102 protein-coding genes, 1 other RNA gene and 1 pseudogene (2 of these 104 cut by a window edge) are annotated in these 115343 nt (G+C 62.1%); 50 read left to right on the forward strand and 54 right to left on the reverse strand.

Going from position 1 to position 115343, the window contains the following annotated elements:
• The 20 genes from QD228_RS10235 to argC all read right to left on the reverse strand — a co-directional run.
• Positions 1 to 768, reverse strand: partial view of a DeoR family transcriptional regulator gene (locus QD228_RS10235; protein WP_077379812.1) — the 5' portion only. The gene continues 12 nt to the left of window position 1, outside the view; 768 of the gene's 780 nt are visible here — the first part of the coding sequence; it begins with the start codon at positions 766 to 768; its stop codon lies beyond the left edge, outside the window.
• A 208-nt stretch (positions 769 to 976) separates the two neighbouring features.
• Positions 977 to 2347, reverse strand: a complete 1371-nt coding sequence (glmU, locus tag QD228_RS10240; RefSeq protein WP_279875502.1) for a bifunctional UDP-N-acetylglucosamine diphosphorylase/glucosamine-1-phosphate N-acetyltransferase GlmU — start codon at positions 2345 to 2347, stop codon at positions 977 to 979.
• Positions 2348 to 2673: 326 nt separating this feature from the next.
• Positions 2674 to 3096 (reverse strand): F0F1 ATP synthase subunit epsilon, encoded by a 423-nt coding sequence (locus QD228_RS10245; RefSeq protein ID WP_054556360.1) that lies wholly within the window; start codon positions 3094 to 3096, stop codon positions 2674 to 2676.
• A 29-nt stretch (positions 3097 to 3125) separates the two neighbouring features.
• A complete protein-coding gene (atpD, locus tag QD228_RS10250; RefSeq protein ID WP_077379807.1) occupies positions 3126 to 4499 on the reverse strand; it encodes a F0F1 ATP synthase subunit beta in 1374 nt (457 codons plus the stop codon).
• A 56-nt stretch (positions 4500 to 4555) separates the two neighbouring features.
• Positions 4556 to 5422, reverse strand: coding sequence for a F0F1 ATP synthase subunit gamma (atpG, locus tag QD228_RS10255; protein ID WP_065392631.1), 867 nt, complete (start codon positions 5420 to 5422; stop codon positions 4556 to 4558).
• Positions 5423 to 5489: 67 nt separating this feature from the next.
• Positions 5490 to 7034, reverse strand: coding sequence for a F0F1 ATP synthase subunit alpha (gene atpA / locus QD228_RS10260; RefSeq protein ID WP_065392630.1), 1545 nt, complete (start codon positions 7032 to 7034; stop codon positions 5490 to 5492).
• Between the two features lie 16 nt (positions 7035 to 7050).
• Positions 7051 to 7593: a F0F1 ATP synthase subunit delta gene (locus QD228_RS10265; RefSeq protein ID WP_077379805.1), complete on the reverse strand. Its 543-nt coding sequence runs from the start codon at positions 7591 to 7593 to the stop codon at positions 7051 to 7053.
• A 13-nt stretch (positions 7594 to 7606) separates the two neighbouring features.
• Positions 7607 to 8077, reverse strand: a complete 471-nt coding sequence (locus QD228_RS10270; RefSeq protein WP_065392628.1) for a F0F1 ATP synthase subunit B — start codon at positions 8075 to 8077, stop codon at positions 7607 to 7609.
• Positions 8078 to 8141: 64 nt separating this feature from the next.
• Positions 8142 to 8390 (reverse strand): F0F1 ATP synthase subunit C, encoded by a 249-nt coding sequence (gene atpE, locus QD228_RS10275; RefSeq protein WP_011508579.1) that lies wholly within the window; start codon positions 8388 to 8390, stop codon positions 8142 to 8144.
• Between the two features lie 100 nt (positions 8391 to 8490).
• Entirely contained in the window at positions 8491 to 9354 is an 864-nt protein-coding gene (atpB, locus tag QD228_RS10280; RefSeq protein WP_077379803.1) for a F0F1 ATP synthase subunit A, read from the reverse strand.
• A 9-nt stretch (positions 9355 to 9363) separates the two neighbouring features.
• Positions 9364 to 9768 carry an ATP synthase subunit I gene (locus QD228_RS10285; protein WP_077380014.1) on the reverse strand — a complete coding sequence of 135 codons (405 nt, stop codon included), beginning with the start codon at positions 9766 to 9768 and terminating at the stop codon, positions 9364 to 9366.
• Between the two features lie 392 nt (positions 9769 to 10160).
• Positions 10161 to 11126, reverse strand: coding sequence for a ParB/RepB/Spo0J family partition protein (locus QD228_RS10290; RefSeq protein ID WP_279875505.1), 966 nt, complete (start codon positions 11124 to 11126; stop codon positions 10161 to 10163).
• An 18-nt stretch (positions 11127 to 11144) separates the two neighbouring features.
• Entirely contained in the window at positions 11145 to 11912 is a 768-nt protein-coding gene (locus tag QD228_RS10295; RefSeq protein ID WP_077379799.1) for a ParA family protein, read from the reverse strand.
• Positions 11913 to 12060: 148 nt separating this feature from the next.
• Positions 12061 to 12711 carry a 16S rRNA (guanine(527)-N(7))-methyltransferase RsmG gene (gene rsmG / locus QD228_RS10300; protein ID WP_077379797.1) on the reverse strand — a complete coding sequence of 217 codons (651 nt, stop codon included), beginning with the start codon at positions 12709 to 12711 and terminating at the stop codon, positions 12061 to 12063.
• Entirely contained in the window at positions 12708 to 14630 is a 1923-nt protein-coding gene (gene mnmG / locus QD228_RS10305; RefSeq protein ID WP_077379795.1) for a tRNA uridine-5-carboxymethylaminomethyl(34) synthesis enzyme MnmG, read from the reverse strand. Before mnmG ends, rsmG begins: the two co-directional genes overlap by 4 nt.
• Positions 14631 to 16020: 1390 nt before the next feature.
• On the reverse strand, positions 16021 to 16767 hold the full coding sequence (locus QD228_RS10310) for an amino acid ABC transporter ATP-binding protein (protein WP_077379793.1): 747 nt from the start codon (positions 16765 to 16767) through the stop codon (positions 16021 to 16023).
• Between the two features lie 94 nt (positions 16768 to 16861).
• On the reverse strand, positions 16862 to 17533 hold the full coding sequence (locus tag QD228_RS10315) for an amino acid ABC transporter permease (protein WP_084209562.1): 672 nt from the start codon (positions 17531 to 17533) through the stop codon (positions 16862 to 16864).
• 157 nt (positions 17534 to 17690) lie between these two features.
• Entirely contained in the window at positions 17691 to 18398 is a 708-nt protein-coding gene (locus QD228_RS10320) for a transporter substrate-binding domain-containing protein (RefSeq protein WP_240499769.1), read from the reverse strand.
• A gap of 260 nt (positions 18399 to 18658) precedes the next feature.
• A complete protein-coding gene (erpA, locus tag QD228_RS10325; RefSeq protein ID WP_077379786.1) occupies positions 18659 to 19012 on the reverse strand; it encodes an iron-sulfur cluster insertion protein ErpA in 354 nt (117 codons plus the stop codon).
• 146 nt (positions 19013 to 19158) lie between these two features.
• A complete protein-coding gene (gene argC / locus QD228_RS10330; protein ID WP_077379784.1) occupies positions 19159 to 20202 on the reverse strand; it encodes an N-acetyl-gamma-glutamyl-phosphate reductase in 1044 nt (347 codons plus the stop codon).
• A gap of 254 nt (positions 20203 to 20456) precedes the next feature.
• On the opposite strand from argC, the gene QD228_RS10335 reads away from it, so the two are divergent.
• The 6 genes from QD228_RS10335 (at position 20457) to QD228_RS10360 (ending at position 27462) form a co-directional block, all read left to right on the forward strand.
• Positions 20457 to 22208: a chloride channel protein gene (locus QD228_RS10335; RefSeq protein ID WP_103751499.1), complete on the forward strand. Its 1752-nt coding sequence runs from the start codon at positions 20457 to 20459 to the stop codon at positions 22206 to 22208.
• A gap of 187 nt (positions 22209 to 22395) precedes the next feature.
• On the forward strand, positions 22396 to 22827 hold the full coding sequence (gene hemJ, locus QD228_RS10340; protein ID WP_279875508.1) for a protoporphyrinogen oxidase HemJ: 432 nt from the start codon (positions 22396 to 22398) through the stop codon (positions 22825 to 22827).
• A gap of 14 nt (positions 22828 to 22841) precedes the next feature.
• On the forward strand, positions 22842 to 23681 hold the full coding sequence (locus tag QD228_RS10345) for a hydroxymethylpyrimidine/phosphomethylpyrimidine kinase (RefSeq protein WP_279875510.1): 840 nt from the start codon (positions 22842 to 22844) through the stop codon (positions 23679 to 23681).
• A gap of 251 nt (positions 23682 to 23932) precedes the next feature.
• Positions 23933 to 25225, forward strand: coding sequence for a glutamate-1-semialdehyde 2,1-aminomutase (gene hemL, locus QD228_RS10350; protein WP_077379776.1), 1293 nt, complete (start codon positions 23933 to 23935; stop codon positions 25223 to 25225).
• 128 nt (positions 25226 to 25353) lie between these two features.
• Positions 25354 to 26931: a bifunctional aminoglycoside phosphotransferase/ATP-binding protein gene (locus QD228_RS10355; protein WP_240499628.1), complete on the forward strand. Its 1578-nt coding sequence runs from the start codon at positions 25354 to 25356 to the stop codon at positions 26929 to 26931.
• 120 nt (positions 26932 to 27051) lie between these two features.
• On the forward strand, positions 27052 to 27462 hold the full coding sequence (locus QD228_RS10360) for a hypothetical protein (protein ID WP_077379774.1): 411 nt from the start codon (positions 27052 to 27054) through the stop codon (positions 27460 to 27462).
• Positions 27463 to 27611: 149 nt separating this feature from the next.
• Here the strand turns inward: QD228_RS10360 and QD228_RS10365 are convergent, their stop codons facing one another.
• The 7 genes from QD228_RS10365 to QD228_RS10395 all read right to left on the reverse strand — a co-directional run bounded on the left by QD228_RS10365 (position 27612) and on the right by QD228_RS10395 (position 33617).
• Positions 27612 to 28718 carry a hypothetical protein gene (locus tag QD228_RS10365; protein ID WP_084209559.1) on the reverse strand — a complete coding sequence of 369 codons (1107 nt, stop codon included), beginning with the start codon at positions 28716 to 28718 and terminating at the stop codon, positions 27612 to 27614.
• A 266-nt stretch (positions 28719 to 28984) separates the two neighbouring features.
• Entirely contained in the window at positions 28985 to 29473 is a 489-nt protein-coding gene (locus tag QD228_RS10370) for a hypothetical protein (RefSeq protein WP_136939501.1), read from the reverse strand.
• 356 nt (positions 29474 to 29829) lie between these two features.
• The gene (locus tag QD228_RS10375; protein WP_279875511.1) at positions 29830 to 30666 is read right to left on the reverse strand and encodes a CsgG/HfaB family protein; all 837 of its coding nucleotides are present in this window, start codon (positions 30664 to 30666) and stop codon (positions 29830 to 29832) included.
• Between the two features lie 27 nt (positions 30667 to 30693).
• Positions 30694 to 31107, reverse strand: coding sequence for a curli assembly protein CsgF (locus QD228_RS10380; RefSeq protein ID WP_077379765.1), 414 nt, complete (start codon positions 31105 to 31107; stop codon positions 30694 to 30696).
• Between the two features lie 78 nt (positions 31108 to 31185).
• Positions 31186 to 31689: a CsgE family curli-type amyloid fiber assembly protein gene (locus QD228_RS10385; protein ID WP_077379763.1), complete on the reverse strand. Its 504-nt coding sequence runs from the start codon at positions 31687 to 31689 to the stop codon at positions 31186 to 31188.
• Positions 31690 to 31700: 11 nt separating this feature from the next.
• A complete protein-coding gene (locus QD228_RS10390; RefSeq protein WP_077379761.1) occupies positions 31701 to 32384 on the reverse strand; it encodes a LuxR C-terminal-related transcriptional regulator in 684 nt (227 codons plus the stop codon).
• 582 nt (positions 32385 to 32966) lie between these two features.
• Entirely contained in the window at positions 32967 to 33617 is a 651-nt protein-coding gene (locus QD228_RS10395) for a LuxR C-terminal-related transcriptional regulator (RefSeq protein ID WP_141391845.1), read from the reverse strand.
• Positions 33618 to 34099: 482 nt separating this feature from the next.
• Between QD228_RS10395 and rdgB the strand changes: the two genes are divergently transcribed.
• The 4 genes from rdgB (at position 34100) to rlmJ (ending at position 38541) form a co-directional block, all read left to right on the forward strand.
• Complete coding sequence (rdgB, locus tag QD228_RS10400; protein ID WP_077380010.1) at positions 34100 to 34720, forward strand: RdgB/HAM1 family non-canonical purine NTP pyrophosphatase; 621 nt, start codon at positions 34100 to 34102, stop codon at positions 34718 to 34720.
• A complete protein-coding gene (hemW, locus tag QD228_RS10405) occupies positions 34720 to 35919 on the forward strand; it encodes a radical SAM family heme chaperone HemW (protein ID WP_077379757.1) in 1200 nt (399 codons plus the stop codon). Before rdgB ends, hemW begins: the two co-directional genes overlap by 1 nt.
• Positions 35920 to 36003: 84 nt before the next feature.
• Positions 36004 to 36666, forward strand: coding sequence for an OmpA family protein (locus QD228_RS10410; protein ID WP_077379755.1), 663 nt, complete (start codon positions 36004 to 36006; stop codon positions 36664 to 36666).
• 240 nt (positions 36667 to 36906) lie between these two features.
• Positions 36907 to 38541, forward strand: a complete 1635-nt coding sequence (gene rlmJ, locus QD228_RS10415) for a 23S rRNA (adenine(2030)-N(6))-methyltransferase RlmJ (protein WP_279875514.1) — start codon at positions 36907 to 36909, stop codon at positions 38539 to 38541.
• A gap of 136 nt (positions 38542 to 38677) precedes the next feature.
• Here rlmJ and QD228_RS10420 read toward each other — a convergent pair whose 3' ends face one another.
• The 6 genes from QD228_RS10420 to rpmH all read right to left on the reverse strand — a co-directional run bounded on the left by QD228_RS10420 (position 38678) and on the right by rpmH (position 46506).
• A complete protein-coding gene (locus QD228_RS10420) occupies positions 38678 to 40522 on the reverse strand; it encodes an ABC transporter transmembrane domain-containing protein (RefSeq protein ID WP_279875516.1) in 1845 nt (614 codons plus the stop codon).
• Positions 40519 to 42294, reverse strand: a complete 1776-nt coding sequence (locus QD228_RS10425) for an ABC transporter transmembrane domain-containing protein (RefSeq protein WP_279875517.1) — start codon at positions 42292 to 42294, stop codon at positions 40519 to 40521. The genes QD228_RS10420 and QD228_RS10425 overlap by 4 nt, the downstream gene beginning before the upstream one ends.
• A gap of 259 nt (positions 42295 to 42553) precedes the next feature.
• Positions 42554 to 43972, reverse strand: a complete 1419-nt coding sequence (mnmE, locus tag QD228_RS10430) for a tRNA uridine-5-carboxymethylaminomethyl(34) synthesis GTPase MnmE (RefSeq protein ID WP_279875519.1) — start codon at positions 43970 to 43972, stop codon at positions 42554 to 42556.
• Between the two features lie 215 nt (positions 43973 to 44187).
• The gene (yidC, locus tag QD228_RS10435; protein WP_077379744.1) at positions 44188 to 45852 is read right to left on the reverse strand and encodes a membrane protein insertase YidC; all 1665 of its coding nucleotides are present in this window, start codon (positions 45850 to 45852) and stop codon (positions 44188 to 44190) included.
• A gap of 118 nt (positions 45853 to 45970) precedes the next feature.
• Entirely contained in the window at positions 45971 to 46360 is a 390-nt protein-coding gene (rnpA, locus tag QD228_RS10440) for a ribonuclease P protein component (RefSeq protein WP_077379742.1), read from the reverse strand.
• Positions 46361 to 46371: 11 nt separating this feature from the next.
• Complete coding sequence (rpmH, locus tag QD228_RS10445) at positions 46372 to 46506, reverse strand: 50S ribosomal protein L34 (protein WP_043331656.1); 135 nt, start codon at positions 46504 to 46506, stop codon at positions 46372 to 46374.
• An 840-nt stretch (positions 46507 to 47346) separates the two neighbouring features.
• Between rpmH and dnaA the strand changes: the two genes are divergently transcribed.
• The 4 genes from dnaA (at position 47347) to gyrB (ending at position 53833) form a co-directional block, all read left to right on the forward strand.
• Entirely contained in the window at positions 47347 to 48834 is a 1488-nt protein-coding gene (gene dnaA, locus QD228_RS10450) for a chromosomal replication initiator protein DnaA (protein ID WP_077379738.1), read from the forward strand.
• Positions 48835 to 48982: 148 nt separating this feature from the next.
• Positions 48983 to 50086 (forward strand): DNA polymerase III subunit beta, encoded by a 1104-nt coding sequence (dnaN, locus tag QD228_RS10455; RefSeq protein ID WP_077379736.1) that lies wholly within the window; start codon positions 48983 to 48985, stop codon positions 50084 to 50086.
• Positions 50087 to 50310: 224 nt separating this feature from the next.
• A complete protein-coding gene (gene recF, locus QD228_RS10460) occupies positions 50311 to 51396 on the forward strand; it encodes a DNA replication/repair protein RecF (RefSeq protein WP_077379734.1) in 1086 nt (361 codons plus the stop codon).
• Between the two features lie 19 nt (positions 51397 to 51415).
• Complete coding sequence (gene gyrB, locus QD228_RS10465; RefSeq protein WP_084209549.1) at positions 51416 to 53833, forward strand: DNA topoisomerase (ATP-hydrolyzing) subunit B; 2418 nt, start codon at positions 51416 to 51418, stop codon at positions 53831 to 53833.
• A 156-nt stretch (positions 53834 to 53989) separates the two neighbouring features.
• On the opposite strand, the gene QD228_RS10470 is transcribed toward gyrB, so the two are convergent.
• The 5 genes from QD228_RS10470 to glyQ all read right to left on the reverse strand — a co-directional run bounded on the left by QD228_RS10470 (position 53990) and on the right by glyQ (position 59762).
• The gene (locus QD228_RS10470) at positions 53990 to 54919 is read right to left on the reverse strand and encodes an alpha/beta fold hydrolase (protein WP_279875522.1); all 930 of its coding nucleotides are present in this window, start codon (positions 54917 to 54919) and stop codon (positions 53990 to 53992) included.
• 156 nt (positions 54920 to 55075) lie between these two features.
• A complete protein-coding gene (gene luxS, locus QD228_RS10475) occupies positions 55076 to 55588 on the reverse strand; it encodes an S-ribosylhomocysteine lyase (protein WP_077379728.1) in 513 nt (170 codons plus the stop codon).
• A gap of 138 nt (positions 55589 to 55726) precedes the next feature.
• Complete coding sequence (gene gmhB / locus QD228_RS10480) at positions 55727 to 56356, reverse strand: D-glycero-beta-D-manno-heptose 1,7-bisphosphate 7-phosphatase (protein WP_077379725.1); 630 nt, start codon at positions 56354 to 56356, stop codon at positions 55727 to 55729.
• Positions 56357 to 56733: 377 nt separating this feature from the next.
• On the reverse strand, positions 56734 to 58803 hold the full coding sequence (gene glyS, locus QD228_RS10485) for a glycine--tRNA ligase subunit beta (protein WP_279875523.1): 2070 nt from the start codon (positions 58801 to 58803) through the stop codon (positions 56734 to 56736).
• A complete protein-coding gene (gene glyQ, locus QD228_RS10490; protein WP_103751491.1) occupies positions 58800 to 59762 on the reverse strand; it encodes a glycine--tRNA ligase subunit alpha in 963 nt (320 codons plus the stop codon). The genes glyS and glyQ overlap by 4 nt, the downstream gene beginning before the upstream one ends.
• 170 nt (positions 59763 to 59932) lie before the next feature.
• On the opposite strand from glyQ, the gene rfaD reads away from it, so the two are divergent.
• The 3 genes from rfaD to QD228_RS10505 all read left to right on the forward strand — a co-directional run bounded on the left by rfaD (position 59933) and on the right by QD228_RS10505 (position 62955).
• Positions 59933 to 60889 (forward strand): ADP-glyceromanno-heptose 6-epimerase, encoded by a 957-nt coding sequence (rfaD, locus tag QD228_RS10495; RefSeq protein ID WP_077379721.1) that lies wholly within the window; start codon positions 59933 to 59935, stop codon positions 60887 to 60889.
• A gap of 138 nt (positions 60890 to 61027) precedes the next feature.
• Positions 61028 to 62047, forward strand: coding sequence for a lipopolysaccharide heptosyltransferase II (gene waaF, locus QD228_RS10500; RefSeq protein ID WP_279875524.1), 1020 nt, complete (start codon positions 61028 to 61030; stop codon positions 62045 to 62047).
• Positions 62048 to 62049: 2 nt separating this feature from the next.
• A complete protein-coding gene (locus QD228_RS10505; RefSeq protein WP_127736586.1) occupies positions 62050 to 62955 on the forward strand; it encodes a hypothetical protein in 906 nt (301 codons plus the stop codon).
• 166 nt (positions 62956 to 63121) lie between these two features.
• Here QD228_RS10505 and QD228_RS10510 read toward each other — a convergent pair whose 3' ends face one another.
• From QD228_RS10510 to QD228_RS10520, 3 genes are all read right to left on the reverse strand, one after another.
• Positions 63122 to 64255: a glycosyltransferase family 4 protein gene (locus QD228_RS10510; RefSeq protein WP_176493824.1), complete on the reverse strand. Its 1134-nt coding sequence runs from the start codon at positions 64253 to 64255 to the stop codon at positions 63122 to 63124.
• A gap of 2 nt (positions 64256 to 64257) precedes the next feature.
• The gene (locus QD228_RS10515; RefSeq protein ID WP_136939488.1) at positions 64258 to 65115 is read right to left on the reverse strand and encodes a glycosyltransferase family 2 protein; all 858 of its coding nucleotides are present in this window, start codon (positions 65113 to 65115) and stop codon (positions 64258 to 64260) included.
• 156 nt (positions 65116 to 65271) lie between these two features.
• Complete coding sequence (locus QD228_RS10520) at positions 65272 to 66060, reverse strand: 3-deoxy-D-manno-octulosonic acid kinase (RefSeq protein ID WP_279875528.1); 789 nt, start codon at positions 66058 to 66060, stop codon at positions 65272 to 65274.
• Here QD228_RS10520 and QD228_RS10525 point away from each other — a divergent pair.
• From QD228_RS10525 to waaA, 3 genes are read left to right on the forward strand one after another with little or no spacing between them, the layout of a single operon-like run.
• Positions 66059 to 67222 carry a glycosyltransferase family 9 protein gene (locus QD228_RS10525; protein WP_077379708.1) on the forward strand — a complete coding sequence of 388 codons (1164 nt, stop codon included), beginning with the start codon at positions 66059 to 66061 and terminating at the stop codon, positions 67220 to 67222. The two genes, QD228_RS10520 and QD228_RS10525, sit on opposite strands and share 2 nt — an antisense overlap.
• Positions 67222 to 68652 carry a bifunctional D-glycero-beta-D-manno-heptose-7-phosphate kinase/D-glycero-beta-D-manno-heptose 1-phosphate adenylyltransferase HldE gene (gene hldE / locus QD228_RS10530; RefSeq protein WP_279875530.1) on the forward strand — a complete coding sequence of 477 codons (1431 nt, stop codon included), beginning with the start codon at positions 67222 to 67224 and terminating at the stop codon, positions 68650 to 68652. Before QD228_RS10525 ends, hldE begins: the two co-directional genes overlap by 1 nt.
• Positions 68653 to 68654: 2 nt before the next feature.
• A complete protein-coding gene (gene waaA / locus QD228_RS10535) occupies positions 68655 to 69977 on the forward strand; it encodes a lipid IV(A) 3-deoxy-D-manno-octulosonic acid transferase (RefSeq protein ID WP_279875531.1) in 1323 nt (440 codons plus the stop codon).
• 177 nt (positions 69978 to 70154) lie between these two features.
• On the opposite strand, the gene QD228_RS10540 is transcribed toward waaA, so the two are convergent.
• Positions 70155 to 70931 carry a DeoR/GlpR family DNA-binding transcription regulator gene (locus QD228_RS10540; protein WP_077379702.1) on the reverse strand — a complete coding sequence of 259 codons (777 nt, stop codon included), beginning with the start codon at positions 70929 to 70931 and terminating at the stop codon, positions 70155 to 70157.
• Positions 70932 to 71238: 307 nt separating this feature from the next.
• Here QD228_RS10540 and QD228_RS10545 point away from each other — a divergent pair, with 307 nt between their 5' ends.
• Positions 71239 to 72507 carry a NupC/NupG family nucleoside CNT transporter gene (locus tag QD228_RS10545; protein WP_077379699.1) on the forward strand — a complete coding sequence of 423 codons (1269 nt, stop codon included), beginning with the start codon at positions 71239 to 71241 and terminating at the stop codon, positions 72505 to 72507.
• A 279-nt stretch (positions 72508 to 72786) separates the two neighbouring features.
• Positions 72787 to 73641: an outer membrane protein OmpK gene (locus tag QD228_RS10550; RefSeq protein WP_077379697.1), complete on the forward strand. Its 855-nt coding sequence runs from the start codon at positions 72787 to 72789 to the stop codon at positions 73639 to 73641.
• Between the two features lie 119 nt (positions 73642 to 73760).
• Here the strand turns inward: QD228_RS10550 and QD228_RS10555 are convergent, their stop codons facing one another.
• A complete protein-coding gene (locus tag QD228_RS10555; RefSeq protein WP_167593071.1) occupies positions 73761 to 74468 on the reverse strand; it encodes a DUF3157 family protein in 708 nt (235 codons plus the stop codon).
• Positions 74469 to 74481: 13 nt separating this feature from the next.
• Positions 74482 to 75153 carry a ribose-5-phosphate isomerase RpiA gene (gene rpiA / locus QD228_RS10560; RefSeq protein WP_077379692.1) on the reverse strand — a complete coding sequence of 224 codons (672 nt, stop codon included), beginning with the start codon at positions 75151 to 75153 and terminating at the stop codon, positions 74482 to 74484.
• Between the two features lie 256 nt (positions 75154 to 75409).
• Between rpiA and ilvA the strand changes: the two are divergent.
• A pseudogene (ilvA, locus tag QD228_RS10565) lies at positions 75410 to 76945 on the forward strand (threonine ammonia-lyase, biosynthetic); the annotation flags it as partial.
• Between the two features lie 681 nt (positions 76946 to 77626).
• Here the strand turns inward: ilvA and QD228_RS10570 are convergent.
• The 3 genes from QD228_RS10570 to QD228_RS10580 form a co-directional block, all read right to left on the reverse strand.
• Entirely contained in the window at positions 77627 to 78355 is a 729-nt protein-coding gene (locus tag QD228_RS10570) for a 5-formyltetrahydrofolate cyclo-ligase (protein WP_136939481.1), read from the reverse strand.
• A 22-nt stretch (positions 78356 to 78377) separates the two neighbouring features.
• Positions 78378 to 78560, reverse strand: a non-coding RNA gene (ssrS, locus tag QD228_RS10575) — 6S RNA.
• Positions 78561 to 78648: 88 nt separating this feature from the next.
• Positions 78649 to 79011, reverse strand: a complete 363-nt coding sequence (locus QD228_RS10580; protein WP_279875533.1) for a cell division protein ZapA — start codon at positions 79009 to 79011, stop codon at positions 78649 to 78651.
• Positions 79012 to 79270: 259 nt separating this feature from the next.
• Here QD228_RS10580 and QD228_RS10585 point away from each other — a divergent pair, with 259 nt between their 5' ends.
• The 4 genes from QD228_RS10585 (at position 79271) to QD228_RS10600 (ending at position 84146) form a co-directional block, all read left to right on the forward strand.
• A complete protein-coding gene (locus QD228_RS10585) occupies positions 79271 to 79912 on the forward strand; it encodes a UPF0149 family protein (RefSeq protein WP_077379685.1) in 642 nt (213 codons plus the stop codon).
• A gap of 155 nt (positions 79913 to 80067) precedes the next feature.
• Positions 80068 to 81408, forward strand: coding sequence for a Xaa-Pro aminopeptidase (gene pepP, locus QD228_RS10590; protein ID WP_279875602.1), 1341 nt, complete (start codon positions 80068 to 80070; stop codon positions 81406 to 81408).
• A 4-nt stretch (positions 81409 to 81412) separates the two neighbouring features.
• Entirely contained in the window at positions 81413 to 82660 is a 1248-nt protein-coding gene (ubiH, locus tag QD228_RS10595; RefSeq protein ID WP_279875535.1) for a 2-octaprenyl-6-methoxyphenyl hydroxylase, read from the forward strand.
• A gap of 157 nt (positions 82661 to 82817) precedes the next feature.
• Complete coding sequence (locus QD228_RS10600) at positions 82818 to 84146, forward strand: UbiH/UbiF/VisC/COQ6 family ubiquinone biosynthesis hydroxylase (protein ID WP_271302737.1); 1329 nt, start codon at positions 82818 to 82820, stop codon at positions 84144 to 84146.
• Between the two features lie 139 nt (positions 84147 to 84285).
• Here QD228_RS10600 and QD228_RS10605 read toward each other — a convergent pair whose 3' ends face one another.
• From QD228_RS10605 to gpmI, 3 genes are all read right to left on the reverse strand, one after another.
• Positions 84286 to 85683 (reverse strand): S41 family peptidase, encoded by a 1398-nt coding sequence (locus QD228_RS10605; RefSeq protein ID WP_279875537.1) that lies wholly within the window; start codon positions 85681 to 85683, stop codon positions 84286 to 84288.
• A gap of 169 nt (positions 85684 to 85852) precedes the next feature.
• Entirely contained in the window at positions 85853 to 87142 is a 1290-nt protein-coding gene (locus tag QD228_RS10610; protein ID WP_279875539.1) for a peptidoglycan DD-metalloendopeptidase family protein, read from the reverse strand.
• Positions 87135 to 88697 (reverse strand): 2,3-bisphosphoglycerate-independent phosphoglycerate mutase, encoded by a 1563-nt coding sequence (gene gpmI, locus QD228_RS10615; protein ID WP_077379675.1) that lies wholly within the window; start codon positions 88695 to 88697, stop codon positions 87135 to 87137. Before gpmI ends, QD228_RS10610 begins: the two co-directional genes overlap by 8 nt.
• Positions 88698 to 89154: 457 nt before the next feature.
• Between gpmI and QD228_RS10620 the strand changes: the two genes are divergently transcribed.
• From QD228_RS10620 to QD228_RS10670, 11 genes are all read left to right on the forward strand, one after another.
• A complete protein-coding gene (locus QD228_RS10620; protein ID WP_077379673.1) occupies positions 89155 to 89574 on the forward strand; it encodes a rhodanese-like domain-containing protein in 420 nt (139 codons plus the stop codon).
• A gap of 64 nt (positions 89575 to 89638) precedes the next feature.
• Positions 89639 to 90142 carry a protein-export chaperone SecB gene (secB, locus tag QD228_RS10625; RefSeq protein ID WP_279875540.1) on the forward strand — a complete coding sequence of 168 codons (504 nt, stop codon included), beginning with the start codon at positions 89639 to 89641 and terminating at the stop codon, positions 90140 to 90142.
• Between the two features lie 194 nt (positions 90143 to 90336).
• Complete coding sequence (locus QD228_RS10630) at positions 90337 to 91083, forward strand: 16S rRNA (uracil(1498)-N(3))-methyltransferase (protein WP_084209531.1); 747 nt, start codon at positions 90337 to 90339, stop codon at positions 91081 to 91083.
• 203 nt (positions 91084 to 91286) lie between these two features.
• The gene (gene gshB, locus QD228_RS10635) at positions 91287 to 92258 is read left to right on the forward strand and encodes a glutathione synthase (RefSeq protein WP_279875541.1); all 972 of its coding nucleotides are present in this window, start codon (positions 91287 to 91289) and stop codon (positions 92256 to 92258) included.
• Positions 92259 to 92369: 111 nt separating this feature from the next.
• Positions 92370 to 93275 carry a TonB family protein gene (locus QD228_RS10640; RefSeq protein ID WP_077379664.1) on the forward strand — a complete coding sequence of 302 codons (906 nt, stop codon included), beginning with the start codon at positions 92370 to 92372 and terminating at the stop codon, positions 93273 to 93275.
• Between the two features lie 15 nt (positions 93276 to 93290).
• Entirely contained in the window at positions 93291 to 93848 is a 558-nt protein-coding gene (locus QD228_RS10645; RefSeq protein WP_077379662.1) for a YqgE/AlgH family protein, read from the forward strand.
• Positions 93841 to 94296 carry a Holliday junction resolvase RuvX gene (ruvX, locus tag QD228_RS10650; RefSeq protein WP_077379660.1) on the forward strand — a complete coding sequence of 152 codons (456 nt, stop codon included), beginning with the start codon at positions 93841 to 93843 and terminating at the stop codon, positions 94294 to 94296. The genes QD228_RS10645 and ruvX overlap by 8 nt, the downstream gene beginning before the upstream one ends.
• Before the next feature lie 82 nt (positions 94297 to 94378).
• A complete protein-coding gene (gene pyrR / locus QD228_RS10655) occupies positions 94379 to 94927 on the forward strand; it encodes a bifunctional pyr operon transcriptional regulator/uracil phosphoribosyltransferase PyrR (protein WP_127736567.1) in 549 nt (182 codons plus the stop codon).
• Positions 94924 to 95976, forward strand: a complete 1053-nt coding sequence (locus QD228_RS10660) for an aspartate carbamoyltransferase catalytic subunit (protein ID WP_077379658.1) — start codon at positions 94924 to 94926, stop codon at positions 95974 to 95976. The genes pyrR and QD228_RS10660 overlap by 4 nt, the downstream gene beginning before the upstream one ends.
• Positions 95973 to 97238: a dihydroorotase gene (locus tag QD228_RS10665; RefSeq protein ID WP_136939474.1), complete on the forward strand. Its 1266-nt coding sequence runs from the start codon at positions 95973 to 95975 to the stop codon at positions 97236 to 97238. The genes QD228_RS10660 and QD228_RS10665 overlap by 4 nt, the downstream gene beginning before the upstream one ends.
• A gap of 298 nt (positions 97239 to 97536) precedes the next feature.
• Entirely contained in the window at positions 97537 to 97722 is a 186-nt protein-coding gene (locus tag QD228_RS10670; protein WP_136939473.1) for a 4-oxalocrotonate tautomerase family protein, read from the forward strand.
• A gap of 238 nt (positions 97723 to 97960) precedes the next feature.
• Here QD228_RS10670 and serA read toward each other — a convergent pair whose 3' ends face one another.
• Positions 97961 to 99211, reverse strand: coding sequence for a phosphoglycerate dehydrogenase (serA, locus tag QD228_RS10675; protein WP_077379652.1), 1251 nt, complete (start codon positions 99209 to 99211; stop codon positions 97961 to 97963).
• A gap of 312 nt (positions 99212 to 99523) precedes the next feature.
• On the opposite strand from serA, the gene xseB reads away from it, so the two are divergent.
• The 5 genes from xseB to QD228_RS10700 all read left to right on the forward strand — a co-directional run bounded on the left by xseB (position 99524) and on the right by QD228_RS10700 (position 105394).
• Positions 99524 to 99808, forward strand: coding sequence for an exodeoxyribonuclease VII small subunit (xseB, locus tag QD228_RS10680; RefSeq protein ID WP_077379650.1), 285 nt, complete (start codon positions 99524 to 99526; stop codon positions 99806 to 99808).
• On the forward strand, positions 99808 to 100734 hold the full coding sequence (locus tag QD228_RS10685; protein WP_167593069.1) for a farnesyl diphosphate synthase: 927 nt from the start codon (positions 99808 to 99810) through the stop codon (positions 100732 to 100734). The genes xseB and QD228_RS10685 overlap by 1 nt, the downstream gene beginning before the upstream one ends.
• A 12-nt stretch (positions 100735 to 100746) precedes the next feature.
• A complete protein-coding gene (dxs, locus tag QD228_RS10690) occupies positions 100747 to 102669 on the forward strand; it encodes a 1-deoxy-D-xylulose-5-phosphate synthase (RefSeq protein ID WP_084209526.1) in 1923 nt (640 codons plus the stop codon).
• Positions 102670 to 102857: 188 nt separating this feature from the next.
• Positions 102858 to 103481 carry a glutathione S-transferase family protein gene (locus QD228_RS10695; protein WP_279875544.1) on the forward strand — a complete coding sequence of 208 codons (624 nt, stop codon included), beginning with the start codon at positions 102858 to 102860 and terminating at the stop codon, positions 103479 to 103481.
• Between the two features lie 608 nt (positions 103482 to 104089).
• Positions 104090 to 105394 carry a DUF4172 domain-containing protein gene (locus QD228_RS10700; RefSeq protein WP_279875546.1) on the forward strand — a complete coding sequence of 435 codons (1305 nt, stop codon included), beginning with the start codon at positions 104090 to 104092 and terminating at the stop codon, positions 105392 to 105394.
• 154 nt (positions 105395 to 105548) lie between these two features.
• Here QD228_RS10700 and QD228_RS10705 read toward each other — a convergent pair whose 3' ends face one another.
• On the reverse strand, positions 105549 to 106247 hold the full coding sequence (locus tag QD228_RS10705) for a hemolysin III family protein (RefSeq protein WP_279875548.1): 699 nt from the start codon (positions 106245 to 106247) through the stop codon (positions 105549 to 105551).
• A 134-nt stretch (positions 106248 to 106381) separates the two neighbouring features.
• Positions 106382 to 107017, reverse strand: a complete 636-nt coding sequence (ribA, locus tag QD228_RS10710; RefSeq protein ID WP_077379640.1) for a GTP cyclohydrolase II — start codon at positions 107015 to 107017, stop codon at positions 106382 to 106384.
• Positions 107018 to 107356: 339 nt separating this feature from the next.
• Between ribA and hemE the strand changes: the two genes are divergently transcribed.
• From hemE to QD228_RS10745, 7 genes are all read left to right on the forward strand, one after another.
• The gene (gene hemE / locus QD228_RS10715) at positions 107357 to 108454 is read left to right on the forward strand and encodes a uroporphyrinogen decarboxylase (protein WP_077380000.1); all 1098 of its coding nucleotides are present in this window, start codon (positions 107357 to 107359) and stop codon (positions 108452 to 108454) included.
• 56 nt (positions 108455 to 108510) lie between these two features.
• Entirely contained in the window at positions 108511 to 108882 is a 372-nt protein-coding gene (locus QD228_RS10720; protein WP_136939468.1) for a VanZ family protein, read from the forward strand.
• Between the two features lie 271 nt (positions 108883 to 109153).
• Entirely contained in the window at positions 109154 to 110017 is an 864-nt protein-coding gene (speE, locus tag QD228_RS10725; RefSeq protein ID WP_077379636.1) for a polyamine aminopropyltransferase, read from the forward strand.
• Positions 110018 to 110430: 413 nt separating this feature from the next.
• Positions 110431 to 111456 carry an amino acid ABC transporter substrate-binding protein gene (locus tag QD228_RS10730; RefSeq protein WP_279875551.1) on the forward strand — a complete coding sequence of 342 codons (1026 nt, stop codon included), beginning with the start codon at positions 110431 to 110433 and terminating at the stop codon, positions 111454 to 111456.
• A 229-nt stretch (positions 111457 to 111685) separates the two neighbouring features.
• The gene (locus tag QD228_RS10735; protein ID WP_077379632.1) at positions 111686 to 112876 is read left to right on the forward strand and encodes an amino acid ABC transporter permease; all 1191 of its coding nucleotides are present in this window, start codon (positions 111686 to 111688) and stop codon (positions 112874 to 112876) included.
• A gap of 10 nt (positions 112877 to 112886) precedes the next feature.
• Entirely contained in the window at positions 112887 to 114011 is a 1125-nt protein-coding gene (locus QD228_RS10740) for an amino acid ABC transporter permease (protein ID WP_084209521.1), read from the forward strand.
• 78 nt (positions 114012 to 114089) lie between these two features.
• On the forward strand, positions 114090 to 114818 hold the full coding sequence (locus tag QD228_RS10745) for an amino acid ABC transporter ATP-binding protein (RefSeq protein ID WP_043331784.1): 729 nt from the start codon (positions 114090 to 114092) through the stop codon (positions 114816 to 114818).
• Positions 114819 to 114962: 144 nt separating this feature from the next.
• Here the strand turns inward: QD228_RS10745 and QD228_RS10750 are convergent, their stop codons facing one another.
• On the reverse strand, positions 114963 to 115343 hold the 3' portion of the coding sequence (locus QD228_RS10750) for a hypothetical protein (RefSeq protein ID WP_191236441.1). 156 nt of this gene lie beyond the right edge of the window; only the last 381 of its 537 coding nucleotides appear in the window; its start codon lies beyond the right edge, outside the window; its stop codon occupies positions 114963 to 114965.

Genomic DNA, 115343 nt, shown 5'->3' on the forward strand with positions numbered 1-115343 from the left:
TGGCGCCACGAGCGGGGCGATCAACACCTCGACTCCATGAGCGCGAATCTGGTCACGCGCAGCATCAGGCAACGCGTCATCGGTTATCAGGGTACTGATGCTGGACCAGGCCAGCTCCAGGTTGGGAATGCGACGGCCCAGCTTGTGGGATTCCGCCATCACCACGACTTCTCGCGACACCTCGGCCATCACGCGTGACAGGCCGATCAGCTCATTGAAGGTGGTAGTGCCACGTTCGAGGTCCAGACCATCCGCGCCGAGGAAGACCTGGTCGAAGTCGTAGCTGCGCAGCACCTGCTCCGCCACCTGTCCCTGGAAGGAATCGGAGTGCGGATCCCAGGTACCACCGGTCATCAGCAATACCGGCTCGTTTTCCAGCTCACGAATGGCATTGGCCACGCTCAGCGAGTTGGTCATCACGATCAGGTCATCACGCCCCTTGAGCTCGGGGATCAGCACCACCGTGGTGGTACCGCTGTCGATGATGATGCGCTGATGGGCGCCGATACGGCTGGCTGCCAGGCGGGCAATGGCCTGCTTGGCGGCACTGACCGGTTCGTCATGCACCAGCAGTTCACGCGGCATGGCCACGGCGCCGCCGTAGCGCCTGAGCAGCAGGCCGCTCTTCTCGAGAAAGGCCAGATCCTTGCGGATGGTGACCTCGGAAGTGGCGAGTTCCCGCGCCAGTGCCTCGACACTGACTTCACCGTCACGTCCCAGTTGTTCGAGGATCTGGTGACGCCGTTGTGGTGTCAGACGCTTGGACATCAGGGCCCCCTATAAAGTTTCGAAACGAAAGATAAGTGAGACATAACGAAACATCAAGTGAAAGACGAGACAGGATGAGACGATTCATTCCTGCACGCCGTTCCACAGAGCTGACCGCGATGACAAAACGGGGAGACACCTGTCGGTGCCTCCCCGTTTCTGATGCCCACCTTCACTCACCAGCAAGCATCGCGACTGAAGCTGCCGTTCACTTCTTGGTCGGACGCGGCCATTCCGGCTTGTCGATACGCTTGCCACGCGCCACGCTCAACGCACCTTCGGCGACATCGCGGCTCAGGGTCGAGCCAGCGCCCACGGTGGCACCCGCACCGATCTTGAGCGGCGCCACCAGCGCGGAGTTGGAGCCGATGAAGGCATTGTCGCCAATTTCGGTTCGGAACTTGTTGGCACCGTCATAGTTGCAGGTGATGGTGCCGGCACCGACGTTGACCGCCTCGCCGAGGGTGGCATCACCGACATAGCTCAGGTGATTGATCTTGGCGTTCACGCCCACCTGGGCATTCTTGGTCTCGACGAAGTTGCCGATGCGCGCGCCGCGCGCCAGTTCGGTTCCAGGACGCAGACGTGCGAAGGGCCCGACATTGTTGTCACCTTCCAGTACCGCACCATCGATGACGCTATGCGGCGCGATGTTGGCGCCGGCACCGATGGTGGCATTGCGGATCACGCAGTGGGCGCCGATGACCACGTCATCTGCGAGACTCACTTCGCCCTCGAAGACACAACCGACGTCGATGCTGATATCGGTACCGATGGACAGCTTGCCGCGCACGTCGATGCGCGCCGGGTCCGCCAGGCTGGCACCTTCGGTCATCAGGCGGTTGGCCTCACGACGCTGGAAGGCGCGCTCGAGATCGGCCAGCTGCAGACGATTGTTGACGCCCTGCACTTCCTCGACCGCCGCCGGCTGGGCGGTGGCGATGTTGACACCTTCGCTGGCCGCCATGGCGATGATGTCGGTCAGGTAGTACTCGCCCTGGGCGTTGTCGGCGGACAGCGCCGGCAGCCAGCGCTTGAGCTGGGCACCGGTGGTGGCGAGGATACCGGTGTTGCCTTCCTGGATGGCCAGCTGCTCCGGCGTGGCATCCTTGTGCTCGACGATGGCGCTGACGCGACCTTCGCTATCGCGCACGATACGGCCATAGCCTGTCGGGTCTTCCAGAATCACCGTCAGCAGGCCCAGAGTCTGCTCACTGACTTCGGCCAGCAGCGCCTCGAGGGTCTCGCGACGAATCAGCGGCACATCGCCATACAGGATCAGCACCTTGCCATCGCCGATGGCTTCCAGTGACTGGGCCACGGCGTGACCGGTGCCCTTCTGCTCTGCCTGAACGGCAAAACTCGCGCCGGTGTCGGCCAGCTGCTGCTGCACACGCTCACCACCATGACCGATGACGACATTCAGATGCGCACCGTCCAGGCCTGCAGCGGTGTCAGCCACATGACGCACCATCGCCTTGCCTGCCAACGGGTGCAGCACCTTCGGCAATTTGGAACGCATGCGGGTGCCCTGGCCTGCGGCAAGAATGACGACGTCGGTACGCTCTGCACTGCTCATCGGTGAACTCCTGTAGAAAGCGGGTCTTCATACCTGAAGCCCCTGAAAATAATGGCGCCATCATAGCAGCTGAACCCTGAGCTGCCAGTGACGAGGTTTACCCACGGCCCTGTCGCCGAGAACAGACCCGCGAAAGCATCAGTCGCCCGCAAGACACCTGAGCCATCTCTCCGATGGGCTCGGCACCCTTCCTGATGAGCCCGGTCAGTCCCCGGCGTCAAAGGGACGACCTTCGATGGCTAGAGGCGTCAATCCTCTCGGGCATAAAAAAAGGCGACCCGAAGGTCGCCTCTTTCCTGTCACTGGCCATCATGGCCCAGTGCATCTCAGCGCGTGTGACGACGCATCTGCTGCACGGTGCGCAGCTTGGCCATCGCCTCGGCCAGTTCGGCCGTGGCGCGTGAGTATTCCAGTTCGGAAGCCTGATCGTTCATGGCCTTCAAGGCCACTTCCTTGGCTTCCTGGGCTGCCGCCTCATCCAGATCGTCGGCACGTACTGCGGTGTCGGCGAGGACTGAAACGAGGTTCGGCTGCACTTCGAGGAATCCACCACTGACGTAGTAGATTTCCTCGGCCCCACCCTGACGCTGAACGCGAATCGGGCCGGGTTGCAGCTCGGTCAGCAGCGGTGCGTGACCCGGCATGATGCCGAGGTCACCTTCGCTGCCGGCAGCCACGAGACGCTCGACCAGGCCGGAAAAGATGCCTTTCTCAGCGCTGACGATGTCGCAATGGACGCTCATAGCCATACCTGTTTCCTCATGCCTGAACAGGGAAATTACATGCCCTTGGCTTTCTCGACAGCTTCGTCGATGGTGCCGACCATGTAGAACGCCTGCTCCGGCAGTGCGTCATATTCGCCGTCCAGGATACCCTGGAAGCCGCGGATGGTGTCCTTGAGGGACACGTACTTGCCCGGCGCGCCGGTGAAGATTTCCGCCACGAAGAACGGCTGTGACAGGAAGCGCTGGATCTTGCGCGCACGTGCCACGGTCTGCTTGTCTTCGTCAGACAGCTCGTCCATCCCGAGGATGGCGATGATGTCCTTCAGCTCCTTGTAGCGCTGCAACACACCCTGAACGTTACGGGCAGTGTTGTAGTGCTCCTCGCCGACGACCAGCGGGTCGAGCTGACGAGAGGTGGAGTCGAGCGGGTCAACGGCCGGATAGATACCCAGCTCGGCAATCTGACGAGACAGTACGACAGTCGCGTCAAGGTGCGAGAAGGTGGTCGCCGGAGACGGGTCGGTCAAGTCATCCGCGGGGACGTAGACGGCCTGCACGGAAGTGATCGAGCCGGTCTTGGTAGAAGTGATGCGCTCCTGCAGGACGCCCATCTCTTCCGCCAGTGTCGGCTGATAACCCACCGCGGACGGCATACGACCCAGCAGTGCGGACACTTCGGTCCCTGCCAGGGTGTAACGATAGATGTTGTCGACGAACAGCAGAACGTCACGACCTTCGTCACGGAACTTCTCGGCGATGGTCAGGCCGGTCAGTGCCACGCGCAGACGGTTGCCGGGCGGCTCGTTCATCTGACCGTAGACCAGGGCAACCTTGTCGAGAACGTTGGATTCCTTCATTTCGTGGAAGAAATCGTTACCTTCACGAGTACGCTCACCCACGCCCGCGAACACGGAGTAACCGCTGTGCTCGGTGGCGATGTTACGGATCAGCTCCATCATGTTGACGGTCTTGCCGACACCGGCGCCGCCGAATAGGCCGACCTTGCCGCCCTTGGCGAACGGGCAGACCAGGTCGATGACCTTGATGCCGGTTTCCAGCAGCTCGTTTGATGCTGCCTGTTCCGCGAAGCTCGGGGCTGCACGGTGGATCGGCATGTGCTCATCCGCACCCACGTCACCCGCTTCATCGATCGGCTGACCCAGCACGTTCATGATGCGACCCAGAGTCGCCGTGCCGACCGGCACGGAGATCGGAGCACCAGTGCTCTCAACTGCGAGACTGCGCTTGAGGCCTTCGGTCGAACCCATTGCGATAGTACGGACCACGCCGTCGCCCAGCTGCTGCTGGACTTCGAGTACGGTCTCGCTATCGGCGACGTTCAGGGCGTCGTAGACCTTGGGCACTGCGTCCCGCGGAAACTCGACGTCAATCACCGCGCCGATGATTTGTACGATACGTCCGCTCATTCCTGGTTCCTCTTAAACCTGCGATTGAAACCTGCTTGCCTGTTGCCACGCTGTCATCAGACGGCGGCGGCACCGGATACGATCTCGGAGATTTCCTGAGTGATCGCTGCCTGGCGGGCCTTGTTGTAGACCAGCTGGAGGTCGTCGATCAGGTCGCCGGCGTTATCGGTCGCACTCTTCATTGCGATCATTCGCGCTGCCTGTTCGCAGGCGATGTTCTCGACCACGGCCTGATAGACCTGGGCCTCGACATAGCGCTTGAGCAGCTTGTCGAGCAACGAGACGGCATCCGGCTCATACAGGTAGTCCCATGTAGTGGGACCGGTTTCTTCGTCGTTCTGATCAGCTTCGAGAGGAAGCAGCTGACGCACGACCGGCTTCTGCGTCATGGTGTTGACGAACTCGTTGAACACCACGTACAGACGGTCGAGGCTGCCCTCGTCGAATGCGTCCAGCATGGCCTTGACGCTACCGATCAGATCCTGGGTACCCGGGGAATCCCCGAGACCGGACTTGGCGGCAAGCAGGTTGCCACCGTAGTTGCGGAAGAAGGTACCGGCCTTGGAGCCGAGGGCACAGAAGTCCACCTCGACACCCTGGTCGCGCCAGCTCTTCGCATGCTTGGTGACAGCCTTGAACAGATTGGCGTTCAGGCCACCACACAGGCCGCGATCACTGGAGACCACGATATAACCGACACGCTTCACATCGCGTTCCATCAGATACGGATGGCGATATTCCGGGTTGGCCCGGGCGATGTGTCCTACAACCTTGCGGATCTGATGGGCATAAGGCTGGCTGGCCGCCATGCGATCCTGCGCTTTACGCATCTTCGACGCAGCCACCATTTCCATGGCGCTGGTGATCTTTTGCGTATTTTTGATGCTCCCGATCTGGGAGCGAATCTCTTTTGCAGCTGCCATAGCGATCTGCCTTATTCATGCCACCCGAAGGGAAACGACAAGGCCCGGACTGGCCGGGCCATGTCACTTACCAGCTCTGGGTCGCCTTGAACTTCTCGACGCCAGCCTTGAGACCATTCTTGATCTCGTCATCGTAGCCGCCGGACTGATTGATCTTGTCCAGAAGATCCGCGTGCTCGGAGCGCATGTAGTCAAGCAGCGCTTTCTCGAAGCCCAGCACCTTGGCGACTTCGACGTCGTCCAGGTAGCCTTCGTTGGCCGCGAACAGCGAGATCGCCATGTCGGCCACGGACATCGGAGAGTACTGCTTCTGCTTCATGAGCTCGGTGACACGCTGACCGTGCTCGAGCTGCTTGCGGGTCGCTTCGTCCAGATCGGAGGCGAACTGCGAGAAGGCTGCCAGTTCACGGTACTGAGCCAGTGCCAGACGCACACCACCACCCAACTTCTTGATGATCTTGGTCTGGGCAGCACCACCGACACGGGAAACAGACAGACCCGCGTTGATGGACGGACGGATACCGGAGTTGAACAGGCTGGTCTCGAGGAAGATCTGACCGTCGGTGATGGAGATCACGTTGGTCGGAACGAACGCGGAGACGTCGCCACCCTGGGTCTCGATGATCGGCAGCGCGGTCAGGGAGCCGGTCTTGCCTTTCACTTCACCCTTGGTGAACTGCTCGACATAATCGGCGTTGACGCGTGCAGAACGCTCAAGCAGACGGGAGTGGAGATAGAAGACATCACCCGGGTAGGCTTCACGGCCCGGCGGACGCTTGAGCAGCAGGGAGATCTGACGATACGCCCATGCCTGCTTGGTCAGATCGTCATAGACGATCATCGCGTCTTCGCCGCGGTCGCGGAAGTACTCGCCCATGGTGCAACCGGCGTACGGTGCCAGGAACAGCATGGCAGCCGGGTCGGAGGCACCAGCCGCGACGATGATGGTGTGTTCCATCGCGCCGTGCTCTTCGAGCTTGCGCACGACGTTGGCGATGGTGGACTGCTTCTGGCCGACGGCGACATAGACGCAGGTAATGCCCTTGCCCTTCTGATTGATGATGGCATCAATCGCGATGGCGGACTTACCGATCTGGCGGTCACCGATGATCAGCTCACGCTGACCACGGCCGATCGGCACCATGGCATCGATGGACTTCAGACCAGTCTGCACCGGCTGGTCGACCGGCTCACGGGCGATGACGCCCGGAGCGACCTTCTCGACCGCGTCAGTCAGCTTGGCGTCGATCGGGCCTTTGCCGTCAATCGGGTTACCCAGAGCATCGACCACACGGCCGACCATTTCCGGACCCACCGGCACTTCGAGAATGCGACCGGTGCACTGCGCGGTCATGCCTTCTTCGAGTTGCAGGTAGTCGCCCAGGACGACAGCGCCGACGCTATCACGCTCAAGGTTGAGCGCCATACCGAAGACGCCACCCGGGAATTCAATCATCTCACCGAACATGACGTCTGCGAGGCCGTGGATCTGCACGATGCCGTCGGAGACGCTGACGATGGTGCCCTGATTACGGGCTTCGGATGCGACGTCAAGCTTTTCGATACGCTGCTTGATGATGTCGCTGATCTCGGAAGGATTCAGTTGCTGCATGCCATGTCCCTCGGACTCAGGAGTTCAGTGCTTCGGAAAGCCGGGCCAGCTTGCCGCGCACGGAGCCGTCAATGACGGTATCTCCGGCACGGATGATGACGCCGCCGAGCAGCGTACTATCCACCTGAGTGGTAATGGAGATGTCGCGGTTCAGACGCTTGCGCAGGGCGGTGGCGAGCTTCTCTTCCTGCTCGCTTTCCAGTGCAAAGGCGGACACCAGGGTCACCTCGACACGCTGTTCCTGCTCGGCCTTCTGGGCCTCGAACAATTCGGCCACGGAGGGCAGGGCCGCGAGGCGGTCCTGCTCACCGAGAGTCCGGATGAAGTTGCGTGCGTTGTCGTCCAACGCGTCGCCACACACGTCAATGAAGGTGTCGACCTTGTGCTCGGTAGAGAGCTTCGGGTTGTCGAGCACCGCCTTGACGGTCGCGTCGACAGCGACGTTCGCCGCTGTCGACAACATTCCGGACCAGGCCTCTAGCGCCTGCTGGCCGCGTGCAAACTCGAACGCCGCCTTGGCGTACGGGCGAGCCGCGGTGGAGGTAGACGTTTCAGCCATGGAATCAGTCTCCTCAGAGCTCAGCAGCGAGTTTGTCAATCAGCTCGCGGTGCTTGGCTTCGTCGATGGAGGATTCCAGGATGCGCTCTGCACCGATCACTGCCAGAGATGCGACCTGACCACGGAGCTCGTCCTTGGCCTGGTTGATCTCCTGGGTGATCTCTGCGCGCGCCTGAGCGACCATGCGCTCGCCTTCGGCACGGGCAGCTTCACGAGCTTCCTCGATCATCTGGTTGGAACGCTTGTGCGCCTGCTCAATGATGCTTGCTGCTTCTTCCTTGCTTTCCCGCAGTGTCTCGCTGGCTTTTTCCTGCGCCAGTTCGAGGTCACGGGTAGCACGGCTGGCAGCATCCAGACCATCTGCAATCTTCTTCTGACGTTCTGCCAGAGCCTGTGTGACCGGCGGCCAGACATACTTCATGCAGAAGAAAACGAAGACCGCAAAGGCGATGGCCTGACCAATCAGGGTTAAGTTCAGATTCACGCCAGCACCTCTCGCTTCACGATTGTTGGGTCATAAACACGGTTGGCCTGTGGCCAGCCGATGTTTAACCGACAAACGGGTTGGCGAAGGTGAAGAACAGCGCGATACCGACACCGATCATGGTCACGGCATCCAGCAGACCAGCGACGATGAACATCTTGACCTGCAGCTGCGGGATCATTTCCGGCTGACGCGCGGCGCCTTCCAGGAACTTGCCACCGAGGATACCGAAACCGATGGCGGTGCCCAGGGCGCCCAGACCGATCAGCAGGGAGACGGCGATAGCGGTCATGCCAAGAACTTGTGCTTCCATTGTGGAACTCCAGTTTTAGTCAAGTTTAAGTCAAGGGTTGAGGGTGTGAGCAGAGCTCGGAAATCTTGCCCCGCGCCACGAATGGCACGGGGCGGGTACATCAGTGATCTTCGCTGGCCATGCTCAGATAGACGATGGTCAGCATCATGAAGATGAATGCCTGCAAGGTGATGACCAGGATATGGAAGACTGCCCACGGGAAGTGGAGCGGCAGCTGCCAGATACCGACCAGCGAGATCAGAATGAAGATCAACTCGCCTGCATACATGTTACCGAACAGACGCAGCGCCAGAGAGATCGGCTTGGCGATCAGCGTCACGAATTCAAGCAGGAAGTTGACCGGGATCAGCGCGATCTGTGCCAGCTTGTTCGGGGTATTGAACGGGTGCAGCGTCAGTTCGGCCACGAAGCCCTTGAGGCCCTTGACGCGAATGGAGTAGAAGATGATCAGCGCGAACACGGACAGTGACATGCCCAGTGTGGCGTTGATGTCGGTGGACGGTACCACCTTGAAGAACACGTGAGCCGGATCGGCGCCGAACATCTCGCCAACCTTGGCAGCAACGCCCGGCAGCCAGTCGACGGGGACCAGGTCCATCAGGTTCATCAGGAAGATCCAGCAGAAGATCGTCAGCGACAGCGGCGCGATCAAGCGGGAGCGACCGTGGAAGGTCTCCTTGACGGACTGATCGACGAACTCGACCATCAGCTCGACGAAGTTCTGCAGACCACTCGGCACGCCGGTGGTCGCGGACTTGGCGACCTTGCGGAACAGGCACAGGAAGATCAGACCCAGCCCGATGGACCAGCCCATGGTGTCCAGATGGATGGCCCAGAAGCCCATGTCGGAGGCTTCCTGGGCACTGTGCGCCATGGACCACCCGTGTTCGGGGTGGTTACCGAACGTCAGATTCTGCAGGTGGTGCTGAATATATTCGGAGGGACTCGGGTTGGTGCCTGCCATTACTCTGCCTCAGGTTCGTGTGTACGGTGTTCGCTTCACCAGCCAGGGGCCCAGCCAGTGAACCGCCATTGCCGCCACGTAAGCGCAAAAAAATAAAGCGGGGTTTGAGGGCGGCACTGCAATGAAGAAGAATGCAAACAATACGGCCGTCAAACCGAACTTACCGGCCTCAGCCTGATAGAAGGCCTTGACCATCGCCTGGGCGTAACGTGCACCCGTCACGCGCAATGAACGCCAGGCAAAGAACAGGTTGGGCAGCAGGCAGACCAGGCCACCACACAGGGCAGACAATGCCGCGCCGCTTCCCTTGCTCACCCAGGACAGGAGTACGGCACACAGAATCACCAGCGCCTGGCCCCAGAGAAGTCGCGCGACCTGAGGGCGTCGCAAGGCAGCGGGTGTCGTCTTGTGCATCGTGAACCTGTCCATCGCAGTGATGACTCTCGCCAATCCCTGTCACTGCGCATCCTGCAGCCGGGGAGCAAACTCGCCGGATTATAGGGGAGCGCCGCATCGCCATCAACCAAACTGCCGGCTAAATTCCTTGATCTTTCGCAAGCTTACGACCAAAGCCTCACCATCTTGCGTGAAACAGATGACAGTTGGCTTACGTTGACAGTCGCTTGCGATGCAGGCGACGTAGGGTTGCGCCTATCACAACCCGCCGTCAAGACGATCTTGCCGCTCCGGTCAGAGAAACGCACTTCGTGGCCCTGCGACAATGCGTCACAGGGCCACGAAAACGACCAGAGAAGCACGGAAAGGCTCGATGTCAGCCGATCACCTGCACCGAAGGCACGCCATGCCTAGTGGATATGACCGAGAATGCCATCCAGCTCATCCAGGCTGGTATAGGAGATGGTGACCTTGCCCTTGCCGCTCTTGCCATGACGGATATTGACCGCCGCCCCCAACTGCTCTGACAGCCGGGTCTCCAGGCGCTGGATGTCCGCATCTGGCCTGGGCGCGGAAGGGTTGGTCTGCTCCCCTTTCTGCACGCTTTTCACCAGCGCTTCCGTCTGGCGCACGGTCAGCTCACGCTCGACCACCTCATGAGCCAGCTTGCGCTGACGTGCAGGACTGAGCCCGATCAGGGTACGGGCATGGCCCATGTCCAGCTCACCGCGTTCCAGCAGTGTCTGCACTTCCTGGTCCAGCGTCAGCAGACGCAACAGGTTGGCCACTTGCGCACGTGAGCGACCGACGGCATCCCCGACCTGCTGCTGAGTCAGTTCGAACTCGTCGAGCAGGCGCTTGAGCGCCATGGCCTCTTCGACCGGATTGAGATTCTCGCGCTGGATGTTCTCGATCAGCGCCAGAGCCAGCGCGATCTCGTCACTGATGCCTTCCCGGATGACGGCCGGAATGGTGTCCAGTTCCGCCAGCTGAGACGCCCGCCACCGCCGTTCACCCGCGATGATCTCGTAACGTCCTTCCGCGATGGGCCGCACCACGATGGGCTGCATGACCCCCTGGGCACGAATGGAATCCGCCAGTTCTTCCAGCGCTTCCGGCTGGATGTCACGCCGCGGCTGGTACTTGCCACGTTGCAACTGCCCCAGCGGCAGTCGCTCGAGGCGCTCGCCGGACAGCACGGCTGCCTCGGCCCCGGTATCCGTCGCACCACCAGCGGCATTCCCGCCGTCGGGCGACAAGGCGTCAGTCGTGGCCGCCGGCAGGGCGCCTTCGGCATCAGATTCGGCATGGCGGCGGCGATTGCCAGCGCCGATCAGGGCATCCAGGCCCCTTCCCAGGGCACGCTTACGCGTCATGGACCTTCCTCGGTGAAGTTACAGCGAGAGACGACGAATCAATTCCTTGGCGAGCACGCGATAGGCCTGGCTGCCACGCGACAGACGCGCGTACTTGGTGACCGGCAGACCATGGCTCGGCGCTTCGGCCACCCGCACGTTGCGTGGAATGGTGGCCTTGATCAGGGTATCGCCAAAGTAATCGGAAAGTTGCTTGCTGACATCGCGGGTCAGACTGTTGCGGGCGTCGTACATGGTGCGCACGATCCCGAACACGTCGAGGGCCGGATTCACGTTGCCCTGTATCTGCTCGACGGTATCCAGCAGCGCTGACAGGCCTTCCAGAGCATAGAACTCGCACTGAAGGGGAATCAGGACGCCATGGGCGGCGGTCAGGGCATTGACGGTCAGCATGTTGAGCGAGGGCGGGCAGTCGATCAGCACCACGTCATATTCCGAGGCGATCGGGGCGAGTGCCTCGGCAAGACGCCGCTCGCGCCCTTCGACATCCAGCAGGTCGACTTCGGCGGCCGTGAGATCGCCATTGCCCGGCAACAGGGCATAGCCGGCATCCGGGCAGTCGAGAATCACGTCGCTGGCCCGCAGTTCACCCAGCAGCACGTCCAGCACGCTGCCTTCCAGGTCATGCTTGTCGATGCCACTGCCCATGGTGGCGTGGCCCTGGGGGTCGAGGTCGATCAGCAATACGCGGCGATCGAGCGCCGCCAGCGAAGCGGCGAGATTGACGGCTGTCGTGGTCTTGCCGACACCACCTTTCTGGTTGGTCAGCGCGATGATCTTGGTCACGAGCGACTTCCTTGGTTCCTTGAGAAGCGGGGCCTTTGGCACCAGCCGCATGCTCACGAGGGCAGATCATGGATCTGCCCTCCCAGAGCCTCAGGCTGCCTGCCTTTTGCGCCCGGCACAATCCCTGCACGCGCCGCGAGACGAGCGGTCAGTCGCGTTTCAAGCGCAGAAGGTGACGTTCACCTTCTTCTCCCGGGACACACAGTCTGAGCGTCTCGACCAGCGAGACACCCGCCGGCAACCGTGCGATCTCGTCATTGGGGATGCGACCTTTCATCGCCAGCCATTCGCCGCCTTCTGCCAGTACGGCGCCTGACAGATTGACGAAGGCGTCAGTATCGGCGAAGGCCCGCGAGATGATCTGCTCGAAGGGCGCACCATCATAGGCTTCGATACGCACCTGAGTCGGGCTCAGGTTGTTCAGGCCCAGCTCGTGGCCGGCCTGAATCTGGAAACGCACCTTCTTGCCATTCGAATCCAGCGGTACGACAGCGATGTCGGGACGCATGATCGCGATCACGAGACTCGGCAGGCCCGGGCCGGCACCGACGTCCAGCAGGCGTGGCCCGCTGATGTGGGGCAGCACGCTGAGGCTATCCAGCAGATGGCGCGTCACCATCGCCTCCGGCTCACGTACCGCGGTGAGGTTATAGGCGCGATTCCACTTGTGCAACAGCACCAGCAGCGTCATCAGCTGCGCATGCTGCTCATCACTCAGCGCCACTCCCATGGCGCTGGCACCGCGACTGAGCAACTGGGCGCAACGCGCACGCTGCGTCTCGTTGAGCGTCTGACTCATTGCGCGACTCCCGTGTCAGCCGTATCGGTATCTGCTGGAGTCTCCGCCTTGATCAACTGCCGTTTCTTCAAGTGAATCAACAGGATGGAAACCGCTGCTGGCGTGACACCGGAAATGCGGCCTGCCTGGGCAAGCGTCGCCGGGCGCGCTTCATTGAGCTTCTGCTTGATCTCGTTGGACAGGCCATCGACGGAGTCGTAATCGAGACTGGCCGGCAATTCGGTGTGCTCATGACGACGCAGGCGGTCGATCTCTTCCTGCTGACGCTGGATGTAGCCCGCGTACTTGGCGGTGATCTGCACCTGCTCGGCGATGCGCCAGTCGTCGACTCCTTCCCCTTTCAGGCCTGCCACATCCGGATACTCGAGCTCCGGGCGCTTGAGCAGCTCCATCAGGCTGGCTTCGCGCTTGAGCGGTGAGCTGAGCTTGTCGCTCAGCGGGGCCAGCTCCGGGCTCTTCGGCGTCAGCCAGGTGCTTTGCAGACGAGCGGTCTCGCGCTCGATCGCTTCGCGCTTCTGCTCGAACGCCGCCCAGCGCGCGTCATCGATCAAGCCGAGTTCGCGGCCCTTGGCAGTCAGACGCAGATCCGCATTGTCCTCGCGCAGCAGCAGACGATATTCGGCACGTGAGGTGAACATGCGATACGGCTCGCGAGTGCCGAGGGTGATCAGGTCATCGACCATCACGCCGGTGTAGGCCTCGTCGCGCAGTGGATGCCAGGCCTCGTCGTCAGTGGCGCGCAAGGCGGCGTTGACGCCTGCCAGCAGGCCCTGGGCACCGGCTTCTTCATAGCCGGTGGTGCCGTTGATCTGACCGGCGAAGTACAGATTCTTGATGAAACGCGTCTCCAGGGAGTGATGCAGATCCTGGGGATTGAAGAAATCGTATTCGATGGCGTAGCCGGGACGCGTGATGTGCGCGTTTTCCATGCCACGAATCGAGCGTACCACCTCGAGCTGCGTATCGAAGGGCAGCGAGGTGGAGATGCCATTGGGGTACAGCTCGTGGGTATTCAGGCCTTCCGGCTCGATGAAGACCTGGTGGCTGTTCTTGTCGGCGAAGCGATGCACCTTGTCCTCGATGGACGGGCAGTAACGCGGCCCGATGCCATCGATGACGCCGGAGTACATCGGCGAGCGATCGAGATTGGCGAAGATGATCTCGTGAGTGCGCTCGTTGGTATGCGTGATGAAGCAGTTGACCTGCTCCGGATGCATTTCCCGACTGCCCATGTAGGACATCACCGGGCGCGGTGCGTCACCCGGCTGAGCTTCCATCTTGCTGAAATCGACGCTCTTGGCATCGATGCGCGGCGGGGTACCGGTCTTGAGCCGATCAACCCGGAATGGCAGCTCGCGCAGACGTGACGCCAGGCCATTGGCGGGCGGATCCCCGGCACGTCCACCGGCATGGTGATCCAGGCCGATATGGATCACGCCACCGAGGAAGGTCCCGGTCGCCAGTACCACCGTGGTGGCGTGGAAACGGATGCCGGTCTGGGTGACGACACCCCGTACGGTCTCGCCTTCGACGATCAGGTCTTCCGCACCCTGCTGGAACAGCGTCAGGTTCGGCTGGTTCTCCAGCACGTTGCGAATCGCCGCCTTGTACAGCGCCCGGTCGGCCTGTGCTCGAGTGGCACGTACTGCCGGGCCCTTGCGGGCATTCAGCGTGCGGAACTGGATACCCGCCATGTCGGTTGCCAGGCCCATGGCACCGCCCAGCGCATCGATCTCCTTGACCAGATGGCTCTTGCCGATCCCACCGATGGCGGGATTGCAGGACATCTGCCCCAGGGTCTCGATGTTATGGGTCAGCAGCAGGGTCTGACGGCCCATGCGGGCAGCCGCCAGTGCGGCTTCCGTACCGGCATGACCGCCGCCGATGACGATCACGTCAAAGCGGTTCGGGTAATCCACGTTGGCACCTCGGGGTATCACGAAACTTGGATGAAGCTCTGTTCGCATGGTGGCGAATCAGGCAAATCGGCCAGACACGACGATGACTCGATGTCTGGATGAATCCGGGACTGACGAACGTCATGGCGAAGACAAGGCGCCGCAGACGGCATGAGCTCGACCCGATGGGGAGCCTGCAAGCCAATCGGATGACGTTCGGGCCGCACAGTATAAACCGCCTGTGGGTAAGCGTCAGGAGTTTTCCACAGTGCCATGGCAGGACACGCCATGCAGTGGACTCGCAGATGTTTCTCTCAGGGCATCAATCGCGACAGTGAGTCGAGCCCGTGTCGAGTGTGTGTGGCGTAGGGGATTTTCCCGAGGACTGGGTCGAAGCGTCCTGCCGTTCGTTATCCCGAACACCTCGGGAAGTGAGCTTCCTCGAACCCGGTCTTTCGGGGTGTCCGAACGTCCTTCGGGTTTCCGGATAACAAGATTATATAAAGAAAAGAAAAAGGGGTTCTGTTGATGTTGTAACTACTGTTGTGGACAAAATCAGTGGGAAATCGACTTTATCTCTTAAAAATCAGTATCTTACGATGTTGATATAGTTGGGGAGAAAATGCGTGCTACCTGAGGACGCTACCGGTGGCTTCCTGTGGATGAAACACCGCCTTGTCCACAAGCCCAGTTATCCTCGTTTTCATACCGTGCTGGTACCGGACTTTTCTTCCCTGCTGTGCACAAGTGGCCAGTTTACCCACAACCCTTAGTGCTGCAAGGGCTAACGTACAGAAGGCCGCGGATGATGCCGCAAAATGTCCACAGAGGCAAATCGTCTTCACCTCGACACGCCAACTCTGTAGATAGTACGGGGATAAGCCGTGAGTGGATGGCTACGCTGCCCAGCAGTGGTGCCCTGAGAGATACGATGATACTGCTGTGGATAGTTGTTGGCGTGATTGAGGCTTGCATACCGGTGCCTGGCCGGCCAGACGACTCATGGGCTGACATCAGGCGTGTGTTATCACCAGCCACGGCCCCTTGCAGGCGATGTCTTGAGCGCCTTTCGCGTCAGGACATGCGGTGTGAAAGACGGGTCCTTCGGCGACTGATGAAGTGAATCGAGAGCCTCAGCGAGGCTGGGGGCGTGACGTGAGAGGCAGCCAAGGTGGGGCGAATCATCTGATTTCATTGCATGAAAAAAGCGCGAAATCGTCAGTCGAGATCGAAAAACTTCATTTCGAATGCCAGAACTCCCGTCATTCGGGCCACAACAGACACGTCTATCGCCAGATGATGCTCTGGATTGGCCAGGAATTGCCTCTTCACTGCGTGGCATTCGGGCAAAAAAAAGCCCCGACCTGACGGTCGGGGCTTGGCCTCTCTCAAGAGGTGGTAGCGGGGGGAGTCAGTGCTTGAGGACGCGTGCCAGGAAGCTCTGGGTGCGCGGATGGCGAGGGGTGTCGAAGACCTCGCTCGGAGTGCCTTCCTCGACGATGCTGCCCTGGTGGACGAAGACGACACGATCCGCGACTTCACGCGCGAAGCTCATCTCATGCGTGACGATCATCATCGTCATGCCGTCGCGTGCCAGCTCACGCATCACGTCCAGCACCTCCCCGATCATCTCGGGGTCCAGTGCGGAGGTGGGTTCATCGAACAGCATCAAGCGGGGTTCCATCGCCAGTGAGCGGGCGATGGCGACGCGTTGCTGCTGGCCGCCTGACAGCTGGCCGGGGTACTTGTCGGCCTGCTCGAGAATATTGACCCGCTCGAGCAGCGTGTCGGCCTGTCGCTCGGCGGTCGCCCGGTCACTGCCGCGCACCTTGATGGGGGCCAGGCTGACGTTGTCACGTACCTTCATGTGCGGAAAGAGATTGAACTGCTGGAAGACCATGCCGACTTCGGTGCGAATCGTCTTCAGCGCTCGGTGGCTCTTGCCGTGGGGGATCAAGGACTGTCCGTCCACTTCGATGCTGCCGCCCTGGAACTCCTCGAGGCCATTCACGCAGCGGATCAGCGTCGACTTGCCGGAACCACTGGCGCCGATGATCACCACCACTTCCCCCTGGGCGACCTCGAGATCGATGTCCTTGAGCACATGCAGGCTGCCGAAGTGCTTGTTGATCTTTTGCATGTTCACGATGGCGGTCATCAGGCGCTCCTGGCCGGCGCGAAGGGCTGGCTGATCGGGAAAGAGGAAGAGGGTGTCAGCGCGGTTGTCGCCTGGTGGGAAAGCACGGTAGAGATCATTGGCCCACCAGTCCGCGACGCTCCAGCATCCGTAGCCCGAAGGACAGGCTCAGCGTGATGACGAGGTAGAGCATGGCGACCATGAAGTAGGTTTCCAGCGCGTTGAAGGTGGTGGCAATGTAGATCTGGCCCTGGCGGACCAGCTCACCGACACCGATCACCGAGAACAGCGAGGTGTCCTTGATGGACACGATCCCCTGATTGCCGAGCGCCGGGATCATGCGACGCAGTGCCTGCGGCCAGATGATGTAGCGGAAGGTCTGGGGGGTGGAAAGGCCCAGTGACAGTCCGGCCTCGCGTTGCCCGCGCGCGATGGACTGCACGCCACCACGCACGATCTCGGAGATATAGGCCGCGGAATTGAGCGCGATGGCAGCGATACCGGCGGTCAGGGCATCGATGGGACCCCCGATGATCTGCGGCAGACCATAGAAGATGAACAGGACCTGCACCAGCACGGGCGTGCCGCGGAAGATCTCGATGTAGGCGGTGGCGACCCAGCGCAGTATCCGGCTGGGGGAGAGGCTCAGCAGGCCGAACAGGATGCCGAGCATGAAGCCGATGGCCAGGCCACCGAAGGAAATGGCGAGGGTCCAGGGGATCCCCTCGAGCAGGTACGGCACGGAGGAAATCGCCGCCTGCCAGTCAAACTGGAATTGAACGTCCACGTGGGGCTCCTTGGCACCATCATCTCGCGCCTCAGGACATGGTGAGGGGGAGCTCGTCAGGACAGACGCCACGGCCATTGGCATGCCGTGGCGTCCGGATGGCAGAAATCATGGTTCGTGGTGAAGAAGGCGTCAGAGAACTCTGGCGAGGATGGCGTTATTCGCTGTCGCTCGGCAGGGCGCCGAACCACTTCTGATAGATCTCGGCGTAGCTGCCATCGGACTTCATCTCGGCCAGTGCCTTGTTGGCGGCGTCGGTCCACTCACTGCCCTCGGTGAAGGCGATGCCGTACTGCTGACCTTCATAGAGCGGGCCCACTGTCTTCACGCGACCGTTGCCCTTGGTCTTGGCGAAGTAGCCGACATTGGGAGCGTCATAGAAGACGGCATCGACGCTGCCGGACATCAGTGCCATGTACATGTCGGCGCTGCCGGGATAGGGCGTGATGGTGGAGTCTTCCAGATTGGCGGTGAGATAGTCATAGCTGGTGGAGCCGATCTTGGTGCCGATCTTCTTGCCTTCCAGCCCCTCGATGCCCTCGATGTCGCCATTGTTGGCCGCGGTCAGGATCCGCAGGCCGGAGTCGTAATAGGGGTCGGTGAAGTCGACGATCTTCTCGCGGGCCTCGGTGATGGTGATGCCGGCGATGGCGACATCGACGCTGCCGGTCTGTACGGCCGGGATGATGCCATTGAAGTCCATGGTCTTGAGGTCGATATCGAAACCGGCGCGCTCACCGATGGCGTTGAGGATGTCGATATCGAAGCCGACCATCTTGCCGCTTTCCTGATCGAGCATCTCGAAAGGCACGAAGCTCGGGTCAGTCGCGGCCTTGAGGGTGACGGCATGGGCGGCACTGGCCATCAGGGTGGCGGCCGCGAGACCGGACAGCGAGGCCAGCAGGTGGGATCTACGCATTTTACATGCCTCTTTATATTTGGATTTTAGGATGTAGTGCGTTTTCAGAGTGACGAGAGCACAAGATCCCGTCAAGTCTGCGAGCGCCGCCATGCGGCGGGTTGGCATTCGCAACCTGCTGAGATGGCGAAAAAAAATCGCCCCCTATCGGAAACCGATAGGGGGCGATCAGGTGGCGGCATCGCGCCGGATGTCATGCTGCGCCGTCAGACCATGAAGGACGAACCACAGCCACAGGTGCTGGTGGCATTCGGGTTCTGGATCAGGAAACGCGCCCCGGCCAGACCTTCCTCGTAGTCGATCGTCGAGCCGACCAGATACTGGTAGGACAGCGGGTCGATCACGACCGCGGCTTCGCCCAGCTCGACCACGGTGTCGTCCTCAGCCATGTCGGTGGCGATATCGAAACCGTACTGGAAGCCGGAACAACCACCGCCAGTGACGTAGACCCTGAGACGCAGCTCCGGGTTGGCTTCTTCCGCGCGCAGCGCAGCGATCCGGGCCTTGGCGCTCTCGGATAGATACAGCGGCGTGGGGATGAAGCTTTGTGCTTCGCTCATGCGGGCCTCCTCGAAGGAGTCGGAGGCCGGGCGCTGAAGACAGCGCCCGGCACGGTATAGAGAACGGAATGCTGCCTATTATCCCTATATCCGAGCAAAAGGGTCAACTTTGTCTGACGTGCTGCCTTGCTGGCGACACTGGCGGCTCAGGGCATCATCGCCGGCGCCCCGATGCCGGTCATCTCATCCAGGCCGAACATCAGGTTGAGGTTCTGGATGGCCTGACCTGATGCGCCCTTGACCAGATTGTCGATCACCGACAGCACGACCAGGGTGTCGCCATTGCCCGGACGATGCAGGGCGATGCGGCACAGGTTGGTGCCACGCACGCTGCGGGTCTCCGGATGGCTGCCCAGCGGCATGACATCGACGGCGGGGTGATCGGCGTAACGCTGCTCGAACAGCGCCTGCAGATCTTCCAGCGTACCGCTGAAGCCGCTCAGGCGCGGATAGAGAGTGGAGTGGATGCCACGGATCATCGGCGTCAGGTGCGGGACGAAGGTGAGGCCGACCGCGCTGCCTGCTGCCATGTCCAGCCCCTGGGTGATTTCCGGCAGGTGACGGTGACCGGAGGCGCCGTAGGCCTTCATGGATTCGCCGGCTTCACACAGCAGCGAGCCGACCTTGGCACCGCGACCGGCCCCGGAAACGGCGGACTTGCAGTCGGCGATGATGTTGTCGGTCTCGATCAGGCCGGCTTCCAGCAGCGGAATGAGCCCCAGTTGCACGGAGGTCGGGTAGCAGCCCGGCACCGCGATCAGACGGGCTTCACGGATGGCGTCGCGATTGACTTCCGGCAGGCCGTAGACGGCTTCGCCGAGCAGTTCCGGTGCACCATGCGGCTGACCATACCATTCGGCCCAGACGTCGGCGTCCTTGATGCGGAAGTCCGCGGACAGGTCGATCACGCGGGTGCCGCGGGCCAGAAGGTCGCCGGCCAGCGCATGAGCGACGCCATGTGGCGTGGCGAAGAACACGGCGTCACAGGCTGCCAGCACCTCGGCATCCGGCTCACTGAACGCGAGGGTGTCGTAGTGGCCGCGCAGATTGGGGTACATCTCGTCGACACGCACGCCCTTCTCGCTGCGTGAGGTGATCACGGTCACTTCCACCTGCGGGTGGCTGGCCAGCAACCTGAGGAGCTCCACTCCGGTGTAACCGGTGCCGCCGACGATACCTACCTTGATCATGCTGCCTCCCCGCTTTCGAGCGGTGTCCTGTTGATACGAATGTGACTCGTGTGTCCGGCTTGCTGATGCGACCTTTTGCGGCCTGTGCGCGAGACAGGCGTTGCGCCATGCTGTGCCGAGGTTGTCGGATTGTGCACGGTCGCGACGGTGCGCAATCGATATGATACACAGGTGTCAGGCGGGCAGTAATGTGCTGCCGACATGGATGTTCATCGTCATCGTCAGTGCCTTTCAAGGAGTCGTGAGTGTCACGCCTGTCGCGTCCGCATCTGCCTCGTCCCAGTCTCGACAATTTCCGGCGCAAGCTGGCGGCGGTCGATGCCCTTCCCCAGCTGTGTCTGCTGGGACTGATCGCTGGCCTGCTGACCGGCTCGTTGATGGTCGGTTTCCGACTGTTGCTGAGCGCGGGGGCACTCGGCTTCATGCCGGATGACAGCCCGGAAAACTTCGAGGGCCTGGCGCCCTGGGTGCGCGCATCATTGCCCTTGCTGGCCGTGCTGGTGATCGGCATCGTGCTCGGTCGTCAGCATCCTGCTCAGCGCAAGCTTGGCATCGGTCATGTCATCGAACGCCTGACCTACCATCAGGGCAAGATGCCGCTGCGTGCCTGGCTCAATCAGATCGTGGTCGGCGTCGTGAGCGTGCTGGGTGGCCTGTCCGCCGGACGTGAAGGACCGGCCATCCACCTCGGGGCTGGCGCTTCCAGCTGGGTCGGAGAGCGTCTCAAGCTGCCCAACAACAGTCTGCGAGTGCTGGTTGCCTGTGGCACGGCAGCGGGCATTTCCGCCTCCTTCAATACGCCGATCGCCGGTGTCATCTTCGCCATGGAAGTGGTGATGATGGAGTACACCCTGACAGGCTTCATGCCGGTGATTCTGGCTTCGACCGCGGGTGCGGTCGTCTCGCAGCTCGTCTATGGCGCCGAACCGGCGTTCGCGGTGCCTTCTCTGCTATTGCACTCGCTGCTGGATCTCCCCTGGGTCGTGATCACGGCACTGGTGATCGGGCTGCTGGCGGGAGGTTTCGTTCACCTGGCCCGGCAGCAGGAGCGTGCCGCGCGTCTGACATGGTCAGGACGGATGGCACTGGTGGGGCTCTCGACGGCCGCCGTGGCCTGGTGGTACCCGCAGGTGCAGGGAATCGGCTATGACAGCCTCGCCCAGCTGCTCGACGGTCAGCTGGCGCTGGATGTGCTGCTGGCGCTGGTCATCGGCAAGCTGATGCTGTCGGCGATATGCGTCGCCTGTGGAGTGCCCATCGGCATCATCGGCCCCGTTGTGGTGGCCGGTGCTGCCGCGGGTGCCCTGATGGGCATGCTGGGCGGCTGGATCTTGCCGGACCAGGCCTCGGACATCGCGCTCTACGCCCTGCTCGGCATGGCGGCGATGATGGGGGCAGTGCTTCAGGCTCCGCTGGCGGCGCTGATGGCACTGCTCGAACTGACGCATTCTCCCAATATCATCCTGCCCGGCATGCTGGCCGTGGTAGTGGCGGGGCTGACCTGCCGCCAGCTGTGCCATTGCCAGGGATTCTTCATCTCGACGCTGACGGCGCAGGGCTTGCACCCGCTTCAGCAACCCTTGATGCAGGCGCTTTCCCGAGTCGCGGTGCCGGCGGTGATGGAGCGCTCCGTGGTCAGCGTGCCGCGGCGCATCACTCGTGAGCGTGCCCGCGCCCTGCTCGAGAGCAAGCCTGTCTGGCTGGTGGTCACGCGTTCGACGCCGGAAAAGCCGATGGTGGCGCTGCCGGCGGCGGATCTGGTGAGGGTGTTGATGGATGAGCACTGGCGAGAGCAGGAAGCGCTCGACCTGCTCGAGATTCCAGCCCAGCGTCTGGATCTCGCCCCGATCCATCTGCAGGCAACGCTGTCGGAAGCCTATGAGCGGCTGCTGCCGAGCAATGTCGATGCGCTCTATGTGGAGCACACCACGGCCCCGATGATTCGCAAGATTTCAGGTATCATCACGCGTGATGCAATAGAGAGCTACTATCGATACAAGCCGTGAAAGGGGCGATCTCGACCCGAGCGTGGTTCAGGTCGTCGGTATCGGCGCTCGATATCCGTAGGGCTTGGGATGTGACCGGATACCGCATGTGCCCGGCGCTGCGAACATGGCACCTTGTCGGCCTGTCGAGTTGAGTGACACTGCCCCTTTCCTTGTATCTTCCGCCCCTGACTGACGGAGTTTCCCCATGTATCTGTGGATCAAGGCGTTCCATCTGATTGCAGTGGTGTGCTGGTTTGCCGCCCTGTTCTATCTTCCGCGTCTTTACGTCTATCACGCCCAGGCGCGTGATGCCGGCGACATCAAGGCCACCGAGTACTTTAAGACCATGGAGCGCAAGCTCTACCGCGGCATCATGATGCCGTCGATGATCGCGACCCTGGTGCTGGGCATCTGGCTGCTGGCACTGGTGCCGAGCTTCATGAGCATGGGCTGGATGCACCTCAAGCTGGCCATGGTCGTGCTGCTGGTCGGCTATCACCATGCCTGTGGGCTGTACCTGAAGCAGTTCGCTGCCGATACCTGCAAGCGAACCTCACGCTACTTCCGCTTCTTCAATGAAGTACCGGTACTGATGCTGGTGGTGATCGTCATCTGCGTCATCGTCAAACCGTTCTGAGAGCCAGCGCTGCCATGACTGAGTGCCCAGCAAGACTGCCCTGTGTTCTGGTGCTGGCGGGACATGACCCCAGCGGCGGCGCGGGTCTGATCGCCGACAGTGAGGCGATTCGGGCCGGTGGTGGCTGGGCGCTGACGGTGCCGACGGCGCTGACGGTACAGAATTCCGGCAATGTCAGCGCCGTGATCCCACAGTCAGGCGAGTCGATTCTGGCGATGGCACATGCCCTGCTCGATGATTTTCGGCCTCGGGCGCTCAAGATCGGACTTCTCGCCAGTCACGAAGCGCTGATGGCGACGGTTACGCTGATCGATGAACTTCGCCAGCACTGGCCCGGGCTTCCGGTGGTATGGGACCCGGTGCTCAAGGCCGGCGGAGGCCATGAGCTCTCCAGTGAAGCGCTGATCCAGCAGGCGCGCGAGATGCTGCTGGCGCGGGTGGATGTCATCACGCCCAATCGTGGCGAGCTTGCGCGTCTGGCAGCCTGTCCTGCGGGTGCCGGCGAGAATGAGCTCGCCGAGCGCTTGCTGATGGAAGGTGCAGGCGCCGTGCTGGTCACCGGGACTGACCCCCTGGATCATGATGACGCCTCGCTCTCTGAGCCATCCGTCACCCATCGTCTCTATCGTCGCAAGCATCTCAGGCTGTCTCTGGACTGTCCGCGGCTGCCGGGCAGCTTCCATGGCAGTGGCTGCACTCTCGCCTCGCATCTGGCCGTGCGCCTGGCTCGTGGCATGTCGCTGGAACCGGCATGGCGTGCGGCGCAGCAGGCGACCTGGCAGAGTCTTGTCGCTGGCCGGGAGCGCGAGCTCAAAGGCCTTGCGCCCGGAGCCCAGCAGCTGCCCTGGCGCTAGCGGTCCTGCTCCTTTCATGCCGGCTTCCAGGCACTGCCGCGGCTGCATCCTGCCCGTGAGTCGCGTTAAGCTGTCGCCATCAAGCGCATCAGGTTATCCACAACGGCTGATGTCTCGCGGCTGGGTGCTCCCATCCTCGGCAGTTGTGGATAACGCGATGTCTCGTTTATCCACACCGTCTTGAGTCATCAACGACTCTTTCCCATTTTTCGCGGCCGTCGTGCCGCACCGTGTCCCTCAAGAGGTATGTCATGACCACGTCCGCTGCCCAGTTCGAACGCGCCAGCCGTCACATTCCCGGTGGCGTCAATTCGCCGGTTCGCGCCTTCAAGGGACTGCATCGTCCGCCGGTGTTCATCGATCATGCCAAGGCCGCCTATCTCTTCGATGTCGAAGACAAGCGCTATATCGATTACGTCGGTTCCTGGGGACCGATGATCACCGGCCATGCCGATGAAGACGTGCTCAACGCCGTGCGTGAGCGACTCGAGAGCGGTCTGTCCTTCGGTGCGCCCACCGAGATCGAATCCGAGATGGCCGAGCTGATCTGCGAGATGCTGCCAAGTCTCGACATGGTGCGCATGACCAACTCCGGCACCGAAGCCACCATGTCGGCGATCCGCCTGGCGCGTGGTTTCACCGGTCGCGACAAGATCGTCAAGTTCGAAGGCAACTACCATGGCCACTCGGACTCGCTGCTGGTCAAGGCCGGCTCAGGTGCATTGACCCATGGCGAGCCCAGCTCCCCGGGCGTGCCGGCCTCGCTCGCCGAGCACACCATCACGCTGGACTACAACGACGCCGAAGGTGTGCGCCGTTGCTTCGCCGAGCTGGGTGATCAGATCGCCTGCATCATCGTCGAGCCGGTGGCCGGCAACATGAACTGCATTCCGCCGGTGCCGGGCTTCCTGGAGAGCCTGCGTGAAGTGTGTGATGCCCATGGCAGCGTGCTGATCCTCGATGAGGTGATGACGGGCTTCCGTGTCGCGCTGGGTGGCGCTCAGGCGCATTACAACATCACGCCGGACCTGACCTGCCTGGGCAAGATCGTCGGCGGCGGCATGCCGGTGGGCGCCTTCGGCGGCAAGCGCGAGATCATGCATCATCTCTCGCCGCTGGGCCCCGTCTACCAGGCGGGCACCCTGGCCGGCAATCCGCTGGCGATGGCTGCCGGGGTCGCGCTGCTGCGCAAGCTCCAGGCACCGGGCTTCCATGCCGAGCTGACCCGCAAGGTCGAGATGCTGTGTGACGGCCTGGAGAGTCGTGCCAAGGCCGCCGGCATCGCCGCGATCACCCAGCGGGCAGGTGGCATGTTCGGACTGTTCTTCACGGATCAGTCCGCGGTCACCGATTTCCAGTCCGCCACGCGTTGTCGCCAGGAAGACTTCGCGACCTTCTTCAACGGCATGCTGGCAGAGGGAGTCTATCTGGCGCCGTCAGCCTATGAGGCAGGTTTCATGTCTGCCGCCCACAGCGACGAGGATATCCAGGCCACTCTGGAGGCTGCCGAGCGCGTCTTTGCGCAGATGGCAGCCTCGGCCTGAGTCGGTCAGACGGTAGAAGCCGGTATCGACCCGCTCGGCAGGCTGCCGGGCGGGCCGCCATCCGGTACACTTGCCGCCAACGATAGCGATTGCGCTAATGACCCTATAGCCAGCTTGCCTTAGCGGAGATGACCTTGAGCCAGGCCCTGATTCGAGCCCTTCACACCGCCGATTGCTTCGATCACCCCGTGAAGGATATCGAAGTGCACGAGACGCACATCTCGTGGATCGTGCTGACCGGCGACTACGCCTACAAGATCAAGAAGCCGCTGGATTTCGGCAGCTTCCTGGATTTCTCCACGCTGGAGCGTCGCAAGCACCTGTGTGAACAGGAGGTGCGCCTCAACCGCCGTCTGGCACCGACGCTCTATCTGGATACCGTGCCGATTTCCGGTACGCCGGAGGCGCCACGCATCAATGATGAGAGTGCCGTCTTCGAGTATGCGGTGAAGATGCGTCAGTTCTCCAACCGGCACCTGTTCAGCGCCTTGCAGGCCAGCGGTGAGCTGTCGCTGGAGCTGCTGGACGACCTGGTCGATCAGCTGGTGGCCTTCCACGAGCAGGCTGAACGCATCCAGGGTGACAGTGATCTTGGCAGCCCGCAGATGGTCAGCCGTACCATCGACAATGAGTTCACGTTGATTCGCCCGCGCCTCGAAGAGGAGGCTGCGCTCAAGCGTCTGGCGCTGTTGCAGGAGTGGACGGAAGAGACCTTCCAGCGTCTCCAACCGGAATTCGAGCGTCGTTGGCAGGAAGGCTTCGTGCGCGAGACCCATGGCGACATCCATCTGGGCAACGCCGTACGTCACGAAGGCCGAGCCTTGCTCTTTGATGGTATCGAGTTCAATGAAGAGCTGCGCTGGAACGATGTCGGCTGTGATCTGGCCTTCCTGGTGATGGATCTGGAAGCCCGTGATGAGCCGGCCTTCGCCCATCACGCCCTGAATCGTTATCTGGAGCTTTCGGGTGATTACTCGCTGGTGCGTCTGCTGCCGTACTACAAGATCTATCGCGCGCTGATTCGGGCCAAGGTCGCGATGATTCGCTATCACCAGCCGGAGTTGAGTGACGCGGATCGTCTCGACGTGATGGCGGAGTATGAGCGCTATATCGAGCTGGCGGAGCGCTACAGCGAGATCCGCTTCCCGTACATGATCATCGGCGTGGGGGTCTCCGGTAGCGGCAAGAGTCGCTTCACCGAAGAAATGGTGCGTGAGCTGGGGGGTGTACGCATCCGCAGCGATGTCGAGCGCAAGCGTCTGTATGGCTTTGCCGCGGATGCCGACACCGGCTCGGGTCTCAATGGTGGCATCTATACGCCGCAGGCGACGCATGCGACCTACGAGCGGCTGTCGAATCTGTCAGCCACGCTGCTGGAATCGGGAATCCCCGTGTGCATCGATGCCACCTGCCTGAAGAAATCACAGCGTGATCGTCTGCGTCACGAGGCAGAAGCCCGTGGCCTGCCCGTGCTGATGATCAGCTTCGAGGCCGATGAGGAGACGCTGCGCAGGCGCATCGTCAAGCGCAGTCAGCGTAGTGGCGAGGCGTCCGAGGCGGGGCTTGAGGTGCTGGACAAGCAATTGGCCAATCGTGAGCCGTTCGCTCCTGAGGAGCATGGTCAACTGATCCATATCGACACGACAGCGCCCAACGCTAACGTAACGTTGGCACGTTTGATCCGCGAGCAGCTTAGACTGCACTAAGCCCAACGACATGCTGAAAGGAGCATGGCGAGTGATCGTCATGCTCCTTTCATTTTTGGCAAATGCTTGCACGAATCCCCGATCTGCATTTGAAAACCCTGCATCAGATAAGGAAATACCATGCGTCATAATCTTGCACCTACCGCTGCCGTCGCCATCAGCCTTGCACTGCTCGCCGGTTGCTCAAGTCAGCCTTCCACGGCGGATCTGATGCGGGGGCAGGCAGAGGAAGCCAAGGCTGTCGCCCAGGTGCGCGATCAACTGGCCGACCAGTGGGAAGAGGGCAAATCACTGGTCGCGGCAGGTGAGAAACAGATCGTCAGTGGTGAAGATCTCGTCGATGACGGAGAAGCCAATATTCGCAAGGGCCAGGCCTTGATCGAAAAGGGCAACAAGCAGATCAAGAAAGGCAAGGGCCGTATCACTAGTGGCAACAAGCAGGTCGCCCAGGGTCGCAAGATGGTGGATGAGAGCCTCTCGACCTATCGCCAGTCTTTCCCGGAACAGTCCGTGACACTGGAAAAGAAGTAACCCGCCATCGCGATAATCATTTCGCAGCTGATACTGGAAGGCCGCTGACATTCGTGTCGGCGGCCTTTTTCTTTGATGGCATCACCAGAGCTTAAAAATGAAAAACCCCGCTTGCGCGGGGTTCTGTAAGACATCTTGGCTGGGCGTGATCAGTACTGCATCACGCTCGCCACGTTGCCACCGCCGGTCTGGGTCACGCTGGCGGTGTTCATCGCACCGGACTGCACGACGTGAGCACGGTTGGCGACGAAGCTCAGGATGCCACCTGCCTGCTGAAGGACTTCGGAGCTGTGGCCAGAGCCAGTCTGTTGGACGCGGGCGTGATCGTTGTAGCCAGTCTGGGTGATCAGAGAGTCACTGTTGGTACCACCTTGCTCGACGATGGCGTAGTTGGAATATCCGCTCTGACTGTTGATGGCCAGATTCTCGCTTCCCGTCTGGCTGATGTCGGAGTACTGCAGCATGTCTGACTGAGTCACCCGCGCAGTGTTGTTCGCATTGCTCTGATTGACGAGCGAGTCATGGGAGCTGCCGTCCTGAGTGACTCGTGCGACTTGATTTGCACCGGCCTGGGTGACGGTTGAATCGATACGTGAGCCGGTCTGGGTCACGACGGCAAGGCCCAGTTCACCGGTCTGTGAAACCGTGGAGTTGTTGAAGCGTCCTTCCTGAGTGACACGTGCACGGTTGTACTCACCGGTCTGCATCACATCCGAGGCGTGCTGGTAGCCGGTCTGGGACACCCGGGCAATCGCATAACTGCCTTGCTGAGTGGCCATGGAATCATTGAATACCCCTGTCTGTGTCACGACCAGAGTATTTTCACGCCCTGCCGGCGAGCCGCTGGCACCCTGCCAGGATTCAGAGTGGTTGGCAAAACCATCCTGGGTGACGCGGGTGAGGTGCTTGTAGCTCTTCTGGTTCAGGTCAACGGAATTGTAGGCACCCGTCTGATTGACGATACCGGTGTTGGTGCTGCTGTACTGCTGTGATTTTACCTTGTTGGCACCCCCCAGCTGATTGACGCGAATCGTATGATTGACGCCGTTCTGATAGGTGTTGGCCTTGTTGAAAGCCCCTGTCTGGTCAATATCACTGTCATGTGAGCTGTTGAGCGAGCCGCCATCTCGAGACGTCTGACCTACCTTGGCCTTGTTCATGAAGCCGGTCTGGTCGACATCCGACGTGTTGTTGTCTGCCATGGCGTGAGAAGAGATGGCGATGGCAGCAGCGAGAAGGCTGATTTGAATCTTCATGGTAAGTTCCCTTGTATTGATATTGGTGTCTTCTGTTTTTTATTATGTATTACGTGTGATGCGTCCCCATGGCATGACGGAGATCATGCCGATACTGCTCGGTTGGCGCCGTACTTCAGCGCCGTGATATCAGAGGTTGGTAATGTCATCAGTCCAGCGTTGAAGGTGACATTCCCATTGAATTCGATGCCTTTGTTTCCGGCGTTTTATTCTCGTCTGTTCATTTTCAGCGCATGCACTCGAGAGCGTGATGAACTCAATCAGGTTCATTGTTGAATGACCTGGACCTGCATACGGCCGCGTGCATGCTGGATGATGCTGACGGGCACCTGACTGCTGCCCTGTTGAAGCAGCATCGCGCCTCCCCCCAGTCCGGTCTGCTGAATCAGCGCGGACTGGGAGATGCCCTGCTGCGCGATCAAGGCATCATGACCCTGGCCTTGCTGGAGTATGTTTGCCTCATTCAGGGTGCCATCTTGCAGGATATAGGCGCTGTTTCCGCTTCCCTGCTGCACACTGATCGCCGTATTCATGACGCCTTGCTGGGCGATCATCGAGACGTTGGCCAATCCATGTTGAGAGAGAGTTGCCTCATTGCGGAAGCCATACTGAGCAATGTCGGCGACGGAGCGGGATGACTCCAGTTCTGAACGGATCGCCAGGTCGCCCGCCATGGCAAGCAAGCTGAAGGTGGAAGCTGCGAATAATAATCCTGCCTGAGATAATCTCTGTCGCGGCTTGCTATCCAGACTCATGGTATCGACCTGTTTTGATCACGTTACTGATGGACTTACTATTGATCTTTACAGGAGCTGGTGCCATCAGCTGTTTTGAGGGTTATGAGAGTGAGAAGAGACTGTCTTTTATCGTCAATCTTGAGGAGGGAGTTAGTGAGTAATAATGGTGTCATTCCCAACAGAATGATGAGGTGGCTCGCTTCGCGAAGACTCAGACTATTAATACTTCAGAAATTCACTTTAATCTCATGTAATGTCAGGTGTTGTTTTTCTCAATGGTATCAATATTTTCAATGATATATAAAAAAGGCACCCTATAGAGGGTGCCTTTCATTACAGAAGAGCCAGCCGGATGTCGAGTGTCTTCGCTCGCGTTACAGCATTGGCGTGGGCGCCTGGAGATAACTCATCAGTTCCGACTTCTGCATGTCCGCCGGGTCTGCCAAGGCCCATAGCTGGCGCTCCACCCCTTGAGCAATCAGGTGAATGACAGCGGCCTCGATGGCCGACATCACGGCTAGCTGGACTGGCTCATTGTTGGTATAGCCTGTCTCCAATTCCAGCAATCGACTGAAATCGATGAAGCGATAGACGCCCGCTCGAAGCTCGCGAGAGTAGATCGTCTTGCTGGTATTGACGTTGGCGATGACCTGGCCGGTGGTGATATCCACTGCGCGCAGATTCACGGTCACCTGGTCGACCTGATACTGACCCGATGCCCCGATACCGAAGTACTCTGCCCCAGAGCCACCTGTCCTGACATTGGAATCAAAGGCGATGATGCCGCCTTCGAAAAGCAGGTTGGCTGCCTGCAATGCCTCAATATCCCCCTGGCCGGTTCTCTCCAGATTGGCCCGGATGATCTTGCGTTCCGTGAGCAGGTTCTGCAGGCCCACACGCTCCAGAGGAATGAACCAGCCGGAGTCGGAGAGAGCGGCACTCAGCATGGCCGCCCCTCCCTGGGTCACTGCCGTGGAGAAGGTACTGGCCGGAGCCGGTCGGTACTGGCCTGTCTGGTCCCGGAAATCGTAGATGGCGACGGGAATTCGCCCGGCTGGTGGCGGGAGATTGATCAGATCGTTGTAGGTGGTGGTTCTTGGCATCAAGGTGCTGGGCATCCCTGCCAGCCCCTCGGTATGCGCCACCATGGGAGCACAGCCCGCAAGCGCCAGGCCGGTCACGGCCATCAGCGAGGTAAGCATCTTCTTCATTCGCGATACCCTTCATCAGAAGTCGTGTCAGAACGCATTGCCTGAGGTGCCAAGATTGATGACGGTCGTTTCTCCGGTCGCACGATCCAGCACCTGCATGGAGAAACCGCCATTGCCGTTACTGACGACCTCGACACGCAACTGGGCGCTGTCGATCACGCTGGTACGGCCTGGCTCACTGGTATCGACGGCATCGGTGATGGCGTCGGAGACCAGGCTGTTGCGAAGGTCACTGATGAAGAGTTCTGTCTCTGAAAGACTGTCGAACGAGTAGGCATCGGGATCCTCATGGGTATCCTGTGCCTGGGCCTTGCTGAGCAGATAGCTGCCATTGAGAGGGTTGCCGCCGAAACTTGGATTGACGGGCTGATAGATGAGTTCGCCGGCATATAGCGGCATCGCCGATAACAGCAACGACACCGCGAGTGTCTGATGCTTCATGATGTTCCCCTGTTCCCTTGCACATTGTCAGGGTCTTCGTGATCGAAGCCCTTTTATTATGGATTCAACCTGTGCTTTTCAGAATTCATCGCCCGCCATGTCCGGGTCGTCCTGGAGTGCTTCCAGCACCTTGCGACGCAGGAACTGATTGGAGACGGTGGTAACGGCTGAGCTTGCGTAGAGGTCGACGTCATTCACTCTCGGGGGCAGGGTCGCCTCATAGAGAACGGTATTGCCCTCCGTGATCCAGATGAGGCTGCCCCAGCGTGCCGAAGGACGCTCGTGAATACTCAGAGAGGTGTTTCTCAGGGCTGGACTATCAAGGCGTTGCTGGCTGAATTGACGATAGAAGGTCTTGCCGATCATCGTCATGGTGCGATCTATCATCACCCCGTTCAGGCCATCACTGAGTCTGGCGCGAGGCCGCTGGATGGCGACCCCATCGTGGCCATCCGCCCGGGCCCCGCTGCCTTCGCTGGCAACCGAGACTTCTGGTTTCACCGCCTCCGGCGCTGATTGCGCGGAGGCATGCGACATCAGGGAAAGTGCCAGTCCCCATGCAAAGGCATGGTGGACAACCATGCCTGCGGCGCTCACGACATCTGTGCTCGACGAGCGATACGCGGTGTACGTGATACCGGCATGGCAAGGTTCTGGCGAGCCCAGTTCATGGCCTGGATGCGATTGTGCACCTTGATCTTGCGGAAGATGTTGTAGAGGTGTGACTTGACCGTATGTTCGCTGACGAACAGCTGGTCTGCTATCTCGGTATTGGAGGCACCCGTGCCCAGCAGGCCGATGATCTCTACCTCGCGCTGCGTCAGACCGCAGACGGGGCGATAGGCGTTCAGCTGCTGACGACGGTAGAAGTCCAGCAAGCGAGTCATCAGCGGGCGGGACATCCACATGTCGCCTTCCAGCAATTTCGCGATTCCCTTGCTGATCAGCGACAGACTGTCCTGACGATAGAAGACACCCTGCAGGTGCGTGCTGACCAGCAGGCTTGCGGCCTCTTCCTCATCACTGATGTTGATCGCTGCCAGCTCGGCACTGGCATCCTGACTGGCATCAGCATCCCAGCGTTGCATCGTGGTCTCGTCGACGTGGTCGGTATCGAGAAGCACGATCGTCCTGTCTGCCTGCCCTGGGGTGTAATCCTCGTCGGGGCTTGCGGAAGCCACCTGACACTCAAGCTGCTGGCGAATGTAATCCATGAACAGCGCTGACTGCGGATTGCAGTCAGTCACCAGCAGCACCATTGCATTCCCTGTAATCATGGTGCGAGACCTCTGAGTTGTCTTACCGATTTTCTTGGCGGAGCCATTGCGAAAGTGGTTGGAGATGTTGCTGTGACGAGTGGCACTCCTCTGCGTCGGGCATTACGCATCGGGCACCCCTTTATATTTGCCTGATAGGCACGATAAGGCAACCTATATTCAGCACTTGCTAAACTATTAGATTTGTTATTGCTAAATTTGATATGGCGGATTCTGGAAAATAACAACGAAAACAGCACCTAATCCATGATAGGGGTATCTGTCGCCTGACCTTCATCCTGGTGAGTGCAATAAAAACCAGACCATTGCGCTTTTAGGGTTAGGGCTTCTGTTGGTACGAAGGTACCACAAGTCTGGTACCTTCGTGCATCGCTTCCATATCGTTGTGTAATAGGCCTTGTCTTTTTGTAACTGAAGGGTGCGGCCGTGACTGAAAAGCGACGCACTCTGCCAGGATTTCAGAACTAGATCACTCGAATGGAGTGCTTACTACCTGCAAGAGCCCTGCAGGAGTGCTGGTAGTCACTGTGTGATGCGTCGGTCTGGCCTACGCCAGTCGCTCGTATCAGATCGCCCCGAATTTCAGGTTTCCGGGTTCGGTGAGCGATGGGGGGCGTGCTGCGGGAGGTAGAGATTGAGATGCTCGTGCGCCCATTCGATGGCCTGATGCCGGTTGTGAACCCTGATTTTACGAAAGATATTATATAAATGAGACTTTACCGTGTGCTGACTGAGGTTCAAACGTTGAGCAATATCGACATTACTCTGTCGAGTGGCGATCAGGGATAATATTTCCAGTTCCCTTTGCGTCAATCCCATGACAGGTTGGAAGGCGATCTGTTGTTGTTGACGATAATGACGAATCAGCGATTGCATCAATTTTCGCGATAACCATATCTCCTCGTCCAGCATCGCCCTTATACCCTGACTTATCTGAGAAAGATTATCATGTCGGTAGAAGATGCCGTTCAAGGGAACATGCAAAAGCAGGGCGATGGCAGCGTCCTCATGCTCGACATTGAATGCGGCTGACCTGGAAAGCGAGCTCCAGTGGGTCATCTTCGCCAGGTCGCATTGTGCGCTGTCGATCAGCACCAGATTCGGCGTGGCAGGCGTGTCGGCCTCCCTGTCGCAGGCTTCCACGGAGCATTGAAGCTGTTCATGCAGATAATCGACAAACAGCTCAGTCTGTGGAGACAAGGCGGTCACGAACAGGACTTTGGTCGTTTGCATGGGGCACTCCTGCCGTGGTGTCAGAACCTGATGGAACGGTGACAGACCGAAGGATGTAGTGCTTGCCAGGTCAGCGAGTCATCACTCTCAGTCTAGACAAGCGTGATGAGGCGATGCCGTCCTTGGATAGTGCCAGATGGCATAAGAATCTCTCCTTGTTATTCTTTGGATTAGCCCTTTGGGATCAGTGGGTTGGGAGGAGCCCTGGGAAGGTGTCAGTCTTGGTGGGTAACAGGCATAGTGAAATCCCGTGTTGGGATGAGTGGAGATTGGTAAGCCATCGAGCATCCGGGGGCAGACGAGCTCAAGTGAGCCGGGTGATTTTCGTGAGGCTTCAATACCAGTTTGCTCAGTCAGAATGAAAGCTGCCCCGCGTGTACCTATCGGACTCACACGATAGAATGTGTCTTGTACCCTCTGCCTGTTTTCATGATGTTCTCGCAGGGTCGCACGTTTCTTCTGACACCACCCCGGAGATGTTCATGTCTGCCTCATCACTTGTGCTGGCCAGCGGCAATGCTGGCAAGCTGCGGGAATTCGCTCGCTTGCTGGCTCCACTGGGTATTGCCCCGATTCCTCAGAGCCAGCTGGGTGTCAGTGATGCCGAAGAGACCGGGTTGACCTTCGTCGAGAATGCCTTGATCAAGGCGCGTCATGCCGCCGCCATCACCGGACTTCCGGCGCTGGCCGATGATTCGGGGATCGAGGTCGATGCGCTGGACGGCGAGCCCGGTATCTACTCGGCACGTTTCGCCTCGCGTCGTCAGCAAGGCCAGGGAGATCAGGACAACAATGCGGCCTTGCTGTCAGCGCTGGAAGGTGTGCCGGAGGAGGCGCGTACGGCGCGCTACTGGTGTGTGCTGGTCTACCTTCGGCATGCGGCAGACCCTGTCCCCATCATCGTGCAGGCCAGCTGGGAGGGCCGGGTGCTGACTGCTCCGAGTGGTGATGGCGGTTTCGGCTATGACCCCCTCTTCTGGTTGCCAGAGCAGGGCATGAGCGCGGCACAGCTTGAGGCATCCACCAAGAATCGACTCAGTCACCGGGGCCGTGCCATGCAGCAGCTGCTTCAAGCATTGACCGCTGCAAGTGAGAGCGCTTGATGTCCGTCGAGTCGTTGCCGCCGTTATCCCTCTATATTCATGTGCCGTGGTGCGTGCGCAAATGTCCTTACTGTGATTTCAATTCCCACGGTGTGGGCCGCGATGCCCATCTGCCGGAGGTGGAGTACATCACGGCACTGCTGGCGGATCTGGACCAGGATCTCCAATGCCTCCAGGGGCAGCCTGAGCGTGAACTGCAAAGCATCTTCATCGGTGGCGGGACCCCGAGCCTGCTGAGCGGGCAGGCCTACCAGCGGCTGTTCGACGGCATTCGCGAGCGCGTGGCACTGTCCGAGGGATGCGAGATCACGCTGGAGGCCAATCCCGGCACGCTGGAACAAGGCCGCTTCGCTGCCTATCGCGCTGCCGGCATCAATCGGCTGTCCATCGGGGTACAGACCTTCCAGCCGGAACAGCTCAGCGTACTGGGGCGTATCCACTCCGCACAGGAGGCCGAACGGGCGGTTGCCAGCGCACGTGCTGCCGGTTTCGACAACTTCAACATCGACCTGATGCATGGCCTGCCGGGGCAGACATTGGAAACGGCACTGGATGACATCCAGCGCGCACTGGCGCTCAAGCCCACTCATCTCTCGTGGTATCAACTGACGCTGGAGCCCAATACCGAGTTCTACTCGCGCCCCCCGGTGCTGCCGGAAGATGATCTGCTGTGGGACATTCAGGATCATGGTCACGAGATGCTGGAAAGCGGCGGATTCCGTCGCTATGAAATTTCCGCCTACGCCCTTGAGGGGCGAGGGGCACGCCACAACCTGAACTACTGGAAATTCGGAGATTATCTCGGCATCGGTGCGGGCGCGCACGGCAAGCTGACGCTGGCGAAGACGGACAGCAGCGGGAACTTCACTGGCGAGCTGCAGCTCCAGCGACGCTGGAAGAGCCGGCAGCCCCAGGCCTATCTGCGTCGCATGCAGGACCCGCGTGGCTTCATTGCCGGTCAGCAGGAGATCGCCCCGGAAGAGCTGGCACTCGAGTTCATGATGAATGCGCTGCGTCTGACGGATGGCGTCAGCTTCGAGGAGATGCGCCGCACGACCGGGCTTGAGCGCGAGGCCTTGGAGCCGGGGCTGAGTCTGGCGCGCGCGCGCGGGCTTATCGTTGAGGATGACGCGCTGTTGCGTGCCTCGCCGCAGGGCTTATTGTTCCTCAATGACCTGCTGGCCATGTTCGACACCTGAACGATCAGGCATGATCACACCAGAATGTGGCACTACGCCGATGTCGTCTTGCCATCCATGAGAGTGAAGATAGGGAGCGTTACCATGAAGAAGTCCGTACTCCTGGCCCTGCCGCTGGCAGCTGCCGTCGCGATGGCGGGTTGCACCACGACCAACCCGTATACCAATGAGCAGCAGACCTCCAGTACGGCCAAGGGTGCCGGTATCGGGGCTGTCGTTGGTGCCATCGCCGGGGCGACCAAGAGTGGCAACCATCGTCTCGACAAGGCGCTGATCGGCGCGGCAGCCGGCGCGGCAGCCGGTGGTGGCATCGGGTATTACATGGATGTCCAGGAAGCCAAGCTGCGTGATCAGCTGCAGGGCACCGGCGTCAGCGTGACCCGTGTCGGCGATCAGATCATCCTCAACATGCCGTCCAACGTCACCTTCGGTTCCGATTCCAGCACTCTGTCCGGCCAGATTCAGCCGGTCATGGATGGTGTGATCACGGTCCTCAAGGAATATGACGAGACTCGCGTCAACATCGCGGGCTATACCGATTCCACCGGTGCCAGCAACTACAACCAGAATCTGTCCGAGCTGCGTGCCCAGGCGGTCGGCAACTATCTGGCCAGTGGTGGCATCGCCTTCAATCGTCTGAACATGCGTGGTTATGGCGAAGCCAGCCCGGTGGCATCGAATGATACCCAGTCCGGTCGTGCACAGAACCGTCGCGTCGAGATCACTCTGACTCCGCTGGAAAGCTGAGTCTCAGCCAGCTGTCCTGACGGCAGCGGGTCGCATCGATGTTTCAGACAAGGCCTGCGCTTCGGCGTGGGCCTTGTCGTCTGTGAAGGACGGCTTTTGGGGTGACAAGTGACCATCTCTGCTATCCTTCAGCCCCTTCAGCGGTCTTCATCCATCGGTCACTTTGGCTGAAGCCACCGCCCCCAGATTTCTGTCCAGCCGGCATCATGCCGCTGACATCGCCGTATCAAGGAGGCGCATTTGCTCGCCTATCAGCACGCCTATCACGCCGGCAACTTCGCCGATCTCCACAAACACCTGCTGGCCAATACGCTCGCCGAGCATCTATTACGTAAAGAGTCGCCTGTTACGTTCATCGATACCCATGCCGGACGCGGCTGGTATCCCCTGGCGGCACGTGAAACAGAGCAATTGCGCGAGTATGAGCAGGGCGTGTTGCCAGTGTGGCAGGTGCGCGATCGCTGGCTGACGGACGCGGGCGAACCTGCCCCGGGTGCAACGGACAAGCCACTGGCACGCTGGTTGGCCAGGCTGGCCGACATGCAGCCCGAGAGTGGCAAGGGAGCGCCGTCCACGTTGAGCGTCTATCCCGGCTCGCCCTGGTGGTTGAGCCAGGCGTTGCGTCAGGGGGACAGGCTGCTGGCGTATGAACTGCATCCGGGTGAGATCTACCACTTCGACCAGGCGCCGGTGCAGCGTGACAGTCTTGGCAAGGTGATGCGCCGCCAGCAGGACGGGCTGTCTGGCCTGTTGGCAGCAGTGCCGGTCACCACGCCGCGTGTCGCGGTGCTGATCGACCCCAGTTACGAGCTCAAGAACGATTACCGTGATGTGGCGGATGTCGTGGTCGAGACGCTGCGCAAGTCTCGCCATGCCACCATCATGATCTGGTATCCGCTGCTGCCGGCCGGCCGTCAACATGACCTGCTCGAGCGCCTCAAGAAGCAGTCGCCCGCGCCGATGTGGCGCAGCGAGCTGGTGATTGACTCGCCCGAGGGCGATCACGGCATGTATGGCTCTGGCATGCTGGTGATCAATCCTCCGTGGCAGTTCGATCGTCAGTTCTCTGATGCCATGCAGGAGGTGGTCGAGGTGCTCAAGGGCGCATTGCCGGCTCCGCAGTCCGTTGCCGTCGAGCACAAGGGCCTGTGGTGGTTGTCGGAAGAGGTCGCACGAGCGCGCAGCGAACCCAAGCCGATGCCGCGCGAGCGGCTGCTGGCGCTGCGCAAGCTCAACCAGAAGGTCAAGCGCGACGCCGACGTGGAAGTGACTCAGGCCAAGCCCAAGCGTGAGAAGCTCAAGCGCGGAGAAGGCTGGGCCAAGCCGCGCGTCCGCAATGACAGCGCGACGCCCAAGGCCAAGGGCAAGCGTCATTCCGCGACGGCCAAGCCGAAGACCAGCATCAAGGCGCAGATCAAGGATCAGGTGCATGGGCATTCCGCCCCCAGTGAGAAGCGGGTCAGCGAAAAGCCCGCCGAGCGCAAGTCGACGTCACGCCCCGAGCCGGCACAACCGCGTGGCAAGGGCGAGATGGCGAGCAAGGCTGCAGGCAAGGATTCTGCCAGCTGGAGCGACTGGTCTTCCAGCATGCCGGGCAAGGGGCGCCGTGAAGGCTCCACTCGCGTCAGCAAGCGCAGTACGCCGGCGATTGGCCGCGATGGTCAGGTCAATTCTTCCAGCACCACCAAGTTGCCCAGGAAGTATGCCGCCAGGCAGCGTCCTGAAGACACCAGCGACGTCGGCAAGCCGCTGGATGCCCGTGAGGCGCGTGCCCTGCGTGAGAAGCAGGAACACAATGCCATGAAGGGCAAGGCGACCAAGGGAAGCCCCGACAAGGGGCAGGGCAGCAAGCCGCGCGGTCCGCGCAAGCCCTGAAGGTCGGCGTGAGAGCTGAAGGCGGAAGCCCGTCACTCAGGCTTCGCAGAACAGACGCCCCCACAGGCTTCGCCTGTGGGGGCGTCTTGCGTGATCCAGTTCCCGTTCACATGAATGATCAAGGCGACGCCTCGCGTCAGTGGGGAATATCTTCCTGCCACAGGCGCTGGTAGAGGCCGGGCGTCGTCATCAATTCTTCGTGTGACCCCAGCTGCGTGACGCGCCCCTGTTCCAGCACCAGCAATCGATCTGCGTCCCGCACCGTGGCCAGACGATGTGCCACCACGATCAGGGTCACCTCGCCGCGTAACTCCTGCAGCGCCTGCTGCAGCAGCGCCTCGGTATGGCTGTCGATGCTGGCGGTGGCCTCATCCAGCAGCAGGGCGCGTGGGGTGGCCACCAGAGCACGGCCGAGCGCCAGCAACTGCCGCTCCCCGGTGGAAAGGCTCAGGCCTCGCTCGCCCAGCAGCGTGTCGAGGCCCTCCGGCAGTCCGCGGATCAGCGGCGTCAGGTGTGCCTTGTCCAGCACCATGTCCAGCCGTGAATCGCTGATCTCGCGTCCCAGCAGCAGGTTGTCGCGCAATGTCGTGGCACGGATGAAGGGCTCCTGGGGAACGATGGCGATGGCCGCTGCGCGTTGGTGTGCTGACCACTCTCCCAATGGCCGTCCATCCAGCCGGAGTTGCTCGCGGTGAGCCGGGCGCTGACCACTGAGCAGGTCGAGCAGGGTGGACTTGCCACTGCCGGTCGGGCCGACGACCCCCAGAAATTCACCACTTTCGATCGTGAGCGTGATGCCATCCAGCGCAGGGGCTTCTGCCCCCTGGTGCCAGTGGGTCAGATGCTCGAGCTGATAGTGACCACTCGCCAACGTCGTGATGGCATCTGTCTCGCTCGCTCGTGCTGACGCCGGCGTGGAGGAGGGGGCAGCCTTTGCCCCGGACTCCGTCATCATCCCCGCCGCTTCCCCTTCCCGTGGAGTCTGCAGCACTTCTTCCAGACGTCCAGCGGCTACCAGCGCTGACTGGAAGACCTGCAGGCGTTGGGTAATCTCGATCAGCGGTTCGCTGATGCGCCCCAGCCAGGCGATGAAGGCATACAGCACGCCCAGCTCAGCGCCTCCGCCCAGTTCACGCAGCCCGAAGACCGCGACCAGTGTCAGCGTGATCAGCATGGCCATCAGGTCGATGGCGGAACGCAGCAACAGGCCCGAGACGCGTACCGTGCGCATGCGCGCTGAATATTGCGCGAGATTGAGGCGATGATAGCGCTCGCCGAAGCGCGTCGTCTGGTGGCTGGCCTGCAGGACACTCATCCCGCCGATCGCCTCGGCGATACGTGCATTCTGAAAGGCGCGCAGTCGGCGTACTTCACTGGCAGCACGACCGGAGAAACGCTGATAGAGCCAGATCAAGCCGATGGAAAGCGGAATCAGTGCCATCGCGATGAGCGCGAGGGTGCCATCCATCAACGCCATGGCCGACAGTATGCCAATCAGCAGCACCACGTTGCCGACCAGCGTGGCCAGCACTCCGACATACAGCTCCTTCAGGGACTCGGTATCGTTGGTCACGCGTGCCACCAGTTCACCGGCCGCCAGAGTATCCAATGTCGTCAGTGGCTGATGGAGCAGGTGAGTGAAGACTCGCTCACGCAGATCGCGCACACTGGCGAGGGCCAGGCGTGCGAAGCGCAGTTGCTGTAGATAGCGCCCGGCGGCTGCCCCACCCTGGGTGATCAGGTACAGACCCATCAGCCCTGCCAGCGCCTCGGGGGCCAGATTGCCGGGAATCAGGTGCTCATCCAGGTAACGCTGTGTCAGCCACGGGCCGAGGACGTCCAGCGCCGTGGCAACGATCAGGATCGACAGCGCGCGCAGGACATCCCCCAGGCGCTGCCTCAGCGGTTGCCACAGCAGTATCAGGCGACGACGGCTGAGCAAGCGTGATGTCACGGGAGCCTCGGATTGCGTGTGACTCATGAGCGCACTCCCTGCGGTGCATCGCTGTCCCGGTCTGCCTGCTGGGCCTGCCAGAGTCGCCAGTAGGCGCCACGTGCCTCGAGCAGCGTCTGGTGATTGCCCTGTTCGAGAATGCGCCCGTCCTCGAGGACCAGAATGCGCTGACAGCGCTGGACGGCTGACAGACGATGACTATTGATGATCAGCGTGCGCCGTCGTCCCTGGCGCTCAGAGTGTTGCAGACGTGCCAGCGTGGTCAGCAGGGTGCGCTCGGTGACCTGATCCACGGCGGACAGGGTGTCATCCAGCAGTAGGATGGGAGCCTCGGTGAGCAGACTGCGCGCCAGTGCCAAGCGTTGACGCTGGCCGCCGGAGAGCGTGATGCCACGCTCGCCGATCATGGTATCGAGCCCGGCGGGAAGACGCGCGAGATCATTGTCGAAGGCGGCGGCGCTCAACGCCTGGTGTATCCGCGCATGGCTGGCCTCGGGACACGCGAGGGCGACATTGTCGGCCACCGAGAGCGCAAACAGGAAGGGATCCTGCGGGACGAGCGAGAACTGGTCACGCCATGCGCGAAGTGTGTACTCACTTGCGGGGTGACCTCCCAGTGTCAGCGTTCCCTGGTCGTCTGACAGCGGCCAGCTGCGAGACAGCAGGCGCAGCAGCGTGGACTTGCCGCTGCCGGTCGCACCGACGATTCCCAGGCTTTCCCCTGCCGCCACCTCAAGCGAGAGCGGTCCAAGAGAACGCTGCTGGCTTCCGGGGTAGTGGAATTCCTTGACCTCAAGGCGGAGTGAGTGGTCGCTCACCTCATCCCGTGTGCCGGTATCCTGCAGCGCTTCCGGGGCCGCATGGAAGATGGCCAGGCGACGAGCGGCCGCCGCACCACGCTGCAGGATGTTCAGACACCAGCCAAGCGCGAACATCGGCCAGATCAACTGGGCGAGATAGAGCGAGAAGCTGGTCAGTTGTCCAAGCGTGATGGCCTCCTGGAGATAGCGCCAGCTGCCGATGCCCAGCGTCAACAGGGTGGCCATCGAGAGCGAGAGAAACACCACGGGGCTGAAGGCGGCCTCGAGTGTCTGGACGTGATAATCCACGCGTTCGGCGGCCGCGGCGCGTTTCGAGAAGGCGCGGGCTTCGTCATCGAGCAGCGCATGACTCCTGAGCATGCGAATGCCGGCGAAGGCTTCCTGGGTCTGGTCGTTGAGGTCCGAGAAGCGTTCCAGCGATTCGCGAAAACGCAGTCCGATACGTCGGGAGATTCGGGCAAAGGCCCAGGCCATGAAGGGGAACGGCAGCAAGGCAAGCAATGTCAGCGGCACATCGATCGCGAACAGCATGATGCCCAGCACCAGTACGAAGGTCATGGCGCCATCGACGCTGGACAGCACACCTTCTGCGGCGGCCATCTCCACGGCATCGATGTCCTGACTGGCGTGCGCCATCAGGTCTCCGGTGCGATGACGCTGATAGAAGCCGGGGTCCAGGCGTGTCAGCTTGGCGTGAAAGGCATCACGCTGCTCCGTCCCCAGCCGATAGGCGGTCCCGAACAGCGCCACGCGCCAGGCATAGCGCAGGGCGTAGAGCGCGAGGCCCGCTGCCACCAGCCACCACAGGCGGGTCAGCAGGGCATCATGATCCAGACTGCCATCACGCAGGGCATCGATGGTGGCGCCGATGGCCCACGGCAGCAGCAGATTCAGCCCCGCGACCCCGATCAGGAACGCGATGGCCAGCAGGTAGCGGGGCCAGTGGCGGGTGAAGAAATCGAGCAGCAGATGTCGCAATGGGGCCTCGGGTAGAGGCCCTGTGCTCAGCTCGGCGGCGGGGTTCGGCGGGAGTGAGGTGCTGGAGTCACGGGACTCGCGATGGGGATCCTGCGGCCTTTTCGATGTTGCGCGTCCCGCCATGTCGACTCCCTGTCTGCCCCTGCCCATCTTCGCCACTCGGAGATGTTCGGCAGAGGCAGTATAACGAGAGTCTGTCCGCCAGACGCAAGCGCTGGCGGCGGGAGGCTTTCGGGAGGAGAAGGTCAGTCCGGCGGGATCACTTGCCGATGCAGAAGCTGCCGAAGATTTCCCCCAGCAGATCATCGGCCGAGAATTCCCCGGTGATCTCGGACAGCGCCATCTGGGCAGCACGCAGGTCTTCGGCCAGCAGCTCCCCCGCCGCGGCGCCAAGCAGCTGGGCCTCGCCGTTGTCGAGAGACTCGCCGGCACGCTCCAGCGCATCCAGGTGACGACGGCGGGCGCTGAAGCGACCTTCGGCCGTGCCGGTGAAGCCCATGATGTCCTTGAGGTGATCACGCAAGGCATCCAGGCCCTGATTGTCGCGCGCCGAGATGCGCACCACGCTGGCCTGATGACGCGCCTGCTCGGCATCGCCATCCTCGATGGCAGTGACGTTGGTCAACCCGGGCGACTCGCCGCTGGTGTCGATCTTGTTGCGGACCAGCGTCAGGCGTGACGGATCCGGCAGGCGTGCGACGAATTCCGGCCAGATCTCCATCGGGTCGGTGGCTGACGTGGTCGCGGCATCGACCAGCAACAGGACGCGATCCGCCTTCTCGATCTCGTCCCAGGCGCGCTGCACGCCGATGCGCTCGACGGCGTCCGGGGTGTCTCGCAGGCCGGCGGTATCGATGACATGCAGTGGCATGCCATCGAGGTGGATGTGCTCACGCAGCACGTCGCGCGTGGTGCCTTCGATGTCGGTGACGATGGCGGTGTCCTGCTCGGTCAGCGCATTGAGCAGGCTCGACTTGCCGGCATTGGGGCGGCCGGCGATCACCACCGTCATGCCCTCGCGCATCAGGGCACCCTGGTTGGCGGCGGCGCGCACGCCCATCAGCTCGGCCTTGACCTCATTGAGGCGCGCCGCGACATGCCCGTCGGCCAGGAAGTCGATTTCCTCTTCCGGGAAATCGATGGCGGCCTCGACGTAGATGCGCAGCTCGATCAGGCGCTGTACCAGCGCACTGACACGCGTCGAGAACTCGCCCTTGAGCGAACGCAGTGCATTCTCGGCCGCCGCGCGTGAGCTGGCATCGATCAGGTCGGCGATGGCTTCGGCCTGGGCGAGATCCAGCTTGTCGTTCAGGAAGGCACGCTCACTGAACTCACCGGGGCGTGCCAGGCGTGCGCCCAGCTGCACGCAGCGCTCCAGCAGCAGATCCATGATCACCGGGCCACCATGCCCCTGCAGTTCCAGCACATCCTCGCCGGTGAAGGAATTCGGGCCCTTGAAGTAGAGCGCGATGCCTTCGTCGAGGGCGATGGGGTTGCCCTGGGTGTCCAGTCCCGTGAACGGGCCATAGTGGGCATGACGCGGCGGGGGGCACTGGCCCAGCATGGCCTGGGCGATGGCCTGGCAGGCCGGCCCGGAGACACGGATGATGCCGACGCCACCACGGCCGGGCGGAGTGGCCAGTGCCGCGATGGAGTCAGGCTGGTAGGCGGTAGACATGCAGAAACCTCGGGCACGAAGCCGGAATGAAGGTGTAGGGGATGGGCGCTATTGTCGCGGCTGACGCCCCGCGACAGCAAGCGAGGGTGTGTCCGGAAGCATCAGCTGGCAGCAGGGCGGTCACGATCGCTCGAGAAAACAGAGGCCTGAAACGCCACGACCCCCGCCAGAGGCGAGGGTCGTGGGTGAGTCATGTCAGGCGAACCTGAAAGGCATCATGCGCCTTTCTTGGTCGGCTCGGCATTCTCGATCTGACGGGTGATGACGTACTGCTGAGCGATCGACAGCGTGTTGTTGACGATCCAGTACAGCACCAGACCTGCCGGGAACCACAGGAAGAAGAAGGTGAAGACGATGGGCAGCATCTTCATGATCTTCGCCTGGGTGGGGTCCGGAGGCGTCGGGTTCAGCAGCTGCTGGATGAACATCGTGAGACCCATGACGATGGGCAGGATGAACAGCGGATCCTTCACGGAAAGATCCTGAATCCACAGCATGAACGGTGCGTGACGCAGTTCGACGGACTCCATCAGCATCCAGTAAAGGGCGATGAAGACCGGCATCTGGATCACGATCGGCAGACAGCCGCCCAGCGGATTGATCTTCTCCGTCTGGTAGAACTTCATCATCTCCTGGGAGACCTTCTGGCGGTCGCTGCCGTACTTCTCCTTGATTCGCTGCATCTCGGGGCCCATCTTGCGCATCTTGGCCATCGAGCGGTATGCGGTCGCGGAAAGCGGGAACAGCACGACCTTCACCAGCACGGTCAGCAGGATGATGGAGGCACCCCAGTTGCCGACCAGCGCGTGGATGTGCTCCAGCAGCCAGAACAGCGGATTGGCCAGGAACCACAGCCAACCGAAGTCGACCACCAGTTCCAGATAGGGCGCGGTCGCTTCCAGCTGGTCCTGATCCTTCGGTCCGACGTACAGGGTGGCACCGAGCTCAGCCTGCTGACCGGCCGCGACCTGAGTGGTCGGGCTGGCGAAGGCCGCCACGTTGCGGTTCTGCTTGTCGACGCTGGTGTAGTACAGATTCTTCTGATTGTCAGCCGGCACCCAGGCGGACACGAAGTAGTGCTGGATCATGGAGACCCAGCCACCCTGGATGTCGACATTCTTGAAGCTGCCGTCCTGGATATCTTCGAAATCCACCTTCTGGTAGTGGTTCTCTTCTGACGAGAAGGCCGCACCCAGATAGGACTTCATGCCCATGCCGCCACCGGTGGACGGGTCGGCACTGTTGTCGCGAGCCAGCTGACCGATGAAGCGTGCACCGACCGGCTGCTGGGACTGGTTGTCCAGCAGATAGTCAACCTTGAGCTGGTAGCTGTCCTTGCTGACGGTGAAGCGCTTGATGATCGCGACGCCGTTGACGTCGGCCTTCAGATCCACCTGCAGGCTATCGTCATTCTCGCCCATGAGGTAGCTGTTGCTATCGGCGGAGAAGGCGATACGTCCCTTGTGACCATCCAGCTGCAGGCCGGACTTGGCCACGTAGCTGCGTGACTGATTGTCAGACAGCAGGACGAAGGGAGCTTCAGAGGTGTTGTTCTGCTTGTGCTCGAGCAGGGCGGCATAGACGACGTCGCCACCCTGCGGGTCAATACGCAGGTCCAGCACATCGCTCTTGACTTCGATCAGGCTGTTGCTCGGAGTACTGGTCGCACTGTCCGGCGTTGCAAGACCGGTATCGCCGCTGGAAGCATTGCTGCTGCTCGGAGCCTCAAGGCCCTGGGCAGTGGCGTTGGCAGCCTGAGAGGCCACCTGGGGAGCCTGTGTCTCTGCAGCGGGCTGGTCGTAATCCTTGTTCCACTGGACGACCAGCAGATAGGCGACAACCGCAAGCGGAATCACGAGGAGTAATCGTTTGACATCCATTGTGTATACCCGGTGGAGGGTGAATCAATCTGGCGGGAGTCAGATGAGTCCGGGTACGAACGGTGGGGCGCATAACGAAAAAAACGCCACATGCCGGACGCACCGGAGAGGTGTCGCGTCAGGCAGGTGGCGTTGACTTGGCCGCTTTCAGACGTCTGGCATCCTTCTCCAGACGAGCCCACATGCCGTCAAGCTGGCGATGCAGTGTCTCGTTGTCCAGCTCGTTCACACCTCGCTTGGCCAATACGACGATGTCGACGGCCGGAAGGCGATGCTGGCGGAGGCGAATGGATTCGCGTGTCAGACGTTTGAGGCGGTTGCGATCTACGGCACGGCGCACGTTCTTCTTGCTGAACACCAACCCCAGGCGGGCATGTCCCAGGTCGTTCGGACACGCCAGAGCCAGAAGCCCCTTGCCGTGTACCTTGAGGGTGGTGTGATCGAAGACGTGCCGGTAATCCCCGGCAGTCAGCAAGCGAAGCTGCCGGGGAAATCCCTGACGGGACATCCGGGCCTCGATCAGGCGCTCAGACGCTTACGGCCTTTCGCACGACGACGCTGGATGACCTCACGGCCACCTTTGGTCGCCATACGAGCACGGAAACCGTGTGTGCGCTTGCGCTTCAGGACGCTCGGCTGAAATGTGCGTTTCATAGCTGCTTCTTCCCACGTGGTTGTTTGGAAAAGGTCAACGAATGTTGCCCTGTATCCACATGAGGACAGGGCAGATTGGTCAGGGGCAGGGATTCTAGTGAATCTGCAAGTCGCTTGCAATGTCGCGTGAGAAGTTGTCCACAGCCGTTTCCCGACATTTCACTGCTGATTCGTGCCACGCCGCCCGTCAGCTGGCGTTTCTCACGGCTATCGAGCCAGCCACGGAGCACGTGTGCAGGGCCAAAAAAATCCTTGTCGAGAAAGGAGAGGAGAAACTGCGCCTCATGCTGACCGAGGGGAAGACTTGCGAAGGGGGGGGCGGCGACTCGTGCATCGGGTCCCGCTCTTTCGGGGGATAGCCCCTGCCTCCCGGGCTGTCTTGCCCGACCAGCCAATGACAGATTCGCGGCAGGAAAGCACCGGTGGATAACCTTGCCTGTGCGTGCGTCGCCACCTCCTCGAGAGGGAAAGCGCATTCCCGAGCAAGGCCCTCGCTATCATTGCTACAGAAAGGTAGTTCTGAATATACAGTAACTATAAAGGAGGGAAGATTCTGTGGATAACCTGTTTTTGTCGAAGAAGTTCAATCTACTGCCCTCAGGATATCCCTGATGATAAAGGGTGAAGAACCTGAGTTCAGCCTGTGCATGACACTGTGCATAAGTATCGCCTTATCCCCAGCGTTCCAGATGGCCTCCATCACTCCCCAGAATGTCCAGATGGCAGAAGAATCTTGATACCCAGGTTGTCCACAGTGGATTTCCCTGCCGATGTCGTGTGGATAACTCGTGGCTTGGCCTATACAATGGCCGCCCCTTTGATCACTGGATGTGAGGTCGCGTGTCGCTCGCACTTTGGCAACAATGTCTTGACGCCCTGCAAGACGAGCTGAATTCACAGCAGTTCAACACCTGGGTTCGTCCCTTGCAGGCTGAGGAAGGTGACGGCGGAGAGCTGTGCCTGCTCGCCCCCAATCGCTTCGTACGCGACTGGGTCAATGACAAGTACCTCAAGCGGATTCATGAGCTTCTGCGTGAGCTTGCTCCGGGCAAGCCGCCCAAGGTCGAGCTCAGCGTGGGAAGCCGCCGCACGGTCTCCAATCCGCGGCCAGAGGGGGCATCGACTTCATCGGTGTCCGCTCAGGCCCCTGCGCCCGGCCAGATGCCGAGCCCGCGTGCGCCGTCAGTGCATACGCCCCCGCGTGGCAATTACGCAGAAGAGCGTGAGATGGCGGGTGACGGTGCGCAGGAGGCGGCACCGCGTCGCAATGCGCGGCAGGTGCAGGTAGAAGGCAGCCTCAAGCATTCCAGTGGCTTGAATCCGAATTTCACCTTCGAAACCTTCGTCGAAGGCAAGTCCAACCAGCTGGCACGTGCCGCCTCCCGTCAGGTCTCCGAGAACCCGGGTGGCGCCTACAACCCGCTGTTCCTCTATGGTGGCGTCGGTCTGGGCAAGACCCACCTGATGCATGCGGTGGGCAACCATCTGGCCAAGCAGGGTGGCGAGAATGCCAAGGTGGTCTATCTGCACTCCGAGCGCTTCGTGGCTGACATGGTCAAGGCGCTGCAGCTCAATGCCATCAATGACTTCAAGCGTTTCTACCGCTCGGTGGATGCGCTGTTGATCGATGACATCCAGTTCTTTGCCGGCAAGGAGCGTTCTCAGGAAGAGTTCTTCCATACCTTCAATGCCTTGCTGGAAGGGGGACAGCAGATGATCCTGACCTCGGATCGCTATCCGAAGGAGATCAATGGTGTCGAAGAGCGCCTGAAGTCCCGCTTCGGTTGGGGGCTGACAGTGGCCATCGAGCCGCCGGAGCTTGAGACTCGTGTCGCGATCCTGATGAAGAAGGCGGACCAGGCGAAGGTCGACCTGCCTCATGATGCGGCCTTCTTCATTGCCCAGAAGATCCGTTCCAACGTGCGTGAGCTCGAGGGTGCCCTGAAAAAGGTCATCGCGGACTCCCATTTCATGGGGCGTGCGATCAACCAGGACTTCATCCGTGAATCCCTGAAGGATCTGCTGGCATTGCAGGACAAGCAGGTGGGTGTGGACAATATCCAGCGCACCGTGGCCGAGTATTACAAGATCAAGATTTCCGATCTGCATTCCAAGCGTCGCTCGCGCTCGGTGGCACGTCCGCGTCAGGTCGCCATGGCACTTGCCAAGGAGCTGACCAATCACAGCTTGCCGGAAATCGGCGATGCCTTCGGTGGACGCGACCACACGACAGTGCTGCATGCCTGCCGCAAGGTGGCCTCACTGCGCGAAGAGAACGCCGACATTCGCGAAGACTACAAGAATCTGCTGCGTCTTCTGACCAGCTGATTCAGTTGCCACGCAGCGCCGAGAGGGTGAGGTCAACCTGTCCGGCGCTTGGTGCACCGGGCCCTGTCGTGCGACGGCCCGGAATATTTGATGAGTGTGTGCTGGTCACCGGCAAGCACTTCTCCCGTTTCCAGAGAGTGGAGTCTCCATGAAATTTGCCATTTCGCGTGAAGCCCTGCTGCGCCCGCTGTCCCTGGTGGCGGGTGTGGTCGAGCGTCGTCAAACCCTGCCGGTGCTGTCCAACGTGTTGCTGGAGGTGTCTGATCAGCAACTGTCATTGACGGGGACCGACCTGGAGGTCGAGCTGATCGGGCGTGTCGAGCCCAGCCGTGTCGATGAGCCGGGTTCCGCGACGGTACCAGCGCGCAAGTTGATGGATATCTGCAAGTCGCTGCCGGAAGGCAGCGAGATCATCCTGGCGCTCGAGGAAGGCCGTGCCATCCTGCGCAGTGGTCGTTCACGCTTCACGCTCTCGACGCTGCCGGTCGCGGAATTCCCCAACATCGATGATGGTCAGGGTGATATCACCATCAGCCTGCCGCGCGGCACGCTCAAGCATCTGATCGATGCCACTTCCTTTGCCATGGCGCAGCAGGATGTCCGTTATTATCTCAACGGCATGCTGCTGGAACTGACCAGCAATCTGGTGCGCACCGTGGCCACTGATGGACACCGCCTGGCGGTATGTGAGCAGGCCGCTGACATCAGTGTTGCCGAGTCCCAGAAGCTGATCATTCCCCGCAAGGGCATTCTGGAACTGACGCGTCTGCTGGACGGCAGCAATGAGCCGCTGACGCTCACCGTCAGCGGGACTCACGTCCGGGCGCAGACCGGCGACTTCACCTTCACTTCCAAGCTGGTGGACGGCAAGTTCCCGGATTACGAGCGTGTCGTGCCGCGTGGCGGTGACAAGGTCATCGTGGCGGAGCGTGCCGAGCTGCGACAGGTACTGTCACGTACCGCGATTCTTTCCAACGAGAAGTATCGTGGTGTCCGCCTGTACCTGGAGGCCGGCAATCTGCGCGTGCTGGCCAACAACCCGGAGCAGGAAGAAGCCGAAGAGAACATCGCACTGGATTATCAAGGCGGTGGTCTGGAGATCGGCTTCAATGTCGGCTATCTGATCGACGTTCTGGGCGTGCTGGATTCGGATCGTGTCCAGTTGACGCTTTCCGATGCCAACAGCTCTGCACTGCTGGAAGAGCCGGGCGGCGGTGATGCGCGTTACGTAGTCATGCCGATGCGTCTGTAATAGTGTAAAATCGTTAAAAATCATGTGCTTGATTCGTAATTATCGCAAAGTGTACGCGAATTTCTTAAACACATGACTGACGACACCCGCCATCCTCTCCCGTGAGGTGGCGGGTGTCGTCACATTCAGGGCCAAGAGATGATGGCACGGCAAGCATCGTGTCGATCACAGGCTGAACGTGCATATCGTCTTCGTTTTCTTCATTTGTCCTGACTGAGGTCGCCATGGCGCTTGAACGTCTGCAATTCCAGAACCTGCGTAACCTTGCGCCTGTCGATATCGCGCCGGGTCCGAGGGTCAACCTGGTGAGCGGCGCCAACGGCAGCGGGAAATCGAGCCTGCTGGAAGGTGTGCATGTGCTGGGACTGGCACGTTCCTTCCGTACCCACAAGCTGAAGCATGCCATCGCGCACGATACGCCCGGCATGACGCTGTTCGGTCGGTTGGCAGGGGATCCCCCTCGCCCGCTGGGAGTGCGCCGTGAGCAGGCTGCAGATGGCCTCGAGATGCGACTGGATGGAGAGAAGGTCGAGCGTGTGGCGCAGCTGGCGCAGGCGCTTCCCTTGCAGCTGATCAATCCGGATGCATTCCGGCTGCTGGAAGGCTCGCCATCGGCACGCCGCGAGTTTCTCGATTGGGGCGTGTTTCACGTGAAACATGATTTCTTCGATGTCTGGCAGCGGGTTCGCCGTGCGCTCAAACATCGGAACGCGTTACTCAGACATGGTAAGATGGACGTTCAGGCATTGAACGTCTGGGATCGTGAGTTTGCTCATTGGAGTGAGCGTCTCGATGCCCTGCGCATGGAATATATGCAAGCGTTGGCCCCCCTGTTTCAGGCAACTCTCGCTGAGCTGATCGAGCTGCCGGATCTCAGTCTGCGTTATCAACGTGGCTGGGATGCGAAGCGCTCTCTAGGAGAGGTGCTGGCAGCAGGGCGTGACAGCGATAGCCACATGGGGTTTACCCAGACCGGACCGCAGCGCGCTGATCTACGCATTCGTCTCGGGCGCCGCCCTGCGGTAGAGGTGCTGTCCCGTGGCCAGCAGAAATTGGTCGTCAGCGCACTCAAGCTGGCCCAGGGGCGGTTGCTTGAGGAAATGAACGGACGTACCTGTGTTTATCTGATCGACGACCTGCCGGCAGAACTGGATGGCGAACATCGCCGACTCTTCTGCCAGTTGCTGGCCAGCCTCGAGTGTCAGGTCTTCGTGACCTGTGTCGAACCCGAAGCATTGGATCGGGTCTGGCTGCCGGGCACGGATGTCAGAATGTTTCACGTGGAACACGGGCGACTGCACACGGAATGACTTCACGACGGAGAAGCCAATGAGCGAACAGGCTTACGACTCATCGAGCATCAAGGTCCTCAAGGGCCTGGATGCCGTACGCAAGCGCCCCGGGATGTACATCGGCGATACCGATGATGGCACGGGGCTGCATCACATGGTGTTCGAGCTGGTGGATAATTCCATCGACGAGGCGCTGGCAGGGCACTGTAGCGAAGTCCGCGTGGTCATCCACGCCGATGAGTCGGTCTCCGTCAGCGACAACGGCCGTGGCGTGCCGACCGAGATTCATGAGGAAGAGGGCGTCAGCGCAGCTGAGGTCATCATGACGGTCCTGCACGCTGGTGGTAAGTTCGATGACAACTCCTACAAGGTCTCCGGCGGCCTGCATGGCGTTGGCGTATCCGTCGTCAACGCGCTGTCCGAAGAGCTGAAGCTGACCATCTGGCGTCAGGGCAAGGTCCATGAGCAGATCTATCGTCACGGCGTGCCAGAGGCCCCGTTGGCAGTGGTCGGCAACACCGAGAAGTCCGGCACCCTGGTGCGCTTCAAGCCCTCACCGCTGACGTTCGGCAACATCGCGTTTCACTACGAGATTCTGGCCAAGCGTCTGCGGGAACTCTCCTTCCTGAATTCAGGTGTGGCGATTCGTCTGATCGACGAGCGTAGCGGCAAGGAAGAGCTCTTCCACTATGAGGGCGGTCTCAAGGCGTTCGTGGATCATCTCAACACCAACAAGGCAGCCTTGAATCCGGTGTTCCATTTTGAAATGGAGCGCGAGGACGGTATCGGTGTCGAGGTGGCGATGCAGTGGAATGATGCTTTCTCCGAGAACATCTTCTGCTACACCAACAATATCCCTCAGCGGGATGGCGGAACTCACCTGGCGGGCTTCCGTGCAGCCTTGACCCGTACCCTCAACAGCTACATCGAGGCGGAAGGGCTGCTCAAGAAGTCCAAGGTCGGCACCACCGGGGATGATGCCCGTGAAGGCCTGACCGCGATCATCTCGGTCAAGGTGCCGGATCCGAAGTTCTCCTCGCAGACCAAGGACAAGCTGGTGTCGTCCGAGGTCAAGACAGCGGTCGAGCAGGAAATGGGCCGTCTGTTCTCCGAGTACCTGATCGAGAAGCCCAACGAAGCCAAGGCCATCGTCAACAAGATGCTGGATGCGGCACGTGCGCGTGAAGCGGCGCGCAAGGCGCGTGACATGACGCGTCGCAAGGGTGCACTGGATATCGCGGGGCTGCCGGGCAAGCTGGCTGATTGCCAGGAGAAGGACCCGAGTCTTTCCGAACTGTATCTGGTCGAGGGTGATTCTGCCGGCGGTTCCGCCAAGCAGGGGCGTGATCGTCGTACCCAGGCGATCCTGCCGCTGAAGGGCAAGATCCTCAACGTCGAGAAGGCGCGCTTCGACAAGATGCTGTCATCTGCAGAAGTCGGCACGCTGATCACGGCGCTGGGCTGCGGTATTGGTCGGGAGGAGTTCAATCCTGACAAGCTGCGTTACCACTCCGTGATCATCATGACGGATGCTGACGTCGATGGTTCGCACATTCGTACGCTGCTGTTGACCTTCTTCTTCCGTCAGATGCCGGAGCTGATCGAGCGTGGTCATATCTTCATCGCGCAGCCACCGCTCTACAAGATCAAGCGTGGCAAGCACGAGCAGTATCTGAAGGATGAGCAGGCGCTTCAGGATTACCTGACAGCCACGGCGCTGGACGGCGGCAAGCTGCACGTCAATGCCGATGCGCCGGGTATCGCTGGCGCTCAGCTAGAAGCACTGGTCAATCAGTATCGCGGCGTGATGAAGCGTATCGATCGTCTGGCGCGCGTCTATCCGTCTGCCGTGCTGCGCAAGATCGTGCATGCCCCGCATCTGGATGAGTCGGCACTGAAGGATGAAGCCATGGTGCAGGGCTGGATCGATGGTCTCCAGAAGGAAATGGATGACCTGATCGCCTATGAGGGCGGCCCGCACTACAGCTTCAGCCTCAGCCATGACAGTGAGCGCAACCTCTATCTGCCGGCAGTCACACTGACGGCGCACGGTGTCAGCAGTGACTATCTGTGGGACGTCGATTTCTTCAAGTCCGCGGACTACCGTGAGATCAGCGAGCTGGGCTCCATGCTGGAAGGCTTGCTGGAGGCGGGCAGCTATGTCTCACGCGGTGAGCGCAAGAAGGAGGTCGTCACCTTCTACGAGGCACTTGACTGGCTGATGAAGGAAGCGGCGCGTGGCTTCAGCATCCAGCGCTACAAGGGGCTGGGAGAAATGAATCCGGATCAGTTGTGGGAAACCACCATGGATCCGGAATCACGCCGCATGCTGCGTGTGACGGTCGAAGACGCGATCGGTGCCGATCAGATGTTCAACACCCTGATGGGAGATGAGGTCGAGCCGCGTCGTGACTTCATCGAGCGCTTCGCCCTGGTGGCCAATCTCGACGTCTGATGTCGTGATCGTCGCCAGCTGAAAAAAAGCCCTGATCAAGGATCAGGGCTTTTTTGTGCCTTGCTGCCAGTGCCAGAGCTGGAGCGTGCCGAAGGTGACAGAAAGGTGGGAAGAGAAAGGGAAGAGGGGGACGGCAGAAAGAGGCACGAGGCCGTCTCAAGCTGCCGGATCGCTTGCCAGCCATTCAGCGATACGCTCTGCCGTGATTGTTGCCGTCGCCAGCCCCAGATGATCCACGTCCTCGAGTATCGTGACGTGCGCGGCGGGATGTTGCGGCTGCAGGCATTCCTCGAGTCGGTCGGCGTGAAACGCCTCATCCTGATCACCGATCAATGCCAGCAAGGGCACGTGATGCCGTGACAGAGTCTCGAGGTCTCGTTGGTAATGGCGAGGATTGAGGCCTGTCATCAAGCGCCAGGAGTAAGCGCTCGTGGTGTTGGCATCGCGATATTCAGCGGGAATGTTGAAGGTGAGTACCTCGAGATGATCCAGGCGATGGATGGACAGCTTGTTCAAGAGCAAGCATGTCAGCATGCGTGCTATCCGCGGTTGTGCCCAGCGGGAATCGCGACGCATGTTGGGAGCGAGGTGATCCAGATAGGGAGCCAGCAGAATGAGGCCAGCCAGCGGGATGCCGGCAAGCCCGTGTTCCAGAGCGGATGCCGCGAACCGCAGTGCCAGGCCGCCTCCCGCAGAGTGCCCGGCGATCCACAAGCTGGCGTCAGCGGGGAGGTCCAGTGAGCGGATCAGATCTTCAAGATCCTCCTCGAGCTGCAGCGGGTGATCGATATCGCCGCGCCGGGCAGGCGTCGGGCCATGGCCACGCAAGTCAGGCGTGTGGACGTGATACCCCTCAGTGGCCAGATGCGTTGCCAGTGAGGCGAGGTAGCGACTGTCAGCACTGGAACCATGCAGCAGGATGAGGTGTGTCGTGCTCGCTGGAATGCGCGTCGGGTGGTAGTGACGACAGCCCAGGCTGCTGCCATCGCGACAGCGGTAGGGGACGAGTTCATTCGGTGCTGACCACGCTTCCTTGTCTGCCAGGAAAGTCGTGAAATCAAAGGCATGGCTGTTGGAATCGGGCATTCGCGTCACTCGCTCGGGATGTTGCGGCATGAAAAAAGCCCGCTATCTGATCAGGTCAGATAGCGGGCTTTTTCGTTCAAGGACCCGGCGCACTCGACAGGCTGATCAAGTCCGGTGCCTCAAGGCTTGGTATCTCAAGACTTGGTGTCTCAAGACTCAATGCGCCTGATTGAGGAAGCCTTCGTCCAGCTTCAGCTCATCATTGCGATTGATGCCGATATCGCGTGACAGGATGTTGCTGGCGATCTGCTTGGCTTCTTCCAGAGAATGCATCTGTGCAGTACCGCACTGATAGACGTTGAGCTCCGGAATCTCTTCCTGGCGTGCGACGTTCAGCACGTCCTGCATGGCGGCAGACCAGGCAGCGGCAACCCGGGCTTCGTCCGGCTCGCCGATCAGGCTCATGTAGAAGCCGGTACGGCAACCCATCGGCGAGATGTCGATGATCTCGACGCCATCACCATTGAGGTGTTCGCGCATGAAGCCGGCGAACAGATGTTCCAGCGTGTGAATGCCCTTCTCGGAGAGAATCTCTTCATTCGGCACGCAGAAACGCAGATCAAAGACGGTGATGTTGTCGCCCTTGGGGGTACCCATCTTCTTGGCCACGCGCACGGCAGGGGCTTTCATGATGGTGTGGTCGACTGTGAAGCTATCCAGCAGTGGCATACGAGGCCTCCAGCATGAGGGAGTGAGATGGGCAGGCCGTTGCCTGCCCGGATTCATGTCTGAAGGGTAGCATATCGCCGCTATTGAATAGAGGGGCAAGCACATGCCGGCGCAGGGAGTGCGCGCGGCATGTGTGTCTCACAGATAGCTCTCGGCAGCGGCTTCACAGCTCACGCAGCGGCGCTGGGACTTTCCCGGCTCACCATCCGACATGGCATGGTTGAGCTCGCCATCCAGCAGGCGGTTGGTGAAGTCGGCCAGGTTGGCGACCACCAGCACGTCCTTGAGGCCCTCGCCATCGGCCAGTGTCTTCTGGCCCTTGCCGGTCATCACCAGCGCGGCGCGACAGCCGGCCTTCTGGCCAGCGACCAGGTCGCGCAGACTGTCGCCCAGCATCCAGGCGCCTTCGAAGTCCGGAATCTGCAGAGCGTCCTGAATCTGGTGCAGCAGGCCGGGTTCCGGCTTGCGGCAATCGCAGCCATCATCCGGGCCATGCGGGCAGTAGGCGATGTGGGCGATATCGCCACCGGCTTCCTTCACCAGCTGCATCATCTTGGCGTGCATCTGGTCGAGTTCCCGGTGACCGAAGTGGCCGCGAGCGATGCCGGACTGATTGGTCGCGACGGCCACGGTATAGCCCGCTCGCGTCAGGCGAGCGATGGCCTGAATGGAGGTGGGGTATTCGATCCACTCCTCGGCATTCTTGACGAAGGCATCGGAGTCTTCATTGATGACACCATCACGGTCGAGCACGATCAGTTTTTGCATGGTCAACTCTTCACCTCAGGGCAGTCAGGGGCGTCAGCCGGGCTGCTTGTCAGGGGGTCGCCGCTTTGCCTGGGAAATTGTGAGCCAAGTCACAAGATGACGCTCGCACGGGGATTGGGCAAATGGCGCCGAGTGACCGAAGAGCGTGGGTGCGACAGGCTGTCACGCTTTTCGAACACTGTTTCTATACTGGATTCTAGTGCGACCTAGGTAGGGGATCAAGGCAGAATTTGTGACATCGCGGCCACATTGCGTGTAATCCTGTCACGCAATACGTCATTTCGAGGAGGCTGGATGCAAAAGAACCCCGCCGTGGCGGGGTTCTTTTGCAGAGACTGCCATTTACCGATGTCGGGGACACCGTGGGCCGGCAGCCCTTATTGGGTCAGCAGGCTGATGTCGGCCACACCCATGAACAGGCCTTGCAGACTGGCCAGCATCGCCAGGCGATTGGCGCGCACGGCGGCATCGTCGGCGTTGACCATGACCTGATCGAAGAAGGCATCGACCGGCTCGCGCAGGCTGGCCAGCGTATCGAGGGCTTCCTGGTAGCGTGCCGCCGCGAACAGCGGTGCCACTTCCGCGCCACGTGCCTTGAGGGCCTCTGCCAGTGCCTGCTCGGCCGGCTCACTCAACAGGCTCGTGTCCACCTCGGTGCGGCCATCGTGCTCGGCCTTGGCGAGGATGTTGGAGACGCGCTTGTTGGCGGCTGCCAGAGCGGCGGCTTCCGGGCGTTCGCCGAAGGCGTGCACGGCACGCAGACGACGCGCGAAGTCCAGCGGGTTGCTGATCTTCAGGGTACGCACGGCTAGGTACAGTTCGGCACCCATGCCCTCGTCATTGGCCCAGGCGCGGAAGCGATCGAGCATGTACTCGAGCACGTCCTCGACCAGTCCTTCAGCCTTGGGCAGGTCACGATGCTGCTCGGCGCTGACGGTCAGCAGCTCGCGCAGGTCGAGGTCCAGTTCGCCCTTGATCAGGATGTTGAGCACCCCGATGGTGGCACGACGCAGCGCGAACGGGTCCTTGGCGCCGGTCGGACGCTGACCGATGCCGAAGATGCCGGTCAGGGTGTCGAGACGGTCGGCCAGGGCGATCGCCATGCCGGCCTTGGTCGTGGGGATCGCATCGCCGGCGAAGCGCGGCAGATACTGTTCTTCCAGCGCACGCGCGACGGTGGCATCTTCGCCATCGTGACGGGCGTAGTAGTGGCCCATGATGCCCTGCAGTTCCGGGAACTCCAGCACCATCTCGGTGACCAGGTCGGTCTTGGCCAGCTGTGCGGCGCGTGCGGCATGCTCGACATCGGCACCGATGCGCTCCGCGATGTGGCGGGCCACGGCTTCGCTGCGACGGGCCTTGTCGGCCATGCTGCCCAGCTTCTGCTGGAAGACGACGCTCTCGAGCTTCTCGCGACGCGATTCCAGCGTGCTGCGCAGGTCGGTCTCGTAGAAGAAGGCGGCATCGCCCAGACGCGGACGAATCACCTTCTCGTTACCGGAGATGACCTGTTGCGGGTCCTTGCTCTCGATATTGGAGATGGTGATGAAGGCCGGCTTGAGCTTGCCGTCGTTGTCCAGCAGGTGGAAGTACTTCTGGTTGGCCTTCATGGAGGAGATCAGACACTCCGCTGGCACTTCCAGGAAGCGCTCATCGAAGGTGCCCGTCAGTGCGACCGGCCATTCCACGAGACCGTTGACCTCGTTGAGGAGGGCTTCCTCGATGACGGCATTGGCGCCATAGACTTCCGCCTCGGCCTGGACCTGTTCGCGGATGCGCTCACGGCGTACTTCACGGTTGGCCAGCACGCGGGCATCTTCCAGCGCGTCGAGGTAGTCCTCGGCGTGCGCCAGCGTGATGGCCTGCGGGGCATGGAAGCGATGACCGAAGGTGGTGCGGCCTGCCTCGAGGCCCAGCACGCTGGCCTCGATCACTTCGCTGCCGTAGAGCGCGACCAGCCAATGCACCGGACGAGAGAATTCGATGCGTGAGGCACCCCAGCGCATGTTCTTCGGCACCGGCAGGCGGGCGACGACCTGTTCCAGCATGGCCGGCAGCAGGGCGGAAAGATGCTCGCCCGGCTGGGTATGACGATAGCCGAGCCAGGTGCCCTTGTCGGTTTCCAGCTCGATCAGATCACTGACCTCGACACCGCAGGAGCGAGCGAAGCCCTGCACGGCGCGGGTCGGCTCACCATCCTTGAAGGCCGCAGCCTTGGCCGGGCCACGCTTCTCGATCTCGCGGTCCGGTTGACGCTCGGCCAGCGACTCGATCATCACCGCCAGGCGACGTGGTGTGGCGTAGGCGCGGACCTGACCGAAGGCGACTTCGGCCTCACGCAGGCCATCGGCCAGGCCATTGGCCAGGCCGTCGGCGAGGGCATCGATGGCACCCGGCGGCAGTTCTTCGCAGCCCAGTTCGATCAGCAGGGTATTCACGGAGGTCATGCTGACGCGTCTCCCTCGGTAGTGGTGTCATCGGCGGCGAGCAGCTCGTCACGCAGTGCCTGTGGTGCCAGCGGGAAGCCAGCGGCCTTGCGCGAGTCGTAATAGGCGTGGGCCACGTCGCGGGCGAGGGTGCGCACGCGCAGGATGTAACGCTGACGCTCGGTGACGGAGATGGCGTGACGCGCATCCAGCAGGTTGAAGGTGTGGGAGGCCTTCAGCACCTGCTCATAGGCCGGCAGCGGCAGGTTGGCCGCCAGCAGCTTCTGACATTCGCTCTCGCAGTGATCGAAGGCAGCGAACAGCTCCGGCACGGCAGCGTGCTCGAAGTTGTAGGCGGACTGCTCCTTCTCGTTCTGCAGGAAGACATCGCCGTAGGTGACCACGGAGCCGTCCGGTGCGGTGGTCCAGATCAGGTCGTAGACGCTGTCCACGTCCTGCAGGTACATCGCGATGCGCTCGAGACCGTAGGTCAGCTCGCCGGTGACCGGGAAGCATTCGATGCCGCCTGCCTGCTGGAAGTAGGTGAACTGGGTCACTTCCATGCCGTTGAGCCACATTTCCCAGCCAAGTCCCCAGGCGCCTAGCGTCGGGGATTCCCAGTTGTCCTCGACGAAGCGGATGTCGTGGACCAGCGGGTCAATGCCCAGACGCTCCAGCGAGCCCAGATAGAGCTCCTGCAGGTTGGCCGGTGACGGCTTCATCACCACCTGGAACTGGTAGTAGTGCTGCAGGCGATTGGGATTTTCGCCGTAGCGGCCGTCGGTGGGACGGCGGGAAGGCTGCACATACGCAGCGTTCCAGGTTTCAGGACCGATGGAGCGCAGGAAGGTCGCCGGGTGGAAAGTCCCCGCGCCAACCTCCATATCCAATGGCTGCAGGATGATGCAACCCTGTTCGGCCCAGTATTGCTGCAGGGCCAGAATCAGGCCCTGGAAGGTTTTCACGTCTGGCTGTGTCATTGGTGAAGCCCGTTGGCCCATGAATTCGAGAACTGCCAAGTATACAATCCCCGCTTATCGGGTTATAGGCCGCAGACGTAACCGAGTGCGTGCCATTTCCAAATTCTGATGCGTCGCGTCCCTGCACGCGCGTATTGCCTACAAGCCTCTGAGAGGCTATGGGAGCTCAAATGATCGTCGTTACCGGAGGCGCCGGCTTCATCGGTGCCAATATCGTCAAGGCACTCAATGATCGCGGCCGTACCGATATCCTGGTGGTGGATGACCTGAGTGACGGCACCAAGTTCGTCAATCTGGCGGATCTGACCATTGCCGACTATCTCGACAAGGACGATTTCCTGATTCGCGTCCAGTCGAGCCTGATGGGTGAGTATGCCGAGCTGCCGAAGATCGAGGCGATCTTCCACGAGGGCGCCTGCTCCGATACCACCGAGTGGGACGGCCAGTTCATGCTCGAGAACAACTTCGAGTACTCCAAGGTGCTGCTCAACTTCTGTGAGGCGAATCAGATTCCCTTCCTCTACGCGAGCTCCGCGGCGACCTACGGCGACAGCCAGGTCTTCAAGGAAACACCGGAGTTCGAAGGGCCGCTCAACGTCTACGGCTACTCCAAGCTGCTGTTTGACCAGCACGTGCGCCAGCGTTGGGACAGCCTGACCACCCAGGTGGTCGGCTTCCGCTATTTCAATGTCTATGGCCCGCGTGAGCAGCACAAGGGCAAGATGGCCAGCGTCGCCTACCACCATCACACCCAGGTGAAGGCGGGCGAGAACCCGAAGCTGTTCGGCGCCTACGATGGCTATGAAGCCGGCATGCAGAGCCGTGACTTCGTCTACGTCGGTGATGTGGTCGACGTCAATCTGTGGTTCCTCGATCACCCGGAAGCCTCCGGCATCTTCAACCTGGGCACCGGCCGTGCCGAGCCGTTCAAGGCGATCGCCGAGACCGTCATCGAGTACTACGAGAAGGGCGAGATCGAGTACATCGACTTCCCGGAAAACCTCAAGGGCCGCTACCAGAGCTTCACGCGTGCCGACATCGGCAAGCTGCGCAAGGCCGGCTGCAACGTCGAGTTCAAGACCGTTGCCCAGGGCACCCGCGCCTATCTCGAATGGCTGAATCGCTGAGTCTGAGCACGTGTGGACTGAGCACGTGTGGACTGAGGGTAAGCGCGTGTGGAATGAGCATGGGCGCCTGCATCGCAAGTGCGATGGGGCAGGGCAAGCGCATCCGCAAAGAGGGTTGGCCGTGAAGAGGAGCAAGGCATGAGTGAGCGCATTCTGGTGGTCGGGCCCAGCTGGGTCGGCGACATGGTGATGGCGCAGAGCCTGTTCATGACGTTGAAGCAGCGCTCGCCCGGCTGCCGGATCAGTGTGCTGGCGCCCGCCTGGTCGCAACCGATCATCGAGCGCATGCCCGAGGTCGAGGAAGCGCTGGCACTGCCGGCGGGGCATGGCGACTTCGCCCTCAAGGCGCGCTGGCGACTGGGGCGCTCGCTGCGCGGGCGTTTCGATCGCGCCATCGTGCTGCCGCGCTCCTGGAAGTCGGCGCTGGTGCCATTCTTCGCGCGTATTCCAGTGCGGGTCGGCTTCACCGGTGAGCAGCGCCACGGCCTGCTCACCGAGTGCCGCAAGCTCGACAAGTCGATTCTCGATCAGACCGTCAAGCGCTTCACCTCACTGGGCCTGCCGCTGGACGAGTCCAACCCGCCGCAGCGCATCCCCGAACCCTGTCTCGTCACCGACAGCGCCAATCAGCTGCGCTTGCGCGAGGAGCTGGGCCTGAGTGCGCCACCGACCCCCATCATCGGCATGATGCCGGGCGCGGAATACGGGCCGGCCAAGCAGTGGCCACTGGCGCACTTTCGCGAGCTTGCCGAGTCACTGACGCAGGCCGGGGCGGAGGTGCGTATCTTTGGCGGTCCCAAGGATGTGGCGGCCGGTGAGGAGATTGCCCAGGGGCTGGCCGGCGTCCACAACCTGTGTGGCAAGACGCGACTGGCGGATGCGGTGGATCTGATCGCCGAGTGTCGGGAAGTGGTCAGCAATGATTCCGGCCTGATGCATGTGGCGGCTGCGGTAGGGGCCCGTATCCAGGGCATCTACGGCTCCTCGTCACCACATTACACGCCACCGCTGACGGCCAATCGCGAGATTCACTGGCTGGCGCTGGAGTGCTCACCGTGTTTCAAGCGCGTCTGTCCGTTGGGGCATACCAACTGCCTGAATCACATCGCGCCTGAGCGATTGCTGACGGCGATCGCGCTGGATGAGGATGAGCGGTGAGCTTGCCGAAGAATCGTACGACGGATGATCTGATCCATCCGCGGATGCGCGGGGCGATGACGCGTGCACAGCGTATCGAGGCGTGGCGTGCCTGGTGTGAGCAGCACCTGGTACTGCCGTTCAGCCGGGCATGGCTGGTGCGCTGGTGCCGGCATCGCTCGCGCCATCAGGGGCTTGAGCAGCGTGGCTTGCCGCGACATGCCGTGGAAGACGTGATGGGACCAGAGGCGCTGACACTGTGGATCAATCCGCGTGAACTGGTGCGCGACGTCAACTTCGGGCGTGACAAGCGCAAGCGGCCTTCCTCGAATGCCTTCATCTGGGAGGGTGACTGGGACCTGCGGCGTGGCGCCTTCCGCTTCGGCTCACGCTCGCGCCTGATGCGTGACCTGATCGAGCATGGTGATGATCTGACGGTGACCGAGCGTTATCAGCAGCTCAAGGCCTTGCTGGAGGCGGGCAAGCCCTGGGCATCGCCGCGTGATGGCCTGCTGATGGACAGTGAGGAACAGATTCTCGGTTACCTGCGCTGTTATCGCGGTTATCTGCAGGACATGGCCGCCAATGGCTTCCGCCAGGGCATCACCAAGGATGAGATGGGCGTCGCGGTGACGCGTGATGGCCGTCTGCTCAAGATCAATCGTGGCCTGCATCGCCTGGCGATGGCGCAGCAGGTGGGAGTGCCCCGCGTGCCTGTCGTCATCAAGGCGGTACATCGTGAGTTCTGGGACAAGGTGACCGCCGGTGCCGAAGGTGATGAGGCTCTGCGGCGTCTGCAGGCTGCGCTGCAAGAGTGTCGTCCCGAAAGCGAACCCGGCCCGCTGGACCCCAAGACCTATCCCGTGCTGGGAGTGGATGAGGGGTGGCCGGATCTGCGTGGACTCGAGGATGCAAATTCCGGCAGTTGAGCCGATAACCTGTTGTTTATAAAAACGAAAAAGCCCTGTTTCATCGTGATGTTTCACATGAAACAGGGCTTTTTCGTTCTCTCTGTTCGAGCGACAGCATGTACTTGGGCGACAGGTACCTGGGCGATAGATGCCTGGGCGATAGATGCCTGAGGCGAGAAGCGGTCTAGCGTGCCAGCCGCTGATAAAGCCCCAGATAGGCCTCGCCCATGGCGCTGGGGGTGAAGCGAGTCAGATGCGCCCGCGCGCCCGCGACCAGCCGCTCCCGACGTGGTGCGTCATCGCCGAGTGCCACGATGGCGGCAGCCAGCGCGGGTGCATCGTCGGTGGGCACCAGCACGCCGGTGGCATCGTCATGCACGATATCGGGGATGCCATCCACCTCGCTTGCGATGATCGGTACGCCGTGGTCCATCACGTCGAGCAGGATCGAGCCAAGTCCTTCATTGCGTGACGGGAAGGCAAACAGATCGAAGGCCTCCAGGTAGTCGCCGACATTGGTGTGGAAACCCTCCCAGACAAGATTGTCCAGATCGGCGCTCTCTGCCTTGAAGGCGGCTTCATCCTCTCCCGCGCCCAGGCAGACGAACAGCAGCTGCGGGTGACTGTCGCGCAGCTGACGGGCCGCCTCGATCAGCACTCGCTGGCCCTTGTGGCGGTCCACCAGCGCGCCGACATGCCCGACGACGAAGCGACCCCCGGCGGGCGTATTGCCGAAGCGCTCCCGCAGTCTGCCCACGGCTGTCTCATCGCTGGGCAGGTGGGCGAGGGTGCTGGGAATCAGAGCCGTCTCCCCCCACTGGCGCTCACGCAGGTGTGACTCGATCACCGAGGAAATCGCCACCCGGCAGGCAGCGGCGCGATAGGTCAGACGATTGAACCACTTGTCCTTCACCGGCTGAGGCACCCGGCGGGTCAGCAGATAAGGCGTGCCGGTAAGGCGCTGATGCAGCCACGCCCAGTGCACGGCCTTGGCTTCGTGAGCATGCACGATATCGGCGCGAGGCTGACCGAGATGGCCCTTGAAGCGCCCATGGATCTCGATGACGTCCACCGTGACGGCAAGCTCGAGCGCCGCCAGTTCGGTGATCAAGGGCGAGCCTTGCAGGCACACCAGCGACTGACGGATGGGCGTACCAGGCTCGCCGTTCTCTCCCGGGCTGGCGCGTCGCGCCAGGTCCGCGATCAGGTTGAGCGTCTGGCGCTCACCGCCGCGAAAGCCGCGGGCCAGATTGACGTGGCGCACGTGCAGCGGCCGAGACGAAGCTTGCGACGCCGCCTGCTCACAAGCAGAGGTCATGGTCACCATACCTTGTTGAAGTCTTCCGCCTCACGCACCTTGGCGTCGCGCTGGAATTCCAGCAGCTTGGCGTATTTCAGGTAGGCATTGACGCTGGCGGACAGCGCCACCGAGAAGCCATCGACGCCATCGCGGAAGCCGGCCTGGAAGACGAACTTGCGCATGAAGGCATTGCTGGCATGCAGGAAGGGCGTGAAGGCGTTGGCGCGTTTTCCCTTCTGATACATGATCTTGGCGGCGCGATTCGAGAAGCGACCACTGGCCTTGACGAACAGCTCACCCAGATTGGCGAAGCTGTAATGCTCAAGGTCCGCATCCAGCTCGCAGGGGTGGCTGGCCTGAACGGAGCTGTGCTGGCGCGAATCGCGGAAGGCGAGCTTCTCGCGGTCATACAGGCGCAGGCAGTAATCGGGGTACCAGCCGGCATGTCGCACCCAGCGCGAGCCGATGAAGTTGCGACGCCGCAGGGCGAAGCCATCATGTGGCGTGCTGTCGAGTGCCAGTTCACGGATGGCGCTGACGGCCCCGTCGGTCAGGCGTTCATCGGCGTCCAGTGACAGCACCCAGCGGTGGCTGGCATGGCTCGGTCCGACGTTCTTCTGCGGCCCGTCGCCCAGATAGGGCTGGTCGATCACCACGGCGCCCATGGCGCGCGCCAGCTCGCATGTGGCATCCGTGGAGCCGGAATCGACCACGATCAGCTCATCGCAGACCTGGGCCAGCGAGCGCAGGCAATCCTCGATGTTGTGGGCTTCATTGAGAGTGATGACGCAGCCGGTGATGGGCACGGCGGTGCGCAGCTTGCCATCGGAAGGAGGGGCGGTCGGGGTGACGGCCGGGGCCTCGTCGCTCGGGTTCATGACGGTCTCTGTCTTGAGAGCGCCTGGCTCACGTGTGTGACAGGCGCCGATGGGACGCAGTGGCAGGCGGGAATCGGATGATGCGCCTGCCGACGATTCATGTCGCTATCGTACACTGCATGGGCACCGATGCCTGCAGGGCGATACGCTGAAGCGTCAGGCGTGATAGGCGCTGCGAATGGCGGCCAGGCACGCGGCATGGTGCCTCGGCGTGAAGCGCGCCAGCGAGCGCCCCAGGCGTGAGAGGTTGTTCTCGCGCCAGCGTGCGTCGGCGGGAGCCTCGTCATGCAGCTGGCAGCGATCGAGATCGATCACGTAGACGCGTCCGCCTTCATCGACCAGCAGGTTGCGTGCGTTGAGATCGACATGCTCGAGCCCGGCGTCATGTACGGCGCGAATGGCGCGGCCTGTCGTCTCCAGCACTGTCAGCAGGGATCCGGGCAGGTCGGCCCCGGCAGGAAGACGCTGTGCTTCGAGGGCGATCAGGTCATCGGCGAAGGCGCGCGCGCCGGGTATCAGTACCGTGATCAGGGCGGCCTCGTAGCTCAGGCCATGCCGCCATACGCAGGCGCCGACTGGCTCTGGCACTGGCAGCCCCTGGCGATGCAGCGTTTCCGTCAGGCGCAGCTCGGCGAAGGCGCGGGTGCGCTCAAGGCCGGTGTAGAGGTAGCGCTGACGAGCGATCTTCGCGATCAGCCCCCCGCGTCGATAGGGGCGCAGCGCCCAGCGTTGAGCCGGGGCGCCAGTGGCATGGACGGGGTGCAGCTCAGCGGGCAAACGACAGACATCGAGGAACAGACTCGCCCCGCGCCCCGGTGCTTCGCCGGTCACGGCGCCGTGTTCGCGCCAGAACGATGGCATGAACCAGTCCGGCGTCATTTGTGGCGCTGTTTCGCCATCATATAGAATGTGGGCATTCTCATTTCGGAAAACTGCCATCCGCATGAAGCATCCTCTCCCTGCCCAGCCCGCACATATCTGCGTGCTCCGGCTCTCCGCTCTCGGCGATGTCTGCAATCTTGTGCCAACGGTACGCGCCTTGCAGCGTCAGTGGCCTGAGGCCCGCATTACCTGGATCGTCGGCAAGGGGGAGCACAGTCTACTGTCCGGCCTGACCGGGGTCGAGTTCGTGGTCTACGACAAGTCCACCGGCCTTGCGGGCATGCGCGCCATCTGGCGTCAGCTCAAGGACACGCACTTCGATGTGCTGTTGCACATGCAGCAGGCGCTGCGGGCCAGCGCCCTGTCGCTGGGCCTCAAGGCCCGAGTGCGCATCGGTTACGACCGTGCGCGCGCCAAGGACTGGCAGTACCTCTTTACCTCCCATCAGCTGGCCCCGCGCGAGCGCGCTCACGTGCTGGAGTCGTTCATGGACTTCGCACGTGCCCTGGGTGTCGAGGACTGCCGGCTCGACTGGCGTCTCGATGTGCCGCCCGAGGCCTATGGTGAGGCGGCGCGCGTGACCGGTGAAGCGCCCTATCTCGTCATCAGTCCGTGTGCCAATCCGCGCCTGCGCAACTTCCGCAACTGGTCGGCCGAGGGCTATGCGGCGGTCGTCGATCATGCCTGGCAGCAATACGGCATCCGCAGCGTGATGACCGGCGGCGGCAGCCCGCAGGAACGCGAGATGGGCGCGCGCATCAAGGCGCTGGTCAGTGAAGGCGCGGTCATCGATGCCATCGGTGGTACCTCGCTCAAGGGCCTGCTGGCGCTGATCGATCGCGCCGTCGCGGTGATCGCGCCGGACTCCGGCCCCGTGCATATGGGCAATGCGCTCAATACACCGGTGATCGGCCTGTACGCCACCACCAACCCCGAGCGTGCGGCGCCCTATTGCTGGCAGCATCTGGTGGTCAATCGCTATCCGGATGCGGTGGAAACCTATCTGCACAAGCAGATGGACGAGATCCACTGGGGCCAGCGCGTACGCCATCAGGACGCCATGAGCCTGATCCGCGCCGAGGATGTCATCGCGCGCCTCGCTGAGCTGCTGGCGGACACCGATGGCGTCATTCGCGGCCAGAGTTGCGAACGTCTGCCGGTCGCGGCTGTCTCGTCTACTGACACCTCTTCTTCTGAATTTCCCTCTGCACGCGGAGACGCCTGATGAAGCTTGATCTGACTGCGCTTGAACAGGCTCGCCTGCTGGTCGTGGGTGATGTGATGCTCGACCGCTACTGGCACGGTGGCACCTCACGCATCTCGCCGGAAGCCCCGGTGCCGGTGGTGCGCGTCGGCGAGAGTGAAGACCGCCCGGGCGGTGCCGCCAACGTCGCGCTCAACATCGCGTCGCTCGGTGCGCATGCCACTCTCGCCGGTGTGGTCGGTCAGGATGACAACGCCGCCATCCTGACCCGCGCACTGGAAAACGCCAATGTCATCACGCGCTTCCAGGCCAGTGACAGCGTGCCGACCATCACCAAGCTGCGCGTGATGAGCCGCAATCAGCAGCTGCTGCGCCTCGATTTCGAGGAGCCGCTGCACGAGGTGGATACCAGCGCGCTGGTGCGCCAGGTCGAGGCCGAGCTGGGGGCCAGCGGCGTGATGATTCTCTCCGACTACGGCAAGGGCTCGCTGAATCAGGTCGAGGCGTTGATCGCCGCGGCGCGCGCGGCGGGCAAGCGCGTGCTGGTCGACCCCAAGGGCAGTGATTTCTCGCGCTATCGTGGCGCCAGCATCATCACCCCCAATCTGACCGAATTCGAGACCATCGTCGGGCCATGCCGCAGCGATGAGGAGCTGGCCGAGAAGGGTGAAGCGCTGCGTGCCGAGCTCGAGCTGGAAGCTCTGCTGGTGACGCGTAGCGAGAAGGGCATGACCCTGATCCGCGAGGGCCATCAGCCGCTGCATCTGCCGACGCATGCGCGTGAGGTCTATGACGTCACCGGTGCCGGTGACACCGTGATCGGCGTGCTGGGTCTGGCGCTGGCGGCTGGCCATGCCTTCCCGGAGGCCGTGATGCTGGCCAATCTGGCCGCAGGCCTCGTCGTCGCCAAGCCGGGCACCGCGACCCTGTCGGTCGCGGAGCTCTACACCGCACTGCATGGTGACAAGCTGGCGGAATTCGGCGTGATCCAGGAGTCCGCGCTCATCCCGGCAGTGAAGGCCGCTCAGGCACGCGGCGAGCGCGTGGTGATGACCAATGGCTGCTTCGACATCCTGCATGCCGGTCATGTGGCCTACCTGCAGGAGGCGGCACGTCAGGGCGACCGTCTGATCGTGGCGGTCAATGACGATGCCTCGGTGGCACGCCTCAAGGGGCCGACGCGTCCGATCAACCCGGTACTGCGTCGCATGCAGGTGCTGGCGGGCCTCGGCGCGGTCGCCTGGGTCGTGCCCTTCAGCGAAGACACCCCGGCACGCCTGATCGAGGCCGTGCTGCCGGATGTGCTGGTCAAGGGCGGTGACTATCGTCCCGAAGAGATCGCCGGGGGCGAGGCGGTGATCGCCAACGGTGGCGAGGTGCGTGTGCTCGGTTTCGAGGATGGCGTCTCCACCACGGCGATGATCGCCACCATTCTCGATCGCGAGGACTAGGCGTGAGCCTTGCCCGTGGCCTCTACAGCACCGCACTGACCCTGCTGTCTCCCCTCATCTGGCAGCGGGTCTGGCGCGAACACGATGATCGGCACTCGCGCCTGGAGCGGCTGGGCATCCTCCCTGCCACGCCTGCCGCCATGCCGGACCGCGAGCGCCCCATCTGGCTGCATGCGGCCTCGCTGGGCGAGATGGTCATGATGGCCAGTGCCATCGAGGCGCTGCGGCGCCGCTATCCCCTTCGCCCGCTGATCGTGACCACCATGACCGCGACGGGGGCTGCCCAGGCGGCTCGCCTGTTGCACACGCCTGAGGGAACGCCCGAGCTTGCCCCTGCGCGGCATCATTATCTACCACTGGACTTTCCCTGCAGCGCACGTCGCTTCGTGTCTCGCCTGCGGCCGGCCCTGGTCGTGCTGGTGGAAACCGAGCTGTGGCCGAATCTGATCGCAAGCTGTGCGGGCCAGAGGATACCCGTGAGCGTGGTCAATGCGCGGCTGTCACCGCGCGCCTTCACTCGCTACCGCAAGGTCGGGGCCTTGATGCGCGAGACGTTGTCGCAGGTGAGCGTGCTGACGGCCAAGGCGCCGGAAGATCTCGAGCGTTTCATCGCGCTTGGGCTTCCTGCGGCGCGGGGGAAGACGGTCGGTTCACTCAAGTTCGAGCTCGAGATATCGCCACAGGCCGTCGCGGCAGGCAAGGGACTGCGCGAGCAGTTCCAGGGGCGGCGGGTCTGGATCGCCGCCTCGACACACGAGGGGGAAGATGCCCTGATGCTGGACGCCCACGCAGCCGTGCGTGCTCGGCATCCTGATGCCTTGCTGCTGCTGGTGCCGCGCCATCCGCAACGCTTCGAGACGGTCGCCGCACAGAGTGCGAGCTGGTGTGAGTCACGCGGGGAAACCTGCCTGCGTCGCAGCCACATGCATGCGGAAAGCCGCCTCGAGAAGAGCCGTCTGTCGGTGCTGGTCGGCGATAGCCTGGGCGAGCTGCTCGCCCTGTATGCGGCGAGCGATGTCGCCTTCATCGGCGGCAGCCTGGTGCCCATCGGCGGGCATAATCTGCTCGAACCGGCCGCGCTTGGGCTGCCACTGTTGAGTGGCCCATCGCTTGAGAACTTCAGTGAGATCGCCGAGGTGATGACGGCGGAAGGAGCTCTGCAGGTCGTCGATGATGCCGAGGCGCTGGCCGAGGCCGTCATCACACTGCTGGAAGATGAGTCGCAGCGCCAACGGGCAGGGCAGGCGGCGCGTGAACGGGTAGCCCGCAATCGCGGGGCGCTGGCAGGGACACTGCAGCAGCTGGAAGACCTGTTGCCGAGCTGAGCCGACGAGAGACGGAGGTGAGCTCGCCATGCCGATTTCGGTCGTGGGGGATGCACGCCACTGGGGCATCAATGGGAAGATCATGCGCAGAAACGCCGCACCATCGTGCGGCGTTTCTGCGTATGGACCTCGCGTGGGGCGAGGTCAGCGCTCACTCACCGAAGCGCAGGCCCTGTCTCAGCACTCGATGAGCTGCGCCGTCACGCCCATGTCGGCATCCAGACCCTCCAGGCAATCGCGCGCTGCGGCGCTGGCATTGCTGATCACCACATCGAAGCTTTCCAGTGGCGCGATGAAGGCCGGGCGTACCATCTCGAACTTGCGGGCATCGATGATCAGGAAGCGCTGCATGGCGCTTTCCAGCGCGGCCTGCTTGGCCGCCACCTCATGAAAGTGGAAGCAGCTGACGCCGCGCTCGGCGTGTACGCCACCGGCCGAGAGAAATGCCTTGTTGATGCCCAGACGGCGAATGGCTTCCGGCATGTCGGTGGCGGTAAAGGACTGGGTGGCCGGATGAAACAGTCCGCCCAGCATGACCAGTCGCACGCCGGGCAGGTGGCCGACGGCATTGGCGACATTCAGGGCGCAGGTCACCAGGGTCAGTGTCATCTGACGATCCAGTGCCGCGGCCAGGTGGACCAGGGTCGTCCCGCAATCCACGTACAGGGTATCGCCGTCCTCGATGTGACTGGCCAGTCGCTGGCACAACGCTTGCTTGATAGGAGCGCTGGCATCGATCTCGCGGTCGAGGCGATAGACGCTGCTGGCGGAAGATTCCGCCAGCAGCAGGCGTCCCCCCAGTATCTCCAACAGCCCGTTGCTGTGAGTGACATCACGGCGAATCGTCATCTCGGACACGCCGCAGAGCTGCGCGGCGTCGCTGAGCTGCAGTGGGCTGCCCTCGCGCAGGATGGCCTGCAAGCGGTCAAGGCGTGCAGCGCTTTGGTTGTTCATGCGGCAGGGTCCTTTTTTGCCGATGGCGGTGAGAAAGCGTTGGAGAAGCCAACATGCCCTCGGGTCATGGTGTGATGATAACTCACTGACTGGCAGGGATAACTTTTCTCGCGTGAGAGATCCGCGCGGGCGTTGCAGGAAAGCAAGGCCCGAATCGCTCAAGCGTTTGCATTGACTCCTTGGTCAGATTGTGACTCTTTTAACATGCTGAGAAAAAATCATAACACCGTGTCCCGTTGAGAATCGCGGCGACATCGCGCACAAGCGCATTCCATAACAAGCACAAGAACACATCAGGACCTTCCCAATGAATCCCCTCATGAGTCTGGTCGGGATGGCATCGCTCATCCTCATCGCCGTGGCGTTGTCATCGAATCGACGCGCCATCCGCCTGCGCACCGTCGGGGGTGCCTTTGCCATCCAGTTGGCCATCGGTGCCTTCGTGCTCTACACCTCCTTCGGCCAGGGTGTGCTGGCCGGTGTCTCAGGCGCCGTCAGTCAGGTCGTCAATTATGCCGATCAAGGCATCAGCTTCCTGTTCGGCAGTCTGGCCAATCCGGGCAGCGGTGTCGGCTTCATCTTCGCCATCAAGGTGCTGCCGATCATCATCTTCTTCTCGTCGCTGATCGCGGTGCTCTACTACCTCGGCATCATGCAGTGGGTGATTCGCCTGCTGGGGGGCGGCCTGCAGCGCGTGCTGGGAACGTCGCGTACGGAATCCCTCTCCGCGACCGCCAACATCTTCGTCGGACAGACGGAGGCACCGCTGGTGGTCAAGCCCTATCTGGCGAGCATGACGCGTTCCGAGCTGTTCGCCGTGATGTGTGGTGGTCTGGCATCCGTCGCCGGCTCCGTACTGGGTGGCTACGCGGCGCTGGGCATCCCGATGGAGTATCTGGTGGCGGCGTCCTTCATGGCAGCGCCCGGCGGCTTGCTGTTCGCCAAGCTTCTATTCCCGGAGACTGACAAGCCGGATGACTCGATCGCCGTGGCGGATGCCTCGCTCAAGGATGACGACGCACCGTCCAACGTGCTGGACGCTGCGGCATCCGGTGCGTCTTCCGGCCTGAAACTGGCCGCCAATGTCGGCGCGATGCTGCTGGCCTTCATCGCCTTGATCGGGCTGATCAACGGCATTCTCGGTGGTGTCGGCGGCTGGTTCGGCATGGACACACTGAGTCTCGACATGATTCTCGGCTGGCTCTTCGCGCCGTTGGCCTTCCTGTTGGGCGTGCCATGGAGCGAGGCGACGCTGGCGGGGTCCTTCATCGGTCAGAAGCTGGTGGTGAACGAGTTCGTCGCCTACATCAATCTGGCGCCCTACCTGAGTGGCGACAGTCTCGTGGCCGCCACGGGTGCGGTGATGACGCCCTACACCATGGCTGTGCTGTCCTTCGCGCTGTGCGGCTTCGCCAACCTGTCGTCCATCGCCATTCTGCTCGGCGGGTTGGGCAGCCTGGCCCCGACGCGCCGGCATGAGATCGCCAGTCTGGGTCTCAAGGCGGTACTGGCCGGTACGCTTTCCAATCTGATGTCGGCAGCGATCGCCGGCTTCTTCCTGGCGCTGGCAGCCTGATCGGGATGTCGCCCATCTCACAGTGGATGGGCGATTCGAAGAGGTGTCGCCTTCGGTGTGTAAATGTTCACAAACCGGCCGTTGGTGACAGGGAAATCCGCCAAACGTCGCCCTATCGTTTTTGCGAGGAAGTGCTAACATCGCGCCCTTTGCAAATCCGGCGCAGCCCGACGACGAAGCGGGCGGCATGGGGCGACGCTGATGGCAGACGTCGTTCATGACGGGCAATAACCACAACAATTCAGAACAGTTGATTACTCAAGACAGGATCATTTCGCGATGACTATGCTCAAGACCGTCGCGGCCAGTGCACTGGCCGCCACTACCCTCCTGACGGCTGCCGCGCCAGCCCAGGCCACCGATTTCAATGGCGACATCCACGCCAATGACTACAAGTGGCTGACCTTCAATCTGATGCGCAGCGAGGACAACCGTCTGCCGTTCCGCAACAGTGAAGATACCTATCTGGAAATGGAATTCGGTGGCCGTTCGGGCATCGTCGATCTCTACGGCTATGTCGATTTCTTCGACATCTTCGATGACAGCTCGGATGACCTCAATGGCGGCGACAACTTCTTCGCCAAGCTGGCCCCGCGCTTCTCGCTGGACGCCATGACCGGTCACGACCTGTCCTTCGGCCCGGTGGATGAGCTTTACATCGCCACCGTCACCAACATCGGTGACAACGGCGCATTCGGCGGTCTGTGGGAGCACTATGTCGGTCTGGGAAGCGATGTGCAGGTGCCATGGTTCGGCAAGATGGGCTTCAACCTCTACGCCCGCTACGTGCGTGAGAACTACGGCGGTGAAGACGAGAGCAAGTGGGACGGCTACATGGCGTCCACCAACTGGTTCAAGCCGTTCGTCAACTTCGAGGACGGTAGCTTCATCGCCTATCAGGGCTATCTGGACTACAAGTTCGATGCCGATGAAGTGGGCAGCCAGGACGGTCGCAGCATCAACAGCATGGAGTGGTTCAACGGCATCTACTACCACACCCAGCGTTTCGCGGTGGGTTATGGCCTGAAGTACTACAACAACATGGCGTTCTTCACCGATGGCTCCACCGCCACCGGCGTGCGTCAGGACACCACCGGCTTCGGCAACTACTTCAGCATCAACTACAAGTTCTGATCACCGCTTCGCTCTCGATGAGCGACCGGCGCGCAAACAGAAACGGGAAGCCCCTCAGGGCTTCCCGTTTTTCGTCTGGCTGCTCTGGCGTCTGACACCTGGAAGCTGACACCTGGTGATCAGCGGAACTCGACCTCGCTGACTTCCACGCGCACCAGCTGGCGGGACCAGCTGCCGTCCGGCAGGGCGATGCGCACGCTGCGTCCCTCACGGGTCTGGCCGGGGCGCAGGTAGGTCTCGGGCAGCCGATACTCGCCGACCCACAGCGGCGCCTCGCGCGTCGCCAGCAGACGGCCATCGTCGCCATAAAGACGCAGTCTTGCCCGGGTGGCGATGACGTTCTGCCCGGCGGTGTTCTGGATCTCGAAGCGCAGCACGGCGTCGCCATCGTCGATGTCCACGGCGGTCAGTCGTGCGACGACCCCATCACGATGTCCCTCGCTCAGCAGCGTCGGATTGGCCAGTGCGCTGGCATTGAGGCGTGCCTGGGCCGGAGCCGGAGCCGGGGCAGAGACGTTGGCGCGGGCCGGCACCGGTTGCCCTGCATCGCCAGCGGCAGGCGTATTCGCGGGTACCACCGGCAGGGCGGACGAGGTGGGTATCGTCGCGCTGCCGAGCGTCGAGCGTGGGCTCTGCTCGTCGGAGACTTCCAGCAGATACTCCCAGCTGTGGTCCGGCTTGAGCAGCACCTTGACGCCACTATCCAGCGTGATGGTCGTCGGAGAGCTGATCGGCAGGCTGTCTGCCATCAGCACCGGGCTGAGCAGGGCAGCGGCCAGAAGCGACAGGCCTCGGGTGCCAAGGTGGCGCGTGATCTTCCATGTCATCAGGCGAGCCTCCTCAGGCAGTGATGCGCTCGACACCTGTCTCGCGACCGACCAGCAGCACATCGGCGCCACGGGCGGCGAACAGACCATTGGTGACGACGCCGACGATGGCATTGATGCGGGCTTCCATGGTGATCGGGTCTTCGATCAGGAAGTTGTAGCAATCGAGGATGCGGTTGCCGTTGTCCGTCAGAACGCCTTCACGATAGACCGGGTCCGCGCCCAGCTTGACCAGTTCGCGCGCGACGTAGGAACGTGCCATCGGAATGACTTCCACCGGCAGCGGGAAGCCACCGAGGATGTCGACCTGCTTCGAGCCATCGGCGATGCACACGAAACGCTCAGCGCAGGCCGCGACGATCTTCTCGCGGGTCAGCGCCGCACCACCGCCCTTGATCATCGCCAGACGCGGATCGATCTCGTCGGCACCATCCACGTACACCGGCACGGTGCCCACATGGTTGAGCTCGTAGACGTCGATGCCGTGGCCCTTGAGGCGCTGGGCAGTGGCTTCGGAGCTGGCGACGGCGCCGGCAAAGTCGTGGCGAACCTCCGCCAGAGCATCGATGAACAGGTTGGCGGTGGAGCCGGTGCCGACGCCGATGATGGTGTCGCGGTTCAGCAGCGGGCGGATCTCATCAAGGGCAGCGCGGGCCACGGCTTGCTTCAGCTCATCCTGGGTCATGTCATACCTCGGGTCGGTGGGGCAGGGGTGGAGAGTGGCGGTCATCGCGTCGGCAAGGGAGCCTGGCGCGTATCCCGACGTGTCTGTGCCTCATGCTGTTGCACGGCAACCAGAAGCGCAGACAGGAAGCGAGTCGGGCGACGCAACGCGAGAAAACGCCACATTATAACGGCAAACGTCGCGATGGCGCTGGACGCTCTCGCCGGCGGTCTGATAACAATGGGGGTTCGGTCGCACCCATGCGGCCCGCGCTGCGACACATCAGGACATTCCTATAATGCTCGAACACTACGTCAAGAAAATCCTGTCGGCTCGTGTCTATGAAGCCGCCCATGAAACCCCGCTCTCGTCAGCCCCGATGCTGTCACGTCGTTTCAGCAACCAGATCTTCATCAAGCGGGAAGACCTGCAGCCCGTCTACTCCTTCAAGATTCGCGGCGCCTACAACAAGATGGCGCAGCTGAGCGATGAGCAGAAGGCCTGTGGCGTGATTGCCGCCTCGGCGGGCAACCATGCCCAGGGACTGGCGATGGCAGCCAAGCTGATGGGCGTGAAGGCCGTCATCGTCATGCCGCGCATCACGCCGGAGATCAAGGTGCAGGCGGTACGTGAACGCGGCGCACGCGTGGTGCTCAAGGGCGATGCCTTTCCCGAGGCGCTCGCGCATGCCCAGGCATTGATGCAAGAACATGGCTACACCTTCATTCCGCCCTTCGATGACCCGGACGTGATCGCCGGGCAGGGGACGGTGGGCATGGAGATCCTGCGTCAGCACCCGGGCAAGATCGATGCGATCTTCGTGCCGGTGGGCGGCGGTGGCCTGATTGCCGGTGTCGCGGCCTACGTGAAGTATCTGCGCCCGGACATTCGTGTCATCGGTGTCGAGGCTGAGGATGCGGCCTGCCTCAAGGCGGCCATGGAGGCCGGCGAGCGTGTGGTGCTGGACCAGGTCGGCGTGTTCGCCGAGGGGGTGGCCGTGGCGCAGATCGGCGAGGCGCCGTTCGAGATCATCCGCCATACCGTCGATGAAGTGATCACCGTCAATACCGATGAGATGTGCGCGGCAGTCAAGGATATCTTCGAGGACACGCGCGCCGTGTCAGAGACCAGCGGCGCTCTGTCGCTGGCGGGCCTCAAGAAGTACATCCAGCAGACTGGCGCGGAAGGGCAGACGCTGGTCTGCATCAACTCCGGGGCCAATACCAACTTCGATCGCCTGCAGCATATCGCCGAGCGCACCGAGCTCGGCGAGCAGCGGGAAGCCATTCTGGCGGTCACCTTGCCGGAGCGCCCCGGGGCCTACAAGCAGTTCTGCAAGGTGATCGGCAAGCGCATGGTCACCGAGTTCAACTACCGCTATGCCAATCCGGAGGAGGCGCACGTCTTCGTCGGTGTCCAGGTCAAGCCGGGCGGGGAAGACCGCGCAGCGGTGGTCGAGAAGCTGCGTGAGGCGGGCTACGCGGTGGAGGATCTCACCGACAACGAGCTGGCCAAGCTGCACACGCGTCATCTGGTCGGGGGGCGCACCAGCAGCGACCTCGAGGAGGAGGTCTATCGCTTCGAGTTCCCGGAACGTCCTGGTGCCCTGATGAACTTCCTGACCCATCTGCCTGCGGACTGGAACATCTCGCTGTTCCACTATCGCAATCACGGCGCGTCCCATGGGCGAGTCCTGATCGGCATGCAGGTGCCCAATGGGGATCGCGCCGAGGTCGAGAAGTATTTCGCGGAGATCGGCTATCGCTTCTGGAAGGAAAGCGACAATCCGGCCTATCGCCTTTTCCTGTCATGATGTCGGCCATGCCTCGCCTGCCTGGATGAGGTCGCTCTGAATCAAGTGGGCATCAGGCGGATGGCATTCATGATTGGCAGTATGAAAAAGCCCCTGTTCTCGTCTGAGAGCAGGGGCTTTTCTCGTCATGATGGTGAATGGCATGACTGATGACTTGTACTCAGGTGGGGCGTCAGAGATATCGAACGTTGTTTTCCCTCCAGGCCTTGCCAGCCCTCGCCTGCAGCGCGAAATGCAAGCGTGGAAAAACGTTCATTCATACGGCTGCATGGTGATTGTCATACGCAGGTCAGATGCCTATCATCGTGGGCACTGTCAGGAAGACAGTCATCGACAACCGTCACGCGAAAGCCACTGACGATATAAGAAGAAGCCCGCTCTCATGAAACGCAAGCCCGATCTGGTCATGGCCCTGGTATTCATTTTCGGGATTGGTGTCGTCGCCACCGGCTACGCCCAGACCGTCATGGGTTCCTGAATCGTGCACTGCCGCCTTCGGGCGGCAGTGGCGTTTTCAGAGGGAGAGTCGTTCTCGCGCTCTGCCTTTCTGCCCCCCTGCCCCCCTTTCCCTCCCGCTCTTCTCCTTGATCTCCAGGCACGTCTGCTCCCCCTCAAGTCCGAGCACGCCCGCGACATGCTGGCGCCGTTGACCGCCCGTGCGTGACTGCCCCTGCATGAGCATCATGACGATGCGTTTCCATGCCTGCGGCCTGGGCGCACGATCTCGCGATCACTGACGATGGCATCCAGCGGTATGTCCCAGGCTTGTACCGGCAAGGCCGGCACCTTCTGACAGTGATGGGCGAGGCCGATCAACCTCGGTCTTGGCCCGGCGCGACGGGTGAAGGCGAAGCTGCGGTCATAGAAACCGCCCCCCATGCCGATCCGTGCGCCAGCCTCATCGAACCCCACCAGCGGCATCAGCACGATATCCAATGCCCAGGCCGGCAGGCGTCGGCCCTTGTGGGCTCCGAAGCGCGTGTCAGGTTCGGCGATGCCGAAGCGATTGCTCACCAGTGGGGTATGGTCGTCGTAGCGGACGAACCAGAGTGAGTTGACCGCGAAGGGTCGCAGGACCGGTAGATAGACGCGTGCTCCCCGACGTTGCAGCCATCGGCACAGACGGGTGGCGTCGATCTCGCCATCATTGGGCAGGTACAGGGCGATGTCCCGGGCACGCAGCAGTTCCGGCAGACGCTTCAGTCGTCGCAACAGGGCCTGCTCGGCATTACGGCGCTCGGGGGCCGTCAACTGGCGTCGCCGTTGGCGTAGCAAGCGTCTCAGGGCGCGGCGATCCGCAGTGGGGTGATCAAGCTCGCTGGACAATGGCCAGAGCGTGACATCACGTGAAAGCGAGGGAGGCGAATAGTGATTCGCGAGGGCGGCGCGAGCCGCAGGGGGTTTGAGCATGCCTGACATTCTCCGTCAGACAGGGTTCTCCAAGGTGCCGGTGTTACCGGGGGCCCTTGAACCCAGCGGTTCAAGGTGGGTAGTCCCGCGCAGCGCATCAGGCTTTCCGACGCACGGACATGCACACAGCACTGCGCAGTGGACTCCCTGGGAATAGCTTATAAGCTCGAGGGACATCGGCAACTGTCGTACACCCCAGAGAACTCCTTCAGTCTACCAAACCCCGTCTGCCGGCCCAAGGCTTAATCCTGTCGGGAACAGACTGTTGCTGAAATTTATCAGTTGTTTGATTCTCAAGCGTTTTTTGCTTCATCAGCACGCGCCTTCGCACGTTGGACAGACTCGGCTGGTATCTGCTTGAGGGCCGCATCCAGCTGGCGATCCAGCGCCGTGAGGCGTGTCTCGAAATCCTGCTGCATGGCGCGTTCGCTGTCGCGGCTGTTGATCAGTTCGTGAGAGATGTTGAGCGCGGCCATCAGGGCGACCTTGTCGGCACTGATGGTATTGCCACGTTGCTGGATGCCTTGCATGGCGAGATCCAGGTAGGCCGCCGCACGGGTCAAGCCATCTTCCTCGCCGGGTTGGCAGCTGACGGTATAGCTGCGGCCGAGCAGGCTGATCTCGGTGGTATTGCGGGGAGTCGTGGAGTCGCTCATGTCAGTCCTCTCGGGCCATGTCCGGCGTCGTCCTGATTGACGGCGGCGTCCTTGACTGGGCGTCACCTCGCAGTGAGGACGGCAAGCCAGAAGGAGGGCCAGTGCGGTAAGATGGGGGCATTCTCGAGCCACTATAGAGAGCCGCTTATGGAGGGTCAACGCGCTGCGCAGTGCGGCTGTCACCCAGCATGGCGCTCAGGGTTCGAGCGGTAATCGTCGATTGCCGATGCCTTTCTCACCGACTCAATGGACCCGCACCATGGCCATCATCAACGATACCTTCGACTTCTCTCTCGTCGCGGACCAGTTCCTGGTTCACGGCAGCCTGAACAACCCTTCCTTCCTTGATGGACAGCTGGTCGCTGCCCTGGCGATGGATGACATCAGCGCGGAAGACTGGTTGAGCCGCGTCTGTGCCGCATTGGGAGTGGAGCAACCGGCCACCCGTGAAGCGGGCGAGGTGTTTCTCAGCTGGCGCACGCGCAACCAGGAGCGCCTGGCGGCCAGCGAGATGAGCTTCGAGCCGCTGTTGCCGGACGACATGTTCTCCCTGGCCGAGCGTGGCCAGAGCCTGCGTGAGTGGACGCTGGGCTTCCAGGAAGAGCTGGCAGGCGTCGATGGCGAGGTCCGCAAGGGCTGGAGCCAGGCATTGCGTGATGCGCTGAGCGATGTCGAGGCCATCTCGAGCGGTCTGGCCAACGCCGAGGACCTGGATGACGACAATGCCGAGGACGAGGCGGATCTGTTCGCGCTGGCCGACCACGTGCGCATGGCGGCCCTGCTGCTGTATACCGAGCAGCACCCGGGCAACCCGGACGTCGAGAAGCCCAGTGACGATCAGTTGCCGGAAGGCGGACTTGAAGGCAGTCTCGGGGTCAGCTCGCGCAACGACACTCACTGAGTGAGGCAGTTTGCCGCTCGCAATACCCGGCGGCCGACCCCATTTCGGGAAGGATTGTCCCTTCGGGAGCCTCGTCCTTTCCCGCCACATTCTGATTCGTGTCGGGCAGGCCATGACTTGCCTGCCCGACACGGACCCCGACGGAGAACGCCATGATCGTCCCTGAAATCCTGCCTGCGCCGGCGGCGCTGACTGCTGATGACTTCTCGGCGCGTCGCCAGCGTCTGATGACGCAGCTGCCTCGTGATGCCGCGGTACTGGTGTTGTCGTCCGGCCTGGCGCAGCGCAATCGTGACAGTGAGTTCACCTTCCGTCAGAACAGTGACTTTCATTACCTGACCGGCTGGCCGGAACCGGAAGCGGCATTGTTGCTGTTGCCGGGGCGCGCGGAAGGCGAGAGCGTACTGTTCTGTCAGGAAAAGGATCCGCTGGCGGAAGCCTGGACCGGTATCCGTATCGGTGCCGAAGGGGCCGTGACGCAGGCGGGATTCGACCAGGCCTTCACCAATGATCAGCGTGAGGATGTCATGGCCGGTCTGCTGGATGGCCGTGGGCGTCTCTTCGTGCTGTTCGAGGACGACGAAGCACTGGCGCTGGCGCAATCGCTGCGCGAGGAGCTGGCCGCGGCCGTGCGTCGTGGTGCCCGCCCGCCGGTCGCCTTTGAAGACCTCGCCCCGCTGTTGCATGAGCAGCGCCTGATCAAGGATGAGCGTGAGCTGGCGCTGATGCGTCACGCGGCGGAGATTTCCGCTCGCGCCCACATCCGTGCCATGCGGGCCAGCCGCCCCGGGCTGCACGAGTATCATCTGCAGGCCGAGATCGAGCATGAATTCCAGTGGCAGGGCGCCCCGGCACCCGCGTATACCAGCATCGTCGGTGGTGGCGTGAATGCCTGCGTGCTCCATTACATCGAGAACCGTGCTCCGCTGATCGATGGCGAGCTGGTGCTGATCGATGCTGGCGCGGAGTACGCACTCTATGCCGGCGACATCACCCGTACCTTCCCCGTCAATGGCCGCTTCAGCGAGCCCCAGAAGCGTCTCTACGAGATCGTGCTCAAGGCCCAGGAACGTGCAGTGGCCGCCGTGGTGCCGGGTGCGACGTTGGTGGGCATTCACCAACAGGTGGTGCATGACCTGACCGCCGGCCTCGTCGAACTGGGCCTGCTGCAAGGTGAAGTGGAGGCGTTGATCGCCGATGAGGCCTATCGCCGCTTCTATCTGCATTCCACCTCGCACTGGCTGGGACTGGATGTGCACGATGTCGGCAGTTACCGCGAGAACGGTGAGCCGCGTCCGTTGCTGCCCGGCATGGTGTTGACGGTCGAGCCGGGGCTTTATGTGCCGGACGCCAGTGACATTTCAGCCGAGTATCGGGGGATCGGGATTCGCATCGAGGACGATGTGGTGGTCACCGCGGACGGGCACGAAGTGCTGAGTGCCACGGTTCCCAAATCCGTCGAGGCCATCGAGGCACTGATGCGCGAAGGAGCCTGACATCATGAGTGAGCCAGCGGCAGCATCCCCGGTAACGTCCGCGCCGGAGCGATTCGATGTCGTCATCATCGGTGGTGGCCTGGTGGGCGCGAGCCTGGCCTGTGCCCTTGCACCCTTGATGAACGGGCAGCAGGAGGATGGGCTGCGCGTGGCGGTGGTCGAGGCCAATCCCTTGCCTCCCGCGGAGGATACCGGGCGTTTCCAGCCCAGTTTCGATGCGCGAGCCAGTGCCATCGCTGCCGGTTCACGCCAGCGCTTCATCGCCTTCGGGCTGTGGGAGGCGATGCGTGAGCACGCCACGCCGATTCGTACCATCCATGTCAGCGAGCGCGGCCATCTCGGGGCCACACGCATGCGGGCCGAGGAACTGGGGGTTCCCGCGCTGGGGCATGTGATCCCCAATGCCTGGATGGGGCGCGTGCTCCATCGGCGTCTGGCGGAACTGCCGCTGACCTGGTACTGCCCGGCACGCGTGGCGCAGATCAGCGTCAGCGCGCAGGGGCACCGCCTGCTGCTGGAGGATGGTCGCCTGATCGAGGCGGGACTGACCGTATTGGCAGATGGCGGGCGCTCGGGGCTCAAGGAGCGTCTCGGTATCCATAGCGAGACGCATGCCTACGAACAACAGGCGCTGATCGCCACCGTCGAGATGAGCCAGCCCCACGCGGGGGTGGCCTATGAGCGTTTCACCAGCGAAGGACCGATGGCGCTGCTGCCGCTGGGTGGCCGCCGAATGGAGTTGATCTGGACACGTTCTCCCGACGAGACGGCTGCGCTGATGGACATGCCGGAGCCCGAGTTTCTCAAGGCGCTTCAGGCTGCCTTCGGCGAGCGGGCCGGCCGTTTCCGGCGGGTCGGGCAGCGCCATGCCTATCCCCTGTCGTTGATACGTGCCAGCGAGGGGACACGTCCCGGACTTGCGGTGCTCGGCAATGCCGCTCACTCGCTGCATCCGGTGGCAGGGCAGGGCTTCAATCTGGCGCTGCGCGGCGTGACGGATCTGGTGGCCGCCATCGCGGCGGGACAGGCACGTGGTGATACCGCTGGCGATGTCAGTGTGCTGAGTGATTTCGAGTCGCGGCGCGGCGCGGACCGCGACAATGTCGTGCTGTTCAGTGATGGCTTGATCCGCCTGTTTGGCGTCGAGAGTCGTTGGCTGGGGCATGCTCGGGCGGCAGGGCTGATTGGCCTGAATCTGGTGTCACCGCTCAAGCGCCTGCTGGCAAGGCGTTCGATGGGCATTGAGCGCTAGGCGTAGCGAGTACTTGCCAACGGGCCAAGCGATGTCGTGTATTGCACCTCAGGATTGCGCCACAGGGTGGTGTCGATGAGTGACCAAATCGCCGCCGGATTCACGAGACTCTCGCCAGGAGAGCGACGCGCGACAGGCGTCATACAAGGGAGCAGGCATGAACGAGCATCGGAGATTGGATGCACCGCATGAGGTGGATGTCGCCATCGTGGGCGCCGGTATCGTCGGCGCCACGCTGGCGCTGCTGTTGGGGCAGGGCGGCCTGCGCGTCCTTCTGATCGAGGGTCGCGAGGGCATCGTCGACTGGCAGCCGGCGCTGGCACCGGAGCCGCGTGTCAGTGCGCTGACGCCGGTTTCGCGTCAATTGCTCAGCGGCCTGGGGGTCTGGAAGGACATCGCACAGAGTCGTCTGATGCCCTATACCGGCATGCAGGTCTGGGATGCCGAAGGCAATGGCGAGATAGGCTTCAGTGCCGAGCAAAGCGGCGTGTCGGAGCTTGGGCACATCGTCGAGAATCGGGTCACTCAGGCCGCGCTTGAGCAAGCGATTTCCCGGTGTCCCTCGATCACGCGCCGTTATGGTGTCCGGGTCAGCGGTCTGGGATTGCCCAGGACGGGGTCAGCCTCGGTGGTAAGTGCTTACCAACTTGAGGGGGCCGAGGCAGCAAGCCTGACACTGAGCGACGGTAGCAGCGTCGCGGCGGGGCTGGTGGTGGCGGCTGACGGGGCGCGTTCCCGTCTGCGCGAGCTGGCGGGAATCGAGACCCGTGAGCACGATACCGGCCAGGTGGCGTTGGTCACCACGGTGCGCACGGCGCATTCGCATCAGGGCGTCGCCCGCCAGCGCTTTCTGCCCACCGGGCCGCTGGCCTTCCTGCCGCTGGCGGTCAATTCCGCCCTGGCACATCCCGAGGGCGAGGCATCCGGCGCCCAGCGCCATTGCTCCATCGTCTGGTCCACCACTCCGCAGGAAGCCGAGCGCCTGCTGGCATTGCCCGAGACGGACTTCTGTCATGAGCTCGAAGCAGCCTTCGAGGGAAAGCTCGGCACGGTGGAATACAGTGCCGAACGCTTCAGCTTCCCGTTGCATCAACGTCATGCGCAGGAGTATGTGCTACCGGGGCTGGCGCTGGTGGGGGATGCCGCGCATGCCATTCACCCGCTGGCGGGGCAGGGGGTCAATCTTGGCCTGATGGATGTCGCCGTGCTGGCGGAAGAACTGCTGGCTGGACACCGCCGCGGCGTGGCACTGGGCGATGAGCGCTGGTTGAAGCGCTATCGTCGACGCCGGCGCAGCGACAATGCCGTGATGCTGAAGATGATGGATGGCTTCCGCCTGCTGTTCGGCAGCCGGAAGCCGGGGGTACGCCTGGTGCGTAACCTGGGACTTGGCTGGGTGGATGGCAGCGTCGAGCTCAAGCGCCTGCTGATGCGCCAGGCGATGGGGGAGCGTGGGGAGTTGCCGGAGAGCTGCCGACCACGGTGACAGTGAGCGCTCACCTCTGGACGTGACAGTTAGCACGACGACAGGCCAGGCGGGAGATGGCAGACCTGCCGATTGGCGCGCGAAAGACGACACGACCCCGCCAGTTGGCGGGGTCGTGTCGTTTACGGCGAAAGAGAGACTATTGCTCCGAGGTGGTGGGAAGCGTGGCCTTGAGAGCGGCGCTGCGACCCAGCACGTTCATGCCCTTGAGCAGGTTGAGTGCTTCCCCCAGCTGGTAATCACTTTCGGCGACCACCGGGCTGTCCGGTGCCTTGCTGGAAGGCGTCGATGAGTCGCCATTGGCATTGTCGAGACGTCCGTCGAGATCCGCCTCGCGCACGCTGAAATCACGCCGCGTGTCGCGCTCCAGTCGTCCGCGCACCACCTCGACATCCGGGCGGATGCCCTCTGCCTGGATCGAGCGCCCGTTGGGCGTGAAGTAGAGTGCCGTGGTCAACTTGAGGCCGTCGCCGTTGCCCAGTGGCATCACGTTCTGTACCGAGCCCTTGCCGAAGCTCTCGGTGCCCATGATGATGGCGCGGCGCTGGTCCTGCAGGGCACCTGAGACGATTTCCGCGGCGGAGGCCGTCCCGCCGTTGATCAATACCACCAGCGGCGTATCACCGGCCGGTGTCTCGGCTCTGGCCGAGAAGGACAGCTCGCTGTCCGGCAGGCGCCCCTCGGTATAGACGATGCGGCCGCTCGTGAGGAAGAGGTCGCTTATCTCGACGGCCGCTGACAGCAGCCCCCCGGGGTTGTTGCGCAGATCCAGCACCAGACCCTTCAGCGCGACATCGCCGCTTTCCTCGCGCAGCTCCGTAAGGGCGCGTTTCGCCTCATCGCCCGTCGCGCTCTGGAACTGGCTGACGCGCAGGTAGCCATATCCCGGCTCCAGCAGGCGCTGACTGACACTGCTGCTCTTGATGATGGCCCGCTTGAGCACGACCTCGCGGGGCATGTCGGCGCCTTCCGAGAGTACCAGCAGGCGAATGGTCGATCCTTCCTCGCCACGCATCAGCTTGACGGATTCCGTCATCGACAGACCCTCCATCGGCGTGTCGTCGATCTTGAGGATCACGTCACGTGGTTGGAGGCCGGCACGTGAGGCCGGGGTGTCGTCGATGGGGGCGATGATGGTCAGCTGGCCATCCTCCTCCATGCCGACCTCGATGCCGATACCGCCGAATTCCCCATCGGTGTTCTCGCGCAGGTCCTGCCAGTCATCCTGATCCAGATACGCCGAGTGCGGATCCAGCCCTGCCAGCATGCCACGCATGGCATTCTTGAGCAGCGTGCGGTCATCCACTTCATCCACATAGGTGCGCTTGATGCGCTCGAAGACTTCGGCAAAGGTGCGCAGTTCCTCCAGCGGCAGGCCATTGGCCGATTCGCTGGAGGAGGCAGGCGTGGCTCCCTGCCGCGCATCTTCAGCATGGGCCGGCACTCCGCCGCCCAGCAGAACAAGGCTCAGCGGCACGCTGACCGCCAGCTGACGCAGGCGACGCGGGGCAGGACGGAATGACGACGATGCGGACATGCGATTTCCTTCTCGACGGAGACTGGCTCGACTGATGCCGAAGCGCCTGGCAGTTCAGCCAGAGGGGAAGAGGCGACCCCGACGCTCGCAGTCACGGATGACTGCGAGCATATCCCGCCCGGGTACCTGCCGCCTAGCCTGTCGCCATGTTGCGCCATGGCTGACTGGCTCAGCGGCTCGACAGCCAGCGTTGCGGGTTGACGGGCTTGCCGGCGCGGCGTACTTCGAAATACAGCGCGGCACCGTCACGGCCACCACTGCTGCCGACACTGCCCAGCTGCTGGCCGCGTGACAGGCTGTCACCGGGGCCGACGCTGAAGCTTGCCAGATGTGCGTAGAGCGTCAGCACGTTGTCGCCGTGGTCGATGATCAACAGGTTGCCGTAGCCGCGCATCCAGTCCGCGAAGACGACACGACCGGCATGCGGCGCCGTCACAGGCGTGCCCTGGGACGCCTGAATCAGCACACCATCACGATTGACACCTTCTCCCCCGCCATAGGCCGAGATGACCCGCCCGGGGGCCGGCCAGTCCATCTTGCCCATCGCACGCGTGATGCGTGTCCTGGGAGGCGGGGCACTCTTGATGGCCTTGAGGCGCTTCTCGAGCGTCTGGATCATCTGGTTGGCATGGGCGCGGTCCTGATCCAGCTCGGCGATCTTCGCCTCATGGCTGGCATAGCGGGCATCCAGGGTGCGCAGCAGAGCGGCGCGCTCATTCTGCTGGGCCATCAGTTTGCTGGCTTGCTGCTTGAGGCCTTGCTGCACCTCCTCCAGTCGTGTCTGGCGTGCCAGCAGACTGGCGCGGGTACTGGCCAGTGAGGCATCCAGTCTGGCGAGGCGCTCAAGCGCCTGCCGGCGCGAATCGCTCAAGTGATTCAGATAGACCTGCAGGCGTTCTAGACGCGCCGGATCATCCTGATTGAGCAGCAGCTTCAATTCGGGTTGGCGACCCAGCCGATACAGGGCGGCCATCTCCTCGGCCACGGCAGCCTTCTGCGCCGTCTGCTGCTGGATGAGGGTCTCACGCTGGCGCGTGAGCCTGGTCAGTTGCTGCGTGATGTCGTCGCGCTCATCCTCGAGTCTGCCGGTCTGCTGGCGAGTCTCGTTGAGCTGGCGCTCGATCTTCTCCAGGCCATTGCGCGTATCGCTGCGCCGCGCGGCAGTGGCCTTCAGCTCGCCCTGCATCGCCTGTATCTCGTGCTTGAGACGCTTGAGGTCGGCTTCGGAGGCTTGCTTCTTCTGGGTCAGGGTCGCGCTGCTGACCGCGGCCAGTGCCGAGGGGGGGGCCAGCAGCGGAGTCATGAGCAGCAGGCAGGCAGACAGCACAACGCCGGAGACAGGGCTCCGGCGTTTGAAGAATCGGTAGCGCCTGCCCGGCCCGGATACCAGACAGGCATCCGGACCGGGGGAGGCGCCGGGCACGCCACTCGGCGCGCCCTGCAAGGGGCTATCAGGCACCGGCATAATCGACCAGCACGTTGCCGTCCATTTCCTCGGGGACAGCCTGCCCCATCATGGTCAGCAGGGTCGGGGCGAGGTCACACAGGCGTCCCTCGGAGGCCAGCTTGACGTCACGCTGGGTGACGTAGATCAGCGGCACTTCAAAGGTGGTGTGTGCCGTCTGCGGGTTGCCGGTCTCCGGGTGCACCATCTGCTCGGCATTGCCGTGGTCCGCGGTGATCAGGCATTCGCCACCGACCTTCTCCAGCGCCTCGACCACGCGGCCGACGCAGCCATCCAGATATTCGATCGCCTTGACGGCCGCATCGAACTTGCCGGTGTGTCCGACCATGTCGCCATTGGCGTAATTGCAGACGATCAGATCATAGCGGCCGGATTCGATGGCCTCGACCAGCTTGTCGGTGACCTCCCCGGCGCTCATTTCCGGCTTCTCGTCGTAGGTCTTCACGTCCTGCGGCGAGGGCACGAGGATGCGGGTCTCGCCGTCGAATTCGTCTTCGCGGCCGCCGGAGAAGAAGAAGGTCACGTGGGCGTACTTCTCCGTCTCGGCGATACGAAGCTGAGTGAGGCCGCGATTGGAGACCACTTCCCCCAGGGTATTGGGCAGGTCGGAGGGCGGGAAGGCAGCCGGCGCCGGAATGTCGGCGGCGTACTGGGTCAGCATCACCAGACCGTCATGGGCCAGCTTGGGCGGCGTGCGCTCGAAGCCGGAGAAGTCCGGCTCGACGAAGGCGCGGGTCAGCTCGCGGGCACGGTCGGCACGGAAGTTCAGGAACAGGGCAGCATCGCCTTCCTGCATGGGGACGGCGTCGCCGATACGCGTGGCGCTGACGAATTCGTCGGTCTCGTCACGCTCGTAGGCGGCGGCAAGTCCTTCCACACCGCTGGCGGCTTCGTGGAGGCCCTGCCCTTCGGCGATCACGCGATATGCCTGTTCGACACGGTCCCAGCGGTTGTCACGGTCCATCGCGAAGTAGCGACCGACGAGGGTGGCGACACGGCCTTCCTCGAGTCCGAGACCTGCCAGGTGTTCATCGGCACGCGCGATGGATGCCTCGGCGCTCTTGGGCGCGGTGTCGCGGCCATCGAGAATCGCGTGGAGGTAGATGCGCTTGGCGCCCCGCTCGGCGGCCAGATCGGCCATGGCGAGGATGTGGTCTTCATGGGAGTGCACGCCCCCGGGAGACAGCAGGCCGATCAGGTGCACGGCGCGGCCAGCCGCGATGGCGGCATCGAGAGGCGCGGTCAGGACGGTGTTGTCCTTGAGGGCATTCTCGCGCACGGCCTTGGTGATGCGGGTGAAGTCCTGGTAGACGATGCGCCCGGCCCCCAGGTTCATGTGCCCGACCTCGGAATTGCCCATCTGGCCATCCGGCAGGCCGACATGGCCACCGTCGGTATGGATCAGATCGCTGGGATACTGCTGGCGCAGGCGATCCATGACCGGCGTGTTGGCGGCAAGAATGGCGTTGTCCTTCTCTTCCTCGCTGTGGCCGTAGCCATCGAGAATGATGAGGGCGACGGGACGCGGACCTTGTGCTTGAGCTGCCATGACTTCCTCGCTGTGATGACGAATGAATCCTCTGGAGCAGGACGGCAGGGGCAATCGCGCAGGGTGGCTGACAGGCGATCACGTGCCTGTCATGTCCTGCGGGCATCCTCTGCCGTCTTCCTCATCCGGTGCGTTCACCGCTTGCTGCACGGGTGAGGCAAGATGTAGTGATAAAACTACCTGCTCATTCTGACCTCTATTAGAGAGGCGGTAAGGTGCCGAGTGCAAGTGCTGGAAGCGTATCGGCAAGATTGGATTCCCCTATCGCGGGCAAGTTCAGTGCGTCCCCGTGGCGCAGGCGAGGGCAGGGCGGCGTTACGCCTTTTTGATGCCATGTCGCGGGCATTCATGACAGGGGCTGTCATGTATAATGCTGGCTCCGTTACCTCGGGTAGCGGTCTATTTCCTTTGCCGCGTACGTACCGGCATGCACGTCACAGCGGAGTTAGCCCGTCTCATGATCGAACAGCTGCTTCAGTTCGCGCAGAATCATCCCTTGCTGGTGGGCGCCTTCGTCGCCCTGCTGGTCGCCCTCATCGTCATGGAAACCATGCGTGGCAACCACGGGGTCAGCGTCAGCGAGGCCACGCGACTGGTCAATCGCGAAGAGGGTGTCTTCATCGACATCCGCGACAGCAAGGAATACAAGGCCGGCCACATCGCCGGTGCCGTCAATGTTCCCAGCAGTCAGCTTGCCAGCGCGACCACGCCGCTGGACAAGTACAAGGACCGTCCGGTGATCATCGTCTGCAAGCATGGTCAGACCGCTGGACCGCTGGTGGCGCGCCTGGAGAAGGCCGGCTTCAAGCAGGCGGTCAAGCTCAAGGGTGGCATGGGTCAGTGGGAAGCCGACAGTCTGCCGGTCGTGACTCGCTGAGCGACCTGCGGGAAGCAGGCCGATGGCCCAACAATAATTCTCCGTACATTCAAGGATATGTCTCATGGCTGAAGAACAGAACGCACAGGCGGCACAGGGTGCCGAACAGGCTCAGGATCAGCTCCAGTTCGCCCTGCAGCGCATCTATGTGAAGGACGTGTCCTTCGAAGCGCCGAATTCTCCGGCGGTCTTCTCCCAGCCGTTCCAGCCGAAGGTCAGCCTGGAACTGGATACCGAGCACCAGCAGGTCGGTGAAGAGCTCTTCGAGGTGTCCATTAAGGTCACCGCCCAGGTCTCCAACGGTGAAGACCAGACCACCGCCTTCCTGGCCGAGGTCGAGCAGGCCGGTCTGTTCCGCATCGCCGGTCTGTCCGCCGAGCAGCTGGATCACACCCTGGGGGCCTTCTGCCCGAACGTGCTGTTCCCGTACGCGCGTGAAGCCGTCGACAATCTGGTCAATCGTGGCAGCTTCCCTCCGCTGATGCTGGCACCGGTCAACTTCGAAGCCATGTACGCTCAGCGCAAGCAGCGTGAAGCGCAACAGGCGGGTGAAGTCACCGCTCACTGATCCGTGAGATGGCCAGCAATGGCCGTGAGATGGCAATGACAGTGACGGGCCCCAGTGGCCCGTCACTGCGTTGGTGGCCACCATGATGGCCGTGCTTTCCTGAACCTATTTCTCTTTCCCTTTCATCTTCGTGTCGGCGTGCTGAGTGTCTCTCATGGCGCTGCCGCGCGGCGCATTGCTCGCGAGACTTTCCCATGGCCATTCGTCTGCACTGTCCCGATCTTGATCTCCATGTCAGCGCCGGGGCGACCTTTGCACTGCCCGAGGGGCCTGCACGCCATCTCGGTCTGGTGTTGCGGGCCCGGGTGGGCAGCGAAGCACAGCTGTTCGATGGGCACGGGCAGGAAGTGCGCGTGTCGCTCGAGGAGGTGTCCCGCAAGGGGGTCAGCGTGCGGGTGATCGAGGCGGTCGCCAACGACAGCGAGTCGCCACTGGCGGTGCATCTGGGCCAGGCGATCTCCAAGGGCGATCGCATGGATTACGCCATCCAGAAGGCCTGTGAGCTAGGGGTCGCTGCCATCACCCCGCTTTACACCGCGCGTGGCGACGTCAAGCTCAAGGGCGAGCGCGCCGACAAGAAACTCGCGCATTGGCAGGGCGTGGCGGCAAGCGCCTGCGAGCAGTGCGGTCGCAGCGTGGTGCCGGTGGTGCATGCGCCGATTCCCATGGCCCAGTGGCTGGACGAGCGCGATGAGCCACTTCGCCTGATATTGCAGCCGGGCGGTGCCGAGGCGTTGAATGCCGCCGAGAGCGAGGGCGGCGTGACGCGTGCCAGCCTGCTGATCGGCCCTGAGGGCGGCTTCACGCCGGAAGAGGTCACCCAGGCGGCTGGCGCGGGGTGTGACGTCCTGGGGCTGGGCCCACGGATACTGCGTACCGAGACGGCGCCGGTGGTCGCGCTGACGCTGTTGCAGCAGCGCTTCGGCGATCTGCCGCGCTAGGCAGGATGACACCAGCATTGTTGAAGCCCCGGCAACACTGCGTGAGGCCTTGAGCGTCCTCATGTCAGTGGTGGGCAGCGTGGTGCTGCTGCATACTTGTCCCATCTTCCCGCGCAACCCGTTTCGGGGTATCGCGCCGGGTAACATCCGCTTTTCTCATTGCCGGCCGGCTGGGTCGGCAGTGTCGTCAGAAGGTTGCCTCGATGACTGCTCGCAAGCTCAAGATCGGCGTGGTGATGGACCCGATGTCCAGCGTCACCTACAAGAAGGACACCACCCTGGCCATGCTGTGGGCCGCCGCCCAGCGTGGCTGGTCGCTGCATTACCTGGAGCAGGAAGATCTCTATCTCGAGAATGGCCGTGCGATGGGGCGGATGCGGGATCTCGAGGTCTATCGGGATCCTGATCACTTCTATCAGCTGGGCGAGGTCGTCGCGACGCCGCTGGCCGAGCTTGACGTGATTCTGATGCGCAAGGACCCGCCCGTCGACGAGCACTTCCTGAACGCGGTCCACCTGCTGGGCTTCGCCGAACGTGAAGGCGTGCTGGTCGTCAATCCGACGGCCGCGCTGTTGACCTGCAACGAGAAGCTGTTCGCGCAGCAGTTCACCCAGTGCATTCCGCCGACTATCGTCTCGGCCAATGACAAGGTGTTGCGCGCCTTCCACGCGGAGCATGGCAATGTCATCTTCAAGCCGCTCGATGGCATGGGCGGCAGCGGTATCTTCCACGTCGCCGAAGATGGTCGCAATCTGGGATCGGTAATCGAGCAGCTGACCCTGCGTGGCCAGCGTCAGATCATGGCACAGCGTTATGTGCCGGAGATCAGTGCCGGCGATACCCGCATCCTGCTGGTCGATGGTGAGCCGGTGCCGTTCGGTCTGGCGCGCATTCCCAGCGCCGGGGAAACGCGTGGCAATCTGGCGGCTGGAGGACGTGGTGAGTCGCGTGAGCTGACGGATCGCGATTACTGGCTGGTCGAGCAGGTCAAGCCGGTGGTGAAGTCGCTGGGACTGATGTTCGTCGGTCTGGACGTGATCGGGGATTACATCACCGAGATCAACGTCACCAGCCCGACCTGCGTGCGTGAAATCGATGACCAGCGCGGTACGGACATCGCCGGGCTGCTGATGGATGCCATCGAGGCACGCCTCACGGCGCAGCAGTCCGCTTGATTGCCGCCGTCAATGGCGTCGGTGGCGTCAGATGGCGGCCAGCAAGTTCGCAGTAAACGGCAGGGATGCCGAAGCTGACACGACAGCGGTTTCGCAGACAGGGAGTGGGGCATGGCAGCACCCGTCGAGTGGTGGGGAGTCAACCATAGCGTGACCGATCCGATCACCTACGTGCCGGTGACCCGGATGCATCGTCGCGTGGTGGCCTGGGGCGCGGCACTGGGGGTGCATGCGGTAGTCGGCTGGTGGCTGCTGGGGAGTGGCCTGATGGTGCCCCCTCAGGTGCCGCCATTGCCTGACCCGGTGATGCTCGACGTCACGCTGGTCAGCCAGGCCAGCTCACGTGCCGTCACATCGGATGTCGTCGCCGAGCAGGATCAGCAGGCCAGTGGAAGCGGCCGTGAGGCGGCGGTGCAAGCCGGGCCAGCCAGTCAGACGCCCCCCCGGGCGGGTGAGCAGAGAGCTCCCGTCAGCGGCGAGGCCCCGGTGCCCGAGGCAGCTGCCGTGCCCCTGGTGTTGCCGGAGCGCATCCCGGAGGTCATCGCGACCCGCAATGATTCGCCACAGCAGGTCTCGCATTCCGAGATCCTGCCGGATACGCCGGACAATGAGCAGGAAGCCATCGAGCAGGATGTCGGGGCGATCCAGGCCTCGGGCCAGACTCGCGAGGTGGCCGGTGATGTGGCCTCGCGCAAGGCGGCCCGCGCCTCGGCGCGGGCTCGCTACATCAATGACTGGACCGGCACGGTGCAGTCCTTCGGCAATCTCCACTATCCCGCGCCCGCCAATCTGAGCGGGGAGCTGCGCATTCGTGCCGTCGTGTTGCCCAGCGGTCAGCTTGAGTACGCGGAAGTGTTACAATCCTCGGGACATGCCGAGCTCGACCAGGCGGCTCTGGATACGGTCTATGGCGCGGCCCCCTATGCTCCCTTCGATGAGAGTCTCAGGGGCATGAGCCAACTGACCATCACCCGCATCTGGCGATTCGGCCCCGGCAACGATTCTGGCGCGCCCTGACGCCTCGGGAGGACCATGCAAAGTCTGCGAGACCATTTCCTGCTGGCGATGCCTCATCTCGATGATGACAACTTTTCCGGCTCGCTGAGTTACCTCTGTGATCACGATGAAAAGGGCACCTTGGGTGTCATCGTCAACAAGCCCATCAAGCTGACCATGCGTGGTCTGTTCGAGCAGCTCGAGATCGCGGCGGACAGCTGCGAGTGCCTGGAAGACGTCGTCTATTATGGCGGCCCCGTGCACAAGGACCGCGGCTTCATCCTGCACCGTGGCCAGGCCGCGGAATGGGATTCCAGCCTGCAGGTGACGGATGAGCTGGCCCTTACGACCTCGCTGGATATTCTCAAGGCGATCGCCGACAACAAGGGGCCGGAAGATTTCATGGTCTGCCTCGGCTGTGCTGGCTGGGAGCCTGACCAGCTGACGAATGAGCTCAAGGAGAACAGTTGGCTGATCGTCGAAGGCGACAGCGGCATTCTCTTTGATGCCGACAGCGAGTCGCGCCTTGATGCAGCGGCCCGCAAGCTGGGTGTCAACATGAGCCTGATGTCACGGGAGATCGGGCATGGCTGAGCGGGTCGTCAGCCGGACGGTACTGGCCTTCGATTTCGGTACGCGCCGTATCGGGGTGGCAGTGGGCACCGAGATGCTGGGCACGGCCTCACCGCTGGTGCCCCTGCACGTGCGTGACGGCATCCCGGACTGGAATGTGGTCACTCGTCTGATCGAGGAGTGGCAGCCGGATCTGTTCGTGGTGGGATTGCCACTGGAGCTGGACGGCACCGAAAGCCTGATGTGCAGCCGTGCCCGCAAGTTTGGCAAGCGTCTGTACGGCCGATATGGCAAGCCGCTGGAGATGTGGGATGAGCGTGGTTCCACCAAGGCGGCCAAGGGGCTGGCACGTGAACGCGGTCACCGCGGCAACTATCGTGATGATGGCGTGGATGGCCTCGCCGCTCAGCTGATACTCGAGAGCTGGTTTGCAAGCCAGCGAGGCGAGGGCGACCTTGTCGGTTACTGAATACCCCACCCGCTTCCTTCACGGAAGCGGGTTTTTTTTGTCTGTCTGCCGCCGCTGGCGGAAGTATGAGGATGCGATACCCATGCAACATTCCGAGGTACACGACGACCACGAGACGCTGCCCGATGTGGAAGCGCTTCTCGAGGCGATGACCGAAGAGCTCGAGTTGTTGTTCGAGCGTCGTGAGATCGAGCGTGAGCGGCTGATTCCTGTCGGCATTCATACCGGCGGGGTATGGATTGCCCAGGCACTGCGTGAGCGTCTGGGGCTCAGCGAAGCGTTGGCGACGCTGGACATCGGTTTCTGGCGAGATGATTTCGGGCACAAGGGGTTGCCGGACGCCGGCAAGGGCTCACAGCTGCCGGATATCGAGAATCGCGATCTTCTGCTGGTCGACGATGTGTTGATGAGTGGTCGCACCGTGCGTGCTGCGCTCAATGAACTGTTCGATTACGGGCGTCCACGACGCGTATTGCTGGCCTGCCTGCTGGAGCTGCCGGGGCGTGAACTGCCGGTTCAGCCGGATGCGCTGGGCGCCAGTCTGGCCCTGGCGCCCGGCAAGCGCATCAAGCTGGAAGGGCCGGATGCCTTGCGTCTGACGTTGGTGGATACCGGGGAGAGTGCGGCATGAACCTGTTCGATCTCACCCAGGCCAGCGCAGAGGTGCGTGCGGCCTCCCCGTCGCAGGTCCAGCTTGACGAGCAGGGGCGTCTGCGCCACTTCCTGGATATCGAAGGCTTGCCGCGTGCAGTCCTGACCGAGATTCTCGACACGGCGGATCACTTCCGCGGCATCGGTGATGCCGAGGTCAAGAAGGTGCCTCTGCTGCGGGGGCGTACGGTGGCCAATCTGTTCTTCGAGAACTCCACGCGTACCCGGGCCACCTTCGAGCTCGCCGCCAAGCGCCTGTCGGCGGATGTGCTCAACCTGGACATCAAGACGTCTTCCGCAGCCAAGGGCGAGTCACTGATGGACACGCTGGTCAATCTCGAGGCCATGCAGGCGGATGCCTTCGTGGTGCGCCATGGTGACTCGGGCGCGGCGCACTTCATCGCCAGCCAGATCACGCCCCATGTGGCGATCATCAACGCCGGTGACGGGCGTCATGCCCACCCGACCCAGGCGATGCTCGACATGCTGACCATTCGTCGCCACAAGGGTGATTTTGCCAACCTGCGCGTCGCCATCGTCGGTGACATCCTGCATTCGAGAGTCGCGCGCTCGCAGATTCTGGCACTCAACACCCTGGGGGCAGCCGAGGTGCGTGTCGTGGCCCCCAGGACACTGCTGCCCGTGGGCGTCGAGACATTGGGCTGCCAGGTGTTCACCGAGCTTGAAGCCGGGCTCAAGGATGTCGATGTCGTCATCATGTTGCGTCTGCAGAAGGAGCGCATGGATGGCGCGCTGCTGCCCTCGGAGTCGGAATACTATCGTCGCTACGGCCTGACCCGCGAAAGCCTCGCCCACGCGCATCCTGAGGCGGTAGTGATGCATCCGGGACCCATCAATCGAGGTGTCGAGATCGAATCCGCCGTCGCGGATGGTCCGCGCTCGCTAATCCTCGATCAGGTAACCAATGGCATCGCCGTCCGGATGGCGGTGCTGTCGATGGCGGTATCAGGCCAGATGAAGGCGCGCGCAGAGCGCAGAAATGAACGTTCTCGAGGAGCTGGAGCATGAAACTCAGCCTCATCAATGCTCGGGTCATCGACCCCTCCAGTGGCCGCGATGGCCAGTATGACCTGCACCTCGAAGAGGGACGTCTGGTCGCGATCGGTGCGCCTCCGCGTGACTTCGTCGCGGATGAGCAGCAGGATCTCTCGGGCAAGCTTGTCGTGCCGGCCTTCGCTGACCTGGGGGCCCATCTGCGTGATCCCGGACCGCGCTACAAGGGCAGTCTGGCCAGTGAATCGGCCGCGGCACTGGCAGGGGGATACAGCGTCATCCTGCCTCGTCCGGATACCAGTCCGGTGCTCGACAGTGCCTCTCACGTGCGCACCCTGCTCGATCGCGCTCGCGATGTGGCAGGTGTCAGGGTGGCCCCCCTGGGAGCGCTGACCCAGGGGCTGGAAGGGGAGCTGCTCGCCAACATGGCCGCACTCAAGTCCGCCGGTTGTGTTGCCTTGACCAACCTGCGCAGGCCGATCCGTGATCTTGGTGTGCTGCGACGTTGTCTGGAATATGCACGCACCTTCGATATCACGGTGGTCTTCCAGGCACAAGAAGCCACCTTGGCGGGTCAGGGATGCGCGCACGAGGGGGCCATCGCGTCACGCCTCGGATTGGCAGGAATTCCCGAATCGGCAGAGACCATCGCGCTGACCCAATGGCTGCTGCTGATCGAGCAGACCGGCGTGAGGGCGCATGTCTCGCTGCTTTCCAGTGCTCGCGCGGTGGAGCTGGTGCGTGATGCCAAGGCCCGAGGGCTGGATATCACCGCGGATGTCTCGATCGCCCAGTTGCATTGGACCGATGAGCAGCTGGAAGGCTTTGATGCCAACTTCCATCTTCAGCCGCCTCTGCGCAGTGCCGACGATCGTGAGGCACTTCGTGCCGCTGTCGCCGATGGCACCATCGATGCGATCGTCAGTGACCACCTGCCACATGAGGCGGCCGCGAAATGTGCGCCTTTCGCGGTCTCCGAGCCCGGCATGACCAGTCTGGAAACCGTGCTGCCGCTTGGGCTGGCGCTGGTCAAGGCCGAGATGATCAAGCTGCCGCGCCTGATCGAGACCCTGACGTTCAGCGCCCGGCGCTTCGGGCTCAAGGGGGGCATGCTGAAGGAAGGTGAGTATTGTGATCTCGCGGTGATTGATATGGAGCAGAAATGGCGTGTCTCCAGCGAGACGCTGGCAAGTGCTGGACATAATACGCCACTGCTCGGCATGCAGTTGACCGGGCGTGTCGAACGCGTGCTGTTGGGCGATACGCGCTACGCTTGAAAGATGTTTCACGTGGAACATCCATGCCTCACCAGTATGCCGGTCTCTTGAGGCCAGTCTCTGGGTGGCTGGATACAACTTGCTGATAAGCCAGCGATTTCATGGCTTGTGGAGCTTGGGGTCTATTGGTTGCTTCGTGAGAGAAGCCAGTGCCGACCTGGGCAACATGCCCATCACGATCAGCAGATGTTTCACGTGGAACATCGATGCCCGGCATCACGCCACATGGCCAGCATGTCGTTGCGCGAGCCTCGAGTGCTGGAAAAGAGAATGTTGGAACACATAGGAAGTCGAAAGCATGCCCATGATTCGTGCGGAATTCATCAGCGGCAAGACAGAGGCACAGAAACGGGAACTGGTCGAAGCCTTGACCCGTGAGACGGCCCGCGTACTGGAGGTGCGCAAGGAGTCGGTATGGGTCGTACTGCAGGAAGTCGAGCCGGAAAACTGGGCGGTTGCGGGTACGCCATTGTCAGACCGCTGAGTGCAATGGCCGCGATGGTCACTGCTGTTCACAAGCGTTGTGCCGTGACACAAGTGATTGAATATATTTGGTTTTACCAAAAAAATCGAAGATGTTCCACGTGAAACAGTCAGTGCGTCATCACCTCTCTGTTCCGAGTCGTATTGAAAAAAACGCCGCAGCCTGATGGCTGCGGCGTTCTTGTATCAGCGACATCCCCACGGCCATGGTTCCGTCACTGTGACGTGCACTGTCGGATTCACCCTTCGAAATCAGCTTCCGAGTAGAGAGTACGAATGCGCAGCGTATGGTCGACGGTCTTGAGGGCCTCGAGTGCCTTCTTGCCGTAGGCCTTGTCGACATCGATGACCACGTAACCGACGGTATTGTTGGTCTGCAGGTACTGGCCGGAAATGTTGATGCCTTCCTCGGACAGTACGCGGTTGATGTGAGACATCACGCCCGGCACGTTGTCGTGGATGTGCAGCAGACGGTGCTTCTCCGGGTGGGCCGGCAGCGCGACCTCCGGGAAGTTGACGGAGCCGATGGTGGTGCCGTTGTCGGAGTAGGTCACCAGCTTCTCCGCCACTTCCACGCCAATGTTTTCCTGAGCTTCCATGGTGGAACCACCCACGTGCGGCGTCAGAATGACATTGTCGAACTCGCGAAGCGGGGAGACGAACTCTTCACCATTGCCTTTCGGTTCGACCGGGAAGACGTCGATGGCCGCGCCCAGCAGCTTGCCGCTGGAGAGGGCTTCGGCGAGGTCCTCGATCACCACGGTAGTACCGCGAGCGGCGTTGATGAAGACACTGTTCTGCTTCATCAGCGCGAACTGCTGCTTGCCCATCATCCACTTGGTGGAGGGGATTTCCGGGACGTGCAGGGTGACGATGTCAGCGCGCGCCAGCAGTTCTTCCAGGCTTGCCACCTGGCGGGCGTTGCCCATGCCCAGCTTGGTGACCGCATCGTAGTAGATGACATCCAGACCGAGAGACTCGCTCAGTACGGACAGCTGCGAGCCGATGCTGCCGTAGCCAACGATGCCCAGTGTCTTGCCCCGGACTTCATGGCTGTTCTTGGCAGTTTTCATCCACTGGCCACGGTGCGCCTTGGCGCTCTTTTCCGGCACGCCACGCATCAGCATGATCGCTTCTGCCAGTACCAGCTCAGCGACGGAGCGGGTATTGGAGTAGGGCGCATTGAAGACCGGGATGCCGCGCTTGAGTGCAGCTTCCAGGTCGACCTGATTGGTGCCGATGCAGAAGCAGCCGATGGCGGTGAGCTTCTCGGCAGCGCTGATCACGCGCTCGTTGAGCTGGGTGCGGGAGCGGATGCCGATGAAGTGCACATCACGGATCTTCTCGATCAGTTCGTCCTCGGCGAGCGAGGTCTGAAGCAGCTCGATGTTGGTGTAACCCGCGTTGAGGAAGTTATCCACGGCGGATTGGTGGACACCCTCGAGCAATAGAATCTTGATCTTGCTCTTGTCCAGGGACGTCTTGGCCATTGTCGAATCAACCCTCTCGCCGGTCATGCCGACGTTTCTGTTCGTTTGGTCTTTTTCATGTCCTGCTGGCGTGTCACGCCTTTAGAAAATGCCAGAAAAACAGCGGGGCGTGCTGTCAACAGGGGGGCAAAGAATATCACAGCTGGTGCGGGCCCCGGTTGAAATGTCCAATCGGTCAGCATGAAAAATGCACAGCTTGAAACGAGTGCTCACGCCGGTGTCGGGTGGGCAGCGTCACAGGGCCCATCAGGTTATACTGGCATATCACATGGACATCCCGGGTTCAGCCCGGTCTGATCAGCGAGAGCACTCATGGCCGAACAGGAAGCGCCGCAGGATTTCGCCGCCACCCTTGCGCGTCTCGAGGGATTGGTGACGCAACTGGAAGCCGGCGACATGTCGCTGGAAGCGTCATTGGGCGCTTTCGAGGAGGGAGTGCGTCTGGCGCGTGAAGCACAACGACGGCTCGACGACGCCGAGCTGCGTCTGCAGGCCTTGGTCGAAGGGCCTGATGGCACGCTGGTGTCCACTGCATTCGAAGCGCCCGAGATGCCCGGCAGTTCCGTCGGTGCAGGGGATGAGGAGAACGATTGGTGATGTCAGGTGCATCGACGACGCAAGCCATGCCGTCCGCGCAGGCAAGCGAATTGATTCGTGGTGGGCAGGCGCGTAGCGAGGCCGTGCTCGAGGCATTGCTCAGTCCAGCGGGGGCGGTCAGTGATCGGCTGGAAGAGGCCATGCGATACAGCGTGCTGGGAGGTGGCAAGCGACTGCGGCCTGTCCTGCTGTACGCTGCCGGACGTGCGCTGGGAGGCGATGAGGACGAGGCAGGGCGTGCAGCTCTGGATGCCACTGCGGCCGCTCTGGAGCTTGTCCATGCCTATTCACTGGTTCACGATGACCTGCCGGCGATGGATGACGACGACCTGCGCCGTGGCCAGCCCACCGTTCATCGCGCCTTCGATGAGGCGACCGCGATTCTGGCGGGCGATGCCCTGCTGAGCCTGGCCTTCGAGGTCATTGCCGATACCGCACATGCGAGAACGCCAGCCCTGATACGCACCCTCGCGGAGGCTTCCGGTCGACGTGGCATGGTGGCGGGGCAGGCGCTGGATCTCGAGGCGGTGGGGCAGTTCCGAGAGGTCGAGGCGCTGTCACGCATGCACGCCTACAAGACTGGCGCGCTGATTCGCTCGGCTGTTCGTCTTGGCGGGCTGGTGGCGGTCGAGGAATCGGATTCGCGTCTTGAGGCTCTCGAGCGCTACGCTTCTGCCATCGGCCTGGCTTTCCAGATTCAGGATGACATCCTGGATGTGACCGGCGATACCGCCACGCTGGGCAAGACTGCCGGTGCGGATGCTGCACGCGACAAGCCGACCTACCCGTCATTGCTTGGCCTGGAAGGAGCCCGAACCCGGGCAGGTCAGTTATTGGACGAGGCCCTGGATGCCCTGGCACCGCTGGGAGAGGCCGCAGAGCCTCTCGCGGTGCTGGCGCGCTACATGATCGAGCGAGACCACTGATTCCTGACGCCTATGAAGCTGTTTGACGAGATACCTGAGGCGCGCCCCGCGACGCCATTGCTCGATGCGGTCGAGACACCAGACGCACTGCGGGCCATGAGTCCGGCACAGCTGCGCCAGCTGGCCGATGAATTGCGCGCCTTCCTGCTTTACAGCGTCGGCTGCACCGGGGGGCACTTCGGTGCCGGCCTCGGTGTCGTCGAGCTGACGGTTGCCCTGCATCATGCGCTGGAAACCCCGCGTGATCGCCTGGTGTGGGATGTCGGTCATCAGGCCTACCCCCACAAGATCCTGACCGGCCGGCGCGACGCCATGCACAGCATGCGTCAATACAACGGCCTGTCTGCCTTCCCCAAGCGCGCCGAGAGTGACTACGACACCTTCGGGGTGGGACATTCCAGCACCTCGATCAGCGCCGCGCTGGGCATGGCACTGGGCGCGCGTACCGCGGGAGAATCCCGTCGCGCCTGTGCGGTGATCGGTGATGGCGCCCTGACGGCCGGCATGGCCTTCGAGGCGCTGGCGCATGCCGGGCACGTCAAGGCCAACCTGCTGGTCGTGCTCAACGACAACGAGATGTCGATCTCGGAAAATGTCGGCGGTCTGGCGAGCTATCTGGCGCGTATCCTGGCCAGCAAGCCCTATACCCAGATGCGCGCCAACGGCAAGAAGCTGCTGTCGCCGCTCCCGGGGGCGCTGGAGCTTGCCAAGCGTACCGAAGAGCACATGAAGGGCTTCATCAGTCCGGCGACGTTGTTCGAGGAGATGGGCTTCAATTACATCGGTCCCATCGATGGGCACGATCTGCCGACGCTGGTCCAGACACTGCGCAACATGCGCGATCTCGAGGGCCCGCAGTTCCTGCATGTGGTGACGCGCAAGGGCAAGGGCTTCCTGCCGGCCGAGCGCGACCCCATCGGCTACCACGCGATCACCAAGCTGGAGAAGGCCTCGTCGGAGCAGGCGCGGCAGGCGCCTTCCGTGACGGATGCACCGGCACCCAGGCCGCAGAAGTACTGCAGCGTCTTCGGCAACTGGATCTGTGATGCCGCCGCGGCTGACCCTCGTGTCATCGGTGTCACGCCTGCCATGCGGGAAGGCTCGGATCTGGTGCGTTTCTCGAAGGAATATCCTGATCGCTACTACGATGTCGCCATCGCGGAGCAGCATGCCGTGACGGTGGCGGCCGGCATGGCCTGTGAAGGCATGAAGCCGGTGGTGGCGATCTATTCCACCTTCCTGCAGCGTGGCTATGATCAGTTGATCCATGATGTCGCGGTACAGAAGCTGGATGTCACCTTTGCCATCGATCGCGCGGGACTGGTGGGTGAGGATGGACCGACCCACCACGGCAGCCTCGACATGTCCTTCCTGCGTTGCGTGCCGGAGCTGGTGGTGATGGCACCGGCGGACGAGAGCGAGTGTCGTGGCATGTTGAGTGCGGCGCTGGCACATCCCGGTCCGGCGGCCGTGCGTTATCCGCGTGGCACCGGACCCGGCGTCGCCACGGGCCATGACCTGACGCCATTGACGATCGGCAAGGGCGAATATCGTCGTCGCATCAGTGCCAGTCCCGACGTGCGTATTGCCATCGTTGCCGTAGGCAGCATGAACACGCCGGTGGCGGAGGTCGCCGAGGCACTGGACGCGACCCACTTCAATCTGCGCTCCATCAAGCCGCTGGATCGCGAGGCCCTGCTGGAGATCGCCGACGAGCATGACCTGGTCGTCACGGTGGAAGAGAATGCCGTGGCCGGTGGTGCGGGTGCCGGCGTGGCAGAGCTCTACCTGAATGCCGGTCTCGCGCAACCCATGCTGCTTCTGGGGCTGCCGGATGACTTCGTCGAGCATGGCAAGCCGGCAGAGCTGCTGCGTGATTGCGGGCTGGATGCGGCTGGCATTCGCGCCAGTATCGAAGGGCGTCTCGCACGCTGAAGTTGCCACCTGGCTCACAGGAACGCCTGTGGATGATTCGAACATTCGAGTTGTCCACAGGCGTTTTTTCTTGCGTGAAAAACGCGCCTGATGCGCCGCACTCTGCTGGCATGATCGACGCTGGCGCGCCATGCTGGGACGGACTGCCGATCCCCTTTTCGCAATGTTGCCAAGGAACGCCCGCCACGATGCTGACTCTCTACAGCTACCCCAATTCCCGCTCACTGCGCGTCGCCTGGACGCTGGAAGAGCTGGAACTCGACTATCGGATCCACAGCCTCGATCTCAAGGCGGGAGAAGGACGCAGCCCCGAGTATCTGGCCATTCATCCCGACGGCAAGGCGCCCGCCATCGTCGAGGGGGAGTTGGTACTGTTTGAATCCAGTGCCATCTGTCGCTATCTCGCCGCCCGTGAAGGCCGCCTGATACCGTCTTCGCTGGAAGGTCAGGCGCAGCTAGACCAGTGGCTTAGCTTTCTGACCACCGAACTTGAGCAGCCGCTGTGGACGCTGGCCAAGCACACCTTCGCATTGCCGGAAGAACGACGCTGTGAAGACGTGAAGCAGACCGCGCAGTGGGAATTCCAGCGTGCATTGGGAGCGCTCCAGCGCCGCTTCGAGGGACAGGGCTGGTTGTTGGGCGACGACTTCACCCTCGCTGATCTTTTCCTCGCTCAGGTATTGGGCTGGGCCCACAAGGCGCAGCAGCCGATCCCCTCGTCGCTTGCGCGCTGGATGCAGGAAGCTCTTGCGCGCCCGGCCTGCGCACGGGCGCGTGAGCGTGAGGCCCAGGCTGCCGCCAATCGCCCCTGACACATATGAGACATCCACATCGAGAGATGCCTCTCGCTCTGTCACAGCCATGAAATGAGGCGCGTGAGACAAGGCCTCTGAAAGCTCGCACAAGCGCCAAGGCGCCACCCTGATATCAGGGTGGCGCCTTTTTTGTTTCCAGGCCTCAGGCGGGCTCTCCGGGCGTTCTGTCGCGTCCGAAATCGTGGGGGCCTGGCGAAGCCTCACGACAGCGGGGCGGGCCACGTGCCGCGGGTGGGGTTGCAGGCGAGGCCGCGGCATCCGAGACCTGTCAGGCGTCATCCGCACTGCCGGAATGGCGGTTGATCCGATCTTGAGCGCTTTTCGTATCTAAATGTGATGCGTAATCATCAATATAATATTGAGTTGATTGGTTGTTGATCGGTCGTGAGGTCTGAGAGGGCCAGGGAGTCCGGTGCAGCCGCTAAAACGCCATGTGAATCAGTCGCTTGCCTATGACGTGGCGATTGTCAGACATAGATTTGAGTAAAAGTTGATCGGATATCGCAAATTATGATTCTTTCGCATCATTTATTGATTCGATATATCGTTAATTGCGAATCCTCGTGGTATGATTTGCACAGAAACCTCAATGGGGATAACGACTTATGTGGATCTGGCAGCAGCCTGACTGGCCGCAGGGACGACTGGCGATCATGCCGCTGTTGAGCGAGATGAGCGCAACGCAGGCGGTGATGTCACCGTTGGTGGCGCAAGGGCAGCAATTGAAGGCTCGCCAACGTCTGCGCCTCGAAGCCACCTTGCTCAGTGAAGAGATGGAGGCCTGTGCCCGCCTGTCCGGCGTGGTATTTGGCAGGGCCGCATTGCGCGATGCCCTTTACCAGGCATTGGGGCTGGAATCCGGACAGCTGGAGGCGCCCCGTGGGCAGGTGCCGGGGATTGATGTCTTCGTGGATGTCATGCTCGAAGTGGTGCGGACGGCCTTCCAGCCGCTGGCGCGTGAGCAGGTACTGGAATGGCATCGCCGGCTGGGCCCCTTCCTGCCGCGCAGCAGTGGTCAGCGTCTCGGTGAATGGCGTGATGGGCCCCATGAAGCGGTCAGCGGACGTTATGGCCTCAAGCGATTGCGCTACCGAGCGCCTGGCATGACCGGTGATGAACTTGCGGATGAGCTGGAGCGTTTCTGGCAGCGTCTGGAAGAGGAGGAGCCGGAGGCTGGCAATCCCGGAGTGATCAACGCCCTCAGGCTGCATGCCCACTGGCAGGCGCTCTCACCACTGGCGCTGGGCAACGGGCTGATCGGACGCTTGCTGCTGACTCGCTGGTTGACGCGCGTCGATACGCTGGCGGCATTGCAGCAGCAGGGAGAGTGGACGGGGCAGGTGGCGAAACACTGGGAAGCAGAGGCGTTGGAGCAGCTCTGCTGGCGTCGCCAGACATTGTTTACGGTGGTGGCGGAGCGTCAGGAGGAGCTGCGTGAGCTCGAACAGCATTGTCTTGGTACGCCGGGCACCTCGCCGAGTGGGCAAGCGCTTCCACCTGAGCTCAACCGTGCCTTGAATGGCGATGCGGCCGATGAGGTGCTGCCGGGCGACATGAATGCCTGGGTCGCGTGGTGGCTGAGACAGCTGCGCGATGGCGGACGACGGACGGCATCCCACTACCTGAGAGTGCAGCGTGCCGAGCGCCTGTGGATGGAACATGCCAGAACGCCACTGAATTCCCGTCAGCGCGAACTGGTGTTGACCCTGCTGGAGCGTGATGACGACGAGGGTATCGGGCGTGCGGAGTATCGCGCGCTTGTCGAGACCTCAGACCCGACGGCAGCGCGAGATCTCGCCGATCTGACCGCCAAGCAGGTGCTGGAAAGCTATGGTGTCGGGCGCGGCACGCGCTATCGGCTGCCGGTCTTCGCGCCGCAGGAAGACCGCGCCGTGAGAAACGAGCCCTGAAAAGCGCGTCTTGAAAGCGCGCCTTGAAAGCGGAAACATCGCGAAAAAAAGCGGGAAGGGTCATGACGACCTTTCCCGCTTTTTTTCATCTGGCTTGCCAGTGCTCTCAAGTCAGTGCTCTCAAGCCAGTGTGCTCAAGAGAGCCGGCCTCGTGTCAGACCTCATACGGGAGCACACCTGTGTAGATCGCGAAGAAGTGGCAGGTGCTGCCGCCGAGCACGAACAGATGCCAGATGGCGTGGTGATAGCGCAGGCGTGTCATCAGGAAGAAGATGACGCCCAGGGTATAGGTGATGCCTCCGGCCACCAGCAGGATGAGCCCCGTCTCGGAGAGCTGCTCGACCAGCAGGGGTGACGCGAACACGATCAGCCAGCCCATCAATAGATAGACGGTGACGCGCAGCGCACTGAAACGCGCTGGCCAGCGCAGCTTGAGAAAGATGCCGCCCAGCGCGAGGGACCAGATGATGGCAAACAGTGTCCAGCCTGTCGGACCCCGCAGATTGACCAGCAGAAAGGGGGTATAGGTGCCAGCGATGAGCAGATAGATGGCGCAGTGGTCCATCAACTGGAAAGCGGACTTGAGGCGTGGGTGGCGGATGCCATGATAGAGCGTCGAGGCAGCGTAGAGCGCGACCAGGGTGATGCCATAGAGGCTGATGCTGATGATCTTCCAGGGATCGGCCTCTGCCGCCAGACAGGCCATCACGATCAGCACCACGGTGCCGATGAGTCCCATGACAGCGCCGAGACCGTGGCTGGCACTATGTAGCCATTCTTCAAACCGGGTATAGAGAGCGGGACGTGACGATGTCTCGGAAGACGATGTCGGTGAGGGAGAGGGCTTGCGCATGGTGATGTCTCCGGCGCGGATTCCTCTCAAGCCTACTCTCTATAGGATGACGCCGTCATGTCACGCTCTTTCGCCGCCTTCATGGGCTCTCGATGGGCGGGAGCACATCAGTGCCCCCTCCCGCATCTCGATCTCTACTCGCTGCGCTCGATATCCACGTCGCTGGCGTGGGTGAAGTCATCGAGTGCCATCATGTGGCCAAGCTTGCCGGCCTTGGTCGAGAGGTATTGCTCGTTGTGCGGGTTCAGACCGGTGGTGATCGGCTGACGCTCGCTGATGGTGACGCCATCGCGGGTGAGCGCATCGACCTTGCGCGGGTTGTTGGTCATCAGCTTGAGGGTGCTGACCCCGAGATGCTCCAGCATCGGGACGCAGATATCGTAGCGGCGCATGTCAGCGCCGAAGCCCAGGCGCTCATTGGCTTCGACGGTATCGGCACCGCCATCCTGCAGCTCATAGGCGCGAATCTTGTTGAGCAGGCCGATGCCGCGCCCTTCCTGACGCAGGTAGAGCAGCACGCCACGCCCTTCGGCGGCAATGCGCTTGAGCGCTTCCTGCAGCTGATAGCCGCAGTCACAGCGCATGGAGAAGAGGGCGTCGCCGGTCAGGCACTCGGAATGCACACGGCCCAGCACCGGGGCACCGTCATCGATGTCGCCCAGGGTCAGAGCGATGTGGTCCTTGCCGGTGGTTTCGTCCTCGAAACCGTGCATGGTGAAGGTCGCCCAGGGGGTTGGCAGCCGCGAGGCGGCGATGAATCGAATGGTCACTGTTCACCTCGAACGCCCGAACAATCGCCGGGCTGAAAAAGCACGGGCATGCGGGGACTCGGCAATGTCTCGATGAGTGATTCACGTCATTGGCGGCCAGCATGCAATCATCAGGCGAGTTTACCAGTCTGAAGCGTGCGACTCATCGCCTGCGATGGAAAAGCGTTGTTGCCGACACCACCACAATCCGTGGAAGCACTTCAGGAGGAGAGGCCGGGCGGGTGTCTGGGCGGAAAGCGAGGGGAAAGCCAATGCATTTGTTGCATCGTCGCGATGGGCGGGATTTTGCTCAGGCTCTGATAGAATGCCGGGACATTCCCGAGCTGATGTGTGATTCCGATGACCCTGAAGAATGATCGCTTCCTGCGCGCGCTGGCCCGTCAGCCGGTTGACCGTACCCCTGTCTGGATGATGCGCCAGGCGGGCCGTTATCTGCCGGAATACCGTGAAATCCGCGGTCAGGCCGGTGGCTTCATGGACCTGTGCATGGACACCGCGCGTGCCTGCGAGGTGACGCTGCAGCCGCTGGAGCGTTTCCCGCTCGATGCCGCCATTCTGTTCTCCGACATCCTGACCATCCCGGATGCCATGGGCCTCGGGCTTTACTTCGAGACAGGTGAAGGTCCGAAATTCCGCAAGACGGTGCGCACCGCCGCGGAAATCGAGGCGCTGAGCGTTCCGAACGTCGAGCGTGATCTCGATTACGTCATGCGTGCCGTCTCGACCATCCGCCGCGAGCTGAACGGTCGCGTACCGCTGATCGGTTTCTCCGGCAGTCCCTGGACACTGGCGACCTATATGGTCGAGGGCGGTTCCAGCAAGGACTTCCGCCACGTGAAAGGCTTGATGTATTCCAGCCCGGAAGCCATGCATCAGTTGCTCGACACCCTCGCTCAGGCCGTCACCGATTACCTGAACGCCCAGATCGCGGCGGGTGCCCAGGCAGTGCAGATCTTCGATACCTGGGGCGGCACCCTGTCCACACCGGCCTATCTCGAGTTCTCGCTGCGTTACATGGAGCAGATTGTCGCTGGCCTCAAGCCTGACAGCGAAGGCAATCGCGTGCCGGTGATCCTGTTCACCAAGAATGGCGGCCAGTGGCTCGAGCACATCGCCGCCAGCGGTTGTGACGGTGTCGGCCTGGACTGGACCACCGAGATGTCGGATGCGCGCGCGCGCGTCGGCCATCGCGTGGCCTTGCAGGGCAATCTGGACCCGAATGCGCTGTTCGGCACTCCCGCCGCGATTCGTGCCGAAGTCGGCCGCATTCTCGATAGCTACGGTCAGGGGCCTGGCCACATCTTCAACCTGGGGCATGGCATCAGCCAGTTCACTGACCCGGGCAACGTCAATGCTCTGATGGACGCTCTGCATGAGCTGAGCCCCGCCTATCATCAGGATGACACCGCCAACGCCACGCCGCTGGCGCGCGATTGAACCATGTCACTGATGGCTGACAGCCCCGCCGTGTCTTTCATGGCGGGGTATCACGCATGACGCCGCTGGAGCAGCGCCTCGCGCCGAGACGAGGCTGGGCGTGCGTGGCACTGTTCTGTCTGCTGCTGATCCTGTTCGGCACGCTCTCGCCGGGTGAGCCTCACCCGGAGCAGACCTTCCCCTGGGACAAGCTGCAGCATTTCTCCGCCTTCGCCTTGCTGGCACTGACCACGCGGCTGGCCGGGTTGAGCAGTCTTGTCATCCTGCCCGCCTTGCTGCTGCTGGGCGTTGGCATCGAGGGGCTGCAGCTGGTGATTCCCTATCGCGGGGCAGAAGTGCTGGATGCGCTGGCGGATTTCCTCGGCATTCTTGCCGGGCTTGGCTGCCACCTGGGCGGACGTCTGATGGTGCGCCTGAGCCGCCTGTGACGGGCCGTGTGCCAGGCCTCTACCCGCCAGAAGAGGCCTGGCGGGTGAGTCGTTGGTCATCGCGCGTCAACCCCAGTGCCTCGAGATCGTGCACAAGCTCTTTCCACTCCGCGTGTCTTTGGCTATGGTGCTGCGCCTGAGTCCTGTTGATTGATCAGGACTGCATCGCCCGATGACGCGTGCGTCGATGATTCAGGCCTTGAGGGTCTGATGTCCCGTCCTCTTATTCATACCTTGATATCCGACTCCGATATCCCTTGTGAGGGTTCTCATGACCGAACATCTCGATGGCTCCTGGTTCACCGAAATCTTCGACCGCCACGGCAGCGCCTTCTCGCTCAAGGTCAGCCACAAGCTGCATGACGAGCAGACGCCTTATCAGCACCTTGAGGTCTATGCCACCGAGACCTACGGCAATCTGATGGTGCTGGACGGCTGCGTGATGCTGACCGACCGCGACAACTTCCTCTATCACGAGATGATGTCGCATCCGGCGCTGTTCACCCACGCGGCCCCCAAGCGTGTCGTCATCATCGGGGGGGGCGACTGTGGCACCCTGCGTGAGGTGCTCAAGCACCCGGGCGTGGAGAAGGTCACCCAGATCGACATCGATCCGGCGGTCACGCGGGCTTCCGAGCAGTTCTTCCCGGCACTGGTCGAGTCCAATGATGACCCGCGTGCCGAGCTGCTGTTCGAGGATGGCGTCAAGTGGGTCGACAACTGCCCGGACGAGAGCATCGACGTGCTGATCGTCGATTCCACGGATCCGGTCGGTCCGGCGGAAGGTCTGTTCAAGACCGACTTCCTCAAGCGCTGCCACCGTATCCTCAAGCAGGGGGGGGTGATGGTGCAGCAGAGCGAGTCGCCGCTGTATCACACCGACTCCATCATCAAGGACCTGCGCAACGACATGGGCGAAGCGGGCTTCGACAGCGTCGCGACCCTGCCGTTCCCGCAGCCGGTATACCCGTCTGGCTGGTGGAGCTGCACCCTGGCGGGCAAGGGATGTGACGTGAAGTCCTTCCGTGAGGAAGACGCGGCTGCGGCCAGCTTCGCGCGCGATTTCTATACTGTGGAAGGCCATCGTGCCGCCCTGGTACTGCCTCCCTTCATGCAGCGTCTGCTGGAAGACTGAGTCATCCAGAAGCGCATCGGGGCGTGAAGAATGCGTTTCAGTGCGCGGTAGCGTTGAGTCAGGGTGGCTGCGACATTGGTCGCAACTCCCCAGACCGGAGCGCAGGAAAGTTCAAGAACGGCCGTTTCGTCATGAAACGGCCGTTTTTATTTTGCACCGATATGAAGCGAACGAGGCGTCAGACGCCACTATCTGCACGCTTGTCTCGCCATATGATCGACGGTCGGCATCGGGAGGTTTGGCCGTTTTCACTGCCGTTCGGCTGTTTTTTCAGCGTTGAACGCAGCGGATCACACGATAGGCGGAAATTGGAACGGAGCTTGCTATTGTCGAGGGGTGCCATGCACAGCATTGCACCATCACCGTCTCGGGGTGTTTCCGAGCGGATTCCAGACATACGCGAGGGATTCAAGATGCATAACAACAAGAAGCCACTGCTGATCGCTAGCGCCGTCCTCCTGGCTGCCTCGGTAGCCAGTGGTGCCAGTGCCGCGACTCTGGATAGCGTCAAGGAAAAGGGCTTTGTCCAGTGTGGTGTCAGCACCGGTCTGCCGGGCTTCTCGGCGCCGGATGACGCCGGCAACTGGCAGGGCCTGGATGTCGATGTCTGCCGTGGTGTCGCGGCGGCTGTGCTGGGTGATGCCAGCAAGGTGCGCTACGTCCCGCTGACGGCCAAGGAGCGCTTCACCGCGCTGCAGTCCGGTGAAATCGATGTCCTGTCGCGCAACACCACCTGGACCGCCACGCGTGACACGTCTCTGGGCCTCAACTTCGCCGGCGTGAACTATTACGACGGCCAGGGCTTCATGGTCAGCAAGGACCTGGGGGTCTCCAGTGCCAAGGAGCTGGATGGCGCGGCGGTCTGTATCCAGTCCGGTACCACCACCGAGCTGAACCTGGCGGATTACTTCCGCCTCAACGAGATGTCCTTCGAGCCGGTCGTCTTCGACACCTCCGACCAGACCGTCAAGGGCTTCGAAGCGGGCCGCTGTGACGTCCTGACCTCCGACCAGTCCCAGCTCTACGCCCTGCGCATCAAGCTCTCCGATCCGGCGTCCGCCATGGTACTGCCGGAAGTCATCTCCAAGGAGCCGCTGGGCCCCGTCGTCCGTCAGGGCGATGACCAGTGGTTCAACATCGTCAAATGGACCCTGTTCGCTCAGATCAACGCCGAAGAGATGGGGCTGACCTCCGACAACATCGAAGCCAAGAAGTCGGATACCAATCCCAATGTCGCGCGTCTGGTCGGTGCCGATGGCAACTACGGCGAAGCCATGGGGCTCCCGGCTGACTGGGCCTATCAGGTCATCAAGCAGGTGGGCAACTACGGGCAGATGTTCGAGCGCAATGTCGGCACTGGTTCCGCTCTGGGGATCGAGCGTGGTCTGAACGCGCTGTGGACCGACGGCGGCGTCCAGTACGCACCGCCCGTTCGCTGATGCCTCGGCTCGCCTGGAGGTCCAGCGCGAGCCGGGTGAACCGTGACGCAGGCTGAGCAAGGACGCTGGCCAGGGAGAAGTGGCCATACGGCCATTTCCCCTGGCCAGCGTCGTGAGGGGCTTGGTCTGTTCCCCGTGATCCTTTCCTCGAGTGCCGAGAGATAACTGATCTGCCGTTCGATAGGGCGGCAGGCGGAAGTCGCATAGCTTTCCGGCGGAGATTGCCTGTATGACACAACCTGCTTCTCGCCCGCCGGCCACGGTCAAGCCGCCATTCTGGCGTGACCCGGCCAAGCGAGCACTGATCTTCCAACTTCTGATGCTGGCAGGCGTGTTCGGCGTGTTGGCGATCATCGTCAGCAATACCCTGACCAACCTCGAAAGCCGTGGCATCACCACCGGCTTTGCCTTCCTGGACAACACCGCAGGCTTTGGCATTCTGCAAAGTCTGATCGACTATTCCGAGCAGTCCACCTATGGCGATACCTTCATCGTCGGTCTGCTCAACACCCTGCTGGTATCCGCACTGGGCGTCATCGCGGCCACCGTGATCGGCTTCATCATGGGGATCGCCCGTCTCTCCCCCAACTGGCTGATCTCGCGGCTGGCGGCGGTCTACATCGAAGTCTTCCGCAACATTCCCCTGCTGCTGCAGATCTTCTTCTGGTACTTCGCCGTTCTTCGCACTCTGCCGAGTCCGCGAGGTTCGCTGTCGCTGGGCGAGGCCTTCTTCCTCAACGTGCGCGGTCTGTTCGTGCCGGCACCGATCACCTCCAGCGGCTTCTCGGTGGTGATTGCCGTGTTCGTGCTGGCCGTCGTCGCCAGCGGCATCTTCAGCTACTGGAACCGCCAGCGTCAGGCCCGTACCGGTCAGCGCTTGCCGGCGGGCTGGATCTCGCTCGGCCTGATCATCGTGGCGCCGCTGCTGGCCTACTTCGCGATGGGCATGCCGCTGAGCTGGGAGCTGCCGGAACTCAAGGGCTTCAACTTCCGTGGCGGCATCACGGTCGTTCCCGAGTTCCTCGCCCTGTGGGTCGCGCTGTCGGTCTACACCGCGGCGTTCATCGCCGAGATCGTGCGTTCCGGCATCGAGGCGGTGCCTCATGGTCAGACGGAAGCCTCACGGGCGCTGTCGCTGTCAGGTGGCATGACGCTGCGCCTCGTGGTGGTGCCGCAGGCACTGCGCGTCATCATCCCGCCGCTGACCAGTCAGTACCTTAACCTGATCAAGAACTCGTCGCTGGCCACGGCCATCGGCTATCCCGATCTGGTCTCGGTCTTCGCGGGTACCACGCTCAACCAGACGGGTCAGGCCATCGAGGTGATCGCCATGACGATGCTGGTGTATCTGACCATCAGTCTGCTGGTCTCCATGTTCATGAACTGGTTCAACGCCCGCATGGCGTTGGTCGAGCGCTGAGGGTCTGCCCATGTCGATTGAAAAGACCCTGTCACGGGTTACCGAGAAGATGATCGATTCCCGCCCGGCGCCAAGCGACAGCATCGGTGCGGTGGCCTGGCTGCGAGCCAATCTGTTCGCCGGACCGATCAATACGCTGTTCACGCTGTTCGCGCTGTATCTGGTCTACCTGCTGGTGGTGCCCAGCCTGCAATGGGCGCTGATCGATGCCGACTGGAGTGGCACATCGCGTGCTGATTGCACGGGTGAGGGGGCCTGCTGGGTCTTCATCAGTGCGCGCCTCGATCAGTTCATCTATGGCTTCTATCCGAGTGAGGAGACCTGGCGGGTCGATATCGTGTTCGCCATCTTTGCCGTGCTGATCGCCTGGCTGGCGATTCCGAAACTGCCGGCAAAGGGCTGGGTCGCCATCGTCACGCTGGCGGTCTTCCCCTTCATCGCCTACTTCCTGCTGCATGGTGGCAGCTTCGGGCTCGAGGTCGTCGGCACCCACGAGTGGGGCGGCCTGATGCTGACACTGGTGCTGGCGGTGGTGGGCATCGTGGCGGCATTGCCGCTGGGGATCCTGCTGGCGCTGGGACGGCGTTCCGAGATGCCGATCGTGAAGAGCATCTGCGTCGTGTTCATCGAGTTCTGGCGCGGGGTACCGTTGATCACCGTGCTGTTCATGGCCTCGGTGATGTTGCCGCTGTTCGTGCCCGGTGAGGTCAATCTGGACAAGCTGGTGCGTGCGCTGATCGGCATCACCCTGTTCCAGAGTGCCTACATGGCGGAGGTGGTGCGTGGTGGCCTGCAGGCGATCCCGAAAGGGCAGACCGAGGCCGGCATGGCGCTGGGGCTGGGCTACTGGCGCAACATGGGGCTGATCGTGCTGCCCCAGGCGCTCAAGATGATGATCCCCGGCATCGTCAACACCTTCATCGCCCTGTTCAAGGACACCTCGCTGGTACTGATCATCGGGCTCTTCGATCTGCTCGCCATCGTGCAGGCCGGTCTCGCCGACCCCAAATGGCTGGGCTACTCCATCGAGGGCTATGCCTTCGTGGCACTGGTCTTCTGGGTCTTCTGCTTCAGCATGTCGCGCTACAGCCAGTATCTCGAGCGCCTGCTGCATACCGGTCACAAGAAGCGCTGATCACGGCGCCAAGGAATCTTCATCATGACAACGACAACATCCGCCTCGCAGGGCAACACCGGTGCCGATGAGCGCCCGATGATCGAACTCAAGGGTCTCAACAAGTGGTACGGCGACTTCCACGTGCTGCGTGACATCAACCTGAGCGTGCGCAAGGGCGAACGTATCGTCATCTGCGGGCCTTCAGGGTCCGGCAAGTCGACGATGATCCGCTGCATCAACCATCTCGAGGAGCATCAGGAAGGCGATATCGTGGTCAACGGCATGCCGCTGACCCAGGACATCAAGCAGATCGAGGCGATCCGTCGCAACGTCGGCATGGTCTTCCAGCACTTCAATCTGTTCCCGCATCTGACGGTGCTGGAGAACTGCTGTCTGGCGCCGATCTGGGTACAGAAGCGGCCACGCCGCGAGGCGGAAGCCGAAGCCATGAAGTACCTGGAGCGGGTGCGCATCGCCGATCAGGCCCACAAGTTCCCGGGGCAGCTGTCCGGTGGCCAGCAGCAGCGTGTCGCGATCGCACGCTCGCTGTGTCTGAGCCCGGAGGTGATGCTGTTCGATGAGCCGACGTCGGCGCTGGACCCGGAGATGATCAAGGAAGTGCTGGATGTCATGGTCGAACTGGCCAATGAAGGCATGACCATGCTGTGCGTGACCCACGAGATGGGCTTCGCCAAGACGGTGGCGGATCGTGTCATCTTCATGGATCAGGGGCAGATCATCGAAGAGAACGCGCCGGAGCCGTTCTTCAACAATCCGCAGTCCGAGCGGACCCAGCTGTTCCTCAGCCAGATACTGGGGCATTGAGGCCACGGACTGATCGGATGATGTGAGCCGCAGAAAAGACAACGCCCTGTGTGATGACAATCACGCAGGGCGTTTTCGTATGTCTTCCACAAGGGCGTCAGTGAGTGCTTGCTTCGCCCTAGCGTCACCCATCGTGACATGTCATCAGAGGCTGGGCTCCGTCCTGCGTGCCTCGGTGCTGCTGGTGTCCGGAAGCTCATCGTCGCCGCCCAGGCTCGGTTCCTGCGGCTTGGCGGCGGCCTTGGACGATGCTTCGGCAGGCGTCGGTGCCGCCGGTGTGGCAGCTGATGCCTCTTCGCCCTCGCGCGGCCAGGTGACACTGCGCGGCTTGCCGACCCAGCTGTCGTCATCGTCATGCACGGCAGGGCGACGTGAGATGGAGCGCGTGACAAGCGCGGCCGCATCCAGCGAGTGGTTGGCGCCACGTACGCTCATCACGTGATGCGGTGCCATCAACAGCTCGAACAGCAGACGCGTGAGAACGAAGGCCAGCAGGAAGCCGCCGACACCCTGAGACAGGACTGG

The organism is Cobetia sp. 3AK (genome assembly GCF_029846335.1).
Lineage (GTDB): Bacteria > Pseudomonadota > Gammaproteobacteria > Pseudomonadales > Halomonadaceae > Cobetia > Cobetia marina.

Bases quoted from the DNA above. Each gene is read 5' to 3' on its own strand.
- QD228_RS10540 (WP_077379702.1), bottom strand. From the start codon at position 70,931: ATGAACAACCAAAGCGCTGCACGCCTTGACCGCTTGCAGGCCATCCTG.
- QD228_RS10700 (WP_279875546.1), top strand. From the start codon at position 104,090: ATGTGGATCTGGCAGCAGCCTGACTGGCCGCAGGGACGACTGGCGATC.
- QD228_RS10735 (WP_077379632.1), top strand. From the start codon at position 111,686: ATGACACAACCTGCTTCTCGCCCGCCGGCCACGGTCAAGCCGCCATTC.
- QD228_RS10685 (WP_167593069.1), top strand. From the start codon at position 99,808: ATGTCAGGTGCATCGACGACGCAAGCCATGCCGTCCGCGCAGGCAAGC.
- QD228_RS10705 (WP_279875548.1), bottom strand. From the start codon at position 106,247: ATGCGCAAGCCCTCTCCCTCACCGACATCGTCTTCCGAGACATCGTCA.
- QD228_RS10290 (WP_279875505.1), bottom strand. From the start codon at position 11,126: ATGACGCGTAAGCGTGCCCTGGGAAGGGGCCTGGATGCCCTGATCGGC.
- hemJ (WP_279875508.1), top strand. From the start codon at position 22,396: ATGTATCTGTGGATCAAGGCGTTCCATCTGATTGCAGTGGTGTGCTGG.
- QD228_RS10585 (WP_077379685.1), top strand. From the start codon at position 79,271: ATGGCCATCATCAACGATACCTTCGACTTCTCTCTCGTCGCGGACCAG.
- argC (WP_077379784.1), bottom strand. From the start codon at position 20,202: ATGATCAAGGTAGGTATCGTCGGCGGCACCGGTTACACCGGAGTGGAG.
- rnpA (WP_077379742.1), bottom strand. From the start codon at position 46,360: ATGTCCCGTCAGGGATTTCCCCGGCAGCTTCGCTTGCTGACTGCCGGG.
- QD228_RS10730 (WP_279875551.1), top strand. From the start codon at position 110,431: ATGCATAACAACAAGAAGCCACTGCTGATCGCTAGCGCCGTCCTCCTG.
- atpG (WP_065392631.1), bottom strand. From the start codon at position 5,422: ATGGCAGCTGCAAAAGAGATTCGCTCCCAGATCGGGAGCATCAAAAAT.
- QD228_RS10525 (WP_077379708.1), top strand. From the start codon at position 66,059: ATGAAGCATCCTCTCCCTGCCCAGCCCGCACATATCTGCGTGCTCCGG.
- QD228_RS10360 (WP_077379774.1), top strand. From the start codon at position 27,052: ATGCGTCATAATCTTGCACCTACCGCTGCCGTCGCCATCAGCCTTGCA.
- QD228_RS10665 (WP_136939474.1), top strand. From the start codon at position 95,973: ATGAAACTCAGCCTCATCAATGCTCGGGTCATCGACCCCTCCAGTGGC.
- atpE (WP_011508579.1), bottom strand. From the start codon at position 8,390: ATGGAAGCACAAGTTCTTGGCATGACCGCTATCGCCGTCTCCCTGCTG.
- speE (WP_077379636.1), top strand. From the start codon at position 109,154: ATGACCGAACATCTCGATGGCTCCTGGTTCACCGAAATCTTCGACCGC.
- recF (WP_077379734.1), top strand. From the start codon at position 50,311: ATGGCGCTTGAACGTCTGCAATTCCAGAACCTGCGTAACCTTGCGCCT.
- xseB (WP_077379650.1), top strand. From the start codon at position 99,524: ATGGCCGAACAGGAAGCGCCGCAGGATTTCGCCGCCACCCTTGCGCGT.
- QD228_RS10640 (WP_077379664.1), top strand. From the start codon at position 92,370: ATGGCAGCACCCGTCGAGTGGTGGGGAGTCAACCATAGCGTGACCGAT.
- QD228_RS10600 (WP_271302737.1), top strand. From the start codon at position 82,818: ATGAACGAGCATCGGAGATTGGATGCACCGCATGAGGTGGATGTCGCC.
- QD228_RS10630 (WP_084209531.1), top strand. From the start codon at position 90,337: ATGGCCATTCGTCTGCACTGTCCCGATCTTGATCTCCATGTCAGCGCC.
- mnmE (WP_279875519.1), bottom strand. From the start codon at position 43,972: ATGTCTACCGCCTACCAGCCTGACTCCATCGCGGCACTGGCCACTCCG.
- QD228_RS10380 (WP_077379765.1), bottom strand. From the start codon at position 31,107: ATGAAGCATCAGACACTCGCGGTGTCGTTGCTGTTATCGGCGATGCCG.
- dnaN (WP_077379736.1), top strand. From the start codon at position 48,983: ATGAAATTTGCCATTTCGCGTGAAGCCCTGCTGCGCCCGCTGTCCCTG.
- luxS (WP_077379728.1), bottom strand. From the start codon at position 55,588: ATGCCACTGCTGGATAGCTTCACAGTCGACCACACCATCATGAAAGCC.
- QD228_RS10420 (WP_279875516.1), bottom strand. From the start codon at position 40,522: ATGAGTCACACGCAATCCGAGGCTCCCGTGACATCACGCTTGCTCAGC.
- QD228_RS10245 (WP_054556360.1), bottom strand. From the start codon at position 3,096: ATGGCTATGAGCGTCCATTGCGACATCGTCAGCGCTGAGAAAGGCATC.
- QD228_RS10745 (WP_043331784.1), top strand. From the start codon at position 114,090: ATGATCGAACTCAAGGGTCTCAACAAGTGGTACGGCGACTTCCACGTG.
- waaF (WP_279875524.1), top strand. From the start codon at position 61,028: ATGAGTGAGCGCATTCTGGTGGTCGGGCCCAGCTGGGTCGGCGACATG.
- atpA (WP_065392630.1), bottom strand. From the start codon at position 7,034: ATGCAGCAACTGAATCCTTCCGAGATCAGCGACATCATCAAGCAGCGT.
- gpmI (WP_077379675.1), bottom strand. From the start codon at position 88,697: ATGGCAGCTCAAGCACAAGGTCCGCGTCCCGTCGCCCTCATCATTCTC.
- rsmG (WP_077379797.1), bottom strand. From the start codon at position 12,711: ATGAGTCAGACGCTCAACGAGACGCAGCGTGCGCGTTGCGCCCAGTTG.
- QD228_RS10385 (WP_077379763.1), bottom strand. From the start codon at position 31,689: ATGGTTGTCCACCATGCCTTTGCATGGGGACTGGCACTTTCCCTGATG.
- QD228_RS10620 (WP_077379673.1), top strand. From the start codon at position 89,155: ATGATCGAACAGCTGCTTCAGTTCGCGCAGAATCATCCCTTGCTGGTG.
- QD228_RS10740 (WP_084209521.1), top strand. From the start codon at position 112,887: ATGTCGATTGAAAAGACCCTGTCACGGGTTACCGAGAAGATGATCGAT.
- QD228_RS10720 (WP_136939468.1), top strand. From the start codon at position 108,511: ATGACGCCGCTGGAGCAGCGCCTCGCGCCGAGACGAGGCTGGGCGTGC.
- QD228_RS10375 (WP_279875511.1), bottom strand. From the start codon at position 30,666: ATGAAGAAGATGCTTACCTCGCTGATGGCCGTGACCGGCCTGGCGCTT.
- QD228_RS10390 (WP_077379761.1), bottom strand. From the start codon at position 32,384: ATGATTACAGGGAATGCAATGGTGCTGCTGGTGACTGACTGCAATCCG.
- gshB (WP_279875541.1), top strand. From the start codon at position 91,287: ATGACTGCTCGCAAGCTCAAGATCGGCGTGGTGATGGACCCGATGTCC.
- QD228_RS10265 (WP_077379805.1), bottom strand. From the start codon at position 7,593: ATGGCTGAAACGTCTACCTCCACCGCGGCTCGCCCGTACGCCAAGGCG.
- ruvX (WP_077379660.1), top strand. From the start codon at position 93,841: ATGGCTGAGCGGGTCGTCAGCCGGACGGTACTGGCCTTCGATTTCGGT.
- QD228_RS10410 (WP_077379755.1), top strand. From the start codon at position 36,004: ATGAAGAAGTCCGTACTCCTGGCCCTGCCGCTGGCAGCTGCCGTCGCG.
- QD228_RS10320 (WP_240499769.1), bottom strand. From the start codon at position 18,398: ATGGCCAGTGCCGCCCATGCCGTCACCCTCAAGGCCGCGACTGACCCG.
- QD228_RS10580 (WP_279875533.1), bottom strand. From the start codon at position 79,011: ATGAGCGACTCCACGACTCCCCGCAATACCACCGAGATCAGCCTGCTC.
- hldE (WP_279875530.1), top strand. From the start codon at position 67,222: ATGAAGCTTGATCTGACTGCGCTTGAACAGGCTCGCCTGCTGGTCGTG.
- QD228_RS10550 (WP_077379697.1), top strand. From the start codon at position 72,787: ATGACTATGCTCAAGACCGTCGCGGCCAGTGCACTGGCCGCCACTACC.
- QD228_RS10695 (WP_279875544.1), top strand. From the start codon at position 102,858: ATGCTGACTCTCTACAGCTACCCCAATTCCCGCTCACTGCGCGTCGCC.
- QD228_RS10645 (WP_077379662.1), top strand. From the start codon at position 93,291: ATGCAAAGTCTGCGAGACCATTTCCTGCTGGCGATGCCTCATCTCGAT.
- yidC (WP_077379744.1), bottom strand. From the start codon at position 45,852: ATGGATGTCAAACGATTACTCCTCGTGATTCCGCTTGCGGTTGTCGCC.
- QD228_RS10365 (WP_084209559.1), bottom strand. From the start codon at position 28,718: ATGAAGATTCAAATCAGCCTTCTCGCTGCTGCCATCGCCATCTCTTCT.
- QD228_RS10520 (WP_279875528.1), bottom strand. From the start codon at position 66,060: ATGCGGATGGCAGTTTTCCGAAATGAGAATGCCCACATTCTATATGAT.
- hemE (WP_077380000.1), top strand. From the start codon at position 107,357: ATGACCCTGAAGAATGATCGCTTCCTGCGCGCGCTGGCCCGTCAGCCG.
- QD228_RS10545 (WP_077379699.1), top strand. From the start codon at position 71,239: ATGAATCCCCTCATGAGTCTGGTCGGGATGGCATCGCTCATCCTCATC.
- hemW (WP_077379757.1), top strand. From the start codon at position 34,720: ATGTCCGTCGAGTCGTTGCCGCCGTTATCCCTCTATATTCATGTGCCG.
- gyrB (WP_084209549.1), top strand. From the start codon at position 51,416: ATGAGCGAACAGGCTTACGACTCATCGAGCATCAAGGTCCTCAAGGGC.
- erpA (WP_077379786.1), bottom strand. From the start codon at position 19,012: ATGAGCGAAGCACAAAGCTTCATCCCCACGCCGCTGTATCTATCCGAG.
- QD228_RS10605 (WP_279875537.1), bottom strand. From the start codon at position 85,683: ATGTCCGCATCGTCGTCATTCCGTCCTGCCCCGCGTCGCCTGCGTCAG.
- hemL (WP_077379776.1), top strand. From the start codon at position 23,933: ATGACCACGTCCGCTGCCCAGTTCGAACGCGCCAGCCGTCACATTCCC.
- glyS (WP_279875523.1), bottom strand. From the start codon at position 58,803: ATGACCTCCGTGAATACCCTGCTGATCGAACTGGGCTGCGAAGAACTG.
- QD228_RS10660 (WP_077379658.1), top strand. From the start codon at position 94,924: ATGAACCTGTTCGATCTCACCCAGGCCAGCGCAGAGGTGCGTGCGGCC.
- gmhB (WP_077379725.1), bottom strand. From the start codon at position 56,356: ATGCAAAAACTGATCGTGCTCGACCGTGATGGTGTCATCAATGAAGAC.
- rdgB (WP_077380010.1), top strand. From the start codon at position 34,100: ATGTCTGCCTCATCACTTGTGCTGGCCAGCGGCAATGCTGGCAAGCTG.
- rpiA (WP_077379692.1), bottom strand. From the start codon at position 75,153: ATGACCCAGGATGAGCTGAAGCAAGCCGTGGCCCGCGCTGCCCTTGAT.
- pyrR (WP_127736567.1), top strand. From the start codon at position 94,379: ATGCAACATTCCGAGGTACACGACGACCACGAGACGCTGCCCGATGTG.
- serA (WP_077379652.1), bottom strand. From the start codon at position 99,211: ATGGCCAAGACGTCCCTGGACAAGAGCAAGATCAAGATTCTATTGCTC.
- QD228_RS10555 (WP_167593071.1), bottom strand. From the start codon at position 74,468: ATGACATGGAAGATCACGCGCCACCTTGGCACCCGAGGCCTGTCGCTT.
- glmU (WP_279875502.1), bottom strand. From the start codon at position 2,347: ATGAGCAGTGCAGAGCGTACCGACGTCGTCATTCTTGCCGCAGGCCAG.
- ubiH (WP_279875535.1), top strand. From the start codon at position 81,413: ATGAGTGAGCCAGCGGCAGCATCCCCGGTAACGTCCGCGCCGGAGCGA.
- QD228_RS10345 (WP_279875510.1), top strand. From the start codon at position 22,842: ATGACTGAGTGCCCAGCAAGACTGCCCTGTGTTCTGGTGCTGGCGGGA.
- glyQ (WP_103751491.1), bottom strand. From the start codon at position 59,762: ATGACACAGCCAGACGTGAAAACCTTCCAGGGCCTGATTCTGGCCCTG.
- QD228_RS10310 (WP_077379793.1), bottom strand. From the start codon at position 16,767: ATGACCGCCATCGTGAACATGCAAAAGATCAACAAGCACTTCGGCAGC.
- rpmH (WP_043331656.1), bottom strand. From the start codon at position 46,506: ATGAAACGCACATTTCAGCCGAGCGTCCTGAAGCGCAAGCGCACACAC.
- atpD (WP_077379807.1), bottom strand. From the start codon at position 4,499: ATGAGCGGACGTATCGTACAAATCATCGGCGCGGTGATTGACGTCGAG.
- rfaD (WP_077379721.1), top strand. From the start codon at position 59,933: ATGATCGTCGTTACCGGAGGCGCCGGCTTCATCGGTGCCAATATCGTC.
- atpB (WP_077379803.1), bottom strand. From the start codon at position 9,354: ATGGCAGGCACCAACCCGAGTCCCTCCGAATATATTCAGCACCACCTG.
- QD228_RS10285 (WP_077380014.1), bottom strand. From the start codon at position 9,768: ATGCACAAGACGACACCCGCTGCCTTGCGACGCCCTCAGGTCGCGCGA.
- QD228_RS10370 (WP_136939501.1), bottom strand. From the start codon at position 29,473: ATGAGTCTGGATAGCAAGCCGCGACAGAGATTATCTCAGGCAGGATTA.
- QD228_RS10395 (WP_141391845.1), bottom strand. From the start codon at position 33,617: ATGCAAACGACCAAAGTCCTGTTCGTGACCGCCTTGTCTCCACAGACT.
- QD228_RS10470 (WP_279875522.1), bottom strand. From the start codon at position 54,919: ATGCCCGATTCCAACAGCCATGCCTTTGATTTCACGACTTTCCTGGCA.
- QD228_RS10515 (WP_136939488.1), bottom strand. From the start codon at position 65,115: ATGAACCCGAGCGACGAGGCCCCGGCCGTCACCCCGACCGCCCCTCCT.
- QD228_RS10355 (WP_240499628.1), top strand. From the start codon at position 25,354: ATGACCTTGAGCCAGGCCCTGATTCGAGCCCTTCACACCGCCGATTGC.
- QD228_RS10570 (WP_136939481.1), bottom strand. From the start codon at position 78,355: ATGCTCAAACCCCCTGCGGCTCGCGCCGCCCTCGCGAATCACTATTCG.
- QD228_RS10510 (WP_176493824.1), bottom strand. From the start codon at position 64,255: ATGACCTCTGCTTGTGAGCAGGCGGCGTCGCAAGCTTCGTCTCGGCCG.
- dxs (WP_084209526.1), top strand. From the start codon at position 100,747: ATGAAGCTGTTTGACGAGATACCTGAGGCGCGCCCCGCGACGCCATTG.
- secB (WP_279875540.1), top strand. From the start codon at position 89,639: ATGGCTGAAGAACAGAACGCACAGGCGGCACAGGGTGCCGAACAGGCT.
- QD228_RS10670 (WP_136939473.1), top strand. From the start codon at position 97,537: ATGCCCATGATTCGTGCGGAATTCATCAGCGGCAAGACAGAGGCACAG.